This is a genomic window from Pseudomonas sp. NPDC090755, assembly GCF_044769005.1.
Lineage (GTDB): Bacteria > Pseudomonadota > Gammaproteobacteria > Pseudomonadales > Pseudomonadaceae > Aquipseudomonas.
Genome location: NZ_JBIVXC010000011.1, coordinates 1 through 111,980, shown reverse-complemented (window position 1 = coordinate 111,980; position 111,980 = coordinate 1). Strand labels below are relative to the sequence as shown.

The following is a 111,980-nucleotide window of genomic DNA, read 5'->3' as shown; positions in this document are numbered from 1 at the left end:
ACCAGGAACAGGTAGCTGCGCGCCGGGATATCGCTCAGCGACTGGTACTGGCCGGTGGCATAGAGAATCAGCGCCAGGCTGACCAGCACCACCACGGTACGCAACAGGGTGGCGAAGTCGGAATTGATACCACTGATGCCGACCTTGGCGAAGATCGCGGTCAGCGCCGCGAACACCGCAGAGAGCACGGCCCAGAATGTCCAGGAAGCCAGCATCGTCAGTTCACCCGTGGTTGAAGTCGTCGACCTGCTTACAAGGTAGCGCAAGGGCCCGGGCAACTGGCAAGATCGTCTTCTGTCCCGGTCAAGAACCTGCCATGCCCCTGCCGCTGATCTATCACGACGACTACAGCCCGGCGTTTCCCGCCGAGCACCGCTTTCCGATGGACAAGTTCCGCCTGTTGCGCGACCACCTGGTCGACAGCGGCCTGACCACCGACCAGGCCCTGCTGCGCCCCCAAATCTGCCCCAACGATATCCTCGCCCTGGCCCATGACCGCGATTACATCGAGCGTTACATGAACGGCGAGTTGTCCCGCGAAGACCAGCGTCGCCTCGGCCTGCCCTGGAGCGAAGCCCTGGCGCGGCGTACCGTGCGGGCGGTGGGCGGCTCGCTGCTGGCCGCCGAGCAGGCACTGCAACATGGCATCGCCTGCCACCTGGCCGGCGGCACCCATCATGCCCACTACGATCATCCGGCCGGCTTCTGCATCTTCAATGACCTGGCAGTGATCAGCCATTACCTGCTGGAGGCCGGCCGGGTACACAGGGTGCTGATCTTCGATTGCGACGTCCATCAGGGCGACGGCACCGCGCGCATCCTCCACGACACTCCGGACGCCATCACCGTGTCGTTGCATTGCGAACAGAATTTTCCGGCACGCAAGGCCCGCAGCGACTGGGACATCCCCCTGCCGCGGGGCATGGGTGACCAGGCCTACCTGAAGGTGGTCGAAGACGCCCTGAACTACCTGCTGCCCCTGTACCGGCCAGACCTGGTGCTCTATGACGCCGGCGTCGATGTGCACAAGGACGACGCCCTGGGCTACCTGCAACTGACCGATGAAGGGGTCGCCGCCCGCGACGAGCATGTGCTGCGCCAGTGCCTGGGCCGGGACATCCCGGTGGTCGGGGTGATCGGTGGCGGCTACAGCAAGGACCGCCAGGCCCTGGCCCGTCGCCATGGCATCCTTCACCACAGTGCCAGCCGGGTGCTGGGTTACTCACAATGACTGTGGAGCCGCCTGTGGATAACCTGCGTGAAAACCACTCCAGCCCTTTGTTTACCTGGGGTTGAGGCAGCTGTTCATTTTTTGCTCAGTGTTTCCGCACGCCTCGCTAGGGTAGAATGCCGGCTCTTTTTTCCAGCTTGCAGCCGACCATGACCGACACCCGCTCCGCCGACCGCCTACACGTTGCCATTATCGGAGGCGGGCCGGCCGGGTTGATGGCCGCCGAAGTGCTGAGTCAGGCCGGGCATGCCGTGGACCTGTACGACGCCATGCCGTCGGTGGGACGCAAATTCCTCCTGGCCGGGGTCGGCGGCATGAACATCACCCACTCCGAGCCCTACCCGGCCTTCATTTCGCGCTATGCCGAGCGTGCCGGTGAAATCGCCGGTCTGCTCGAAGGCTTCGACGCCGATGCCTTGCGCCAGTGGATTCACGGCCTGGGCATCGAAACCTTTGTCGGCAGTTCCGGACGGGTCTTCCCGCGCGACATGAAAGCCGCGCCGCTGCTGCGCGCCTGGCTCAAGCGCCTGCGTGATGCCGGCGTAGTTATCCACACCCGTCATCGCTGGCTCGGCTGGAATACCGATGGCAGCCTGCGGATCAGTTATCCACAGGGCGAACTGGCACTCAACCCGGCCGCCACGGTGCTGGCCCTGGGCGGCGGCAGCTGGGCGCGCCTGGGTTCCGATGCGGCGTGGCTGCCCTGGCTTGTGGATAAAAACGTACAGGTCGCGCCCTTGCAAGCGGCCAACAGTGGTTTCGAGGTGCAGGCCTGGAGCGCGCTGCTCAAGGACAAGTTTGCCGGCGCCCCGCTGAAGAACATCGCCTTGAGCGTTGCCGGCCAGACGCCGCGTTTGGGTGAGTGCATCGTCACCGCCCAGGGCCTTGAAGGCAGCCTGGTGTATGCCTGGTCGGCGCAGATCCGTGAAGCCATCAACCGCGCCGGCAGCGCCACCGTGCTGCTCGACCTGCTGCCCAACCGGGCTGTGGATAACATCCAGAAAGCCCTGGCCAAGCCACGCGGCTCGCGTTCGATGGCCAAGCACCTGCACAGCCAACTGGGCCTGGATGGGGTCAAGGCGGCCTTGCTGCGTGAATTGACCGATGCGCAGACCTTCGCCGATCCGGCCTTGCTGGCCCGGGCGATCAAGGCGCTACCAATCGAACTGGTGCGCCCTCGCCCGCTGGATGAAGCGATCAGCAGTGCCGGCGGGGTGGTTTTCGAGGCGCTGGATCAGCACCTGATGCTCAAGGCCTTACCGGGCGTGTTCTGCGCCGGCGAGATGCTTGATTGGGAGGCGCCGACCGGCGGCTATCTGCTGACCGCCTGCTTCGCCAGTGGGCGCAAGGCGGGGTTCGGAGTGCTGGAGTGGCTCAAGCCGTAAGGAACGCGGTGTATTCATCGCAGGCTTCGCCAGCTCCCACAGTCCCTGAATCATCACTGATCCCCGTGGGAGCTGGCGAAGCCTGCGATGGGCCGCACAGCGGCCCCGACGACCTCAAGGCTTGCGCTTGCGCGGCCCGGTGTTGAAGGTCGGCACCTTGCGCACCGGCTTGGCCGCCGGTGCCGGCGCCGAGCTCTCGGCACTGTCCATCCAGCGCCCGAGGCTGCGCTTGCTGCTGCTTTCCTTGGGCTTCTTCGGTTTCTTCGGCTTCTTCAGCACCTGGCCATTGGCATCGGTCATCGGCACCCGGTGATCGGGGATGAAGTCCGGCTCTTCATGACGCGGCAGGGTCTTGCGAGTCAGGGTTTCGATGGCCGACAGCAGTTGCACTTCATCGGCACACACCAGCGAGATCGCCTCGCCGCTGTTACCGGCACGACCGGTGCGGCCAATCCGGTGGATATAGTCTTCGGCCACGATCGGCAGGTCGAAGTTGACCACCAGCGGCAGGTCGTCGATATCCAGGCCGCGCGCCGCCACGTCGGTGGCCACGAGGATCTGGATCTCGCGGGCCTTGAAACTGTCCAGGGCGCGCTGGCGGGTGGCCTGGGGCTTGTCGCCATGGATGCCGTCGGCGTTCACGCCCTGGCCACGCAGGCGCTCGACCAGTTGGTCGACACCGTTGCGGGTCTTGGCGAACACCAGCACCTGCTTCCAGCGCTGCTTGCGCAGCAGGTGGCTGAACAGCTCCGGTTTGCGCTTCTTGTCCACCGGCACGATCCACTGCTTGACCGTGCTGGCGGTGACGTTGCGCGGGCTGACTTCGATGCTCAGCGGGTCGTTGAGGGTCTGCCCGGCCAGCATACGGATCTCATCGGAGAAGGTGGCCGAGAACAGCAGGGTCTGGCGGCGCGCAGGCAAGGCGGCATAGACCGAGCGCAGTTCCTCGGCAAAGCCCAGGTCGAGCATGCGGTCGGCTTCGTCGAGCACCAGGGCCTGCAGCTGGTTGAACTTCACCGCGTTCTGGCGGAACAGGTCGAGCAGACGCCCGGGCGTGGCCACCAGCAGGTCGATGCCCTTGCGCAGCTTCATCATCTGCGGGTTGATGCTCACCCCGCCATACACTGCATAGGTGCGCAGCGGCAGATGCTCGGCGTATTCACGGATATTGGTGTGCACCTGCTCGGCCAGCTCGCGGGTCGGCACCAGCACCAGGGCGCGAACCGAGTTGCTGGCCACCTGGGCGCCTTCCAGGGTCAGGCGCTGCAGCAGCGGCAAGGCGAAACCCGCCGTCTTGCCGGTGCCGGTCTGGGCTGCGGCCATCAGGTCACGGCCGGCCAACACGGCAGGAATCGCCTGGGCCTGGACCGGCGTCGGGGTGTTGTAGTCCAGGCGCTCGAGCGCGCGCAGCAAGGGTTCAATCAGGCCGAGTTTGGCGAATGTCATGGCAATACCGTCAGGGGATTTCAGCAATGGCGGCAGTTTACCTTGTTCCGCCTGCGCCTTCCTGACAAACGTCCTTCACCGGTTGCTTACGCGCCTTCTGAGCTTCGCGCACCTGCTGCACTTCAACCTTGGCAGGCTCGGTCGTCGGCTTGCGCCACTGCGGCAGGCCGATCAGCACCACCGCGCCGATGATGACCGCCATGGCCACGCACTCCTCGAAACCGATCTGCTCGCCGGCAAACAGGATGCCCAGCAATACCGCCACCGCCGGGTTGACGTAGGCATAGCTGGTGGCCGCCGCCGGGCGCACGTGCTTGAGCAGGTACATGTAGGCGCTGAACGCCAGGATCGAGCCGAAGAACACCAGGTAAGCCAAGGCGCCCCAGCCGGCCGCCGTGGGCATCTGGGTCATGCGTTCACCACTCAGGGCGCTGCCCAGCAACAGGGCGGCGCCGCCGACGAGCATTTCCGCGGCACTGGCCATCGCGCCCTGGGGCAGTGGCAGACTCTTGCTCCAGACCGAGCCGAAGGCCCAGGAGGCCGCCGCGAACAGGATCAGCGCCGCGCCCATGGGGCTGGCCTGCAGGTTGGAGCCCAGGTTGAGCATGGCAATGCCGATCAGCCCGAGGAAAATCCCCGCCCATTCCAGGCGTGTATTGCGCTGGCCCCAGAACAGCCCGAACAGCAGGGTGAACAGCGGCACCGTCGCCACCGCCAGGGCGGCGACGCCGGAGGCCACGCCGGCATGTTCGGCCAGGGTCACGCCACCGTTGCCGCAACTGAGCAGCAATACACCGATGATGCCGGCGGCACGCCATTGCGGCCAGGTCGGTGCCGGCACGCCGCGCCAGCGCAGGAAGCCGTACAACAGGGTACCGGCGATGACGAAGCGCACCCCGGCCATCAACAACGGCGGCCAGGATTCGACACCAATGCGAATGACCAGGTAGGTCGAACCCCAGACCAGGTACAACGCCAGGAAGGCGCCGATCAATACCAAGGGAAAGCGACGAGAGGCAGGCATGGCAGGCTCGAATTCTGATTGTCGGGGGATTAGTTTAGAAAGGCAGGGCCGTAAACATAAGTTACAAAACCTGTTTAAATGAACCTTACAGTTTTGAAAAAATGGTTCTTAAGGCCCAAAACCTTCGATTGCAAACCCGCTGCCGGTAGCCCATGGACAAATACGATCGCATGCTCCTCAGCGCCCTGCTGGAAAACGGCCGCGCCTCTTTCGCCGAACTGGCGCGCAAGGTCAATCTGTCAGCGCCCGCCGTCGCCGAACGGGTCGCCAAGCTTGAGGCCAGTGGGGTCATTACCGGGTACCAGGCCAAGGTCGACCTGGACAAGATCGGCCTGCCGATCCAGTGCGTCATCGAACTGCGCCTGGCCAGCCACGGCAACCAGAAGACCTACGAAGAACTCACCCAGATCCCGCAACTGACCGAATGCCATCGGGTCACCGGCGATCCGTGCGTGATCATGCAAGCTGCGGTGGGTTCGATGCCGGAACTGGAAGAGCTGATCAACCGGGTCGCCCAGTTCGGCTTCAGCAAGACCTCGATCATTCTCTCCAGCGCCGTGGAGCGGCGTCTGCCGCTGGGCCACCTGGAGCACAACGGCAAGAAGGCCTAGCGATAGGCCTTGAGCGCTTCGCCGATCTTCGCCGCGGGGACTTTCTGCAGGCTGCAGAACAGCTGGTGGGAGACCCCGTTGACGCCCTGCTCGCGCAGGCGCCCGGCCAGGTGCTGGGCCAGGTTGGCGGCCATTTGCGCATCGGCCATGGCCCGGTGCGCGGTGCCGGTGTCCGGCAGGCCGGCCCAGCGGGTCAGGGTGCCCAGTTTGTGGTTGGGCGCCGCCGGCAACAGGCGCCGGGCGAGCAGCATCGAACAGGCGAAACGCTGGCTGCGGCTTCGGCCGATCTGCGCCAGCTCATAGTCCCAGAACTTCTGGTCGAACGAGGCGTTGTGCGCCAGTAACGGGGTGTCACCGACAAAATCGGCCACCTCATTCATCACCTGGGCAATGGGTGGGGCGCTGCGCAGCATGGCCGTGGTGATGCCGGTCAGGCCGGCGACGAAGGCCGGCACCGGCAGCCCGGCGTTCATCAGACTCTGGTAACGCTCGACAATGCGCCCGCGTTCGAGCATGACCACTGCCACTTCGGTGGCCCGGCAGCCAGTACCCGGTGAGATACCGGTGGTTTCAAAGTCGATGACCGCTATACGTTCCAAAAGATAACCTCGATAAAACCTAGTGCTTGAGCAGCAAGCTGCCCTCGATGGGCACGTAGCGGCTGGCGGCGCGAATCAGTGAGTTGGCGGTCAGGCCCGGCACGCCGTAGGCCACCGCTTCGATGCCATGGCGGCTGATGACCCGTTCGAGCAACAGGTCGAAGTCTCCGTCGCCGGAGGCCAGCACCACCTCGTCGACCCGTGCGGCAGCATCGATCACATCCAACGTGATACCCACGTCCCAGTCGCCCTTGGCCGAGCCGTCGCTACGCTGGATGTAGGGCTTGAGTTTGACCGTGAAACCGAGGTTGCGCAGGATCTGCTGGAACTGCTGCTGCTTGCTGTCACCACGGTCGATGGCGTAGGCCACCGCTTCGACGATCTGCCCGCGCTGGCTGATATCGGCCCACAGCGCCGCATAGTTGAAGTGGCAGCCATAGGCCTGGCGCACGGTGTAGTAGAGGTTCTGCACATCGGCGAATACCGCGATCTTCTTCACCGCTCGTCCTCTTGGCGCCGGGGCGCTGTTGCCGGCCGCCGCATACCGGGGCCGTTCCGGCGCCCAGTATGCCAGCCTGGAGGCGGTGCGGGTATGCGCGGTCAGACGAAGGTATCGTCGCCGTCGAAGAAGCCGCCGTCGTCGTTGCCGTAATCAGCGTCCGTGAAACCACCCTGGTCATAACCGTTGTCGGCGGTCAGGCGCTGCTCGTCGTTGCCACCCCAGCCACCGCTGTTGTCGCTGGCCGGCGCCGGTTCTTCCTTGATCACCTCGGCCACCTCTTCAGGTTGCGAGTGATGGTTGAACAGGCTGCTGATGCCCTGGGCGAGCATCACCCCACCGGCCACGCCTGCGGCAGTCTGCAAGGCGCCGCCGAGAAAACTGCTGGCGCCACCCCGCGAGGCCTGCGCAGGTGCGGCGTTGAATCCTCGTTGGGGCGCCGCACCCGGCGGGTTGAACGAACGGGCAGGTTCACGCCAGCCGCCACCACTGGATGCAGCCGGGTTCTGCTGCGGCTGCGGCTGTGGGTCACGGCTGGCGCCGCCGAAGATGCTCGAAAGAAAGCCACCGCCAGTGCTCGGCGCGCTGGCGGGAGCCTGCTGGGCCCTGGCTTGTTTCAGCTCCTCTTGCAGCTGCTTGTTCTGCTCATCCAGGCGCTTGAGCGCGGCCTCCTGGACCAGGATCGCCTGGGCCATGTAATAGGGTGCCGACGGCTGTTGCTGCAGGTGCTCGGCGATGCGCGCCTGGGCCTGGGCATCGCGCGGGACGGCCGGGTCATCGGCCTGCTTGAGTCGGCCGAACAGGCCATCGATCAGGGTTTGTTCTTCACTGTTCATTGCAACCTCATTCACAGCCGGAAAAATCGGGTTCACTGAAAATGGGGCGTCTGGCCTGCGGATTCAACACAAGGCCGGATGAAACTTTCTTCAGCTTGAGGGACGGCTGGGCTAAAGTTACGCCCTGCTTTTTTCAATGCGATATCGACCGATGAATCCGCTCAGTGTTCTGCGTGACGCCCTGTACTTTTTCCGCCGCCACCTGCTGAGCATCGCTCAGCTCTGCCTGCCGCTGGTGGTGCTCGAAGCGCTCTTCACCCACCTGCTCTACCAGCAACTGGGCAAGGACGCGTCGCAAGCCTACGGCATGCTCGCCAGCCTGCTGTTCTACCCGCTCTACAGCGCCGCCCTGATTCTCTACCTCGATACCCGCAGCAACGGCTACACCCCGCTCAAGCGCAACCTGCTGGCCATGGCCCTGCGCCTGTGGCCGTCCTTCGCCCTGATGGTGATGCTCAGTTCGTTGCTGATCATGGCCGGCGCCGCGCTGTTCATCCTTCCGGGGATCTGGGTGATGGTCAACCTGGTGTTCGCCGAGTACCTGCTGGTGCTGCGCGGCCTGCCGCCGCTGGCGGCCATGCGCGAAAGTTTCCAGATGACCACCGGCAACTTCTGGCGGATCCTCACCTGCATCCTCGGCGTGCTCGCGCCGCTGTGGCTGATCGACGGTCTGACCCAGATGTTGGTCCCCGAGCCATCGTCGCTGGTGCAACTGGCCATCGACAGCTTCAACGGCTTCCTGCAACTGTTCAGTACGGTGGTGATGTTCCGCCTGTACATGCTGATCAGCGAGACCGCTGCCGAGCCGCCAGCGGCCTGAGGGCCTGGTCTTCAGGTGCCCCTGGGTTTTGCCCGCGCCGTGGCCTCGGCCACCAGCGGGTCATCCGGCCAGTAGTGCTTCGGATAGCGCCCCTTGAGGTCCTTCTTCACCTCGGCATAGGTAGTACGCCAGAAGTTGGCCAGGTCCTGCGTCACCTGCACCGGGCGACGTGCCGGTGACAGCAGGTGCAGCAACACTTGCTGGCGTCCCTGGGCGATGCGCGGAGTATCGGCCAGGCCGAACAGTTCCTGCAGGCGCACGGCAAGGATCGGTGGCGTTTCGCTGTAGTCCAGGCGGATGTTCGAACCCGAGGGGACGCAGAGGTGCACCGGCGCCCATTCATCCAGGCGCTGGGGCAGCGGCCAGGGCAACAGGTTGCGCAGGATCGAAGCCAGGTCGAGCTGGGCGAAATGGCTAAGGCGGGTGACTTTGCCCAGGTAAGGTTGCAGCCAGTCCGAAAGCGTCGCCAACAGGGCGGCATCGCTCAGGTCTGGCCATTCGCTGCTGTTGCCCGCCGCAAGGTCCAGCTGACGCAGCAAGGCTACGCGCGCCTGCCACTGGCGCAGTTCAGGCGTCCACGACAACAACGCCAGGCCCTTGCGCCGGACCAGGTCCAGCAACGCCCGGGCACGGGCGTCTTCGTCGAGCCCAGTCATGGGCTCACGGCTGAGCACCAGCTCACCCACCTTGCGCTGGCGCTCGGCACGCAGCACGTTCTCGCGTTCGTCCCAATCCAGCACATCGAACGCGCGCACCTGTTCGGCCAGCACGCCGTCGAACAGGTTCGGGTCGAACTCGGCAGCCAGGTAGATACGCTCTTCGCGCTGCCCCTGGCGACTGCCCAGGTCGGCAATCACCAACCACGGGCATTTCATCAAGGCATCGGGCTCGCCAAACTGCGCCGCGCGGCCATTGGCCAGCCGGTACTCGCCGCCACCGGCACGCCGCTGCTGGGCGACCCGGTCCGGGTAGGCTAGCGCCAGCAAGGCGCCCAGCCAGCGCGGATGCTCGGGATCGGCCACCGCCGAACCCGGCTTGCCACGCAACTGGCCACGATACTGCCGGGCCAGTTGTCGGGCTCGCTGCACCCCGCCCTGCCCGCCCCGGACCGCACGGGTCTCGCCGCTGAGCAGGGCCAGGCGACTGTGCAAGTCGGCGCCGCCGCCACGCAGGATGTCGCGCTCGCCGAGCAAGGCGGCGACATCGCAGGCCATGTCCGCCAGCCCCAGGTCCTGGCCGCGCAACAGCAGGTGGGCGATACGCGGATGAGCGGGCAGTTCGGCCATCGCCTGGCCATGGGCCGTGAGGGCATCGCGACTATCGGGTTTGAACGCCCCCAGCCGCTGCAACAGGTCCAGCGCCTGGGCGTAGGCGGCCGAGGGTGGCTGGTCGAGCCAGCTCAACTGGTCCGGTGTGACGCCCCAACGGGCCAGTTGCAGGGCCAGGCCGGCGAGGTCGGCCTGAAGGATCTCGGCACTGCCATAGGCGGCCAGTTGTTCGTGCTGGGCCTCCGACCACAGGCGATAGCACACCCCCGGTTCCAGACGCCCGGCCCGGCCGGCACGCTGGGTGGCGCTGGCGCGGGAAATACGCTGGGTGTCCAGGCGGGTCATGCCGCTGCCCGGGTCGAAGCGCGGCACCCGCGCAAGCCCGGCATCGACCACCACACGCACACCGTCGATGGTCAGGCTGGTTTCAGCGATATTGGTCGCCAGCACCACCTTGCGCTGGCCGGCCGGCGCCGGGTCAATGGCCGCACGCTGGGCAGCGAGGTCCAGCTCGCCATGCAAGGGGCACAAGAGAATGTCCGCACGTTCGCCCACCGCTTCCTGCAACGACTGGTGCACGCGGCGGATCTCGGCCTGGCCGGGGAGGAACACCAGCAGGCTGCCGGACTCGTCGGCGATGGCCTGCAGCACGCAGTCGACCACCCGTGGCTCGATGTACTCGCCCGGCTGGAAGGGCCGTCCCCAGCGGATGTCGACCGGGTACATGCGCCCTTCACTGCTGACCACCGGCGCATCATCGAGCAGGTTCGACAGGCGCTCGCCTTCCAGCGTCGCCGACATCAGCAGGATCTTCAGCGGCGGCTCGTCACGCAACAGTTCACGGCCATTGAGGCTCAGCGCCAGGGCCAGGTCGGCGTCCAGGCTACGTTCGTGAAATTCGTCGAAAATCAGCAAGCCCACCCCTTCCAGCGCAGGGTCTGCCTGCAGGCGGCGGGTCAGGATGCCTTCGGTCACCACCTCGATGCGGGTATCGGGGCCGACCTTGCTGTCCAGGCGAATGCGGTAGCCGACGGTCTGCCCCACCTGCTCGCCCAACTCGCTGGCCAGTCGTTCGGCAGCCGCGCGCGCGGCCAGCCGGCGCGGTTCGAGCATCAGGATCTTCTGGCCCTGCAGCCACGGCTCATCGAGCAGGGCCAGGGGAACCCGGGTGGTCTTGCCGGCGCCCGGAGGCGCCTCGAGCACCGCCTCGTGGCGCTGATTCAAGGCGTGGCGCAAGGCTGGCAGTACGGCATCGATCGGTAACGAAATCATGGTGGCCCTCAAACAATGCGCCGAGTATAACGGCGAACCGAGCCTGCTCTATCATGGTCTTAGCTGTAGATACCGGCTCTTTGCCTGTATCGTTGTGACCTTCATACCGGAGATTTCCATGCGTATTCCCTCCCGCGTCATCGGCGGCGTCCTGGTCACCACCCTGCTGACCCAACTGACGGCCTGCGGCACTATTTTCTTCCCTGACCGGCGCGGTCAGATCGAAGGCAAGATCGACCCGGTGGTCGCGGCCCTCGATGCCATCGGCATCCTGTTCTACGTGATTCCGGGGCTGATCGCCTTTGCCGTCGACTTCGCCACCGGCGCCATCTACCTGCCGGGCGGCACCACTGCACAGATCGCTCCGGAGAAACTCAACGAAGCGATCAGCGCCGACGGCAAGGTCGACAACGGCAAGCTGCAGGCTATCCTCGAAAGCGAACTGGGCCAGCGCCTGCCCCTGAACGACCCGCGCCTGATCCAGCACAAGGGCAGCGTCGAACAGCTGGCGATGTACGGCATCAAGCCCGCCGCCTGACCTTGCACAGGACGCCCACGGCAGCATGATCCCTTCGGCCGAACATCAACGCCTGCTGCGCCTGGCCACCCGTGCCTCGCTGGCGGTGGCCAGTATCCTGATCCTGGCCAAGGCCCTGGCCTGGTGGCTCAGCGGTTCGGTGAGCCTGCTGGCCGGTCTGACCGACTCGGCGCTCGATGGCGTCGCGTCCTTTCTCAACCTGCTGGCGGTGCACTACGCCTTGCGCCCGGCCGACGATGACCACCGCTATGGCCACGGCAAGGCCGAGGCCATGGCCGGCATGGCCCAGGCGCTGTTCATCGGCGTCAGTGCGGTGCTGATCGGCGTGCAGGCGGTGGAACGTCTGCAGCATCCGCAGCCTCTGGGCGATACCGCCATCGGCATCGCGGTGATGCTGCTGTCGCTGGGGCTGACGGCGGCCTTGCTGATGCTCCAGGCCCGGGTGATCCGCATAACCGGCTCCACGGCGGTGCGGGCCGACTCGCTGCACTACCGCTCCGACCTGCTGCTCAATGGCAGCATCCTGGTCGCCCTGGTACTGGCGCGGGTCGGCTGGCCGCAACTGGATGCCGTCTTTGGCCTGGGCATTGCGGTGTACATTCTCTGGAGTGCCCTGCAGATCGCCCGGGAAAGTACGGCGATCCTGATGGACCAGGAACTGCCTGGCGACATCGGCGAGCAGATGCTCGCGCTGGCCTGCAGCGTGCCCGGCGTACGCGGCGCCCATGACCTGCGCACGCGGGTTTCAGGCAGCCACTGGTTCGTCCAGGTGCACCTGGAGCTACCCGGCGACCTGCCGCTGACCCAGGCCCATGCACTGTGTGACCAGGCCGCTGCGGCGATTCATGGCAAGTTTCCGCGAGCCGAAGTGCTGGTGCACGCCGACCCCGTACCTTGATGCCTACAGCTTCTTGTAGCCCCTACATGACGCTGTAGCCCCGGCCGTTCAGGCAGGCCCCCTGGGCCCGCCGGTAGTTGTCCATCACCTGCGCCGCCGGTGCATGGCGCGCCGACGCCGGGTCGAAGCCGGTCTGCTGCACCGCCCAGCGATGGCACTCATAGCGGTCACGGTCCAGTTGCCGTGGACTCTGTCCGGAGGCTGGATAGACCATCAGCTCGTAGGGCGGTGTCACCACCACGTAGCGCGGCCCCTGCGGGCGATACCAGTAGCCATTGGAATAGAAGTAGTCTTGCCCGGCATAGGGTACCCGCCAGTACGGGTCGGCGAATCGATCGATGACATGCCCGGGCCGGTAGCCATGCTCACGCCGGGGAATATCCTCGTAATAACCGGTGCGCGGCGGTTGGGTCTGACGCACTTCATCGGGACGCGACTGCAGGGGCGAGCCGCCCTGCCCGTCGGCCAGTACCTGCCCATTGACGCCAGCGCACAGCAAACCCGCTGCGGCCAGACGCCAGATGCACGACATCATGCTGTTTCTCCCGGACCCTTGAATGACCACAGGTTATCGGCAGCTGAATGAAAAATCGCAGGCATAAAAAAGGGAGACCAGTGGTCTCCCTTCGAGAATTTTGTCCGTGCTCGGCGCTTGTGACGCCGGCTCACCTCACGCTGTTGGGTAAACAGTGTGTAGCCCGGGGGCCGAGCGCAACCCTGTTGGGTTGCTGGCCGCAGCTGCCCTGATTGGGCCAGCTGCACTGGACTGATGTCCGGGCAGTGATTCTGGGTATAAGCATACGTCTGCGGCGACGACAGATGATTGCTAAGATTGCTCATTCAAATAGCACTTGCGCAATTTTTACCTAAGGATTGATAATTCAACGCAATCGAAACAGAAAAGGCATGATCCATGAGCAAACTGGACCGTTACGACCTGAGCATTCTGGCCGAATTGCAGCGCGACGCGCGCATCTCCAACCAGGAACTGGCCGAACGCATCGGCCTGTCACCTTCGCCCTGTTCGCGGCGGGTCAAGCAGCTGGAAGACGATGGCTACATCGCGCGCCAGGTCGCCCTGCTCGACCGCAAGAAGCTCGGCCTGAGTCTCACCGCCTATGTACTGATCGGCATGGATCGCCACACCCCCGAGCGCTTCGAGACCTTCGAGGCCGCAATCCGCAGCCTGCCCCAGGTGCTGGAATGCAGCCTGGTGACCGGGATGGACGCCGACTATCAGCTCAAGGTCGTGGTGCCGGACATGGACCACTACCAGAAGCTGCTGCTGGGGCACCTGACCCGCATCGAAGGGGTGACCAGCGTGCGCTCCAGCTTCGTGCTCAACCAGGTGCTGGCCAGCACCGAACTACCGTTGACGCACCTGCGTTAGTCAGACCGGCAAGTGGGGCGTATAATTGCGCGCCTCAACTTTGCCGGAGAATATCGATGGATCCTGCGTTGTTCGAAGAGTGGATGATGACCATCCTGGTCACCATCCTGATTGGTTTCATGGGTTTCATCGTCTGGGACCTGGCGAAGAAATCCAAGGCCGGCAAGTTCGGCACCTTCATTCTGTTTTTCGTCCTGGGCCTGGGTGTACTCGCCTTCATCATCAAAAGCGTGGTGATCGGCTATATCGAAGGCGTCTAGCGCCTGGCCGGCACTTCCCGCCACTGCCCCTGCTCCAGGCCGTCCAACGTCCAGTCGCCGATCCGCACCCGAACCAGGCGCAGGGTCGGCAGGCCGACGGCGGCGGTCATGCGCCGCACCTGGCGGTTGCGCCCTTCCTTGATCACCAACTCCAGCCAGCTGGTCGGCACGCTCTTGCGAAAACGCACCGGCGGGTTGCGCGGCCAAAGCTGAGGCTCGTCGAGCTGACGCGCCTGGGCCGGCAGTGTCGGGCCATCATTGAGTTCGACACCGTCGCGCAGGCGCTGCAACTGCGCAGGCGTCGGCTCACCCTCGACCTGCACCCAGTAGGTTTTTGCCAGCTTGTGCCTGGGATCGGCAATCCGCGCTTGCAACTGGCCATCATTGGTCAGCAACAGCAAGCCTTCGCTGTCGCGGTCCAGGCGCCCGGCCGGGTAGACGCCAGGGATATCGATGAAGTCCTTGAGGGTCGCGCGCCCCTCGCCATCGCTGAACTGGGTCAGGACATCGAAGGGCTTGTTGAACAGGATCAACCGCGGCTCAGCCGGCGGCGCCTTGGGCTGGCGACGCGGACCGGCGGGTTTTGCCGCGGGACGACGCGGCGTGGAGCGTGGGGGTAAGGGCATGGGGCCTCAGCGGAACGGCGGCTCATCGAAACTGCGCAGTTTACGCGAGTGCAGCGAATGAAGTTCGGTGCGCAGCAGGTCCAATGCGGCGATACCGATCTTCAGGTGCTGGCTGACCGCCCGGTTGTAGAAGGCGTTGGCCGCCCCCGGCAGTTTGATTTCACTGTGCAGCGGCTTGTCCGAAACGCACAGCAAGGTGCCGTAAGGCACGCGCAGTCGATAGCCCTGGGCGGCGATGGTGCCGCTTTCCATGTCCACCGCCACTGCCCGCGACAGGTTGATCAGCGGACGCTCCTGGGCCCAGCGCAGTTCCCAGTTACGGTCGTCGTAGGTCAGCACGGTGCCAGTACGCAGGCGTTTTTTCAGCTCGTCGCCACGCTCGCCGGTGACCTGGGCCGCAGCCTCCTGCAAGGCCATCTGCACCTCGGCCAGGGCCGGAATCGGAATGTGCGGCGGTACGACACGGTCAAGAATTCCATCACGGCGCATGTAGGCGTGGGCCAGCACGTAATCACCGATGGTCTGCGACTGACGCAGGCCGCCGCAGTGACCGATCATCAGCCAGCAATGCGGACGCAGCACCGCCAGGTGGTCGGTGATGTTCTTGGCGTTGGACGGGCCGACGCCGATATTGACCAGGGTAATGCCATCGCCATCGGCGGCGATCAGGTGGTAGGCCGGCATCTGGTAACGGTGCCAGACCACACCGGCCACCAGGGCCTGGGCCTCGCCGTTGTCCATGCCCTTCTCGATGATCACGTTGCCCGGCAGGACCATGCGCACGAAACGTGGATCTTCGCGCAACTGCTCCAGACCGTGGGTGACGAACTGATCGACATAGCGATGGTAGTTGGTCAGCAGGATCCACGGCTGCACATGGCGCCAGTCGCTACCGGTGTAATGCACCAGGCGGCGCAGGGAGAAGTCCACCCGCGCCGCATCGAACAGGGCCAGCGGCAGGGGATCGGCGTTGGCCCAGTCATGCAGGCCATCGGCGATGCCGTCGGTGGCCGCCGACAGGTCGGTGCTGGGGAACACCCGCGCCAGCGCCGCGGCGGTGATGCCGCTGCCGGCCAGTTCGTCGCCCTGCTCGACCACATAGGGATACGGAATGTTCTGCTCGCTGACGCCCACTTCCACCGTCACGGTGAAATCACGCATCAGCGGCTTGAGCTGTTCGAGCAGGTAGGCGCGGAACGCCGCCGGATGGGTCACGGTGACACTGTAGGTACCCGGCAGCTGCACCTTGGCGTAGGCGCGGGTGATGGCCGGCACTTCGCCGTGGTACTGGTAGGTCAGGCGTAGCTCCGGGTAGCGGAATAACGCCCGCGCCTGGGCATCGGGCTCGGTGCGGTCCTTGAGGTAGCGCTTGAGCGCCAGGCTCAGGGCAGCGGTGGCTTTTTCGTGCAGGTTCGCCAGGAGATCGACGGCCTGCTCGGCAGTTTCTACGACAACGAAGGCTTCATCAGTACGGCTCACAATGTACTTCCTGTCTGACATGCATGCCTCCATCTTGCCTATATATTCAGGCAAAGGCACGCACGTTAGAGCGGCCAGTTCGGCGTCGACCGTGCCACCAGTTCGCCAACATCGATGCCCCGCGGCAGCACACCGTACACCCGACCGCTGCCGCCCAGGCGGCTGCCGATGAACGCATCGCTGACCGTGGCATTGCCCGCTTCAAGTAACAGCTTGGCCTGCAGGCCCAGGGCAATATCTTCGGTGAGCTGACGGGCGCGGTACTGGCTGTCGCTGGTATCGGCAAACGCCGCCTTGAGGTTGCCGATGTGCGCGGCCAGCCGTGCGTCACCATGACCGTCGCCCAGCTCGTCGAACAAGGCATCGAGTACACCCGGTTCCTTGGACAGGGCCCGCAGCACATCCAGGCACTGGACGTTGCCCGAGCCTTCCCAGGTCGAGTTGACCGGCGCTTCACGGTACAGGCGTGGCAGGATGCTGTCTTCGACATAACCTGCCCCCCCCATGCACTCGGCGGCTTCGTTGATCATCGCTGGGGCACGCTTGCAGATCCAGTACTTGCCCACGGCCGTTACCAGACGTGCGAAGCGCGCCTGCTGCGGATCGTCCGGCTGGTCCAGGGCATGGCCCATGCGCAGGCTCAGGGCCAACGCCGCTTCGCTTTCCAGGGCCAGGTCGGCCAGCACGTTCTGCATCAACGGCTGCTCGGCCAGCAGCCGTCCGTTCACCTGGCGATGAGCGCAATGGTGGGCCGCCTGGGTCAGGGCCTGACGCATCAGGGCGCTGGAGCCGACCATGCAGTCGAAGCGGGTCATGGCGACCATCTCGATGATGGTCGGCACGCCGCGGCCCTCCTCGCCGATCATCCAGGCCAGGGCGCCGCGGAACTCCACCTCGCTCGAAGCGTTGGAGCAATTACCCAGCTTGTTCTTCAGGCGCTGGATGTAGAACTGGTTGCGGCTGTCATCCGGGCGATGGCGCGGCAGCAGGAAACAGCTCAGGCCCTTGTCGGTCTGGGCCAGGGTCAGGAAGGCGTCGCACATCGGCGCCGAACAGAACCACTTGTGCCCGACCAGCTCGTAGGCCTGGCCCGGCCCCGCCGCACCGACCGGGTAGGCGCGTGTGGTGTTGGCGCGCACATCGGTGCCACCCTGCTTCTCGGTCATGGCCATGCCCAGGGTCACGCCGACCTTGTGCCGGTCGCCGATGTTGCGCGGGTCGTACTCGGTGGCGAGGACCTTGGGTAGCCAGTATCCAGCCAGGTCCGGCTGCAACTTGAGCGCCGGCACCGCGGCGAAGGTCATGGTCAACGGGCAGCCACTACCGGCTTCGGCCTGGCTGTGCAGGTAGGTCATGGAGGCCCGGGCGACATGGGCGCCGGCACGGGGATCGGTCCAGGGCAGCGACGGCAGGCCGTGCTCGATGGCCGTTTGCATCAGTTGGTGATAGGCCGGATGAAACTCCACCAGATCGATACGATGGCCGTAGCGATCATGGCTGCTGAATTGCGGTTTGTGCTGGTTGGCCAGGAACCCCGCCGCCATCAGCGGCCCGCCTGCCAGTGCCCCGTACGCATCGATCCGCGCCTCGGCCCAGCCCGCCCCATAGTGCCGCGACCATTGCTGCAGTGGCAGGTCGATGCGGTAGAGATTGGCCCCGTCCAGCGATGGCGGCTGGTTAGTGACCTCATGGGTTTCAGCGTACTGGTGCAGGTTCATCGAGGGGCCTCCTGGATCCGGACGTGACTGAAATTTCAGTGAATCACGCCCCGCCCCTCGGTCAAAGTGACAAATACGCCTAACTAGCCGCGATTTAGCCCCTGCCAGGCCATGGCCTGCGGCTGGCTCAACGCCAGGCTCAAGCCCAGTTCGAAACGACTGCCCAGCCCTGGGTTGGACTCATGCTGCAGGCGCGCCCCCATCAGCTCGGCCAGGCTCCGGCAGATCGCCAGGCCAATGCCCAGGCCACCGTACTGGCGGGTCATCGAGCCATCGACCTGGAAGAAGCGCTGGTACAGGTTGGCATCGTCCAGGGTGTCGAAACCGATACCGCTGTCGCTGACACTGATGGTCAGGCCGAGCAAGTCCGGGCCCAGCAGCCGCCCCCGAACTTGCAGCATCACCCCGCCTTGGCGGGTGAACTTGATGCCGTTGTCGAGCAGGTAGCTGATGCACATCGCCAGCTTGTGGCGGTCACCGACCAGCATCTCGGGCAGGTCGGCCGGGGTATCCAGGCTCAGGTACAGGCCCTTGGCCAGGGCCGAAGTGGCGTACTTGCCGCGCAACTCCTGCAGTAGCAAACGCAGGCCGAAGGGCGCGTTCTGCGTACTCAGGCGCCCGGCTTGCAGCTCGGTGAGGATCAGGATGTCGTCGACCATGCGCATCATGTCCTGGGCCGCTGCACTGGCGGTGCGCTGGTACTGGGCCAGCTCCGGTTCCAGGGACAGCGTCTGCATCAGCTCCAGCGAACCGATCACCCCGTTCATCGGCGTGCGCAGTTCGTGGGTCACGGTGGCGAGGAATTCATCCTTCAAACGGTTGCTGTTGGCCAGTTGCTGGTTGAGTCGCTCCAGGGTCTGCCCGGTTTCGCGCAGGGCCTGGGCCTGCTGCTCACGCATGCTGTTGATACGGTCGGCCAGGGCCAGCGACAGCAGGCAGACCTCAAGGGCCGAACCGATCTGGCTGGAATACATGGTCAGGAACACATTGGGCAGGTAACCCAGGACCATCAGGGTGTTGACCAGCCCACCAAGCAGGAAGGCCGACCAGGCGATGATGAAATAGCGCGCCACGCGCAGGCCACGGCGCCAGGCGAACACCCCGGCGGCAAAGATGCTCACGGTGAACAGCAGGGCCAGGGCCGTTGCCAGGCGCAGGGCGATGCCGTAACTGCTGGTCAGTGCCAGCAACATGACCAGGATGCCACCGGCCATCAGCGCCTTGAGCAAGCCATCGAAGCCGCGACTGGTCAGCGACAGTTGCAGGAAGCTACGGGCGAACTGGCAACCGAACAGCCCCGCCGCACCGATGAATAGAGGCGTGGCGGCATTGGCCCACCAGGGATTGTCCGGCCAGAAGTAGGCTACCCCGGCACCGTTGACCGTCACCTGGTACAGGCCGAACGAGGCGATGTAGAGGATGTAGTAGAGGTAGCTGGTGTCGCGCACGCTGAGGTAGATGAACAGGTTGTAGACCAGCATCCCCAGCAGTACGCCGTAGATCAGGCCCAGCACATAGAGGCGGGTCGGCTGGGCTTCCAGATAGGCCTCGGTGGACCACAAGGTCAGCGGTGCCTGGACCGAGCCCTGGCTATGCAGGCGAAGGTAGGCGGTGGTGGTCTTGCCCGGGGTGAAGGGCAGCTCGAACAGGTAGTTGTTCTGCTCGATCTCGCGGCTGGAATACGGCAAGGCATCGCCGGTGCGCTGGGCCAGGCGGAAGGTGCCGGTGGCGTCGGCCAGGTAGAGTTCCAGATGGTCCAGCGGCGGGTAGGCCAGTTCCAGCAGCCAGCTGCGTGGCGCCGCCGAAGGCTGGCCGGTGTAGTGCAGGTCGAGCCGGATCCAGAACACCGAGCTCGAGTAACCGGCATTGAGCACGTCGGCCTGGTGCGGGCGGAAATGTTCGCTGAAGGCAGGGGCGCTCACCTGGGCAATGCTGGCATTGCCTTCTCGGTCCTCGAATACCTGCATCAGCCGCCCCAGGGGCAGGCTGCGGGTCGAGTCGTCGAAATCGACCGCCTGGGCCAACAGTGGCAACCAGCTCAGCACAACAATCAGCAAATAGCGCATACAGCCCCAGCATGGCCTGTCCCGGCTGTGTCGCGGTGGCCCCCTATCCGTTTGAGACGACGCAATCCGGCAGTAACCGTTATCGGTTCGTTCGAGCACTCTAGCATAGCTTTTCAAGGCCGCCAGAGGCTACTTAAAACTTTGAATAAACAGCTCTAGCCCGGCCATTTCAAGGAAACCAACAAGCACTTCCTGACCACTTGATCAAAAAACCTCGACGCAGGGGCAGTCCCGACAAAAGCGTTTGGTGGTAAGCTCGCGCACCATGAATACCTACAGCTCCCGCCCCGTTGTCCTCTGTCTCTCCGGCCACGACCCCAGTGGCGGCGCCGGCCTGCAGGCAGATATCGAAGCCCTGATCGCCCAAGGTTGCCACGCAGCGCCCGCCGTGACCGCCCTGACCGTCCAGGATACCGTCAATGTCAGTGACTTTCGCGTGCTCGACCGCGAGTGGGTACTGGCCCAGGCCAATGCCGTGCTCGCCGACTCCACGGTAGCGGCGGTCAAGCTGGGCATGCTCGGCTCGCTGGAAATGGTCGACACCGTCGTCGAACTGCTCAGCGCCCACCCGCACCTGCCGCTGGTCTGCGACCCGGTCCTGCGTGCCGGCGGCGGTGGCCGCCTGGGCAAGGACGAAGTCGGCTATGCCATGCGCGAGCGGTTGTTGCCGTTGGCGACCATTGCCACCCCCAACCTGCCCGAGGCGCGCATCCTGGCCGAACTGCCCGATGGCAGCGCGGACGAGTGCGCAGAAAAACTCCTGCCCTTCGTCAGACACTTGCTGATCACCGGCGGCCACGGTGACGAACACGAAATCCACAACCGCCTGTACAGCCGCGATGGCCAGCGCCACACCTGGACCTGCCAGCGCCTGCCCGGCAGCTACCACGGCTCGGGCTGCACCCTGGCCAGCACGCTGGCCGGCCGCCTGGCCCTGGGCGAGCAATTGCACAGCGCCGTTCGCTCGGCCCTGGACTACACCTGGCGAACCCTGCGCGATGCCGAACAACTGGGCAAAGGCCAGTATGTACCGCGTCGCCTCCCCCTGGATTTCTGTTCCTGAACCCGAGGCCCCGAGATGAAGCTACGCGGTCTGTATGCCATCACTGACAGCCAGCTGTTGGCCGGCAAGCTCCTGCCCTGGGTCGAGGCGGCCCTCGAAGGCGGCGTGACCCTGCTGCAATACCGTGACAAAAGCCAGGACCCGGCCAAGCGCCTGCGCGAAGCGCAAGCCCTGGCTGAGTTGTGCGAGCGCTACCAGACCCGCCTGATCATCAACGACGATGCCGAGCTGGCCGCGCGCCTGGGTGTCGGCGTACACCTGGGGCAGACCGACGGCCCGTTGACCCCGGCACGCACCCTGCTCGGCCGCGAGGCGATCATCGGTTCCACCTGCCACGCCCAGCTTGAGCTGGCCGAACAGGCCGCCCGCGAAGGCGCAAGCTACGTCGCCTTCGGCCGCTTCTTCAATTCCGTGACCAAACCGGGCGCCCCGGCGGCCGACGTCGCCTTGCTGGATCAAGCGCGCGCCCGGATCAACTTGCCGATCTGCGTGATCGGCGGCATCACCCTGGACAACGCCGCACCGCTGGTCGCCCACGGCGCCGACCTGCTGGCGGTGATTCACGGCCTGTTCGGCGCCGACAGCACGCAGGAAGTCACCCGCCGTGCCCGCGCCTTCAACGCCCTGTTCGCATCTGCCTGATTGAGAGAGCCCTCCATGTCTCGTTCCGAAACCCTGTTTGCCAACGCCCAGAAGCACATCCCCGGTGGCGTCAACTCGCCGGTGCGGGCGTTCAAGAGCGTTGGCGGCACGCCGCTGTTCTTCAAGCACGCCGAAGGCGCCTATGTCACCGACGAAGATGACAAGCGCTATGTCGACTATGTCGGCTCCTGGGGCCCGATGATTCTCGGCCACAGCCACCCGGACGTACTGGACTCGGTGCGCAAGCAGCTGGAGCACGGCCTGTCCTATGGCGCGCCGACCGCGATGGAAACCGAGATGGCCGACCTGGTCTGCTCGATCGTGCCCTCGATGGAAATGGTCCGCATGGTCAGCTCCGGCACCGAAGCGACCATGAGCGCCATTCGCCTGGCCCGCGGCTACACCGGCCGTGACAGCATCATCAAGTTCGAAGGCTGCTACCACGGCCACTCCGACAGCCTGCTGGTCAAGGCCGGCTCCGGCCTGCTGACCCAGGGCGTACCGAGCTCGGCCGGGGTACCGGCGGCCTTCGCCAAGCACACCCTGACCCTGCCGTTCAACGACATCGACGCCGTGGAAAAAATGCTGGCTGAAGTCGGCCAGGAAGTCGCCTGCATCATCGTCGAGCCGGTGGCCGGCAACATGAACTGCGTACCCCCTGCCCCGGGCTTCCTCGAAGGCCTGCGCTCGCTGTGCGACAAGCATGGCGTGGTACTGATCTTCGACGAAGTGATGACTGGCTTTCGTGTCGCCCTGGGCGGCGCCCAGGCGCACTACGGCGTCACCCCGGACCTGTCGACCTTCGGCAAGATCGTCGGTGGCGGCATGCCGGTGGGCTGCTTCGGCGGCAAGCGCAAGATCATGGAGCAGATCGCGCCGCTGGGCCCGGTCTACCAGGCCGGCACCCTGTCGGGCAACCCGCTGGCCATGGCCGCCGGCCTGACCACCCTGAAGCTGATCAGCCGCCCGGGCTTCCACGATGAGCTCAGCGCCTACACCAGCCGCCTGCTCGACGGCCTGCAGCAGCGCGCCGATGCCGCCGGCATTCCGTTCGTCACCACCCAGGCCGGTGGCATGTTCGGCCTGTACTTCACCGGGGCCGACGACATCGTCACCTTCGATGACGTGATGGCCAGCGATGCCGAGCGCTTCAAGCGCTTCTTCCACCTGATGCTCGAAGGTGGCGTGTACCTGGCGCCGAGCGCCTTCGAGGCCGGCTTCACCTCGATCGCCCACGGTGAAACCGAGCTGAAGATCACCCTGGATGCCGCCGAGCGGGCGTTCGCCAAGCTCAAGAACTGAACGATGGGAGCGGGCTTGTCCCCCGAAGCGATGTGGCTGACAGAGCGCAATCGCGGGGCAAGCCCGCTCCTACCGAGGGTTGCTGAGCAGAAAATCGAGTAAAGACTTTGTAAGGTTGGCGTTGCTTATCCCATAATGTGCCACCAGACACTTTGGCCGCAGCTTTGCAGAGGTAAGTCGACCCCATGAACCGCACCGGCCGCGCCCTCGCCCTGGGCTGCCTGTTGCTTCTTCAGCCCCTGCTGGCCTCGGCAGGCGGTAACTCGTTGCTGATTCCGGCAACGGGCCGCTGCACCCTCAATTCCCAACCCGAAGACCTGCCCCAGGCCCTGGCGGCGTGCCAGCAGGCAGCGGCGTCCGGTGACGCGCAGGCGCAGTACGAACTGGGCGAGTTCTATTACGAAGGCACCAATACTCCGCGCGACCTCAAGCAGGCCCTGAGCTACTTCGAGCAGGCCTCGCTGCAAGGCCACGCCGAGGCTCAATACCGCCTGGGGACCATGTTCTTCAAGGGGGAAGGTGTCGCCGCCAACAATGTACAGGCGTACATCGTGTTGAAAATGGCAGCGGTCAATGGCGCCGAAGACGCCCTGGACATGGCCGACGAAGTGTCGGCGCAAATGCCCCGCGACGAACTGGAAACCGCAACCCAGGTACTGGGCCAGATCTTCCGCAAATACCTGCTCGAACTGCAAACCGCCGAAGGCCGCACGCCCTTCGCGCCACTGCCCTGAAACCGGTTTACTTTTCCGGCATTGGCATCGGGAACGGCATTACATTGCCAACGCCACGGGCCTCGCTGATTTTCGGCGTACCCAGCCGCTCCACCTCATCGATACGCACGATCGAATGCATCGGCACGAAACTGCGCACCACGCCTTCGAACTGGGCCTTGAGCTTTTCCTCGCTCGGATCGACCACGACCTGGGTACGCTCGCCGAAGACAAACTCTTCTATTTCCAGGAAGCCCCACAGATCGCTCTGGTAGATCTGCTTGGCATACATCTCGAACACCTGGCCCTGGTTGAGAAAGATCACTTTATAGATAGGCGCTTCACGTTTGCTCATTTCGGCGAGGACAGTCACAGGTTGTAAAGAAAGCGCAAACTATAACATAGGCCCCGAACCGACAACGCTAGGATCCACTGCCCACGCCCCTTATAATATGCGGTTCTTCGAATTACCTGATGATCTCCCATGGCCAAGAAGCTCTATATCGAAACCCACGGTTGCCAGATGAACGAGTACGACAGTTCGCGCATGGTCGATCTGCTGGGAGAACATCAGGCCCTTGAGGTCACCGAGCGCGCCGAAGACGCCGACGTGATCCTGCTCAACACCTGCTCGATCCGCGAGCGCGCCCAGGACCGGGTGTATTCCCAGCTGGGTCGCTGGCGTGAGCTGAAGGACCAGAACCCGGAGATGGTCATCGCCGTGGGCGGCTGCGTGGCCAGCCAGGAAGGCGAGTCGATCCGCAAGCGGGCACCGTACGTCGACGTGGTATTCGGCCCGCAGACCCTGCACCGGCTGCCGGAAATGATCGATGCCGCACGCACCACGCGCCTGCCCCAGGTCGACGTGTCGTTCCCGGAAATCGAAAAGTTCGACCACCTGCCCGAGCCGCGCATCGACGGGCCGACCGCCTATGTGTCGGTCATGGAAGGCTGCAGCAAATACTGCACCTTCTGCGTGGTGCCCTACACCCGCGGCGAGGAAGTCAGCCGGCCGTTCGATGATGTACTCAGCGAAGTCCTCCACCTGGCCGAGAACGGCGTGCGCGAGATCACCCTGCTGGGCCAGAACGTCAATGGCTACCGGGGTCAAACCCACGATGGCCGACTGGCCGATCTCGCTGAACTGATCCGCGTCGTGGCGGCGGTGGATGGCATCGAGCGCATCCGCTACACCACCTCGCACCCGCTGGAGTTTTCCGACAGCCTGATCCAGGCCCACGCCGAAGTGCCGGAGCTGGTCAAGCACCTGCACTTGCCGGTGCAGTCGGGCTCCGACCGGGTGCTGGCGGCGATGAAGCGCAACCACACCATCCTCGAGTACAAGTCCAAGCTGCGCAAGCTCAAGGCCGCCGTGCCGGGTATTTGCATCAGCTCGGACTTCATCGTTGGCTTCCCGGGTGAAACCGAGAAAGATTTCGAACAGACCATGAAGCTGGTGGCCGACGTGGGCTTCGACTTCTCCTACTCCTTCATCTACAGCCAGCGCCCGGGCACCCCGGCGGCCGACCTGCCCGACGACACCCCGGAAGAAGTGAAAAAGGAGCGGCTCAAGGCCCTGCAACATCGCCTCGACACCCAGGGCTTCGAAATCAGCCGACAAATGGTCGGTACGCTCCAGCGCATCCTCGTCACCGACTACTCGCGCCGCGACCCCGGCCAGTTGCAGGGGCGCACCGAGAATAATCGTATCGTCAACTTCCGCTGCGACAATCCGAAGCTGATCGGCCAGTTCGTCGACATCCACATCGACGATGCGCGCCCGCATTCGCTGTTCGGCTCGCTGGCACAATGACCTGTCCGGCCGGGCCGCAACACTGGCCCGGCAACCCTTGATCGTTTCAGCGCTTTCGCCCTGCGGCGGCTGGGGTTATCCTTGAGTCCATCTCCATTGCCGTTGGGCGGCTGAAAAACGACCTTGAACGCACCCATAGAACCTCATCGTTTCATCCTCGAACCTTTCGAGGCCCATCGCTTCGCCAATCTGTGCGGGCAGTTCGACGAGCATTTGCGCCTGATCGAACAGCGCCTGGCCATTGAAATCCGCAACCGCGGCAATCAGTTCGAACTGATCGGCGAACCCAGGCACACCTCCTCTGCCGAGCAACTGCTGCGCCGCCTCTATCGCGAGACCAAGGCTACCGAGCTGTCGCCGGAAATGGTCCACCTGTTCCTGCAGGAGTCTGCGGTCCAGGAGCTGGAGAACCCGGCCGTCAACGAAGTCAGTGTCTCCCTGCGCACGCGCAAGGGCATGATTCGTCCGCGCGGGCTGAACCAGCAGCGCTATGTGAAGGAAATCCTCGGCAACGACATCAACTTCGGCATTGGTCCGGCCGGTACCGGCAAGACCTACCTGGCCGTGGCCTGCGCCGTCGATGCGCTGGAGCGCGAACAGGTCCGGCGCATCCTGCTGGTGCGCCCGGCGGTCGAAGCCGGCGAGAAGCTCGGCTTCCTGCCCGGCGACCTGGCCCAGAAGATCGACCCGTACCTGCGCCCGCTGTATGACGCGCTGTACGAGATGCTCGGCTTCGAACACGTGGCCAAGCTGATCGAGCGTCAGGTGATCGAGATCGCCCCGCTGGCCTACATGCGTGGCCGCACCCTGAACAACAGCTTCATCATCCTCGACGAGAGCCAGAACACCACGGTCGAGCAGATGAAGATGTTCCTGACCCGTATCGGCTTCGGCTCCACGGCGGTGATCACCGGTGACATCACCCAGGTGGACCTGCCGCGTGGCACCAAGTCGGGCCTGGCCCATGTGATCGAAGTGCTCAAGGATGTGCCGGGCATCAGTTTCACCCATTTCCAGCCCAAAGACGTCGTGCGCCATCCATTGGTTCAGCGCATCGTCGAAGCCTACGAGCGCTTCGAAGGCCGTCAGCAGGACACCAGCGAAGGCAACCGCCGCGATGCTTGAACTTGACCTGCAACGGGCCACGGATGCCGCCGCCCCTGATGACGCCCTCTTCCGCCGCTGGTGCGAGCTGGCCCTGCGCCAGCGCAGTGCCGACTCGGAAATGACCATTCGCCTGGTGGACGAAGCCGAAGGCCGTGAGCTCAATCACACCTACCGGCACAAGGACTACGCCACCAATGTGCTGTCTTTCCCGGCCGATGTCCCCGACGACCTGCTCGACATTCCCCTGCTCGGCGACCTGGTGATCTGCGTGGCCGTGGTCGAGCGCGAGGCCGCCGAACAGGGCAAGTCCCTGGAAGCGCACTGGGCCCACCTGGTGATCCACGGTTGCCTGCACCTGTTGGGCTACGACCACATCGAAGACGATGAGGCCGAGGAAATGGAAGCACTGGAACGAACGTTGCTAGCTGAACTGGGTCATCCGGACCCGTACGCCGACGACGAACACGACGACATCCAACACTGATATCTGCAAGGATCACGAGTAACCGCCATGAGCGAAGATCGATCGAGCAACGGGCAAAAGTCCTGGCTGGGCAAACTGACCCAGGCTTTTGCCCACGAGCCGAAAAACCGACAGGAGCTGCTTGAGCTGCTGCGCGAAGCCCACCAGAACAAGCTGCTCGACAGCGAGGCGCTGACCATCGTCGAAGGTGCCATCCAGGTGGCCGACCTGCAGGTGCGCGACATCATGGTGCCGCGCTCGCAGATGATCAGCATCAAGGCCACGCAGTCGCCGCGCGAGTTCCTGCCGGCGGTGATCGACGCTGCGCACTCGCGCTACCCGGTGGTCGGCGAAAGCCACGACGACGTGCTCGGTGTGTTGCTGGCCAAGGACCTGCTGCCGTTGATCCTCAAGGAGAACGGCGAGAGCTTCAACATCAAGGATCTGCTGCGCCCGGCCACTTTCGTGCCGGAGTCCAAACGCCTGAACGTGTTGTTGCGTGAATTCCGTGCCAACCACAACCACATGGCCATCGTCATCGACGAGTACGGTGGTGTGGCCGGCCTGGTGACCATCGAGGACGTACTCGAGCAGATCGTCGGCGACATCGAGGACGAGCACGATGTCGAGGAAGACAGCTACATCAAGCCGCTGCCCAGCGGAGACTTCCTGATCAAGGCGCTGACCCCGATCGAGAACTTCAACGAGTTCTTCGACAGCCAGTTCTCCGACGACGAATTCGACACCGTCGGCGGCCTGGTCATGAGCGCCTTCGGTCATCTGCCCAAGCGTAACGAGATCACCGAAATCGGCCCGTACCGGTTCCGTATCCTCAATGCCGACAGCCGCCGGATACACCTGCTGCGTCTGACCCCTATCACCCGTTAAGGACAACCATGCGCTGGATCACCCGCCCCGGCTGGCCCGGTAACCTGCTGGCCGTGGCGGCTGGCGCAATCACCACCCTGGCCCTGGCGCCGTTCGACATCTGGCCGCTGGCCCTGCTGGCAGCCGGCCTGTTCTACCTCGGCCTGCGCGAGCTGAGCCCGCGCCAGGCCCTAGGCCGCGGCTGGTGCTTCGGCTTCGGCCTGTACAGCGCCGGCACCAGCTGGATCTACGTCAGCATCAACACCTATGGTGGCGCGCCCCCCTGGCTGGCCATCGGCTTGTTGCTGGCGTTCTTTGCCGCCATCGCCTGGTTCTTCGCCCTGCCCGCCTGGCTCTGGGCACGCTGGCTGCGCCGCAACGAGGCGCCCCTGGCCGACGCCCTGTGCTTCGCCGCCCTGTGGGTCGGCCAGGAAGCCTTCCGCGGCTGGTTCCTCACCGGTTTCCCATGGATGTACTCCGGCTACAGCCAGCTCGACGGCCCATTGTCGGGCCTGGCCCCGGTCGGAGGCATGTGGCTGATCTCGTTCTGCCTGGCGCTGTGCGCGGCCTTGCTGTGCAACCTGCCGCGCCTGCGCGAGCGCAAATCGTTCCTGGCTGTCGCGGTGGCGCTGATACTGGCCCCCTGGGCCGTCGGCCTGGCACTCAAGCACCACGCCTGGACGGAGCCTGCCGGCAAGCCCCTGACCGTCGCCGCCCTGCAAGGCAACGTCGAGCAGGAGCTGAAATGGAACCCCGAACACGTCAACGCCCAACTGGCCCTGTACCGCGACATGAGCTTCAGCTCCAAGCCCGTCGATCTGCTGGTCTGGCCGGAAACCGCCGTGCCGATCCTCAAGGACCAGGCCCAAGGCTACCTGGACATGATGGGCAACTTTGCCGCCGAGCGTAACTCGGCGCTGATCACCGGCCTGCCGGTGCGCGAAGTGGTGCACCAGCAACGGCGCTACTACAACGGCATCACCGTCACCGGCGAGGGCGACGGCACCTACCTCAAACAGAAACTGGTGCCTTTCGGCGAGTACGTGCCGCTGCAGGACATGCTGCGCGGCCTGATCGCCTTCTTCGACCTGCCGATGTCGGACTTTGCCCGGGGACCCGCGGACCAGCCGTTGCTGCAGGCCAAGGGCTATCAAATCGCGCCGTACATCTGCTACGAAGTGGTCTATCCGGAGTTCGCCGCCAGCCTTGCCGCGCGCAGCGACCTTCTCCTGACCATCAGCAACGACACGTGGTTCGGCACCTCCATCGGTCCCCTGCAGCACTTGCAGATGGCCCAGATGCGCGCCCTGGAAGCCGGACGCTGGATGATCCGCGCCACCAACAACGGCGTCACCGGCCTGATCGACCCGTTCGGACGGATCACCGCGCAGATTCCGCAGTTCGAACGCGGGATCCTCTACGGTGAAGTGGTGCCAATGCAGCAGCTCACCCCTTACCTGCAGTGGCGCTCCTGGCCACTGGTGATCGTGTGTGCGCTACTGCTGGGCTGGGCCCTGCTGGCCAGCCGGATCGCCAAGACGGTCTAGTAGAACAGGCGGTAACCGAGCAGGCCAACGGCTTCATTGAGCAGTTGGCCGCTCTGCCAGATGGATTTGCTCTCTGGCAGCCAGCCACCATAAGGCCGGCCATGCTCGCGACCGAGAAAGCCCACCGGCGCCGGCACCACCTCGAACCCCGCCTGCTCGAAACTCCAGCGCGAGCGCTGCATATGCCAGGCCTGGGTCACCACGACCACGCGCTTTATCCCCTGCGGCAAGAGCATCTCGGCACTCATCTGGGCATTCTCCCAAGTGGTGCGGCTGCGCTCCTCCTTCCAGCGCACATTGACCCCCAGGTCGCGCTGCAGGGCGTCGGCCATCAATTGCGCCTCGCTGGGCGGCGATCCGAAGTGCAAGCCACCCGTGGTCAGCACCGGCAAGCCCGACGCCTTGGCCAGTTGCGCGGCATAGCGCATGCGCTCCATGCCCACCCCCGTGGGCTGGTCAAGTTGATCCCAGGCTGGATCCCCACGCTCGCGTCCGGCACCGAGGATGACGATGGCATCGGCCCGGGTGGCCAGTTGCGCCCACTGCTCACGGCCGAGCGCCGGCTCGGTTTCCAGCAGGCGTGCCGAGCGTTCAACGACAATCGGCAGGCTCATCGCCCACAACCCGCCCAATCCCAGGACAAAGCACAAGGCAGACAGCCGTGGCCAGGAACGGCGCAGCCACCAGGCGGCAATCAGCAGCAGGAACAGGATGCCGGGCGGCAGGATCATTTGCTTGATGAGATAGCGAATCGGCAAGGGACACCTCCATGGAGGTGTGCAGCCTAGAATGATCGGCACCTGGCAACAATGGTCAGGCACCGATCATCTGATTTTTTTCGAAGCTGGCGCACTCCGTATTGCGCCTGGTAATCCGAACGGCTATCTGAATTGCAGCGTCCTGGATTTTGCCGTGGTGGTGGAGCGTGCCTTGTCCTTGAGCCAGACGACTCTGGACGTAGTAGGCGGCTCCGGTGTGAGCTGTGCACCGGCGCGTCCATGCCAGCCCTCCGGAAGGGAGTCCAGATAGGCTTTGATCACATCGAATTCGGCGCGGCTCAGACCACGCAACTCCAATTCAGCAGGCACTTCATCGCGTAACCGAACGGCGGTTCTGGCGACATCCAGGGCCAACCCCAGACGATCGATCAGCCGTTCGTAAAGCTCCGGTTTCGTTGCTTGTAGCTGCGACTCTCCCATCCGCTCACCTCATTGAAGATAAATATATCTCCCCCAATGATGAGCTTAGCGTCACTCGCAAAAGCGGCCGGACGCCGCGACCAACGGCCCACGGCGGCGAATGCGGTGCAATCAGGGTTTCCCACGGTGGACAGGGCTCATGTATGCTAGGGCGTTCACCATTTTGACCCCGGATTGCCGATGCAGCGGTTTTACCGCTGCCTGGATAAGGTCTCCCATTTCTCAGCGCAAAGTAGCCATGCACGAACTCTATCAGCCCCGCGAAATCGAAGCAGCCGCCCAGTCGTACTGGAACGAGCAAAAGTCTTTTGAAGTCAGTGAACAGCCAGGCAAAGACACCTTTTACTGCCTGTCGATGTTCCCGTACCCGAGCGGCAAGCTACACATGGGCCACGTGCGCAACTACACCATCGGTGACGTGATTGCCCGCTACCAGCGCATGCTGGGCAAGAACGTCCTGCAACCGATGGGCTGGGACGCCTTCGGCATGCCGGCAGAAAACGCCGCGATGAAGAACAACGTCGCGCCGGCCAAGTGGACCTACGAAAACATCGAGTACATGAAGACCCAGCTCAAGAGCCTGGGCCTGGCCTTCGACTGGTCGCGCGAAGTCACCACCTGCAAGCCGGACTACTACCGCTGGGAACAGTGGCTGTTCACCCGCCTGTTCGAAAAAGGCGTGATCTACCGCAAGAACGGGACCGTGAACTGGGACCCGGCCGACCAGACCGTACTGGCCAACGAGCAGGTCATCGACGGCCGCGGCTGGCGTTCGGGCGCGCTGATCGAGAAGCGCGAAATCCCGATGTACTACTTCAAGATCACCGACTATGCCGACGAGCTGCTGGAAAGCCTCGACGAGCTGCCGGGCTGGCCCGAGCAGGTCAAGACCATGCAGCGCAACTGGATCGGCAAGTCCCGTGGCATGGAGGTGCAGTTCCCCTTCGACCAGGCCAGCATCGGCCACGCCGGGGCACTGAAAGTCTTCACCACCCGTCCGGACACCCTGATGGGTGCCACCTATGTGGCCGTTGCCGCCGAGCACCCGCTGGCCACCCAGGCCGCCCAGGGCAACCCCGAGCTGCAAGCCTTCATCGACGAATGCAAGAGCGGCAGCGTCGCCGAAGCCGACGTCGCCACCCAGGAGAAAAAGGGCCTGGCCACCTCGCTGTTCGTCGAGCACCCGCTGACCGGCGAAAAACTGCCGGTGTGGGTCGCCAACTACGTGCTGATGCACTACGGTGATGGCGCAGTAATGGCCGTACCGGCCCACGACGAGCGCGACTTCGAATTCGCCAAGAAGTACAACCTGCCGTTCAAGGCCGTGATTCGTACCCGCCTGGGTGACGAAGTCGCTGCCGAGTGGGACGTTGCCTGCGGCGAATACGGCGAGCTGATCAACTCCGGCGAGTTCGACGGCCTGGACTTCGCCGGTGCCTTCGATGCCATCGAAGTTGCCCTGATCAAGAAAGAACTCGGCAAGTCGCGTACCCAGTTCCGCCTGCGCGACTGGGGTATCAGCCGCCAGCGCTACTGGGGCTGCCCGATCCCGATTATCCACTGCCCGTCCTGCGGCGATGTGCCAGTACCTGAAGACCAGTTGCCGGTCACCCTGCCCGAGAACGTGGTTCCCGATGGCGCCGGCTCGCCGCTGGCACGCATGCCCGAGTTCTACGCATGCACTTGCCCGAAATGCGGCACGGCGGCCAAGCGCGAAACCGACACCATGGACACCTTCGTCGAGTCGTCCTGGTACTTCGCCCGCTACGCCTCGCCGAACTATGAAGGCGGCCTGGTCGATCCGAAGGCGGCCAACCACTGGCTGCCGGTGGACCAGTACATCGGTGGCATCGAGCACGCCATCCTGCACCTGCTGTACGCGCGCTTCTTCCACAAGCTGATGCGCGACGAAGGCCTGGTCACCTCCAACGAGCCGTTCAAGAACCTGCTGACCCAGGGCATGGTCGTCGCCGAGACCTACTACCGCGTTGCCAGCAACGGCGGCAAGGACTGGTTCAACCCGGCCGATGTCGAAGTCGAGCGCGATGCCAAGGCCAAGATCATTGGCGCCCGCCTGAAAACCGACGGCCTTCCGGTCGAGATCGGCGGCACCGAGAAGATGTCCAAGTCCAAGAACAACGGCGTTGACCCGCAGGCGATGATCGAAGCCTACGGTGCCGACACCTGCCGCCTGTTCATGATGTTCGCCTCGCCGCCCGACATGAGCCTGGAATGGTCCGACTCCGGCGTCGAAGGTGCCAGCCGCTTCCTGCGTCGTGTCTGGCGCCTGGCCCAGGCCCATGTCACCCAGGGCCTGCCTGGCAAGCTCGACATCGCCACCCTGGACGATGCGCAGAAAGCGATCCGCCGTGCCACTCACGCTGCGATCAAGCAGGCCAGCACCGACGTCGGCCAGTTCCACAAGTTCAACACCGCCATCGCCCAGGTGATGACCCTGATGAACGTGCTGGAAAAAGCCCCGCAAACCACCGAGCAGGACCGTGCCCTGCTGCAGGAAGGCCTGGAAGCGGTCGTTCTGCTGCTGTCGCCGATCACTCCGCACATCAGCCACGAACTGTGGCATCGCCTGGGCCACCAGGAAGCCGTCATCGACGCCGCTTGGCCGGCAGTGGATGAAAGCGCCCTGGTCCAGGACAGCATCGTCCTGGTCGTCCAGGTCAACGGCAAGCTGCGCGGTCAGATCGAAATGCCGGCCGCCGCCAGCCGCGAGGACATCGAAGCCGCTGCCCGCAGCAACGAGAACGTGCTGCGCTTCATCGACGGCCTGAGCATCCGCAAGGTCATCGTGGTACCGGGCAAGCTGGTCAATATCGTCGCCAACTGACAGGAATACGGGCCCGCCCCGGCGGCGGGCCCGTGTACGGATTTGGCCCACAAGGGAGCAACAAGATGATCAAACGCAATCTGCTGGTGATGGGCCTGGCTGTCATGCTCAGCGCCTGCGGTTTCCAGCTGCGCGGCACCGGCCAGACGGAGCTTGCGATCAAGGAATTGGACCTGGACGCACGCAACGCCTACGGCGAGACCGTTACCCAGCTGCGCCAGGCCCTGCAGAGCAACGGCGTCAATGTGCATGCCGGCGCGCCGTACAAGCTGATCCTGACCAACGAAGCTGAATCTCAGCGTGCAGCCACCTATGCCGGCGGCTCGGGCCGCTCTGCCGAGTATGAGCTGAGCACCGTGTTGAGCTACAGCATCGATGGACACGACAATACCAACCTGCTCAACGACAAGCTCGAAGTGCGCAAGACCTACATGCATGACGGCAACAACATCACCGGCTCGCAACAGGAAGCCCTGCAGGCCCGCAAGGAAATGCGCAGCGAACTGGTGCAGAACATGCTGGTGCGCCTGCAACTGCTGACCCCGAGCCAGCTGGACATGTTGCAACAGAAAGCCGACGAGCGTGCCAAGGCCGAAGCCGACGCCCTGGAAGCGGCCCGCCGCGCCCAGGATGCCACCCCTCAGCAGTCGCCCCTGCAACTGCCTGCCAACTGAGCCTGAACGGGGCACTTCGGTGCCCCGCCTGCGATCATGAAACTCGCCCCCGCCCAGCTCAACAAGCACCTGCAAGGCAGCCTCGCACCGGTCTACGTGATCAGTGGCGATGACCCGCTGCTGTGCCAGGAAGCCGCCGATGCAGTACGTGCCGCCGCACGCCAGCAAGGCTTCGATGAACGCCAGGTGTTCAGCGCCGACGCCAACTTCGACTGGGGCACCTTGCTCCAGGCCGGGGCCAGCCTGTCGCTGTTCGCCCAGCGCCGCCTGCTGGAATTGCGCCTGCCGTCGGGCAAGCCTGGCGACAAGGGCGCCGCCGCACTGATCGAGTACTGCTCTCGCCCCGCCGAAGACACCCTGCTGCTGGTCAGCCTGCCCAAGCTCGATGGCAGCGCGCAGAAGACCAAATGGGGCAAGGCGTTGATCGAGGGGGCGCAGGTTCAGTTCATACAGATCTGGCCGGTCGACACCCAGCAGTTACCCCAATGGATCAACCAGCGCCTTTCCCAGGCGGGTTTGTCGGCCCAACGCGATGCCGTCGACCTGATTGCCGCCCGGGTGGAAGGCAACCTGCTGGCCGCCGCCCAGGAAATCGAAAAGCTCAAGCTGCTGGCCGAAAGCAATCAGATCACGGTGGAAACCGTGCAGGCTGCAGTGGCCGACAGTGCCCGCTTCGATGTGTTCGGCCTGGTCGATGCCATTCTCAATGGCGAAGCGGCCCACGCCTTGCGCATGCTTGAAGGCTTGCGTGGCGAGGGCGTCGAACCGCCGGTGATTCTCTGGGCCCTGGCCCGGGAGTTGCGCGTACTGGCGGGACTGGCCCAGCAATACAGCCAGGGGGTGCCCCTGGACAAGGCCTTCAGCCAGGCCCGGCCACCGGTCTGGGACAAGCGCAAGCCACTGATGAGCAAAGCCCTGCAACGCCATTCAGCGCAACGCTGGAGCCAGTTGCTGCAGGATGCCCAGCGCATTGACGCGCAGATCAAGGGGCAGGCCCAGGGCTCGCCCTGGACCAGCCTGGCGCGGTTGTCGTTGTTGATGGCGGGGCAGCGCCTGGCCTTGCCTGCGGAATAACGCCAATCGCGGGGCAAGCCCGCTCCCACAGGCAATGCCTGCCCCCCCCCCCTGTGGGAGCGGGCTTGCCCCGCGATGCCTTCACCCCTATATTGCGCCCGATACCCACCCCACAGGACCTCCTGTCATGAGCAAGAAAACTGCGAAGCCCGGGCCCAACAAGGCCAAGTCGATCATCGCCCAGCCCCTGTTCCGTTGTCGCCAGGAGCGAGCAGGCAAAGGCAAAGGCAGCTACCGCCGCGAAGCCTTCCAATCGAGAGATTGGGAGGCTTCGTACTTTCGGGCCGCATAAAAGCAAGAATTCGACAGGCATGGTATGGTCAGCACCTGACCTGAAATACCTGGAACTGTGCATGCCCTTTTGTCTTACCCATCGTTGGCAACCTCGCCAACTGATCGCTGCCTCCAGCCTGATCCTGCTCGTTGCCTGCGCGGAAAAACCTACCGCCGCCGACGCGCTACCGCTGGCCCCTGCCCAGCCGGCCCCGGTGGTCACCCTGCCGACCCCCGCCGTCGACACCAGCAACGAAATCCAGCCACTGCAAACCTTTGCCCAATGGCAGGCAGGTTTCCGCCAGCAAGCCCTGCAAGCGGGCATCAACGCCGGCACCTTCGACCGCGCGTTCCTCGGCGTCACGCCGGACATGGACGTGGTCAAGGCTGATCGCAGCCAACCCGAATTCACCCGCCCGGTCTGGGAATACCTGGACGGCGCGCTGTCGCCCCTGCGCGTACGCAACGGCAAGGCGCTGCTGGAGAAACATGCCGAGCTGCTCAGCCAGCTCGAACAACGCTACGGCGTCGACCGCCAGGTGCTGGTCTCGGTCTGGGGCATGGAAAGCAACTTCGGCCAGTTCCAGGGCAATAAATCGGTAATCCGCTCCCTGGCAACCCTGGCCTATGAAGGCCGCCGCCCGGCATTCGCCCAGGCGCAGCTGATCGCGGCCCTGCAGATCCTGCAGAACGGCGACATCCAGCCCGACGCCATGCGCGGTTCCTGGGCCGGCGCCATGGGCCAGACCCAGTTCATCCCCACCACCTACAACACCCATGCGGTGGATTTCGACGGCGACGGTCGCCGGGATATCTGGAACAGCTCCGCCGACGCCCTGGCCTCGACCGCCCATTACCTGCAGAGCTCCGGCTGGAAGCGCGGCGAACCCTGGGGCTTCGAGGTGCAACTGGCACCCGGTTTCGACTACTGGCTGGCCGATGGCAGCCAGCGCAAGAGCGTGGCCGAATGGCTGCAATTGGGCCTGAAGCTGCCAACCGGCGTGCGCCTGCCGGCCGGCAGCCAGCAACTGTCCGCCGCCCTGCTGCTGCCGGCCGGTTATCGCGGCCCGGCGTTCCTGGTACTGGATAACTTCCGCGCCATCCTCAAGTACAACAACTCCTCGTCCTATGCCATGGCAGTAGGTCTGCTCGGTGACCGTTTCTACGGCTCAGGCTTCATTGCCGGCAGCTGGCCCAAGGACGACCTGCCCCTGAGCCGCAGCGAGCGGGTCGAACTACAGACCCTGCTCAGCGCCAGGAACTACGACGCCGGCGCGGCCGACGGCATTATCGGTGCCAACACCCGCAAGGCCATCCGCAGTGCGCAACAGGCACTGGGATGGCCGGCGGATGGTTATCCGACCCACAAGCTGCTGGAAAACCTGCGCCAGCGCTGAACATGAAAACGCCCCATCAACGGGGCGTTTTTTATTGTGCGAACAGATCTTCCTGTAGCTGCAATTGCTGGCGATCCGCATCCAGCCGCACCTGCGCACCCAAGGGCAGTGTCAGGTTGGGGTCGCAATGACCGCTGCGCCAGCCGGCCAGCACCGGTATGCGCAAGGGTTCGAACATCTCGCGCATCAGCGGCGCCAGGGCTTGCACAGTCAATCCGACGAAGTCGCCGACCAACACACCCCGCAGGCCCTCGAACTTGCCCGCCAGGCGCAGCTGGGTCAGCAGGCGGTCGATGCGGTACAGCGGCTCGTTGACATCCTCGATGAACAAAATGCCATCCTGGCTGCACAGTTCCGCCGAGGTCCCCAGGGTTGCACCGAGCATCGCCAGGTTGCCGCCCACCAGGCGCCCTGTCGCCGCGCCAGGGACGATTGTGCTCAAGGGGTAGGCCTGTGGATGCGCCAGTGTGTCGCCGCGCCCCAGCCTGCCACTGAGCAGTGCGAACAGGGAAGACTCCGTCGGCGCCTGCTTATCGGCCAGCAACTCGGACTTGAGCATCGCCCCATGGAAGGTCACGAACCCCGCCTGCCGGGCAATGGCACCATGCAACGCAGTGATGTCACTGTAGCCCACCAGGGGCTTGGGGTGGTTGCGCAACAGGTCGAAATCGATGCCGTCGAGCAGGCGCATGCTGCCGTACCCACCGCGCAGGCAGATGATGGCATCCACATCGTTGGCGGCGAAGGCCGCATGCAGGTCGGCCAGGCGCTGCGCATCACTGCCGGCCAGGTAGCCTTGCGACTCGGTGACACCGGGATAGATCCGGCATTGATAACCACGGTGCTCGAACCAGTGGATCGCCTTGAGCGTGTCGACCCGGGCCGGACCGGCCGGGGCAATGATTGCGATGCAGCCCTGTTCCGGCAGCGGCTTCGGTAACCGCCGACAGTCAGGCTGCACCTGTGGTCGATGATCGAAGGGAGGATTCATCCAGACGACTCCTTGTATGGACCTGGCCGGTGGTTCTGGCGACATGGGTAAGCAGATGGTGCCCGCAAAACCTGCCACAAACAAAAATGCCGATGTCGCCGGCAAGCGGACATCGGCATTGGACTACGCCATCGATCAGAGCTTGATCTTGGCCTCGTGAGCCTGCTGGTCGGCGTGGTACGAGGAACGTACCAGCGGACCGGAAGCCACGTTCTTGAAGCCCATCTTGTAGCCTTCTTCGGCGAACCAGGCGAAGGTGTCCGGGTGCACGAAGCGCTGCACCGGCAAGTGGCTGCGCGAAGGCTGCAGGTACTGGCCCAGGGTCAGCATGTCGATGTTGTGCTCGCGCATGCGGTGCATCACTTCGATCACTTCTTCGTCGGTCTCGCCCAGGCCCAGCATCAGGCCGGACTTGGTCGGCACGTGCGGCACCAATTCCTTGAACTTCTGCAGCAGGGTCAGCGACCACTGGTAGTCCGACCCCGGACGCGCAGCCTTGTACAGGCGCGGCACGGTTTCCAGGTTGTGGTTGAACACGTCTGGCGGGGTTTGCGCGGTGATTTCCAGGGCTACGTCCATGCGTCCACGGTAGTCCGGCACCAGGGTCTCGAGCTGCACGCCCGGCGACAAGGCACGGATCTCACGGATGCAATCGGCAAAGTGCTGAGCACCGCCGTCACGCAGGTCGTCGCGGTCCACCGAGGTGATCACCACGTACTTCAGGCGCAGGTCGGCGATGGCCACGGCGAGGTTCTTCGGCTCGTCGACATCCAGGGGTTTTGGCCGGCCGTGGCCAACGTCACAGAACGGGCAGCGACGGGTGCAGATGTCACCCATGATCATGAAGGTCGCGGTACCGCCGGAGAAGCACTCGCCCAGGTTCGGGCAGGACGCTTCTTCACAGACGCTGTGCAGCTTGTGCTTGCGCAGCAGTTGCTTGATACGGTCGACTTCCGGGGAAACCGGGATGCGTACACGGATCCAGTCGGGCTTCTTCGGCAGCTCGTCGGTGGGGATGATCTTTACCGGGATACGCGCAACTTTCTCCGCGCCCCGCAGCTTGACGCCCGCTTCGACCTTGGGCCGTGGCGTTGGGGTCACGCTTTGCACTGCATCTTGCACAACAGTAGTCATATTCAGAAGATTCCGCCCGTTAGGGTCGTCTGCTCAGCATAGTCGAGGTGCTTGACCAGCTGCCCGCGCAGCCTTGCCCTGACCTCGGAGAGTTCGATCGGGCCTGCCTGATCGCGCAGCTGGGTCATGGCCAGCCCCGCATACCCGCAGGGGTTAATCCGGCGGAATGGCCCAAGGTCCATGTCCACGTTCAAGGCAAGGCCATGGAAAGAACAGCCATTGCGAATCCGCAAGCCGAGCGAGGCGATCTTCGCCCCGTCGACATAGACGCCCGGTGCATCGGCCTTGGCGGCCGCCTCGACGCCGTAGCTGGCCAGCAGCTCGATCAGGCTGCGCTCGATGCGGCTGACCAGGTCGCGCACGCCAAAACCCAGGCGACGCACGTCGAGCAACAGGTAGGCCACCAACTGGCCCGGGCCGTGATAGGTCACCTGGCCGCCACGATCGGTCTGCACCACCGGGATATCCCCCGGCACCAGCAGGTGCTCGGCCTTGCCCGCCTGGCCCTGGGTGAACACCGGTGGGTGTTCAACCAGCCACACCTCGTCGACGGTATCCGGGCCACGCTGGTCGGTGAACCGACGCATGGCCTCCAGCACCGGCTCGTAGGGCAGCAGGCCGAGGTCGCGAACACCGAGGCTGGTCGGCATCAGAGCACCATTTTCACGATGCCGGTAGCACGCAGGGCGCTATTGATGTCATGCAGCTGGTCTTCGCCGGTGGCGACGATGTGCAGTTGCACCGTGGTGTACTTGCCTTCCTTGCTCTGGCGCTCGGCCAGTGTCTTGAGATCGACTTCGGCGTACTTCTTGAGGATCTCGATCACCGTGTCCTTGAAATTGACCACGGTGTCGCCGATGACCTTGATCGGGTAATCGGCGCAGGGGAATTCGATTTTGTGCGACTTGACGTCAGGTTCAGTCATGGCGGTAACGGCCTCGTAAGCCGTGGCAACAACAACGCCCCCGCGTGAATGCGCGAGGGCGTGGCAGGTCACGATATCAGTTGAACAACCCGTAGAAGAATAGACGAATGCTATCCCACACCCGGCCGAAGAAACCAGCTTCCTCGACAGCGTCCAGCGCGATCAGGTCGGCGCTGTGGACTACCTTGTCATCCAGTTTGACTTCCACTTTACCGATCACGTCACCTTTGGCGATCGGAGCGGTCAGTTGCGGGTTCATGGTCATGCTTGCCGCCAGGCGTTTCAATTGGCCTTTAGGCAAAGTCATGCTCAGGTCGTTGGCAAGACCGGCCTTGACCTGATTGGCGGTACCTTTCCAGACCGGAGCCTGGGCCAGTTCGGTGCCCTTCTGGTAGAAGGTCTGGGTTTCGAAGAAGCGGAAACCGTAGGTCAGCAGCTTCTGGGTTTCAGCGGCACGGGCTTGCTCGCTGTTGGTACCGAAGACCACGGCGATCAGGCGCATGCCATCACGTACGGCCGACGACACCATGCAGTAGCCTGCTTCTTCGGTATGACCGGTTTTCAGGCCATCGACGGTCTTGTCACGCCACAGCAGCAGGTTGCGGTTCGGCTGCTTGATGTTGTTCCAGAAGAACTCTTTCTGCGAATAGATCGCATAGTGCGCAGGATCTTCGTTGATGATCGCGCGTCCCAGGATGGCCATGTCGCGCGCCGACGAGTAATGCTCAGGGTTCGGCAGGCCGGTCGGGTTCATGAAGTGACTGTTGGTCATGCCCAGGTCACTGGCAGTCTTGTTCATCATGTCGGCGAAGGCATCTTCGCTACCGGCGATGTGCTCGGCCAGGGCGACACTGGCGTCGTTGCCCGACTGGATGATGATGCCGTGCAGCAGGTCGCTGACGCTGACCTGGGTGCCGACCTTGATGAACATCCGCGAGCCACCGGTACGCCAGGCGTTTTCGCTGACGGTCACCGGATCGTTCTCGCCGATCTGGCCACGGCGGATGTCCAGGGTCGCGATGTAGGCGGTCATCAGCTTGGTCAGACTGGCCGGCGGCAAACGCTCGTCACCATTGTTCTCGACCAGGACATTACCGCTGGAAGCTTCCATGAGCACGTAGGACTTGGCTGCCAGTTGCGGCGGCGACGGCATCATCTGCTCTGCCGCGAAGGCGGCAGGGGTGATCATCAGCGGAACAAGCAGGCAAAGGCGTTTGGCGAAGGTGGTGATGTTCATCCGTCTCTCGAAATGGCTAATGGGCTCATGCCCTCATGGGCAAAACGTTTTTCAGGCGCAAGGCCTTGCGAGCAAAACCGCCATTGTACATGGCCGCAATGCCCGCTTGCATGACAAACCGACCAGTCCCCCCGGTCAGTCCGCCGTGACGACTTTCGCCTGGCCGAGGTTGGCCAGGCGCACACTGTCCTGCATTTTCTGCGCTTCACCCTGGCTGTTGATCGGCCCCATGCGTACCCGGTGCAGGGTCTGCTGGTTGCGCACGATCGAACTGATGAAGACCGGTGCGCTGACCATGCCGCTGAGCTTGGAGCGCAGCAGTTCGGCCGCATCCGGGTTGGCGAAGGCACCGACCTGCAAGTAAAGACCATTGCTGGCCGGGCCACTGTTACTGGCGATCTGCACGGGCACGACCGCTGCGGCATGCTGCTGCGGCGGCGGTGTCCACTGCTCGACCGCACCGGTGCTGGTCGAGAACGCCTGGGTCTGGGCTACCTGCGGCTGGTCCAGCACCATCGGCGCCGGCTGGCCACGCTGGGCCCACCACTGTTTCGGGTCGATGCCCTCGACACGCACCCGTGCCGTGCCGGTTTCGGCATAGCCCAGTTTTTTCGCCGCCGCGTAGGACAGGTCGATGATGCGGTCCGAATAGAACGGTCCCCGGTCGTTGACCCGCAGGATCACGCTGCGGTGGTTGTCCAGGTTGGTGACCTTGACGTAGGCCGGCAGCGGCAGTGTCTTGTGCGCCGCGCTCATGCCGTAGAGGTCATAGACCTCGCCATTGGCCGTGTTCTGGCCGTGAAACTTGGTGCCATACCACGACGCCGTACCTTCGGCGCGGTAGTTGCGCGAGTCCTGGATCGGGAAGTAGGTCTTGCCCAGCACGGTGTACGGGTTGGCCTTGTAGTTACCGGTGTGCACGGTCGGCGTGGCGTCCGGGATCTTCGAGACATCGACATCCCACCACGGCGCACCGTCCTTGTGTGCCCGGTTGATATCCAGGCCGGGCTTGGCCTTGACCACGTTGCCGCTTTGCTGTGCCGGACGGCTCGAGGAACAGCTGGCCAGCAGCAAGCCCAGGGCCGCGCAGCCGATCAGTTTGAGAGATGTGTCTGAAAACAAAACGCGCATTACTTGGCGCCCCGTGCTTGAACCAGCAGGTCCGATAGCTGATGTACCGCCATGGCGTACATCACGCTGCGGTTGTAGCGAGTGATCGCGTAGAAGTTTTTCAGGCCCAGCCAGTATTCGGGGCCGTTGTCGCCTTCGAGCCGGAAAGCGGTGACCGGCAGATCATCACGCAACGCATCATGACTTGACCAGCCCAGCGCCCGCAACTGCGCGACCGTCTTGACCGCGTCGATGCCGGGGCTCAGGCCCTCGTCGACCCGATTGCCACTGACCGTGGCGCGACTGACCACCTGCTCGCCGGCGACCCAGCCGTGACGCTTGAAGTAGCTGGCCACGCTGCCGATGGCATCGTCCGGGTTGTTCCAGATATTGATGTGCCCGTCGCCATCGAAGTCCACGGCGTAGGCGCGGAAACTGCTGGGCATGAACTGCGGCAAGCCCATGGCACCGGCGTAGGAGCCCTTGAGCACCAGCGGATCGACCTGTTCTTCGCGGGCCAGGAGCAGGAACTCGCGCAGTTCCTTGCGGAAGAACTCGGCCCGTGGCGGGTAGTCGAAGCCCAGGGTCGACAACGCGTCGATCACCCGGTAGTTGCCGGTGTTGCGGCCAAAGAAGGTCTCGACGCCGATGATCGACACGATGACCTGGGCCGGTACGCCATATTCCTGCTCGGCACGGGCCAGGGTGGCTTCATGCTGGCGCCAGAAATCCACGCCACGGGCGACCCGGGCGTCGGTGAGGAACATCGGGCGATAGTCCTTCCACGGCTTTACCCGCTCGGCAGGTCGGGAAATGGCATCGAGGATCGACTGCTTGCGCTGTACCTCGCGAAACACATCCATCAACTGTTCACTGGCAAAGCCATAATCGCGAGTCATCTCGCTGACGAATTCGGCCACCTGGGGCGAACCGTCGTAGTCGCTGGCGGCAGCCTGCTGCACACCACCGAGCAAGCCGATCAGGCCGACCCAGGGCGCACAACGAGCGGCCCAGCCACGCATTGCTTGCATGTAATTCTTCACCTTATTCAAACCTGTGCAATCCATTTGCGATGCGTGTGGATCGACATGAGAACCCCAAACGCTGACAGCAGCGTCACCAACGAAGTTCCGCCATAACTAATGAAGGGCAGCGGCACACCCACCACGGGCAACAGGCCGCTGACCATACCGATATTGACGAACACATAAACAAAGAAGGTCATGGTCAGGCTGCCGGCCAGCAGCTTGCCGTAGAGCGTCTGCGCCTGGGCGGTGATCACCAGGCCGCGACCGATCAGCAGCAGGTAGATCAGCAACAGGGCACAAATGCCGACCAGACCGAACTCCTCGCCCATTACGGCGATGATGAAGTCCGTGTGGCTTTCCGGCAGGAAGTCCAGGTGCGACTGGGTACCCAGCAGCCAACCCTTGCCGAATACGCCTCCGGAGCCGATCGCCGCCTTGGACTGGATGATGTTCCAGCCAGTACCCAGCGGGTCGCTTTCCGGGTCGAGGAAGGTCAGCACCCGCTGCTTCTGGTAGTCGTGCATGACGAAGAACCACATGGCCACGGCCACCGGCACGGCGGCGGCGATCACGCTGAGGATCCAGCGCCAGCGCAGCCCGCCCATGAACAGCACGAACGCGCCCGAGGCCAGGATCAGCAGCGCCGTCCCGAGGTCGGGCTGGCGCACGATGAGGATGAACGGCACACCGATCATGATCAGGCTGATCATCACATGCTTGAGGTGCGGCGGCAGCGAACGCTTGGCCAGGTACCAGGCGATGGTCGCCGGCATGATGATCTTCATGAATTCCGAGGGCTGGAAGCGGATCACCCCGGGGATGTTGATCCAGCGCGTGGCGCCCATGGCGTTGTGGCCCATGACGTCCACCACCACTAGCAAGACCACCCCACCGACGTAGGCCAGCGGTACCCAGCGCGCCATGAAGCGCGGCTCCAGCTGGGCGATGATGAACATCGATACCAGGCCGATGCCGAAGGAGCTGGCCTGCTTGAGCAGCAGGTCCCAGTTCTTGCCGCTGGCCGAATAGAGGACGAACAGGCTGCCGGCCGCCAGGGTCAGCAGCAGGATCAGCAAGGGGCCATCGATGTGGATGCGCTGCAGGAAGCTGGCGCGGCGGCGCATGACATCCTCACTGGAGAGCATGCGATCGAAATTACTCATCACGGCGCCGATTCCTGGGCAATGGAAGGGTTGGCAAATTCAGGCTTGAGGCGGCCATCGGCGCCGAGCAACCAGGCGTCCATGACCTGACGCACCACAGGGGCGGCCACGCCAGAGCCGGACTCACCGTTCTCGACCATCACCGACACCACGATCTTCGGGTTGTCGGCCGGGGCGAAGCCGACGAACAGGGCGTGGTCGCGATGGCGCTCCTGCAGTTTGTTGCGGTCGTACTTCTCACCTTGCTTGATCGCCACCACCTGGGCGGTACCACTCTTGCCGGCGATCCGGTACTGGGCACCGATGGAGGCCTTGCGCGCGGTACCGCGGGCACCGTGCATCACCTGCTCCATCCCGTGGGTGACCTTGTTCCAGTCGGACTTGTCACGCAGGACGATATCCTCCATCGGGTTCTCGTCCACCGGCGGCAAGCCTTCGATGGTCTTGGCCAGGTGCGGGCGGTTCCACTTGCCCTTGTTGGCGATCAGCGCAGTGGCCTGGGCCAGTTGCAAGGGCGTGGCCTGCATGTAGCCCTGGCCGATACCGAGGATCAGGGTCTCGCCCGGGAACCAGGCCTGGCGCCGGGTGGCCCGTTTCCACTCGCGCGAAGGCATCAGGCCCGGCGACTCCTCGAACATGTCCAGCGAGACCTTCTGGCCGATGCCGAAGCGATTCATGTAGCTCGACAGACGGTCGATGCCCATCTTGTGCGCCAGGTCGTAGAAGTAGGTGTCGTTGGAGCGCATGATCGCCGTGTCGAGGTCGACCCAGCCATCGCCCGTACGGTTCCAGTTACGATACTTGTGGTCGTAGTTGGGCAACTGGTAGTAGCCCGGGTCGAACACCCGGCTCGTCGCCGTCACCACGCCACTGTCCAGGCCGGCGATGGCCACCGCTGGCTTGATGGTCGAACCCGGCGGATACAAGCCACGCAGCACGCGGTTGAACAGTGGCCGGTCGATGGAGTCACGCAGCTCGGCGTAGGCCTTGAAGCTGATACCGGTGACGAACAGGTTGGGGTCGAAGCTTGGCTGGCTGACCATGGCCAGGACTTCGCCGGTGTTCGGATCAAGCGCGACGATGGCGCCACGACGCCCCGCCAGGGCCGCCTCGGCGGCCTCCTGCAACTTGATGTCGAGGCTCAGGACGATGTCCTTGCCAGGGATAGGGTCAGTGCGCTTGAGCACCCGCAATACCCGGCCACGGGCGTTGGTCTCGACCTCTTCATAACCGACCTGGCCGTGCAGCTCAGGCTCGTAGAAGCGCTCGATACCGGTCTTGCCGATATGGTGGGTGCCGCTGTAGTTGACCGGATCGAGGGTCTTGAGCTCTTTTTCGTTGATCCGACCGACATAACCGACCGAATGGGCGAAATGCGCGCCCTGCGGGTAATGCCGCACCAGTTGGGCGACCACTTCCACCCCGGGCAGGCGGAACTGGTTCACCGCGATCCGGGCGATCTGCTCCTCGGACAGCTCGAACAGGATCGGCACCGGCTCGAACGGCCGGCGCCCCTGGCGCATGCGTTTTTCGAACAGGGTCCGGTCGTCCGGGGTCAGTTCCAGCACTTCGACGATCACATCAAGCACCTGCTGCCAGTCGCCGGAGCGCTCGCGGGTCATGCTCAGACTGAAGCTCGGCCGGTTGTCGGCGATGATCACCCCGTTGCGGTCGAAGATCAGCCCGCGGGTCGGCGGAATCGGCTGCACGTGCACCCGGTTGTTTTCCGACAGCGTCGAGTGGTAGTCGTACTGGATCACCTGCAGGTAATACAAGCGCGCGATCAGCACGCAGATCAGCAGGACGATCGCCACGGCACCGACCACGACGCGACTGCGCACCAAACGGGCGTCTTTCTCGTGATCCTTGAGGCGAATCGGCTGCGTCATTGAAAGGCTTACAGGTTCATTTATGGTAAGGATGCCCGGACAGCACGGTCCAGGCGCGGTACAGCTGCTCGCCGATCAGTATCCTTACCAATGGGTGCGGCAGGGTCAGCGGCGACAACGACCAGCGTTGCTCGGCGCGCGCGCAGACTTCCGGCGCCAGCCCTTCCGGGCCGCCGACCATGAAGTTCACGGTACGCGAATCCAGCCGCCAGCGATCGAGCTCGACCGCCAGTTGCTCGGTGCTCCAGGGCTTGCCATGGACCTCCAGGGTGACGATCCGTTCCCCTGGCTGGACCTTGGCCAGCATGGCCTCGCCCTCCTGACGGATCAGGCGGGCGACGTCGGCATTCTTGCCCCGGGTGTTGAGCGGTATTTCCACCAGCTCCAGCGACAGCTCCGAAGGCAGGCGCTTGGCATACTCATGCCAACCGTCCTCGACCCACTTGGGCATGCGCGAGCCGACCGCGATCAGACGCAGACGCACGACGCTTCCTTATTCCCGGTCTTTGAGCTTTTCGGAGTAGTCGTGGGTGTTTTCCGGGCTATGGTGCTTGCCATCGGCGGCACGGCTCTGCTCGGCACCGACCCACAGGCGCTCCAGGTCGTAGAACTGGCGGGCGGCAGCGGTCATCATGTGAACGATGACGTCGTTCAGGTCGAGCAGCACCCAGTCGCTGTCGCCCTTGCCTTCTTCGCCCAGCGGCTGCGCGCCCTTGGCCTTGACCGCTTCGCGAACCTTGTCCAGCATCGCGTTGATCTGGCGGTTGGAGGTACCGGTGGCGATGATCATGTAGTCGGTCAGGCTGTGCTTCTCGCGCACGTCGATGACCTGGATATCCTGGGCCTTGACGTCCTCCAGGGCTGCCTTGGTCAGTTCGACCAGTTCTTCGCCACTGATGGCACTGATTTTTTGCTTGGTCATATAAAACTCATTCAACTCGTAAAGTAGGGGGCGCTTTTCAGCACCCTCAGTTCGGCGCACGGTAGAGGTTGTGCGCATCGATATAGGCCAGTACTGCGTCCGGCACCAGAAACCGCACCGACTTGCCGCTGGCCAGCAGCTGTCGGATCTGCGTGGCTGACACCGCAAGCGGCGTCTGCCAGACGAATGCAATATGTCCCGCCGGCCCGACCAGGGCCTGCGGATCACTGACTGAGCGTGCCGCCAACAGGTTGCGCAGGGCATCCGGTGGCTCGACGTCGGCATCCGGGCGTTGCAGCACCAGGATGTGGCAGTGTTGCAGCAATTCTTCCCAGCGATGCCAACTGGGCAGGCCGCAGAAGGCATCCCAGCCCAGCAGCAGGAACAACTGGTCCGAGGCGGCCATTTCGGCGCGCATCAATTCCAGCGTTTCAATGGTGTACGACGGCGTGTCACGCAGCAGCTCGCGGGCATCGACCGACAGGGTCGGCACACCCTCGACCGCACAGCGCACCATCGCCAGGCGGTCCTCGGCCGACACCTGCGGGGTGTCGCGGTGCGGCGGGCGGGCATTGGGCATCAGCCGCAGCTCGTCCAGCGCCAGCACTTCGGCCACCTCCAGCGCACTGCGCAGGTGACCGATATGCACCGGGTCGAATGTCCCGCCGAGCACGCCGATGCGCCGGGCGGGCGACATCGTCGAGACGTGGGCGAGCGGTGTGCGCTCGGCCAAGTCAGAGCGACTCCTGTCCGCGCAGTTGACCGTCGCCGATCACCACGTACTTTTCACAGGTCAGGCCTTCCAGGCCAACCGGACCACGGGCGTGCAGCTTGTCGGTGGAAATACCGATCTCCGCGCCCAGGCCGTACTCGAAACCGTCGGCAAAGCAGGTCGGGGTGTTGATCATGACCGACGACGAATCGACCTCGGCCATGAACCGCCGGGCCTGGCCCTGGTGTTCGGTAACGATGGAATCGGTGTGGTGCGAGCCATACCGATTGATGTGCTCGATGGCCTGCTCCAGGCCGTCGACCACGCGGATCGAGAGGATCGCCGCGAGGTATTCGGTGCTCCAGTCCTCTTCCGTGGCCGGCACCGCCTCGATGATCTGCCGGGTGCGCTCGCAGCCGCGCAGTTCGACGCCTTTTTCCCGGAATTGGCCGGCCATTTCCGGCAGGAACGCTGCCGCGACCGACTGATCGACCAGCAGGGTTTCCATCGCCCCGCAGATGCCGTAGCGGTAGGTCTTGGCGTTGAAGGCGATGCGCCGGGCCTTGTCCAGTTCGGCATGCTCGGCCACATAGACGTGGCAGATGCCGTCCAGGTGCTTGATCACCGGCACCCGGGCGTCACGGCTGATGCGTTCGATCAGGCCCTTGCCACCGCGCGGGACGATCACATCGACGTACTCGGGCATGCTGATCAGCGCGCCCACGGCTTCGCGGTCAGTGGTTTCCACCACCTGAACCACCGCAGCCGGCAAGCCGGCCTCGGCCAGGCCGCGCTGAATGCACGCAGCGATGGCCCGGTTGGAGTGGATGGCCTCGGAGCCACCACGCAGGATGGTGGCGTTACCCGACTTCAGGCACAGGCTGGCCGCATCGATGGTCACGTTCGGACGCGATTCGTAGATGATCCCGATCACCCCCAGCGGCACGCGCATCTTGCCGACCTGGATACCCGACGGCCGATAGCTCATGTCGCGAATCGCCCCCACCGGGTCAGGCAGGCTGGCCACCTGGCGCAGGCCGACGATCATGCCGTCGATGCGTGCCGGCGTCAGCGCCAGGCGCTCGAGCATGGCCGGCTCCAGGCCATTGGCGCGGCCGGCGGCCAGGTCCAGCTCATTGGCGGCGGACAACTCGACGCGCGCTGCGTCCAAGGCATTGGCGGCAGCCTGCAGCGCGCGGTTCTTCTGCGCGGTGCTGGCGCGGGCGATGACGCGGGCAGCCTCACGGGCGGCGCGACCCAGGCGGGTCATGTAGTCAAGAACGGACTCAGTCATGGGCTCAGTGTCTTGGCGGAGGGGAAATCGGCTGATTATAACTGGCAGGCCGCCCCACGCCCAGCGGTCACAGTCGGATGGTCGAAAACAGTGTTCATTGAGCCCGCGCCCACAATAGCCGCTGAGAGCTGTTCAGCATCGATTAAGCCAGAAATTGCTATCATCGCCGACCTGACCACCGCGAATCCGCCAGCATGCCCGACTCCGCCCCCTGCCCGCCCCGGGCCTTGCCTGACAGTTTCTTCGATCGCGACGCCCAGGAACTGGCCAAGGCCCTGCTGGGCAAGATCATCCGCCACCGCCACGGCCCCTATTGGCTGGCGGCACGGATCATCGAGACCGAGGCCTACTACTGCAGCGACAAGGGCAGCCACGCGTCCCTCGGCTATACGGAAAAGCGCAAGGCGCTGTTCCTCGACGGCGGGCATATCTACATGTACTACGCCCGTGGCGGTGATTCGCTGAACTTCAGCGCCCAGGGTCCGGGCAACGCGGTGCTGATCAAGTCCGCCTATCCCTTCGTTGACGCCATCTCCGACGCCAACAGCCTGGCGCAAATGCAGCTGAACAACCCCGACGCCAGCGGCCGGCCCCGGGCCATCGAGCGCCTGTGCGCCGGCCAGACCCTGCTGTGCAAGGCCATGGGCCTGAAAGTGCCGCACTGGGACGCCAAGCGTTTTGACCCAGACCGATTGTTTGTCGAAGACTGCGGAATCAATGTGAAACACATTATTCAGAGCCCCCGTCTGGGCATCCCCACAGGCCGCGACGAACATCTGCCCTACCGCTTCGTCGACGCCGACTTCGCCCGCCATTGCACCCGCAATCCGCTGCGCCGGGGTCAGGTCGAAGGCCGCGACTATTTTTTACTGACACAAGGAAACTGACACGATGGGCCAATGGCTCGACAGCCTGACCGGTTGGCTTGGCGCCAACCCGCAATGGCTTGGCTTGGCGATTTTTCTGGTGGCCTGCGTGGAGTGCCTGGCCATCGCCGGGATCATCGTACCCGGCACCGTCCTGCTGTTCGGCGTTGCCGTGCTGGCCGGCAGCGGCGCCCTGTCGCTGGGCGAAACCCTGCTGCTGGGATTCTTCGGCGGCCTGCTGGGTGATGCCATCTCCTACACCCTGGGACGCAAGTTTCACCAGAACATCCGGCGCCTGCCCCTGCTGCGCCATCACCCGGAATGGATAGGCGGCGCCGAAACCTACTTCCAGCGCTATGGCATCGCCAGCCTGCTGGTCGGCCGCTTCATCGGCCCGCTGCGCCCCATGCTGCCGATGGTCGCCGGCATGTTCGACATGCCCCTGCCCCGCTTCATCGCCGTAAGCCTGATTGCCGGTGCCGGCTGGTCGGTGGCCTACCTGCTGCCCGGCTGGGCAACCGGCGCGGCCATGCGCCTGCCGTTGCCGGAAGGTTTCTGGATGGATGCCGGGCTGATTGCCGCGGGCCTGGCGTTGCTGGTCGGCGTCAGCATCAGCTGCAGCCTGCGCAGCATGCGCCGTGGCACCCGGGTGATCGCCGGACTCAGCCTGCTGGCCCTGGCGGGCGTATTCCTGGGCTGGCCCTACCTGCATGAGTTCGATCAGGGCTTGATGACCCTGATCCAGGAACATCGCAGCAATGCCATCGATGGCAGCGTGGTGTTGATCACCCGCATGGGCGACTTTCGCACCCAATTCATCCTCGGTGGACTGCTGACCGGATTGTTGATGCTGGCGCGCCAATGGCGTCCGGCCCTGTTTGCCGGCGCCACCCTGATCGGCACCGCCCTGGCCAATGGCAGTCTGAAATGGCTGTTCGCCCGCGCCCGCCCGGAAGTGCTGTCCGACCCCCTGACCACCTACAGCATGCCCAGCGGACACAGCTCGGCGGCATTCGCCTTCTTTCTGGTGCTGGCGGTGCTCGCCGGACGCGGCCAGCCTGCGCGCATGCGCCTAACCTGGATTCTGCTCGGCTGCCTGCCGGCCCTGTCGATTGCCTTGTCGAGGGTCTACCTGGGCGCGCACTGGCCGACCGACATCCTCGCCGGCGCCCTGCTCGCCTGCTGCATCTGCGCCACCAGCCTGACCCTGGTCCAACATCGCCAGCCGCTGACGGCCCTGCCATTGAAGGTCTGGTGGCTGATCCTGCCGGCGTGCGTGGCCGTGCTGGCCTTTTTCAGCCTGCACTCGCTGCCGCACGCCCTGCTGCGCTACCAGTACTGAGGGCTCAGGCGAACAACTCACCTTGCAAGCGGTCGAGCAACGCCTGGATAGCGTCCAGGCGTTGCCGAGGCGAGTCGATGGCCAGCAAATCGAGTTTGTCTTCTTCGACAAAGGGCAGCAGGTAGGCCAGTTGGTTGGCCAGTGACTGCTGGCCTGTAACCGTCACCGGCATACCCAGCGCCTCGACCATCGGATGCTCGCCCAGCGCCTGCAGCAATGCCAGCAAGTCATGATGGTCATCCTCCAGCGGCGTTTCTTCCTGCTCCTGCAACCAGGACACATCGGCAACGAGCAGTTGGTCCTTCTGCACTTCGAAAGGCCCGACCCGAAAGCGGCGGGTACCTTCGACGCGAATGCCGAGCAGGCCGTTGTCCTGCTGCACGAAGTCGCGAATCACCGCCTCGCAGCCCAGCTGCGAAAAACCCGTCGGCGCCTTGCCGACCTGCTGCCCTTCGAGAATGCAGACCACGCCGAAGCCGCCGCCCTTTTTCATGCAGCGACCGATCATGTCCAGGTAGCGTGCCTCGAAGATCTGCAAGTCGAGGTAGCAACCGGGAAACAACACGGTGTTGAGCGGAAACAGGGGTAGCGTCATCGCAATTCCTCAAACAACCAGGCTGACCGCCAGCGGCAGGAACACCGCCGTGGCAACCCCCATCAAACTCATCGCCAGGGCCGCGAAGGCCCCGCACTCATCGCTTTCCTGCAGCGCCACCGACGTGCCTACCGCGTGGGCGGTCACCCCCAGGGCCATGCCCCGAGCCTCGGCACTGTGCACGCCACACCGCGACAGCAGCGCCGGGCCGAAGATCGCCCCGATCACCCCGGTGATCAGCACGAACACCGCCGCCAGTGCCGCCACACCGCCGATCTGCTCGGCCACCAGCATGGCAATAGGCGAGGTCACCGACTTGGGCGCCATGGTCATCAGGATCATGTGCTCGGCGCCGAACCACCAGCCCAGCAGCAGGCAGGCGCCCGTGGCGAACACCCCTCCGATTACCAGCGTAGTAAAAGTCGGCCAGAACAGCTGGCGAATGCGCCGCAAGTTGAGATACAGCGGCACCGCCAGGGCTACGGTGGCCGGCCCCAGCAGCGTATTCATGATCTCGGTGCTCTTGCGGTACTCGCTATAGGTCAGACCGCAGGTGAGCAGCACGCCAATGACCACCAGCATCGACACCAGGACCGGCTGCAGGAAAATCCAGCGGGTCTTCTCGAAGGCCGCCAGCACCACCTGGTAGGCACCCAGGGTGATGCCGATGCCAAACAGCGGATGATGAATCACGGCGTCGAGCGCGCCACTCCAGTCCAGGCTCATGACTGCCCCTCTCGCTTGCCCTGACGGGCGATGAGCTTTTGCATCAGCACGCCGACAAAGGCCAGGGTGATCAATGCCGAGAGCACCAGGGCGCCGACAATGGCCCAGAAGTCAGCCGCGATATCGGCGGCATAGACCATCACCCCCACCGCCGGCGGCACCAGCAGTAACGGCAGGTAGCGCAGCAGGCTGTTGGCCGCCTCGCTCAGGGGCGCGCCCACTTCGCCGCGCACCATGAGAAATACCAACAGCAGCAAGAGACCGATGATCGGCCCGGGCAGGACGGGCACGAACAGATGATTGATCGCCGTCCCAAGCAATTGAAACAACACCAGCCAGGTCAATCCACGCAACAGCATAACGCTCTCCTTCGGGCCAGGCAGGCATTATAAGCACGCTAACAACCTGTCTATAACCTCATATTCACTCCGGGGATGGCGACTTGACCTCGCTGAACGGGCGTGCTGATCTAAGGTTCTTGAATCTGCCGTAGTCATAAGAAAAACCAAAGACAACCTGGAGAGTCACGATGCCCCAAGTACCTGTTGCAGAGCTTTCGCAGTACGTTGGAAAGGAACTGGGACGTTCCGACTGGATGACCATCGATCAAGAGCGCATCAACCTCTTCGCCGAAGCCACTGGCGACTTTCAGTTCATTCACGTCGACCCGGTGAAGGCGGCAAAAACGCCATTTGGCAGCACCATTGCGCACGGTTTTCTCAGCCTGTCGCTGATTCCAAAGTTGATGGAAGACATCATGGTTGTCCCCGAGGGCAACAAGATGGTGGTCAACTATGGCCTGGATAGCGTGCGCTTCATTCAGCCGGTGAAGGTCAACAGCCGGGTCCGGCTCAAGGTCGACATGGCGCAGGTGACCGAGAAGAAGCCTGGCCAATGGCTGATCAAGCTCACCGCCACCCTGGAAATCGAAGGCGAGGAGAAACCTGCCTATATCGCCGAGCCGCTGACGCTCTGCTTCGTCTGACCCCGCACCCTGCTGAAACAGCCCCCGTGGCTGTTTCAGCCAGCACATTGTGCGGCATACTCGGGACCTCACCCGTCCGGACCCCGCCATGCGCCTACTCGCTCCTCTTGCCCTGACCTTGCTGCTCGCCGCTTGTGGCGATGGCGAACCCCTGTCTCCACCCGATGCCCGCCTGCCCGATGGTGGTCGCTTCCGGGGCCAGGTGGTCGATGGTCTGCTGCAAGGTGAAGGGCGCATCGACTACCCCAATGGCAGTTGGTACGCCGGCGACTTCCTCAATGGCCAGTGGCATGGCCAGGGCGAATGGCACGGCAGCAATGGCGAGGTCTACCGCGGCCAGTTCCAGCAGGGGCTGTTCCATGGTCCGGGCACACTGAAAACACCGGGCAGCAGCTACACCGGCAATTTCAAGCAGGGCCGTCGCGATGGCGAAGGCACGCTGAAGGAAAACGGCCAGCAGTACCGCGGCCAGTTCAAGGACGACCAGTACAACGGCGCCGGCTTGTTGCAACTGGCCGACGGCAGCCAGTACCAGGGCCTGTTCGCCCGCGGCAAGCCCAATGGCGAAGGCATTCGCAGCGATGCCGACGGCAACCAGTTCAGCGGCCAGTTCCGCAACGGCCAGCTCGAAGGCAGCGGCACCTTCAACAGTGCCGAAGGCGACCAGTACATCGGTGCATTTCGCGACAACCGCCTCGAAGGCCGAGGGCGCTACGAGAGTGCCGAGGGCGATGTGTGGATCGGCCAGTTCAAGGACGGCACGCTCAACGGCAAGGGCGAACTGATCGGCAGCGACGGCAGCCACTACAAGGGCAACTTCCGCGACTGGCGTTTTTCCGGCAAGGGTCGCCTGCAACTGGCCGATGGCAGCCTGTACGTCGGCAGCTTCGACAACGATACCTACCAGGGCCACGGTCGCCTGACCCAGATCGATGGCAGCAGCCAGAGCGGCTACTGGCTCAACGGCCAGCGCGTGCGCGACGAACAGGGTCGCCTGCTGCCCGACCCGCTGGAGCTGGCCCTGCTCAATCAAGGCGCGCTGCTGGACAAGGCGCTGGCCAGCGTTCCGGCATCGACGCCGCAGATCGAACTGTACAGCCTGACACTGGCCGGCGATGGCAAGCAGAGCGTGTTCATGCGCGAAGCCGACTATGTCAGTGGCATGCTCAAGAGTCGCTTTGGCGCAGTGGGCCAGGTCAACCTGGTCAACCACCGCGACCACCTCGACGACCGGTTGATGGCCACCCGCGAGAACCTTGCCCGCGCCGTGCGCACCCTGGCCGAACGCACCGGCCCCGAGGACCTGGTGTTCATCTACCTGACCAGTCACGGTAGCGCCGGACACGAACTGGTGCTGGACCAGCCGCGCCTGCAACTGGCCGACCTGCCGGCCGACGCCCTGGCCACCACCCTGGCGCCACTGAAGGAGCGCGATAAGGTCATTGTCATCTCGGCCTGCTATTCGGGGGGCTACATCGATGCGCTCAAGGACAACAAGACCCTGGTCATGACCGCCTCGCGCGCCGACCGGGTGTCATTCGGCTGCTCCGAGGAGGCCGACTTCACCTACTTCGGCGACGCCCTGTTCGCCCAGGCCCTGAACCAGACCGACGACCTGCAGCAGGCCTTCGACCTGGCCCGCGCCAGCGTGGCAGAGCGTGAAGGTGTGGAAGGATTCGATCCCTCGGAGCCACAGATCTGGGCACCCAAGGAGGTGCTGGCGCACTGGCAGCGGCTGCGCCAGCAGCAGGCCAGCAAGGCCTTGCAGAGCAGTGACAGAAATTCGGCGGAACATGCAAAAATCGCCAGCAACCACTAAGCTGACTGTATCAAGGGAGAGACATCATGTACTTGACGCCTCAGCATATCCTGCTTGCCGGAGCCACCGGTCTCACCGGTGAACATCTACTTGATCGGTTGCTCAACGAGCCCACCATCAGCCGGGTGCTGGCCCCTACGCGCCGGCCCCTTGCCGAACACCCGCACCTGGAAAACCCGGTAGGCGACCCGGCGCTCTTCCTCCCGCAACTGGCAGGACGCGTCGACATCGCCTTCTGCTGCCTGGGCACCACCATCAAGCAGGCCGGTTCCGAACCTGCCTTCCGCGCCGTCGACCTGGACATGGTGGTGGCCTTCGGCAAGCGTGCCCGGGAGCTGGGTGCGCGACACCTGCTGGTGATCAGCGCCCTGGGCGCCGATCCGAAATCACCGATCTTCTACAACCGGGTCAAGGGCGAAATGGAAGAAGCCCTCAAAGCCCAGGACTGGCCGCAGCTGACCATCGCCCGCCCCTCCCTGTTGCTGGGTGACCGGCCCGAGCCACGTCTGGCCGAACGGGTAGCCGGCCCGCTGTCCAGACTGATTCCGGGCAAATACCGTGGCATCGAGGCGTGCCAGCTGGCCCGTGCACTGTGGCGCCTGGCCCTGGAAGAACAGGACGGCATTCGTATCGTCGAGTCCGACGAGCTGCGCAGACTGGGCAAGTAGCAGGCGCGCCTGTCTCTCTGTAGCCGCTGCCGCCAGGCTGCGATCGGCCGTGAAACGGCCGTAAAACCTGCCTGCGCCAATACGCCAGGCTCAACGGGGTATCCGAAATGCGAATGCTGCGCAGTCGATCGCAGCCTCGTTCCTCGGCAGCGGCTACGCAAGGTCGGTCATCACAACCCGCCTGTGGCCTGAAATCCCACGCCTATCGCCGTCAGCAGCGATAACGGCAGCAGCAGCGTGTCGAGCAACAGGCTGCCCGGCAAATCCAGCCCCGGATAACCCGGTGCCTCGGCGCCAAATCGGTCCATGGCACAACACCCACCCTGCAGGGCATAGAGGTCCAGGCGCGTGCCGCTATAGACCAGCGGCGCCCCCGGCTTGGCCGCATCCAGCGTTCGCACGCTGGCGCAGCCGCTGGCCAGCAGGCACAGCAGCACTACACCACCAAGGCGCTTCATTCATCCGCGCCGAGATGATGCTCGCCCCAACGCGACAGCATGTCCTGGGGGATGTTCAGCAGATTGAGGATCCGCGCCACGACAAAGTCGATCAGGTCGTCGATGGTCTGCGGCTGATGGTAGAAGCCCGGCGCCGCCGGCAGGATCACCGCGCCCATGTTCGACAGCTTGAGCATGTTCTCCAGGTGGATGGTGGAGAACGGTGCCTCGCGCGGCACCAGGATCAGCTGGCGACGCTCCTTGAGGGTGACGTCGGCGGCGCGTTCGATCAGGTTGTTGCAAGCACCGGTGGCAATCGCCGACAGCGTCCCGGTGGAACAGGGCACCACCACCATCGCCGCAGGCGCACCGGAGCCCGAGGCCACCGGTGACATCCAGTCTTCCTTGCCGTACACCCGGATCTGCCCGGCGGCAGCCCCGGTGTACTCGGTGAGAAACGCTTGCATCGCTTGAGGTTTGGCCGGCAGCACCACATCGGTCTCGGTGGACATCACCAGTTGCGCGGCCTTGGAGATCAGGAAATGCACCTCGCGGTCCTCGCGCACCAGGCAATCGAGCAGGCGCAGCCCATACTGCGCCCCCGAAGCCCCGGTCATGGCCAGGGTGATGCGCTCCGGCCCGCTCATTTCAGCGCCTCGGCCAGCTTGCCATGCAGCCCGCCAAAGCCGCCGTTGCTCATGATCACCACCTGGGTGCCGGGCGTGGCCAGACGCTTGACCCGCTCGATGATCGCCTCAAGGCTGTCGGCGACCACAGCAGGCACCTTGCACTCGGCGGCCGTCGCACCCAGGTCCCAGCCCAGGTTCGGCGGCGCGTACCAGATCACCTGGTCGGCGTCGTTGACGCTTTCCGGCAAGCCGTCACGGTGGGCCCCGAGCTTCATCGAGTTGGAGCGCGGCTCGATCACCGCAATCAGCGGCGCATCGCCGACACGCTTGCGCAGGCCGTCGAGGGTGGTGGCAATGGCGGTCGGGTGGTGGGCGAAGTCGTCATAGATAGTGACGCCTTGCACTTCGGCAACCTTCTCCATGCGCCGCTTGACGCTCTTGAAGGCGCTCAGCGCAGCGATACCCATGGCCGGCACCACGCCAACATGACGAGCCGCAGCCAGAGTGGCCAAGGCATTGGCGACGTTGTGCTGGCCGGTCAGTTCCCACTCGACCACACCCTGGCGCTCGCCGTCGAAGCTGACTTCGAAACGCGAGCCATCGGCACTGAGCAGTTTGACCTGCCACAATCCGCCTTCGCCGGTGGTCTGTACCGGGGTCCAGCAGCCCATCTTGATCACCCGCTCGATAGCAGGTTCGGTGGTCGGGTGAATGACCAGGCCTTCGCTCGGAATGGTGCGCACCAGGTGGTGGAACTGCCGCTCGATCGCTGCCAGGTCAGGGAAGATGTCCGCATGATCGAACTCAAGGTTGTTGAGGATCGCGGTCCGCGGACGGTAGTGGACGAACTTCGAGCGCTTGTCGAAGAAGGCGCTGTCGTATTCGTCGGCCTCGACCACGAAGAACGGCGTGCCGCCCAGGCGCGCCGATACCGAGAAGTTCTGCGGCACGCCGCCGATCAAAAAGCCCGGGCTCATGCCGGCATGCTCCAGGACCCAGGCCAGCATGCTGCTGGTGGTGGTCTTGCCGTGGGTACCGGCCACTGCCAGCACCCAGCGCCCCTGCAGGACGTGGTCGGCCAGCCACTGCGGGCCGGACACATAAGGCAGGCCCTTGTTGAGCACGTACTCGACCGCCGGGTTGCCACGCGACAGCGCATTGCCGATCACCACCAGGTCGGGGGCCGGGTCCAGCTGGGCGGCGTCATAGCCCTGGGTCAGCTCGATGCCCTGGGCTTCGAGCTGCGTGCTCATGGGCGGATAGACATTGGCGTCGGAGCCCGTGACGCGGTGGCCAAGCTCTTTGGCCAGTACCGCCAGCGAACCCATGAAAGTGCCGCAAATACCGAGAATATGAATGTGCATGTTCGACCTCGCAAAACGTCGAGGCAGGGTAGCCCAGGGCGCGGGAAATCGCACCCTGTGATTCGCTCAAGCGTCGCGGGCGATGCCGTGTTTGCGAAGTTTTCGATATAAGGTATTGCGACTGACCCCCAACTGCGCCGCGACATGGGTCATGTGCCAGCGCTGCTGTTCCAGCACCGCCAGCAAGGCGCTGCGCTCGGCATCCTCCAAGGGTGGGACCTGTGGGAGCGGGCTTGTCCCGCGATGCGATGTGGCTGGCGCACTGCAATCGCGGGACAAGCCCGCTCCCACACGGATGATGGCCGGCAGGTCGGCGAACGCGATGCAGCCGTCTTCACACAGGGCTACCAATGTGCGCATTACATTGCGCAACTGCCGCACGTTACCCGGCCAGGCAAACTCCAGCAGTGCCCGCCGCGCCGCAGGATCGAGGATTACCGGCTGCCGGCCGGCCTCTTCAGCCAGGATGAAATCCAGCAACTGGGATTTGTCACTGCGCTCGCGCAGCGCCGGTAGTTCGATTTCAAGGCCATTGAGTCGGTAATACAGGTCTTCCCGGAAGCTGCCATCCTCGACTCGCTCCAGCAGGTTGCGGTGCGTGGCGCTGATGATGCGCACGTTGACCGCCTGCGGCTCACCGCCGATCGGCACCACCATGCGGTCTTCGAGCACACGCAGCAGGCGGGTCTGCAAGGCCAGCGGCATGTCGCCGATTTCATCCAGCAACAGCGTGCCGCCGTCGGCCTGTTGCAGCTTGCCGCGCATGCCGTCCTTGCGCGCGCCGGTGAAGCTGCCGCCGCGATAGCCGAACAGCTCGCTCTCGATCAGGCTTTCGGGAATCGAGGCGCAGTTGAGTGCGACAAAGGCTTTGCCGCTGCGCTCGCTGGCCTGGTGAACCGCCTTGGCAAAAGCCTCCTTGCCGCAGCCGGTCTCGCCATTGAGCAACAACGGCACATCGCGTTCGAACACCCGCACGGCGCGACGAAAGTCATTCTGCAGGGCCGGATCGACCAGGCAAATCGCTCCAGCCCCGGGGACTTGAGCCGGTACCACCGACTGCACCACAGGCGGCACCAGCGAGCGCACCTGGCTGCGCAGGCTGGCAAACAGCAGCCGCCCGTCACGGGTGCGCAGCGGCCAGCGGGTACTGGCCTGGGATGTGGCGCGGCTGAACAGCTCATCCTGGGAGCAGTCGAAAAACATATCCACAGGCTTGCCCAGCACGCCACCACGGATGGTGCCCAGCAGGTTCAATGCACTCTGGTTCACGGCGCAGATCCGTCCGTCACCGTCGAACGCCAGCAACCCCTCACTGAACAACCCGACCGATTCGGCTTGCAGGTGAAAGCGCAACAGGAACTGGTTCTCGAAGTAACGCAGGAAATAGCAGCTCTCGATCATCTTCGCCGAGAGGTTGACCAGGGCCATGGTGTGGAACTGGCTCTGGCGCGACACATCCGGCCGGGCCGAGGAAACATCGAGCACCGCCAGCAGTTCGCCATGGGGATCGAACACCGGGCTGGCCGAACAGGTCAGGCCCGTGTGCCGGCCACGAAAATGTTCATCCTGATGGATGGTCAGGGACTGGCGCTCCACCAGGCAGGTGCCGATGCCGTTGGTGCCTTCGCGGGCCTCGCTCCAGTCGGCGCCGAGCCACAGCCCGGCGCGCTCGAAGATGCGCCGCTCAGTCGGCTCGGTGACGCAGTTGAGGATCACCCCGCGGGCATCGGTCAGCAGTACCGCATGCCCCGCCCCGGACAACTGCTGGTGCAGACTGTTCATCTCGCTGCCGGCGATCTGCAGGACCTGCTGCAGGCGCTCGCGACTCTCCAGCACACGCCCATGTTCGAGCACGGTCGGCGCCACACTCAAGGCCGGATCCAGGTGGTAGTCCTCCAGGCAACGCAACCAGGAGCGGGCAATAGAGGGATCGCTGCCCGGCCCGTGCATCTGCGCCTTGCCCTGGGTCACCGTAAGCACTTGCCGGGCATGCCGGCTGAGATGGGTGTTCTGCACTTTTTATTGTTCTCCGCAGACGAGATGCCTCCAGCATCCTCCACCCGTCCACGCATTGCAATGCTGGCTGGTCCCATGGGGCACGGCCTGTGCCGAGAACGGTACAAAGTGTCACCCCTGCTGTACCAGCGTCGCCACAGCGCAACCGGCAACAACCCCGGAAAACCTCGCAACCCCTTGATTTACCTGACCCTGGCAACACTGGCCCAACCCTTGCTCTATGCTTCATATCCTCCCCAACAAGCACAATAGCCAGGAGACACACCATGCGTTATGCACATCCCGGTACCGAAGGCGCCAAGGTTTCCTTCAAAAGCCGTTACGGGAACTACATCGGTGGCGAGTTCGTTGCTCCGGTCAAAGGGCAATACTTCGAGAACATCTCGCCGGTGAACGGCCAGCTGATTGCCGAATTCCCGCGCTCCACCGCCGAAGACGTGGAGAAGGCCCTGGACGCTGCCCACGCCGCCGCTGACGCCTGGGGCACGACCTCGGCCCAGGCACGCTCGCTGATCCTGCTGAAAATCGCCGACCGTATCGAACAGAACCTCGAATTGCTGGCCATTACCGAGACCTGGGACAACGGCAAGGCCATCCGCGAAACCCTCAACGCCGACATTCCCCTGGCCGCCGACCACTTCCGCTACTTCGCCGGCTGCCTGCGCGCCCAGGAAGGCGGCGCCGCGGAAATCGACGGCAACACCGTGGCCTACCACCTGCATGAGCCCCTGGGTGTGGTCGGCCAGATCATCCCGTGGAACTTCCCGATCCTGATGGCCGCCTGGAAACTCGCCCCGGCCCTGGCCGCCGGCAACTGCGTGGTGCTCAAGCCGGCCGAGCAGACCCCACTGGGCATCAGCGTGCTGCTGGAAGTGATCGGCGACCTGCTGCCACCCGGCGTGCTCAACGTGGTGCAAGGCTATGGCCGCGAAGCCGGTGAAGCACTGGCCACCAGCAAGCGCATCGCCAAGATCGCCTTCACCGGCTCCACCCCGGTGGGTTCGCACATCATGAAGTGCGCCGCCGAGAACATCATTCCATCGACCGTGGAGCTGGGCGGCAAGTCGCCGAACATCTTCTTCGAAGACATCATGCAGGCCGAGCCTGCGTTCATCGAAAAAGCCGCCGAGGGTCTGGTACTGGCCTTCTTCAACCAGGGCGAAGTCTGCACCTGCCCGTCGCGCGCCCTGGTGCAAGAGTCGATCTACCCGGCGTTCATGCAGGAGGTGATGAAGAAGATCAAGCAGATCAAGCGCGGCGATCCGCTGGACACCGATACCATGGTCGGCGCCCAGGCATCCGAGCAGCAATTCGACAAGATCCTCTCGTACCTGGAAATCGCCGAGAAGGAAGGTGCCGAGCTGCTCACCGGTGGCAAGGTGGAAAAACTCGAAGGCAGCCTGTCGACCGGCTATTACATCCAGCCGACCCTGCTCAAGGGCAACAACCAGATGCGCGTATTCCAGGAAGAAATCTTCGGCCCGGTGGTGAGCATCACCACCTTCAAGGATGAAGCCGAAGCCCTGGCCATTGCCAACGACACCGAGTTCGGCCTCGGCGCCGGGGTCTGGACCCGCGACATCAACCGCGCCTACCGCATGGGCCGCGGCATCAAGGCCGGCCGTGTGTGGACCAACTGCTACCACCTGTACCCGGCCCACGCCGCGTTCGGTGGCTACAAGAAGTCCGGCGTTGGCCGTGAAACCCACAAAATGATGCTCGACCACTACCAGCAGACCAAGAACCTGCTGGTCAGCTACGACATCAATCCGCTGGGCTTCTTCTAACCCCGCAACCGAGCGGCCCCACCCCCGGGGCCGCTCTGGCTCGCTTCCTGCAAGACCCTCACCACAGGCCGGCATCCGCTGGCGACGATAAAAAGAACAGGTGACTCCTATGCCAAGCGATCACTCCGGCAACGTGCCGACAGGCTCTTCTGTCGACTTCGAAAAGGTCGGCTCCGATTATTTCCAACAACGTGAACTGAAAAAGGGCGCGGCAGGCTGGGTGCTGCTGGTGGGCCTGGGCGTCGCCTACGTGATTTCCGGCGACTATGCCGGCTGGAACTTCGGCCTGGCCCAGGGCGGTTGGGGCGGTATGTTCCTGGCCACATTGCTGATGGCCACCATGTACCTGTGCATGTGCTTTTCCCTGGCCGAACTGTCGTCGATGATCCCCACCGCGGGCGGCGGCTACGGCTTTGCCCGCAGTGCGTTCGGGCCCTGGGGCGGGTTCCTCACCGGCACCGCGATCCTCATCGAGTATGCCATCGCCCCGGCGGCGATTGCCGTGTTCATCGGCGCCTACTGCCAATCGTTGTTCGGCATCGGCGGCTGGATGATCTACCTGGCCTTCTACATCATCTTCATCGGCATCCACATTTTCGGCGTCGGTGAAGCGCTCAAGCTGATGTTCATCATCACCGCCATCGCCGCGATCGCCCTGGGCGTGTTCCTGGTGGCCATGGTCCCGCACTTCAGCGTCGACAACCTGTTCGACATCGCCCAGACCGATGCCGTGGGCGCCAGCAGCTTCCTGCCGTTCGGTTATGTCGGGGTGTGGGCAGCGATTCCCTATGCAATCTGGTTCTTCCTTGCCGTCGAAGGCGTGCCGCTGGCGGCCGAAGAAACCAAGAACCCGAAGCGCGACCTGCCCCGCGGACTGATCGGCGCCATGCTGGTGCTGCTGGCCTTCGCCCTGCTGATTCTGGTGGTCGGCCCTGGCGGCGCCGGTGCCGAAGCCCTGAAGGCCTCCGGCAATCCGCTGGTCGAGGCACTGGCCAAGGCCTATGGCGGCTCCACCTGGATGGGCAGCTTCGTCAACCTGGTGGGCCTGGCGGGTCTGATCGCCAGCTTCTTCTCGATCATCTACGCCTATTCGCGGCAGATTTTCGCCCTGTCCCGCGCCGGTTACCTGCCGCGCAAGCTCTCGGAAACCAACAAGAGCAAGGCGCCGGTGCTGGCCCTGGTGATCCCGGGGATCATCGGCTTCGCCCTGTCGCTGACCGGCCAGGGCGACCTGCTGATTCTGGTGGCGGTGTTCGGCGCTACGCTGTCTTATGTACTGATGATGGCCGCGCACATCACCCTGCGCATCCGTCGCCCCAAAATGGAGCGTCCGTATCGCACGCCGGGCGGCATCTTCACCTCCGGCGTGGCCCTGGTACTGGCCTGCATCGCCGTGGTCGCGGGCTTCCTGGTCGACCCACGGGTGGTGATTGGCGCTGCGGTGATCTACGGCGTGTTGATCGCCTACTTTGCGTTCTACAGCCGGCATCACCTGGTCGCCGGGACACCGGAAGAAGAATTCGCCGCGATCCAGAAGGCCGAAGAGGCCTTGCACTGATCCGCGCCACCCTCCGCCGCAGGCTTGTCCTGCGGCGTTCTGGAGATTGTGTATGGCAAGTTTCGTTCACACGGCAGGCCAGCAAACCTACCGTTTCGACAGCCTCAAGGAGGTCATGGCCAAGGCCAGCCCCGCCCGCTCCGGCGACTTTCTCGCCGGGGTGGCCGCCAGCAACGATGGTGAACGGGTCGCCGCGCAAATGGCCCTGGCCGACATCCCGCTCAAGCACTTTCTGAGCGAGGCGCTGATTCCCTATGAAGACGACGAAGTCACCCGGCTGATCATCGACACCCACGATGCCCAGGCCTTCTCCCCGGTCAACCACCTGACCGTCGGCGGGCTGCGCGACTGGCTGCTTAGCGAGCAGGCCGACGAAGACAGCTTGCGTGCCCTGGCCCCGGGCCTGACCCCGGAAATGGCCGCTGCCGTGTCGAAGATCATGCGCGTGCAGGACCTGGTGCTGGTGGCGCAGAAAATCCGCGTGGTCACCCGTTTTCGCGGCACCATGGGCCTGCGCGGTCGCCTCTCGACCCGCCTGCAGCCCAACCATCCCACCGACGAACCGGCCGGTATCGCCGCGAGCATCCTCGACGGCCTGCTCTACGGCAACGGCGACGCCATGATCGGCATCAACCCGGCCACTGACAGCATCGCCTCGATCTGTGCATTGCTGGAAATGCTCGACGCCATCATCCAGCGCTACGACATCCCCACCCAGGCCTGCGTGCTGACCCACGTCACCACCTCGATCGAAGCGATCAACCGTGGCGTGCCGCTGGACCTGGTGTTCCAGTCCATCGCCGGCACCGAAGCGGCCAACGCCAGCTTCGGCATCAACCTCAATGTCCTGCAGGAAGGCTACGAGGCGGGCCTGAGCCTCAAGCGCGGCACCCTGGGGCAAAACCTGATGTACTTCGAGACCGGCCAGGGCAGCGCCCTGTCAGCCAACGCCCACCACGGCGTCGACCAGCAGACCTGCGAAACCCGCGCCTACGCCGTGGCCCGCCACTTCAAGCCGTTCCTGGTCAACACCGTGGTCGGTTTCATCGGCCCGGAATACCTCTACAACGGCAAGCAGATCATCCGCGCCGGCCTCGAAGATCACTTCTGCGGCAAGCTGCTGGGTGTGCCCATGGGCTGCGACATCTGCTACACCAACCATGCCGAAGCCGACCAGGACGACATGGACATGCTCCTGACCCTGCTGGGCGTGGCCGGGATCAACTTCATCATGGGCATCCCCGGCTCCGACGACATCATGCTCAACTACCAGACCACTTCGTTCCACGACGCCCTCTACGCCCGCCAGACCCTGGGTCTGAAGCCGGCGCCGGAGTTCGAGGCCTGGCTGTCGCGCATGGGCATCTTCACCCAGGCCGATGGCCGGGTGCGTTTCGGTGACAACCTGCCTGCGGCCTTCCGTCAGGCCCTGGCGCAACTGGGATGAGCGAGCCGACCATGGACAACACCCCGCAACACGACAACAGCAGCAACCCCTGGCTGGAACTGCGCCGCCTGACGCCAGCGCGGATCGCCCTGGGCCGCACCGGCACCAGTCTGCCGACCGGCGCCCAGCTGGATTTCCAGTTCGCCCATGCCCAGGCCCGCGACGCCGTGCACCTGGCCTTCGATCACCAGGGCCTGCGCAACCAGCTCGCAGAGCGTGGTCGCGACAGCCTGCTGCTGCACAGCGCCGCCGCCGACCGTGACAGCTACCTGCAGCGTCCGGACCTGGGCCGGCGCCTGCACACGGACTCGGCCCAACAGCTGCGCGAGCACGCCCAGGCCAATCCGGGAGGCGTCGACCTGGCCATTGTGGTCGCCGACGGTCTGTCGGCCCTGGCCGTCCACCGCCATACCCTGCCGTTCCTCAGCCGCTTCGAAGAACAATCGGCCGCCGACGGCTGGTCGACTTCACCGGTCATCCTGGTGGAGCAAGGCCGCGTGGCGGTGGCGGACGAAGTCGGCGAGCTGCTTGGCGCGAAAATGACCGTGATCCTGATCGGTGAACGCCCGGGCCTGAGCTCGCCGGACAGTCTTGGCCTGTACTTCACCTACAACCCCAAGGTCGGCCTGACCGACGCCTACCGCAACTGCATTTCCAACGTGCGCCTGGAAGGGCTGAGCTACGGCATGGCCGCTCACCGCCTGTTGTACCTGATGCGCGAGGCGTGCCGACGTCAGCTTTCAGGGGTCAATCTGAAGGACGAAGCCCAGGTTCATACCCTGGAATCAAACGAGAAAACACCTACGCAGGGAAATTTCCTGCTGGGCAAGTGAGTGCATTTTCGTAGATTGCGCTTTCTAACTTTTTTCAGGCAGCATCAGACCGCTGCCGGCGATTCGCCGCAAACTTCCATGGACCCTGAGGCCTGCTTATGCGAATCATCAAAGCAACCCTGGAACATCTGGACCTGCTTGCCCCGCTGTTCGTCCGCTACCGCGAGTTCTACGGACAACTGCCCTACCCCGATTCCTCGCGCAAATTTCTGAAAAAGCGCCTGGAGCGCGGCGAATCGGTGATCTACCTGGCCCTGCCGGACGATGACGACAACAAGCTCATGGGCTTCTGCCAGCTCTACCCCAGTTTCTCGTCGCTGTCGCTCAAACGCGTGTGGATCCTCAACGACATCTTCGTCGCCGAAGACTCCCGGCGCATGCTGGTGGCCGACCACCTGATGCGTGAAGCCAAGAAAATGGCCAAGGAAACCAACGCCGTGCGACTGCGGGTGTCCACCAGTAGCGACAACGAAGTGGCAATGAAAACCTACGAGTCCATCGGCTTTCGTGAAGACCACGAATTCAAGAACTACATCCTGCCGATCAACACCGACTGATGTGCCCCCGACGGCAGGCCCCGTGCCTGCCGTGCGTCTCCTCGGAAATCCGCCGCTACAAACTGCGCAGGCACAATTCCATTGTCGCCGTATAATGCGCCCCCTCATTATGTGTGAAACTTTACCTATCTCAGGGTAAGCGCCTTGACGCTTTCGCCCTCCCCGTCATTGCCAGCCCGTTGCCCGGGTCAAGAACACAGGTGCTGTAGATGGATTTCAACCCGCTGGACCTTATTCTGCATCTCGATGCCTACCTGGACTTGCTGGTCAACAACTATGGCCCGTGGATCTACGCGATCCTGTTCCTGGTGATCTTCTGCGAGACCGGTCTGGTGGTCATGCCGTTCCTGCCGGGCGATTCCCTGTTGTTCATTGCCGGCGCCGTGGCCGCCGGTGGCGGCATGGACCCGGTACTGCTGGCCGGCCTGTTGATGGCGGCGGCGATCATGGGGGACAGCACCAACTACGTGATTGGCCGAACCGCGGGTGAACGGTTGTTCCGCAACCCCAATTCGAAGATCTTCCGCCGCGACTACCTGCAGCAGACCCACGACTTCTACGAGCGTCATGGCGGCAAGACCGTGACCCTGGCGCGTTTCCTGCCGATCCTGCGCACCTTTGCACCGTTCGTCGCCGGTATCGCGAAAATGGATTACCCGCGTTTTCTCGGTTTCAGCGTCGCCGGCACCGTGCTCTGGGTCGGTGGCCTGGTCACCCTCGGTTACTTCTTCGGCAACGTGCCGTTCATCAAGCAGAACCTGTCGCTGATGATCGTCGCGATCATCTTGCTGTCGCTGGTGCCGATGATCGTCGGCGTGGTGCGCAGCCGCATGCACCGCCCGGCCAAGGTGCAGTAAGCCCTGGCCATGTGGTCCCTGAGCGCCTGGCGCCGTCGCCGCACCCTGGCCCGTCACCCCGTTGACGCGCAACGCTGGCAGCGGGTTCGCGACCGCCTGCCGATGCTCGACGGCATCAGTACCGACGAGGACCGCTGGCTGCGCGAAGCCTGTGTGCTGTTCCTCGACGACAAGCACCTGAGCGCCCTGCCCGGCGTCGAGCTGGATGGCGAACAACGGCTGTTTCTGGCGGCCCAGGCCCAGTTGCCGCTGATGCACCTGGGTGAGCTGAACTGGTACCAGGGTTTCCACGAGATCATCCTTTACCCCGACGACTTCCTCAGCCCGCAACGCCATCGCGATGCCAGTGGCGTGGAACACGAGTGGGATGCCGAGCACAGCGGAGAAGCCTGGCAACAGGGGCCGGTGATCCTGGCCTGGCCCGGTGTGCTGGCCAGCGGTGGCTGGGAAGGCTACAACCTGGTCATCCACGAACTGGCGCACAAGCTCGACATGCTCAACGGCGACGCCAACGGCCTGCCGCCGCTGCACAGCGACATGCGCGTCAGCGACTGGGCCCAGGCCATGCAACAGGCCTACGACGACCTCAACCGCCAGCTCGACCGCAACCCGGACGCCGAGACCGCCATCGACCCCTACGCCGCGGAAAACCCGGCGGAGTTCTTTGCCGTCACCAGCGAATACTTCTTCAGCGCCCCGGACCTGCTCAATGACGCCTACCCCGCGGTATACCGGCAATTGCGCGATTTCTACCGCCAGGATCCACTGGCGCGCCTGCAGCATCTGCAGCACAACCACCCACATTACCGGCAAGCGCAGGACTGACGCAGCCGGACATCCGGGCACCCGTGGCAAGCACTGCGGAATGTGCCTATAATCGCGACCAATTTTTGGCCAAACATGGGGGCAATGCCCAATGAGCTACAGCAAGATTCCGGCTGGCAAAGACCTGCCGAACGACATCTACGTCGCCATCGAGATTCCAGCCAACCACGCGCCGATCAAGTACGAGATCGACAAGGACAGCGACTGCCTGTTCGTTGACCGCTTCATGGCCACCCCGATGTTCTACCCAGCCAACTACGGCTACATCCCGAACACCCTGGCCGACGACGGTGATCCGCTGGACGTGCTGGTCGTTACCCCGTACCCGGTTGCTCCAGGCTCGGTGATCCGCGCCCGTCCAGTCGGCATCCTGAACATGACCGACGACGGTGGCGGCGACGCCAAAGTCGTTGCCGTACCGCACGACAAACTGTCGCAGCTGTACGTCGACGTCAAGGAATACACCGACCTGCCAGCCCTGCTGATCCAGCAGATCGAGCACTTCTTCGAGAACTACAAGGATCTTGAGAAAGGCAAGTGGGTCAAGATCGAAGGCTGGGAAGGCGCTGACGCCGCCCGCGCCGCGATCACCAAGTCGGTTGCTGCCTACAAAGGCTAAGCAAGACGCCCGACAAAAAGCCCCGCCCCGGCGGGGCTTTTTTATTGCCTGTCGGAACGGGCTTGCCCCACGATCGCGCATTCAGCGCGAGACAAGCCTTCTCCTACGAATTCCTAAGGCAAAATCTGTAAATCAGCCGCCATCTCCCGCTAAAACTGAACACCCCGTTTATATCCCCGCCCCGGCAAGCCCACTAAACTCGGGCACATGAATACCTCCGGTGATCGTCTAAAAGCACTCCTGCAGGAGTGCGACCTGTCCCCTTCCGATTTTGCCGCCCAGCGCAAGATCACGCCGCAGCACGTCAACAACTGGTTCAAGCGTGGCGTACCGCTGGCGCGCCTCGACGAAATCGCCGAGCTGCTGTGTGTGCGCAGCAAATGGCTGCGCAGTGGCGAAGGCCCCAAACACCCCAACCCCTTGCCCCGCCTGAACGCCCCGACACGCCAACCCGGCACAGACCTGGCTGAGCCAAGCCTGCTCGCGGCCCACGGCGCCGACGACATCCAGTTGCCGTTCTTCAGCATCCAGTCCAGGCAACTGATGCCCATTGCCGATCGCTACCTGCGCTTGCCTATACGCGCCCTTGATGCGCTGGGCGTCGACCCCGGCCAGGCCTTGTGCCTGAGCATGCCGGCGGGCAACATGAGCCCCCTGCTGCCGCGCGGCACCACCCTAGCGATCGACTGCGGCCTGACCCAGGTGATCGAAGGCGAGCTCTATGCCCTGCTGCATAACGGCCGCCTACGGGTCCACAGCCTCTCTCAACAGGCCAATGGCGCCTTGCGTTTACACAGCCACGCCAACGACGAACACCCCACCGAAACCTACAGCCCGGCCCAGCTCAAGAACCAGAAGCTGAGCGTGCTCGGCTGGGTGTTCTGGTGGGGACATTTGCGCGACAGCCGCCCGGCTTGAGCTCACGAAGGTAATTTTTGCTGGGCATGGCGCGTGATACCCAGTATGCTACGCCGCACATTTCGCCCCGGCTGCCCAAGCACGCCAGCGGGCCTGGCGAGGCTAAACACAGCCTGTCCGCCACCTCCCGGCCCGAGTGCCGGAGCAACGATTTTAAGGCGGTTGCGGCTTACCATAAATTAGCCAAGGCCGTCCCCAGGAAGCCGGCCACAAGCCGGCTTTTTAATGCCCGCGATTTGAGACCTGTCGGCTCTCAGCCCTTCACACACACCACCTGCCGCAACGTATGCACCACCTCCACCAGCTCCCGCTGCGCCTGCATCACTGCGTCAATGTCCTTGTAGGCCATGGGAATCTCGTCGATCACGTCCTTGTCCTTGCGACATTCCACATGGGCGGTGGCGCGGCGCTGGTCTTCGACGGTGAACTGCTTTTTCGCCCGGGTCCGGCTCATGGTGCGCCCGGCGCCATGGCTGCAGGAGCAGAAGGACTCCTCGTTGCCCAGCCCGCGGACGATGAAGCTCTTCGCCCCCATGGAGCCGGGGATGATCCCCAACTGGCCCTTCTGCGCCGACACCGCGCCCTTGCGGGTCACCAGGATGTCGTGGCCGAAGTGGCGCTCACGCTGTACGTAGTTGTGGTGACAGTTCACCGCCTCGAGGTCGGCCTCGAACGGACGACCGAGCACCTGCCGGGCGGCGGCAATCACCGCGTGCATCATCAACGCACGGTTCTGCCGGGCATAATCCTGGGCCCATTCGACGGCTTCGACATAATCGGCAAAGTGCCGGCTGCCTTCTTCGAAATAGGCCAGGTCCTTGTCCGGCAGGTTGGCGATGTGTTGGCGCATATCGGCCTGGGCCAGTTCGATGAACAGGTTGCCGATGGCATTGCCCACCCCTCGTGAACCGCTATGGAGCATGAACCAGACGCGGTCGGCCTCATCCAGGCAGACTTCGATGAAATGGTTGCCGCCGCCCAGGGTGCCCAGGTGATGACGGTTGTTGGTTTTTTCCAACTTCGGGTATTTGTCGGTGATGGCCTTGAAGCGCACGGCCAGGTCCTGCCAGGCACGATCGGCCAGCGCCGGCACCTTGTCCCAGGCGCCCTGGTCATGACGACCGAAGGTCTTGCCATGGGGCACTGCCTGTTCGATGGCGCAGCGCAGGCGGTGCAGGTTGTCGGGCAGGTCGCGGGCCAGGAGCGAGGTACGGGCGGCGATCATGCCGCAGCCGATATCCACACCCACTGCCGCCGGAATGATCGCGCCGAGGGTAGGAATCACACTGCCGATGGTCGAACCCTTGCCCAGGTGAACATCCGGCATCACCGCCAGGTGCTTGAAGATGAACGGCATCTTCGCCGTGTTCAGCAACTGCTGGCGCGCCTCGTCTTCCACCGGCACCCCTTGGGTCCAGAGTTTGATCGGTTTGCCGCCCGCCACTTCCAGCACGTTCATGTCTTACCTCAGGGTGTAACACCCGGACACATCTTCTGTTCGACAAATTTTACAGTACAACAGACAGCGTCTAAGGTGTATTTCAGAGGACCGAATCGCGGCGGGCCAAACACCCGTCGGCACATGCTGAGCAGGTGCCCCAGGGCATCTGGATTTGCCTCTTTACGAGAGCGGAGGACGACTCCTATGGGGCCCCGCAAGCCAACCCGGAGTCGTCCCCGTTTCTCCTTTTCCTACTTTGGCTAGACGCCTTTGCACATCAATTACCCCGATTTCAGTGCGCGCCATCGATCACTGCGTGCTTATTGATGCGCAGGGGTGCGACGAAAGATCCTCCCCGCCGATTTGCTCCCCCCGCCCTGCTCTGCTAGTGTCGCGCCGTTTATACCGCCACCGAGACAGCCGCCATGGCCCGAAAAAAAACCTCCATTGATTTCGAGCAATCCCTCGCCGACCTGCAGACCCTGGTCGAGCGCCTGGAGAACGGTGAGCTGTCGCTGGAAGACTCGCTGGCCGCTTTCGAGCAAGGCATCAGCCTGACCCGCGACTGCCAGAGCGCCCTGGCCCAGGCGGAGCAGAAGGTCCAGGTCCTGCTCGAGCGTGACGGTGAACTGGCCGCCGAGCCCTTCGATGCGGACCAGGCACAATGATCGCCCGGTATCAGGCCAACTGCCAGGCCCGGGTCGATGCGGCCCTCGAGCAGTTGTTCGTCCCGCCTTCGCAGGAGTTGACCCGCCTCTACGCCGCCATGCGCTACAGCGTGATGAACGGTGGCAAGCGCGTGCGGCCGCTATTGGCCTATGCTGCCTGCGAGGCGCTCGGCGCTGCTCCCGAGCAGGCCAATGGCGCGGCTTGCGCCGTCGAACTGATCCACGCCTATTCGCTGGTGCATGACGACCTGCCGGCCATGGACGATGACGACCTGCGTCGCGGCCAGCCGACCACCCACAAAGCCTTCGACGAAGCCTGCGCAATCCTCGCCGGCGACGGCTTGCAGAGCCTGGCCTTCAGCGCACTGCTCGACCCGCAACTGAGCCCGCAGGCCGACAGCATCCGCCTGGCCATGGTCCAGACCCTGGCCCAGGCAGCGGGGCCGGCCGGCATGGTCGGTGGCCAGGCCATCGACCTCGGCTCGGTGGGCAAGAAGCTCGACCAGGCGGCGCTGGAATTCATGCACCGGCACAAGACCGGCGCCCTGATCGAAGCCAGCGTCAGGCTCGGCGCCCTGGCCAGCGCCCGCGCCAGCCAGCAGCAGCTTGAAGCCCTGCAGACCTACGCCCGAGCCATTGGCTTGGCCTTCCAGGTGCAAGACGACATTCTCGACGTCGAAAGCGATACCGAAACCCTGGGCAAGCGCCAGGGCGCGGACATTGCCCGCGACAAACCGACCTACCCGGCCCTGCTCGGACTGGACGCCGCCAAGGCTTATGCGCTGGAGCTGCGCGACCAGGCGCTGCAGGCCTTGCAGGCCTTTGGCGAGGCGGCCGAGCCGCTGCGCGAGTTGGCCCGTTATATCGTCGAACGGCGCAATTAAGCGTCGGTAGCATCGCGGGACAAGCCCGCTTCTACAGCGGTGGCGCCACAGCGCCACCTCAATGGGCAGCCAATACCGCAATAAGGTAAACTGCCGCCACTTCACACCTATAACGATTCGCCTGATGCCCACGACGTTTCAAGAGATCCCCCGCGAACGCCCGGTCACGCCGCTGCTTGACCGTGCCGATACGCCCGCCGGCCTGCGCCGGCTGGCTGAAGCCGACCTGGAGAACCTGGCCGACGAACTGCGCCAGGAACTGCTCTACACCGTTGGTCAGACCGGCGGGCATTTCGGTGCCGGCCTGGGCGTCATCGAGCTGACGATTGCCCTGCACTACGTCTTCGATACTCCGGACGACCGTCTGGTGTGGGACGTCGGTCACCAGGCCTATCCGCACAAGATCCTCACCGGTCGCCGCCAGCGCATGCACACCCTGCGCCAGAAGGACGGCCTGGCCGCCTTCCCGCGCCGCGCCGAGAGCGAGTACGACACCTTCGGCGTCGGTCACTCCAGCACCTCGATCAGTGCGGCCCTGGGCATGGCCATCGCCGCCCGCTTGCAGAACGATCCGCGCAAGTCCATCGCCGTGATCGGCGACGGCGCGCTGACCGCCGGCATGGCCTTCGAGGCGTTGAACCACGCCCAGGAAGTCGATGCCGACATGCTGGTGATCCTCAACGACAACGACATGTCGATTTCGCGCAATGTCGGCGGCCTGTCCAACTACCTGGCCAAGATCCTCTCCAGCCGCACCTACTCGAGCATGCGCGAGGGCAGCAAGAAGGTCCTCTCGCGCCTGCCCGGCGCCTGGGAAATCGCCCGCCGTACCGAAGAGTACGCCAAGGGCATGCTGGTACCCGGCACCCTGTTCGAAGAGCTGGGCTGGAACTACATCGGCCCGATCGACGGCCACGACCTGCCGACCCTGGTGACCACCCTGCGCAACATGCGTGACCTCAAGGGCCCGCAGTTCCTGCACGTGGTGACCAAGAAGGGCAAGGGCTTCGCCCCGGCCGAAGTCGACCCGATCGGCTACCACGCGATCACCAAGCTCGAGCCCGTCGACGCACCGGCTGCCGCGCCGAAAAAGGCCGGCGGACCGAAGTACTCGGCCGTGTTCGGCCAGTGGCTGTGCGACATGGCTGCGGCTGACGAGCGCCTGGTCGGCATCACCCCGGCCATGAAGGAAGGCTCCGACCTGGTGGCCTTCAGCGAACGCTACCCCGAGCGCTACTTCGACGTGGCCATCGCCGAGCAACACGCGGTGACCCTGGCCGCCGGCATGGCCTGCGAAGGCAGCAAGCCGGTGGTGGCGATCTACTCGACCTTCCTGCAGCGCGCCTACGATCAACTGATCCATGACGTTGCGGTACAGAACCTCGACGTTCTCTTCGCCATCGACCGCGCTGGCCTGGTCGGCGAAGACGGCCCGACCCACGCAGGCAGCTTCGACCTGTCGTTCCTGCGCTGCATCCCCGGCATGCTGGTGATGACCCCGAGCGACGAGAACGAGTTGCGCAAGATGCTCAGCACCGGTCACCTGTACAACGGCCCGGCGGCCGTGCGCTACCCGCGCGGCAGCGGCCCGAACGCGACCATCGAGAACAACCTCGAACCGCTGGAGATCGGCAAGGGCGTGATCCGTCGCCAGGGCAGCAAGGTCGCCCTGCTGGTGTTCGGCGTGCAGCTGAGCGAAGCCCTGAAGGTTGCCGAAAGCCTCGATGCCACGGTGGTCGACATGCGCTTCGTCAAACCACTGGACGAAGCGCTGGTACGCGAGCTGACCGCCAGCCATGAGCTGCTGGTGACCGTCGAAGAAAACGCCATCATGGGCGGTGCCGGTGCAGCGGTCAGCGAGTTCCTCGCCCGCGAAGCCGTGCTCAAGCCGGTCCTGCACCTGGGCTTGCCGGACATCTACGTCGAGCACGCCAAGCCTGCGCAAATGCTGGCCGAGTGCGGCCTGGATGCTGCCGGGATCGAAGCCTCTGTGCGTCAGCGCATGCAACTGCTCGGTCTTTAAGGCCTTATCGCGGGGCAAGCCCGCTCCTACAGCCCCGTAGGAGCGGGCTTGCCCCGCGATCGTATTGAAACTGTCTATGAAACTCTTGCGTCTCTCCCCGCTTCTGCTGTGCCTGCCCACCCTCCTGCTGGCCGATGACCGCGACAACGCCCTGAAGCTGCCCAACACCCTGGTCAGCGCCAACCGCCAGGTCGAGGACCGCACCCAGACCAGTGCGGCCAATACCGTGTTCACCCGTGCCGACATCGACCGGCTGCAGCCTTCCAGCGTCACCGACCTGCTGACCCGCGTCCCCGGCGTACAGGTCGCGCCGACTGGTGGACGCGGCAGCGTGCCGGGCATCTACATCCGTGGCAGCAAGACCGCCCAGAGCCTGGTGCTGGTGGACGGTGTGCGCATCGCCAATGCCACCTCCGGTGACAGCGGCCTGCAGTTTCTGAACATCGACCAGATCGAACGGGTCGAAGTGCTGCGCGGTTCGCGCTCGGCCGTCTATGGCAGCGACGCCATTGGCGGGGTCATCCAGATTTTTACCCGGCGCAGCGCCGAGCAGGGCCTGCAACCCCGCCTGCGCCTGGCCGCCGGCAGCAACCGGACCTGGCAGCGCAGCCTCGGGCTTTCCGGGGGCGATCAGAACACCCGCTTCAACCTTGGCGCGAGCCTGGATGAAAGTGCCGGCATCGACTGGAGCCACACCTCCTGGCCCAGCGACGGCGACCATGACGCGCAGCGCAACAAATCGGTAAACCTGAGCCTGAGCCATAGCTTCAACGACACTGTCGAAGCCGGCCTCAACCTGCTCGACAGCCGTGGCCGCAGCGAATACGACAACCCCTACGGGCGTTTCGACCTCGACACCTTCCAGAGCTTCGGCCAGGCACCCTACACCGACTATACCGTCAGCAGCCTGGGCACCTACCTGGGCGCCCAGCTCAACGACTACTGGTATTCACGACTGGAGCTGGGCCATAGCGAAAACCGCGACAGCAAGCGCGACAAGCTCAGCGACGACAGCAGCGACTTCAACACCTACCGCGACTCGGCCAGCTGGCAGAACGACCTGACCGTCAACGACCAGCACAGCCTGATGCTCGGCGCCGACTGGTACCAGGACCGCGTGCACGGCAGCACGGACTTCGACGAGGACAGCCGCTGGAACCGTGCCGCCTTTGTCCAGCACCGCTTCAAGGGTGAGTGGTTTTCCACCGAAATAGGCCTGCGCCGCGACCAGAACCAGCAGTTCGGCGGCCAGAACAGCTGGAGCGGCAGCCTGACCCTGCCGGTTGATGCGCGCAACGACCTGTTGTTGTCCTACACCGAGGGTTTCCGCGCCCCGACCTTCAACGACCTGTACTACCCCCAGTACAGCAACCCGGACCTCAAGCCCGAACGCTCGAAGAGCTACGAGTTGCAGTGGCGCAGCCAGCTGAGCGAAAACAGCCGCCTGGAAACCTCGATCTATCGCACCGACCTGCGCGACGCGATCATCTTCGGTGCAGACTCCATCCCGCAGAATGTCGCTTCGGCCCGAATCAACGGCTTCGAAGCGGCGCTGCATCAACAGTGGTTCGGCTGGCAGAGCAACCTGGGACTGGCGCTGATCGATCCTCGCGATCGCGACAGTGGCCACACCCTGGCCCGTCGTGCGCGACGCACCTTGAGCCTGGATCTGGACCGCCAGTTCGACCGGCTGGGCCTGGGAGCCAGCTGGCAGGCGGTCGGTAGCAGCTACGACGATGAAGCCAACCGCAAGCAAATAGGGGGTTACGGCCTGCTCGGGCTACGTAGCAGCTGGACGCTGAACCCGGAAGTCACCCTGGACCTGAAGGTGGATAACCTGCTGGACAAGGATTACTCCCGCGCGCTCTACAGCTTTGAAGGGAGCAGCTACGGTTACCGCGAAGAAGGCCGGACCTGGCTGCTCGGCGTCACCTGGACACCGGCGCTTTAGCCTCAAGCAACCGGCACAGGCGCGCAGTCGCCTCGATCATCTGGCCACTGGGCCGCTCCAGGCCTTTATCCGGCACCCGCAACAAGCGCCCGTTGCGTACGGCGTCGACCTGCGGCCAGGCCTTCCAGGCGTCGAGCTGACGCTGGTCGCTGGCCAGGATCACCTGCGGGTTGCGCAGCAGCACCGCCTCCAGGCTGATCTGTGGCGCGGGCAGCTTGAGGTCGGCAAACACATTGCGGGCGCCACACACGGCCAGGGCATCGCTGACGATCTGGCCACCGCCGACGGTGTACAGCGGCGTGTCCCAGACCTGATAGAACACCTGCAAAGGCGGCTCGCGATGATAGTGCGTGCGCAGCGCCTGCACCTGCTGGCGCAGCTGCTGTGCATGGGCGCGCCCCTGTTCGGCCCGGCCCAGTCGCACGCCGATCGCCTCGATCTGCTCGATCAACTCATCGATGCCGTGGGGTTCGGCCGTGTAGGTCGTAATACCCAGGCGCTTGAGCTGGTCGCGCTGGGCAGCCGGCACGCTGCCCGGCCACAGCAGCAGTAGATCGGGCTTGAGACTGAGCAAGCGCTCCATGTCGATCTGGCCGTAGCGGCCCACCGAAGGCACAGTGGCCAGGACGGGCGGACGATCACCGCCATCGAGCATGCCCACCAGCAGATCAGCGGCCTGCAGCTCGACGACGATTTCCGTCAATGAAGGCGCCAGGCTGACCACCCGTGGCGCGGCACACAGCGGCATGCCGAGCGCCAGCAACACCAGCAGCAGGAGGCTGCGCATCAACCCAGCTGACGCGGGATACGGTAGAGGTAGAGCAACACCAGGCTGGAAATGACCAGCAGGATCTGCGGCACGGCTTCCAGGCCAACGAACACCGACAGCGCCGAGATCCAGGCCGGCAGGCAGGCGAACAGCATCCCCAGGCGCCGCACCCGGGCCAGTTCAATCCAGGCGGCAGGCTCTTGCGCGCTGTCCAGGGCCTTCTGCGTGGCGATCAGCTCGCGCTTGTAGGCGCCGAAACGCGGCAGGCTGAGGAACATCGATGCCACACCGGCAATGAACACCGGCATGGCCAGGATCGGGATCAGCGCCTGGCCGGCGCCGAATGCCCAGGCCAATACCGGCAACGGCGCCAGCGCCACGGCCAGGTACTGCCACCAGGCCAGCTCCAGCCGGCGACGAACCTGGGCCCGGGTCACGCCCGACCGGCCTCGCCCTGGTGCTCGTTGCCCATCATGTGCCCGAGCTTGCCGGCCTTGGTCGCCAGGTAGTGTTTGTTGTGCGGGTTATGACCGGTGTGCAACGGCACACGCTCGGCCACCGGAATCCCCATGCCGGTCAGCGCCTTGACCTTGCGCGGGTTGTTGGTCATCAGTCGCAGCGACTTGACGCCCAGGTGCTCGAGCATCGGCTGGCACATGCCATAGTCACGCTGGTCGGCAGCAAAGCCCAGGCGCTCGTTGGCCTCGACGGTATCGGCGCCGCCGTCCTGCAGCTCGTAGGCACGGATCTTGTTCAACAGGCCGATGCCACGGCCTTCCTGGCGCAGGTAGAGCAGCACGCCACGGCCTTCGCGGGCGATGGCCTGCAGGGCGGCTTCCAGTTGGGAACCACAGTCGCAACGCTGGCTGAACAAGGCATCGCCAGTCAGGCATTCGGAATGCAGGCGCCCCAGTACCGGTTGCCCATCGGCCACATCACCCAGGCTGAGCACGACGTGCTCGCGGCCGGTGGCTTCGTCGAGAAAACCATGCATGGTGAAAGTCGCAAACGGGGTAGGCAGCTTGGAAGCGGCAACAAAGACGACGGGCACGTTGTGCTCCTGATCAGTAACTTGAAAATTGACGTGGGGCGATTGTATCAGCAGCGCCGCGGCGCTGCTTAGGCTGAATTGTTGAGCAAACAGATCGACAGGTTCGATATCACCTAGCGCGAGGTGCTCGCCTCGTCGAACGGGTAAGGTTGCTCCCAACGCTTGAAGATCTCGCGCAACTCGCCACTGGCCACCAGCTTGCCCATGCGCTGGTCGAACAACACCTGCAGCGCATGGCCTTCGCGGGTGCGGGCAAACGCCAGGTACAGCGGCAGTTCGATCAGGTGCGTGCGACGGAAGGCCTGCGGTTTGGCGGCCTGATCGAGCACATAATCGACCTCGGTCAGGGCGTCTATGTAGAGGTCGACCCGGTCATGCTCAAGCATCGGCAGGATGCCTTCGCGGCGCTGGATCTCGCGGAAGTGGCCGACGTTGGGTAAATAGTCATTGAAGTCGTAGCCCCGCACCCAGGCCAGGCGAAACTGTCCCAGGTTTTCCAGGGTTGGCACCGGCTGGCTGGCCAGGCCCAGGGCATAGATATGGTCGAGGTCGAAATGCCAGTGCGGATAGAGGTTTTCCGCATTTTCCTCTTTGTAGGAACCGACCCAGGCATCGGCTTCGCCGCGTTTGACCAGGCCGATCGCACGGCTGTAGGGCACGCTCTGGATCCTGACCTTGACCCCGGCCGGCTCGAACACCTTGCGCAGCACGTCCCAGGCCAGGCCACTGCCATCGGCGTTGGTGTAGTCAAGCCACTCCTCGCTGGCCAGCCGGATCTGTGCAGGGGTCGCCGGCGGCGGCTCCGCCGCCCGTACTGCACCTACCACCAGGGCCAATACCAAGAGTCCGAGTCGCCATCCAGTCATCGTCCTACTCCCTTAGGTAAAACTCCATACCAGAACCTGCATGCCCAACCAGGCGAACACACCCGCCAGCACGTCGTCGAGCATGATCCCGACACCGCCATGCACATGCCGGTCAACCCAGCGGATCGGCCAGGGCTTGAGAATATCGAAGAAGCGGAACATCAGGAAACCCGCCAAGAGCCAATGCCAGCCTTCAGGCACCAGCCACAGGGTGATCCACATGCCGACCATCTCGTCCCAGACGATGCCTTCATGGTCATGCACACGCAAGTCATCGGCTACTTTGCCACACAGCCAGAAGCCGAACAGCATGGTCAGGCCGAGCATCAGCCAGTAGCCCCAGTCGGGCAACATCTGCCACAAAGGGATGAACGGCAAGGCTACCAGCGAGCCCCAGGTTCCCGGCGCCTTGGGCAAGGTCCCGGAGCCGAAGCCGAAGGCGAGAAAATGCCAAGGATTACGCCAGACCGACGGCGGAACGTTCTCCGCAGGCACCTGGTTGGGGTGATCGGTCACGGTTGCTCCCTAAAATGTTGATAGCCCCGGGTGACCGGGGTGATGTCCCTGCCCTGGCCATCCACCAGGCTGACGCCAGTGCCGCTGGCCACCCGGCCGATCACATGGACCGGCCAACCAGCCGCCTGCAGCGGCGCAAGCTGCGCCTCGGGCAGGGTGAATGCCAGGACATAATCGTCACCGCCCGCCAGGGCGGCTTGCCGGGCACCCTCACGCCCAAGCAAAGCCTGCAGCGCGTCCGATACCGGCAGCCGCTCCAGCTCAACCTGCAGGGCCACCTGCGAGGCCTTGGCGATATGCCCGCAATCGGCCAGCAGGCCGTCGGAAATATCCAGCGCCGAAGTGGCCTTGCCGCGCAGGGCCTGTCCCAGGGCGAACTGTGGCGAAGGTGACCAGTAATGGGCCAGCAAGGGCTCGGCGACAGCAGGCTCCGCCTGACGTTCGGCCAGCACCAGCGGCAAGGCGCCGGCGGCATTGCCCAGCTCTGCGCCAACACACAGCAGGTCTCCGGCACGGGCACCGCTGCGGGTCAGCGCCAAACCTTGGGGCACCCGACCGAACACGGTCATGGTCAGGCTCAAGGGGCCGCGGGTAGTGTCGCCACCGATCAGGCTCAAGCGGCAGGCCTGGGCCATCTGGTTCAGGCCACGGGCATAGGCTTGCAGCCAGTCGGCCTGTACATCCGGCAAGGTCAGGGCAAGGGTAAAGCCGATAGGGGTAGCCCCCATGGCAGCCAGGTCACTGGCAGCAACGGCCAGCGAACGCTGACCGAGCAGAAAAGGATCGCAGACGGCCGGGAAATGCACCCCGGCCACCAGCGTGTCGGTGGAGATCGCCAGCTGCTCGCCGGCCGCCACGCTGAGCAAGGCGCAATCGTCGCCAATGCCCAGCGCAACCCCTTCACCGCCCTGCGCACAAGGCGCGGCGGCGAAGTAATGGCGAATCAGTTCGAACTCACCCATCGGCAGGAAGCGCCAGGATCAGCGCTTGAATGCCTTGACTTCGGCTTCACGAAGCCGTGGTGCCAGCTTGTCGAGCACGCCGTTGACGAACTTGTGACCATCGGTGGCACCGAAGATCTTGGCCAGTTCGACGCCTTCGTTGATCACCACGCGGTACGGCACGTCGACGCGCTTGATGAACTCCCAGGTAGACAGGCGCAGGACCGCCAGCTCAACCGGATCGAGTTCTTCAAGGGCCAGGTCCAGGCATGGCGCCAGGGCCTTGTCGATTTCCTGCACCATCGCCGGAACGCCGTGCAGGATTTCGCGGAAGTAGGCACCGTCAACATCGGTGAAATCGTTATCGACCCGGAACTGCGCTTCGATCTCGTTCAGCGACTGCCGAGCCATGTGCCATTGGTAGAGGGCCTGGGTCGCGAGCTGACGGGCTTCGCGACGCTTGGCGCTCTTCGATGGCTTGCCAGCATCCGCAGGTTTTGGATCGCGCGGGTTGAAACGATCGTGCTCGTCGCTAATCACTTGGCCTCCAACTGCGCCAGCAGGCTGACCATTTCCAGGGCGGACAGGGCCGCTTCGGCGCCTTTGTTGCCGGCCTTGGTGCCGGAGCGCTCGATGGCCTGTTCGATCGAATCGACAGTCAGGACACCGAATGCAACCGGTACGCCGAACTCCATGGACACCTGGGCCAGGCCCTTGGTGCATTCGCCCGCCACGTATTCGAAGTGCGGGGTACCGCCACGGATCACTGCGCCCAGGGCGATGATCGCGGCATATTCGCTTTGCTGGGCGACTTTCTGTGCCACCAGCGGAATCTCGAATGCACCCGGGGCACGGATAATGGTGATGTCGCTTTCGCTGACACCGTGGCGAACCAGGGCGTCAACGGCACCGCTCACCAGGCTTTCGACGACGAAGCTGTTGAAGCGGCCAACCACCAAAGCATAGCGACCTTTGGGGGCGATGAAGGTACCTTCGATGGTCTTCAGGGTCATTCCGGAGTTCTCATCTTAAAGAGCCAGGCCGCAAAACGGCGGCCTGTAGGGGTTTGGGACACGAATGGCAGCGCGACAAACCGCCTGCTTTATTCGGAGGGCACGTATTCTACAACTTCCAGATCGAATCCGGATATCGCATTGAACTTCATTGGCGAACTCATCAGGCGCATTTTGCGTACGCCCAGGTCGCGCAATATCTGCGAACCGGCACCGACGGTGCTGTAGGTGGTCGGGGTCTTGGCCGGCGAAGCGTCGGCACTTTCGCGGATATGCGCCAGCAGCACGTCGCCTTCCAGCGGGTGACCGAGCAGCAGCACGACACCGCTGCCGGCCTCGGCAACCGCGCTCATGGCGGCGCGCAGGCTCCAGCGGCCCGGTTGCTTGACCATCAGCAGGTCGCGTAGCGGGTCCATGTTGTGCACCCGCACCAGGGTCGGTTCTTCGGCGCAGATGGTGCCCAGGGTCAGTGCCATGTGCACGTCGCCTTCGACCGAGTCACGGTAGGTGACCAGGTTGAAATGCCCCAGCTCGCTGTCCAGCGGCTGCTCGGAAACCCGCTGAACGGTACGTTCGTGGATCATCCGGTAGTGGATCAGGTCGGCGATGGTACCGATCTTGATGTTGTGCTCGGCAGCGAAGGCTTCCAGTTCCGGGCGACGGGACATGGTGCCGTCGTCGTTCATCACCTCGCAGATCACCCCGCTCGGCTCGAAACCGGCCATGCGCGCCAGGTCGCAGGCCGCTTCGGTGTGGCCGGCACGGGCCAGGGTGCCGCCTGGCTGGGCCATCAGCGGGAAGATGTGGCCAGGGCTGACGATGTCTTCAGCCTTGGCGTCGCGGGCGGCAGCGGCCTGGACAGTGCGGGCACGGTCCGCGGCGGAGATGCCGGTGGTGACGCCTTCGGCCGCTTCGATCGAGACGGTGAACTTGGTGCCGAAGCCCGAGCCGTTGCGCGGTGCCATCAGCGGCAGCTTGAGCGTTTCGCAACGCTCGCGCGACATCGGCATGCAGATCAGGCCACGGGCGTGCTTGGCCATGAAGTTGATGTGTTCGGCCTTGCAGCACTCGGCGGCCATGATCAGGTCGCCTTCGTTCTCGCGGTCTTCGTCATCCATCAGGATGACCATTTTGCCCTGGCGGATGTCTTCTACCAGTTCTTCGATGCTGTTGAGCGCCACGCGGCACCCCCTTTCAAATCAGGATTTCAGGTAGCCGTTGGCGGCCAGGAAACTTTCAGTGATGCCGCTGCCTTTGTTCGGCTCGGCGGCCTTGTCACCCAGCAGCAGACGCTCCAGGTAACGGGCCAACAGGTCGACCTCAAGGTTCACCCGACGACCGGGACGGTAGTCGGCCATGATGGTTTCGGCCAGTGTATGCGGAACGATGGTCAGCTCGAACTCGGCGCCATCGACCAGGTTCACCGTCAGGCTGGTGCCGTCGACGGTGATCGAGCCCTTGTGGGCAATGTACTTGGCCAGCTCCTTGGGTGCACGGATGCGGAACTGGATGGCGCGGGCGTTATCGTTGCGCGAGACCACTTCGCCGACACCGTCGACATGGCCGCTGACCAGGTGGCCGCCCAGGCGGGTGGTCGGGGTCAGGGCCTTTTCCAGGTTGACCCGGCTGCCGCTCTTGAGGTCGTCGAAGGCGGTGCACTCCAGGGTTTCGCGGCTGACGTCGGCCCAGAAGCCATCGCCAGGCAGCTCGACCGCGGTCAGGCACACACCATTGACGGCGATGCTGTCGCCGAGCTTGACGTCGCCCAGGTCCAGCTTGCCGGTTTCGACATACACCCGCACGTCGCCACTTTTGGGGGTCAGGGTACGGATGCTGCCTATGGATTCGATGATGCCGGTGAACATGAGTCCTCCTCGAGAACGGGGCTGCGCGTGGCTAGCCTGGAATTATACGCCGGGCGCCGGTACAGGGATCGCAGTGACTCGCCAGTCATCGCCTACCGCACGCATTTCAGTGATTTTCAGCTGTGCCGCCTCGCTCATGTGCTCCAGTGGCCAGTCCAGCAAAGGCCGGGCAGTGGAACCGAGGAACTTGGCAGCGACAAAGATCTGGTATTCGTCGATCAGGCCGTGCCTGGCAAAGGCGCCGACCAGGCCGGCACCGGCTTCGAGCAGCACTTCGCTGGCGCCACGGGCCGCCAGTTCGCGCAGCAGTGCCTGCAGGTCGACCCGACCGCCCTCGCCCGGCAGGCTCAGCAACTCGTGGCCGGCCTCGGCGTAGCGGCTGTCGACGGCGCCAGCGGTGACCACCAGTGCGGGCCCTGCAGCGAAGAACGGCGCATCCAGCGGCAGGCGCAGGCGCCCATCGATCAGCACGCGCAAGGGCGGACGCGCCAGGGCCAGGGCCGTGGTCTGCGGGTCGAGGCCCAGTTCTTCGGCGCGCACGGTCATCCGTGCATTGTCGGCCAGCACGCTCTGGGCACTGGTCAACACCACGCTGGAGCGGGCCCGCAAGCGCTGCACGGCGCTACGTGCGGCAGGACCTGTGATCCACTGGCTTTCGCCGCTGGCCATGGCGGTGCGGCCATCCAGGCTCATCGCCAGCTTGGCGCGAACGAACGGCAGGCCGAACTCCATGCGCTTCAGAAAGCCCGGGTTGAGCGCCCGCGCTTCGACTTCCAGCACCCCGCTGGCAACCTCGATACCGGCATCGGCCAGGCGCTTGAGGCCCTGCCCCGCCACTTGCGGGTTGGGGTCCTGCATGGCCGCGACCACACGCGCCACGCCGGCCTTGACCAGCGCCTCGGCACAGGGCGGTGTGCGCCCGTGGTGGCTGCAGGGTTCAAGGGTGACGTAGGCACAGGCTCCGCGGGCCAGCTCACCGGCCTGACGCAGGGCATGCACTTCGGCATGGGGCTCGCCGGCACGCACGTGCCAGCCTTCGCCGACCACCTGGCCATCGCGGACGATCACACAGCCGACGCGCGGGTTCGGGTGGGTCGAATACAGGCCCTTGCGGGCCAGTTCCAGGGCCCGGGCCATGTAATGGGCATCGAGTACCGCGCGTTCGCTGGACATGTTCACTCTTTAGCCGGCTCACGGGCCAGGCGATCGATTTCTTCACGGAACTCGTCGAGGTCCTGGAAGCGCCGGTAGACCGAGGCAAAACGGATATAGGCCACTTCATCGAGCTTCTGCAGCTCGGTCATGACCATCTCGCCGACGACCAGCGACTTGACCTCGCGCTCGCCGGTGGCCCGCAACTTGTGCTTGATGTGCGCCAGCGCCGCTTCCAGGCGCTCGACACTCACCGGGCGTTTTTCCAGGGCGCGCTGCATGCCGGCGCGCAGCTTCTCTTCATCGAAGGGCTGGCGACTGCCGTCCTGCTTGATCAGCCGGGGCAGGACCAGCTCGGCGGTTTCGAAGGTGGTAAAGCGTTCACCGCACGCGACGCATTCGCGCCGACGGCGCACTTGCTCGCCCTCGGCAACCAGTCGCGAGTCGATGACCTTGGTGTCGTTGGCACCGCAGAAGGGACAGTGCATGGTGGCAGGCAACAAAAAAAGGGAGGGCCATGGTAGCGCATCCCACTGGCAAGACAAGCCAAAGGGTTTACCATCCACAGTGGAAAAATGCCGCGAAGGAATTCCCCATGCCATTTCGAGCGCTTGTTGTGCTCAGTTTTGCCGCCTTGCTGGTGGCCTGCAGCAGCGACAAACCCCAGCCTGCACCGGCCCCCAAAGCCCCGGTGGCGAGCAAGACCGCCAAGGACCTGGGTCCATTGCCGGCCTACCAACGCGAATTGAGCGGCACCCTGCTCAACATTCCGGCCGGCGCCGAAGTCGAACTGGCTTTGCTGGTCATCGATGACCGTGGCCGCCCGCAACGCCTGCTGGCCAGCAGCACCCTGAGCGGCAACGGCCTGGACCTGCCTTACCAGTTGCGCTTCAGCCCCGAGGCCTTCCCGGCCGGCGCCAGGGTCGAGTTGCGCGGGCGTGCCAGCCGGTCCGGCCAGTTGATCCTGCATTTATCGCCAATACGCATCACCCAGGCACAGAGCCAGGCCACCGGCCCGCTGCGTTTTGAAAAGGCGCCATGATGGCGCCAGCACCCCTGCAACAGGCGCTGGGCGAACTGCTGGGTGATGCCCGGCTGGTGGTCAGCGAGCTGCCCGAGTGCGCACTCAAGCTGTGGCTGATCGATGCGCAGAACATGGACCGCGAGTTCACGCCCGATGAAACCCGGCGCATCCTTCACGAGCCACCGTACTGGAGTTTCTGCTGGGCCAGCGGCCTGGCCATGGCCCGCTACCTGGACGAACATCGCCACTGGGTCGAAGGCAAGCGCGTGCTGGATTTTGGCGCAGGTTCCGGCATCGCCGGGATCGCCGCCGCCCGCGCCGGTGCCCTCGAAGTGGTGGCCTGCGACCTCGATCCCCTGGCTCTGCAGGCTTGTCAGGCCAACGCCGAGCTCAATGGCGTGGAGCTGAGCTACTCCAGCGACTTTTTCCAGGAGGCCGACCGTTTCGACCTGATCCTGGTGGCCGACGTGCTGTACGACCGGGCCAACCTGCCGCTGCTCGATGAATTTCTCAGTCGTGGCCGCCAGGCCCTGGTGGCGGACTCGCGGGTGCGCGACTTCAGCCACCCGCTGTACCAGCCCCTGGGCGTGCTTGACGCCCTGACCCTGCCGGACCTGGCCGAGCCCCACGAATTCCGCCGGGTCAGCCTGTACCACGCCAGCCGCCAGCCTTTATAGTGATGCCATTCACGGATTTTCGAGAGTCGCGATGACCACTGCCCCCCCGTACATTTTCGACGCAACTGCCGCCGACTTCGATCAGTCGGTAATCCAGAACTCCTTTCACAAGCCGGTGCTGGTCGACTTCTGGGCCGAGTGGTGCGCGCCCTGCAAGGCACTGATGCCGCTGCTGGCGCAAATCACCGAGAGCTACCAGGGCGAGCTGCTGCTGGCCAAGGTCAACTGCGACATCGAACAGGACATCGTTGCCCGCTTCGGCATTCGCAGCCTGCCGACCGTGGTGCTGTTCAAGGATGGCCAGCCGGTTGACGGCTTTGCCGGCGCCCAGCCCGAATCGGCCATCCGCACCCTGCTCGAACCGCATGTACAGATGCCGCCACCGGCCGCCGCCGCGCCGCTGGAAACCGCCCAGGCGCAGTTTGCCGAGGGCCGTTTCAGTGAAGCCGAAGCCACCCTCAAGGCCCTGCTGGGCGAAGACAACAGCAATGCCGCGGCCCTGATCCTGTATGCCCGTTGCCTGGCCGAACGGGGTGAACTGGGGGAAGCCCAGGTCGTTCTCGATGCGGTCAAGACCGATGAGCACAAGGCTGCCCTGGCCGGCGCCAAGGCCCAGCTGACCTTCCTGCGCCAGGCCGCCAGCCTGCCGGAAGTCGCCGACCTCAAGGCGCGCCTGGCCCAGAATGGCGAAGACGATGAGGCCGCCTACCAGCTGTGCATCCAGCAGTTGTCGCGTCAGCAGTACGAAGCAGCCCTGGACGGTTTGCTCAAACTGTTTACCCGCAACCGCGGCTATGAAAGCGGCTTGCCGCACAAGACCTTGCTACAGGTGTTCGACCTGCTGGGCAACGATCATCCGCTGGTGGGAACCTACCGCCGCAAGTTGTTCGCAGCTTTGTATTGACCCCCCCAGGGCTGCTTCGCAGCCCATCGCTGGCGTTGCCAGCTCCCACAAATGGCACCTCTGTGGGAGCCGGCAACGCCGGCGATGAGGCCAGCACAAGCGCCCTCATAGCATCACCCTATCCAGTGATACACCGGCGCATCCGCCCCGCTTTCCACCTTCACCTCGGCACTGTGGCGCAACCGCACCAGCAGGCGCTTGCCCGCCGCGACATTGCCCGCCAACCCTTCCAGGTGTTCGAGCAGCTCCGGCCCGTTGAGCTGTCCGGCCTGGCGCAACACATCACGCGCCGCCTGCCAGAGTGCATCATCCGCCCGGGCAACCGGCACTGCCGCCGCGCTGCTCGCAACGGGCGTCACTGCCGCCAGCTGTCCCCCCAGCTGCGCCCACTCCGCCGGCTCCAGCTCCAGGGTCAAATCCACCGGCCAGTCGCCGATATGTCCACGAATTCGCACGGTCATTTCCTCTGCACAATGACAGGCTCCATGCTCCCACGGGGACGACCCGGCGCCAAGCGACGCTGGCATCGCAAGAATAAGTTGTTATAACATTACCAAATCAAACCCCGTGCTCTCGTGGAGTCCTGTTCATGCGTCGTCTGTTGCTTGCCTTGCCGTTCGCCTTGCTGCCCCTGGCCATCGCCCATGCCTTTGAGGACCACGACCATGACCACGCCCATGGCAGCCTGGGTGCCCACGAGCACGGGGCTGCCCGCGTCAATGCGGTGCTCGATGGCAAGGCCCTGGAGCTGGAACTGGACAGCCCGGCGATGAACCTGGTCGGTTTCGAACACGCCGCCAGCAGCGATGCCGACAAGGCCAGGGTCGCCGCCGTGCGCGCCCAGTTGGAAAAGCCCCTGGCCCTGTTCGTCCTGCCCCGGGCAGCGAACTGCAGCGAGACGGACCAGGAACTGGAAAGCCCGCTGTTCGGCGACAAACCGGCGGTTGATGACGACGGCGATGAGGAGGGGCACGACCACAGTGACATCCACGCCCATTACCGGCTGCTCTGCGAGAGCCCCGAGCAGCTCAAGACCCTCGACCTCGGCCCGCTGTTCAAGGCCTTCCCCGCCACCCGGAAAATTCAGCTACAACTGATCGGGCCCAACGGCCAGCAGGGTGTCGAAGCGACCCCGGCCAATGCCACGATCACCTTCTGACAGCCACATTGCAGTGAAGCGCCCGGGGCAACCCGGGCGTGAATTTATGAGCCAGGCACTGATTGAACTGACCGACCTGGGCTTTGCCTGGCCGGGGCAAGCCCCTCTGCTGGATATCCCGGCCTTGCGCCTGGAACCCGGCGAATCCCTGTTTCTCAAAGGCCCGAGCGGCAGCGGCAAGACCACCCTGCTCGGCCTGCTCGGCGGCGTGCAAAAGCCTGACCGCGGCCGCATCCGCCTGCTCGGCCAGGACCTTGGCGAATTGAAGCTGGCGGCCCGGGACCGTTTTCGCGTCGATCACACCGGCTACATTTTCCAGCAATTCAACCTCCTGCCGTTTCTTTCGGTACGGGAAAACGTCGAACTGCCCTGCCGCTTCTCGCCCACGCGTGCGCGTCGCGCCAGCGAGCGCCACGGCAGCATCGACCAGGCTGCCGCCACCCTGCTCGCCCACCTGGGTTTGAACGACCCTGCACTACTCGCACGGCGCGCCGACAGCCTGTCCATCGGGCAGCAACAACGGGTCGCGGCTGCCCGCGCGCTGATCGGCCAGCCAGAACTGGTGATCGCCGACGAACCGACCTCGGCGCTCGATGCCGACACCCGCGAGGCCTTTATCCGCCTGCTCTTCGCCGAATGCCGCGACGCCGGCGCAAGCTTGCTGTTCGTCAGCCACGACCAGAGCCTGGCTCCGCTGTTCGACCGCCAGCTGTCGCTGCTTGAACTCAACCGCGCGGCCCGCCCGGCCAGTGACCTGGAGGCCTGATGTACCTGCTCCGCCTTGCCCTGGCCAGCCTGGCCAACCGTCGCTTCACCGCCTTCCTGACCGCGTTTGCCATCGCCCTGTCGGTGTGCCTGCTGTTGGCCGTGGAACGGGTCCGCACCGAAGCCCGCGCCAGCTTCGCCAGCACCATCAGCGGCACCGACCTGATCGTCGGCGCCCGCTCCGGCTCAGTGAACCTGCTGCTCTACTCGGTGTTTCGCATCGGCAATGCCACCAACAACATTCGTTGGGACAGTTACGAGCACTACGCCAACGACAAGCGGGTGAAATGGGCGATCCCCATTTCCCTGGGTGACTCCCATCGCGGCTACCGGGTAATGGGCACCACCCCTGGCTACTTCGAGCATTACCAGTACGGCCGCCGCCAGAACCTGCAACTGGCCCAGGGCCGGGCATTCGCCAGCGACCCGTTCGAAGTGGTGCTGGGAGCGGAAGTGGCCCAAGCCCTGCACTACAAACTCGGCGACCCGTTGGTGCTGGCCCACGGCGTGGCCGCCGTCAGCCTGGTCAAGCATGACGACAAGCCCTTTACGGTGGTGGGCGTACTGCAACGCACCGGCACGCCTGTCGACCGCACCCTGCATATCAGCCTGGCAGGCATGGAAGCGATCCACATCGACTGGCACAACGGCATACCGGCCCGCGGGGCGGGCAAGGTCAGTGCCGAGCAGGCCCGCCACATGGACCTCAAGCCCGCCGCCATCACCGCCGTCATGCTGGGTTTGAACAACAAGATCGCCACCTTCAGCCTGCAACGGGAGATCAACGAATACCGCAGCGAACCCTTGCTGGCGATCCTGCCAGGGGTCGCCCTGCAGGAGCTCTGGAGCCTGATGGGCACCGCCGAGCAGGCGTTGTTCGTGGTCTCCCTGTTCGTGGTGCTGACCGGTCTGATCGGCATGCTCACGGCCATCCTCACCAGCCTCAACGAGCGTCGTCGGGAGATGGCGATCCTGCGCTCGGTCGGCGCCCGACCCTGGCACATCGCCGGGCTGCTGGTGCTCGAAGCACTGGCCCTGGCAGTGGCCGGTATCCTCGCAGGGCTGGGTTTACTGTACCTGGGGATCGCCCTGGCCCAGGGCTACGTGCAGGCCAACTACGGGCTGTTCCTGCCGCTGGCCTGGCCCAGCGCGCATGAATGGAACCTGCTCGCGATCATCCTCGGTGCCGCGCTGCTGATGGGAAGCGTGCCGGCCTGGCGTGCCTACCGGCAGTCCCTGGCGGACGGCCTGTCCATTCATCTGTGAGCATTTCCATGACCCGCGTTCTGCTGTTGCTGTTGCTATTGGTGGTCACGCCTTCGTGGGCCAGCGAGCCACGCACCCTGGAGTGGTCGCAACTGGTCCCGCCTGGTGCGTCGCTGATCCGCCAGGCACTGGCGCCGATGCACGACCTGTCGCAGCTAGGTGACGCCCTGGCCGCAGAATCTGCCCCGGCTGCCCGCCAGCAGGTGCCCAATGCCCCGGTGGTCAAGGCGCTCGATGGCCAGCAGGTCCGGTTGCCGGGCTACATCGTGCCATTGGAAGTCAGTGAAGAAGGCCGCACCACCGAGTTTCTGCTGGTGCCGTATTACGGCGCCTGCATCCATGTGCCACCACCGCCGTCGAACCAGATCGTGCATGTCGTGAGCGAGATGGGCGTGCGCGTCGAAGACCTCTATCAGCCTTACTGGATCGAAGGGCGGATGCAGGTGAAAACCGCCAGCAGCGAGCTGGCCGATGCCGGTTATCAGATGGAAGCCGAGAAAATCTACGCCTATGAACTAGAATGAATGGCCCCTGACGCGGCTTTGACGCTTTCATTGAGCTGTGTCAAATCGCCAGTTCTACAGCTCCTTACCATTGGACGCATCCAATTCTAAACGTCCTTTGGGAGCTTCCATGAACAAGTCCTTGCTCGGCGCCTCGCTTATTGCCCTGGCGCTTGCAGCCCCTGTTGCCCAGGCCCACAAGGCTGGCGACATCATCATGCGTGCCGGCGCAATCACCACCGCTCCCAATGAGGACAGCAGCGATATCAAGCTCGACGGCACCAAGGTGTCTGGCACCAAGGCAACCCTGGACAGCGACACCCAACTGGGCCTGACATTCGCCTACATGCTGACCGACCACATCGGCCTGGAACTGCTGGCTGCCACCCCGTTCCAGCACACCGTCGGCGTCAAGGGCCTGGGCGCTGGCCTGGACGGCAAGCTGGGCGACATCAAGCAACTGCCACCGACCCTGTCGCTGCAGTACTACCCAATGGAACCGAGCTCGAAGTTCCAGCCGTACGCCGGTATCGGCCTGAACTACACCATGTTCTTCGACGAAGACCTGAGCAGCAACCGCAAGGCCCAGGGCTTCAGCGACCTGAAACTCAAGGACTCGTTCGGCCTGGCAGGTCAACTGGGTATGGACTACATGATCACCGACCACTTCCTGGTCAACGCCGCCGTCTGGTACATAGACATCGACACCAAGGCCACCATCGACGGCCCAAGCGCCCTGGGTGTGGGCAAGACCAAGGTCGACGTGGATGTCGATCCATGGGTCTACATGGTGGGTGTGGGTTACAAGTTCTGAGTCAGCGTTCAACGTAAAGCGCGGGGCAAGCCCGCTCCTGTAGGAGCGGGCTTGCCCCGCGCTGCATTTTGGAGCTTAGCGCCCCAACAACCGCGCCAGCCCCTCAGCCATCGGCGTCGGTTCGGGGAAGTCGAAACGCGTCAGCAACCGCTCGTTGCTGGCCCGCGAATGCCGGATATCGCCCGCACGCGCTGGCCCATGGCTGATCGCCGGCAACTCGCCCACGACCGACTTCAACGCTTCCAGCAACTGGTTCAGCGACGTGGCCTTGCTCAGGCCGATGTTCACCGCGCCCTCTTCGACCTGCGCCTGCTCCAGGGCCTGGACCATCACCGTGACCAGGTCACCGACATAGACGAAGTCACGGGTCTGCTCACCGTCGCCGAACAGGGTGATGGGTTGTCCTTTCAGGGCCCGCTCGCAAAAGATGCTGATCACGCCCGAGTACGGCGATGACGGATCCTGGCGCGGACCGAAGATGTTGAAGAAGCGGAACACCACCGGCTCCAGGCCGTGCTGGCGACGGTAGAAGTCCAGGTACTGCTCGCCCGCCAGCTTGTCCACCGCATAAGGGGTCAAGGGCGCCTTGGGGGTATCTTCAGCGATCGCCAGGCCTTCACCGTTGTTGCCGTAGACGGCCGCGCTCGAAGCGAACAGCACACGCTTGATGCCGTTGATGCGCATGGCCTCGCAGACATTCAAGGTGCCGATGAAGTTGCTCTGGTGGGTTTTCACCGGGTCGTCCACCGACGCCTGCACCGAGGCCACCGCCGCCAGGTGCACCACTGCCCGGCAGCCAGCTGCCGCGCGCTGGACCAGGTCGGCATCGGCCACGTCGCCTTCGATCAGTTCGAGCCTGGGGTTGTCCATCTGCAGATTACCGGGCTTGCCGGTGGACAGGTCATCGAGGATGCGAACCGCGTAGCCTTTTTCCAGCAACGCGTCACTGAGGTGGGAACCGATGAAGCCTGCGCCACCGGTAATCAGAATTGGAGCATCAGCCATGTCGATAGAATCGATCCAGTAGGGGCGGCAAACCGGCACGCCAGGCGCGGGGTTTGATGCCGAAAGTGTGCAGAATTTTCTTGCAGGCCAGCACCGCGTGCTGCGGCTCCTCGCTGGCATCCGGTCGCGCGGCATGGGCCTGCGCGGTCGGCGCCTCGACGGCCAGCTTGTGCAGCTGGGATGCCTCAGTGAGGATAGCCTGTCCCAGCGCCAGCGGTGTGGTGGCTTCGTTGCCCGCGTAGTGATAAGTGCCCCACAGGGGCGCGGCGCAATCGAGCTGCTTGAGTACCGAGAGAATGACCCGTGCGGCGTCGTCCACCGGCGTCGGGTTGCCGCGGCGGTCATCGGCCAGCAGCAACTCCTGGGGTTGTTCTGCGCGGGTCAGGAAGCGCCCGAGCACACCATCGATGCTCTCGTCGAGCAGCCAGCCAAAGCGCAGCATCACATGCTGCGGACAGGTGGCCCGCACGCTCTGTTCGATGCGCCACAGCGCCTGGCCACGCAGGCCAAGGGGCACCGGCTCGTCCTTTTCGCTGTAGGCCGTGGCCCGCGAGCCATCGAACACCCGGTAGCTCGACGGCTGGACCAGGATGATGTTGTGGTGCTGGCACAGCTCGGCCAGGCGTTCCACCGAGCGCTCCTGCAGGGCCAGACGCTGCTCGCTGACCGACTCGGCCTGGAACCAGTCGAAGTAATAGGCCAGGTTCACCAGCGCATCGGGCCGGGTGTCATCCAGCAACTGGGTCAGGCTTGCCGGATCCCAGCCGTTTTCCGGCGGACGCGGCGCCAGAAAGCCGATGTCTTCCTCGGCCCCGAGGCGAATCAGCGCTTGCCCGAGGGCATTTCCACCACCCAACAGCATCAGGCGCATTCGCATAGAGTCAGCAGGTCCGATCAGGTTGATTGAGGCAATGGCGCATTTTGCGGTTTCCGGCGGGGGAAGTCCAACCTGGGACTAAGGGGGGCGCCCGCGACATAACGATATCAAGGGGTTTGATTTCCATCTGGACCTATCAGGAAACGCCTGATGATTTGCTCGGAATCAGCCGACTTTTGCGCTTTCAACGGATTGCATTGAATGGGGGCTCATTCGTTCACCGGTAACCAAGCGTCTTTCTGGTTACCGGGTAGCACGAATTGCCATCACGCTAATGACAAGGAGAATTCCCGTGCAGAACCCGGAAGTCGCATACCTCAACTTCGATCAGGACCAAGCCTATATGCTGGCCGCAGCCAGCCAGGATCTTGCCGATCTGGGCGGACCGCAGGCCCAAGGCGTTGCCAGCAAGGCGCAACACTGGGTCAGGCAACTCGAAACGACACTCGTACCCGCACAAAAGGTAATGTTGCGACACTTTGCCGATGGTCAGCTTTCTGCACTGATGTTCTCTCATATGCCGTGGCTGGGTGAGGACCCGGTTCCCGACTATCTGCCTGATCACGCAGCGCTTTCGTGCACTGACCGATGCCTGTATCTGGCGTCGCGCAATCTACTTCTATTGGCGTTGGCGCACCATCGGGCCTTTGCCTTTGATATCGACAATGAAGGTCAACAGGTGCGCCTGGTTGGCAACTTCAAAGGCGGTGGTAGCGAGCCCAGGCCCGACGAGGACCGAAATGTACGGGTTGAGCTCAGTTCCCACGCCGGTTTACGTCTTGGGCCGCACACCGAAGCACCGTACAACTGTTCCGTTGCTGCCCGCGATGGGCACTCGCCGGCACCCTCGGCCCTGATTCTCACTGCACGCTGGAACCCTGCAAATGAACCCACCCGCATCATTCCACTACGCGGGATCATCGAACGCCTGGGTAGTCTCAACGCCCTGGCACTGACATCACCCTCCTTTGACTTCACCCGCAGCGACTGCTTTGTCACCGGGCAGGGTGAAGCCGGACAGGCCATTTCCATGTTGCAGTTCGACCCTCATGGAGGTTTTACCCTACGCTACAACGCCTATCGCTTCTCGCTAAACGAACATGCAGGCGAGTTAGCCGCCCAGGCCTTCAATGCCTTCCAGGCCCTGGTAAACGATGCACAACCCTTGTCCTTCGCGTTGCAGCCCGACAGCGCGCTACTGATCAACAACTCCAGGGCGCTGCATTGCCGGGACACTGTCACTGACAATCGACGCCTGCTGGTGCGCCTTTTCGGCTACTCACGGTTTGCCCGCCCAGTGGTCCTCATCGAGGATCCGCTGCAGGTACGAGGCTGAAACAACAAGGCACCATGATGATGGAAGTCGACTTTACCCTGTTACTGACCTTAGCCCTGGTAGCCCTGATGGCGGGCTTCTTCGATGCCATTGCCGGCGGAGGTGGCCTGATCACCCTACCAGTGCTCTTCGTCGCAGGCATCGACCCGTTAGCCGCGATTGCCACCAACAAGTTTCAGGCAACCTCAGCAACGGTTTCAGCCACCTATGCCTTCGCTCGCAAGCACATGATCGACTGGCGACAGGGCCTACCCATGACCGGCATGTCATTTGCCGGTGGCGCCACCGGCGCCTTGTCGGTCAGTCTGGTCCCCCAACACGTGTTGCAGGCAGGCGTTCCGATACTGCTGATCCTGGTAGCGGCCTACTTTGCCTTCAGCCCAAAACCCGATGAGCAGCAACGCAAGGCCAAACTTTCGATCAGCCTGTTCTGCCTGGTGGTGGCGCCAGTCATCGGCTTTTACGATGGCGTGTTCGGCCCCGGGGTTGGCTCGTTCTTCATGCTTGCGTGTGTGACCCTGCTCGGCCAGCCTTTGTTGCGCGCGGTTTGTAATAGCAAGCTGCTGAATGCTTCATGCAATCTCGGCGCCTTGTCAGTATTTGCCCTCAATGGCGCAATACTCTGGCCATTGGCCCTGTCGATGGCTTGCGCGGCATTCTTCGGCGCGCAATTAGGCGCACGATGTGCGGTACATTTCGGTCCTAAACTGATCAAGCCGCTGCTGGTATGCATATGCTGCATCATGGCGCTCAAGCTGCTGCTAAGCACAGGCAATCCACTAGGCCAATGGCTGCATCATCAGTTTCTCTAGGCGGTGTTCATGCACGTTGAAACGACTTCGACCCAGCGCTCCACCTGGCAATACGACGAGCCCTGCTTCGGCCAGGAGCAGTTAATCACCGAATCCTTCGGCGATTACCAACAACAGGCCCGCTTGCTGATCCCCGACGAAGAACGCGCAGCGCCGGTGTTCGTCGTCGGTGGCGCGCGCTCGGACTTCACCCGGCTCAACCCGCTGCTGTACCGTCTGCAACAGCGGGGTATCGGCTCGCTCACCGGCAACCTGTCCGGCCACAGCCTGGCCAGCGAACCCGGGGCGCGCGAGCCATCACTGGCCAGCAACCTTGAGGAAGCACGGCGTTTTCACCAGCACATCGCGCCCCACTGCCGCACACTGATAGGCCACAGCCTGGGCGCTGCCATTGCCCTGAAGCTGGCGGCGCAAACGCCAGCCATCGATACCCTCGTGCTGATCTGCCCGGCCATTTATCCCGACGCCGCCCACCACGCGCCTTTCGGCCCGGCGTTCAAGGCGGCGATCAGCAAGCCTTACGGCTTTCTCGACTGCGACAGCTTCGAGTTCCTGCGCCAGTTCCAGGGCCGCGTGCTGCTGGTGATGGGTGAATACGACGGGCTGAACTCGCACCGCTACGGGCAAGGCGCCGGGACCTCGGCCGGCACCCTGTGGCTGGCCGGCGCCGAGCGTTACAGCCCGATCCCGGAAGAAGTCACCCGCGGCTTGCTCAGCGCCGTACCGCCACCGCACCTGGAATGCCTGCTGCTCGCCGATTGCGACCACGGCATCGCCGCTCACCTGCGCGGTGCGCCGGATGTGGCCGAACAAGTGGCGCAAACCGTCGCGGAGGTGGTGCTGGGCTGAGTATCACTCGATCTCGAACAGCCCGTTGCTGATCGGCCCGACTGTCAGGCGCTCGCGCACATCTTCGTCGATGCGCGGGTCGTCCGGGCGATACAGCTTGACCTGACGATAGGCATTGATGCGGTTGATCTCGGTGCCCAGGTACTCCCAGACCACCCGGGTGCAGGCCGGCGTGCGCCGGTCGCCGCTGGACACGCCGGTTTTCAGGCCATTGAGGCGGGTAATGCGGCTCTTGAAGCTGGGGATCAAGATGGTCTGGCTCATTTCGTTGACCGTCAGCGACTCGTAGTCGATGAGAAACAGCCGATCCTGCAACTGGAAGGCCGCGCCCAGGTAGCGACAGCGCACCCAGTCCTCGGCCTGCACATCGGTACTGCTTGAGCGCTCCTGGCGCTCCTGGCGCTCGAACAGGTAACTGCCGCGCTCTTCGCGCAGGTGCACCAGCGACAGCAGGATGGTGCCCGGTACCGACATGCAGTTTGAGTATTCGAAGTAGTACCCGCAGTAACGCGACAGGTTGCCGCCCTGCTCGCGCAGCGGCCGCAGCAGCTCACTGAGCGGATCGTCCTGAGTAGCCGTGACCGTCGCCGGATTGCGCGCGCCGATCAGGCGGGCGAATTGGTCGGGGGGCAAACCGAGCTCATAGTCCTCGACGCCGAAGAAGTCGCCGATGCGCTTGAGATTGAAAGGTGTCGGCTGGCTTTGCCCGCTCAGGTACTTGTTGAACTGCGCGCGGTTGATAGAAAGCTGCCGGCAAACCTCCGAGATAGAGCGGTAGTGACTGCAGGCAAGTTTGAGATTGATGCCGAGGTTTTCGCTCATGCGAGCCGTCCAAGGTGATGCGACAGACGCCATTCTAGCATCAAGTCGCATCAACTCAGAGCAACCCGCGAAATTGTAACGATATTTATCTTGGCCAACCATGCGCGCAACGGATACCGGTGCAGCGACGCCGGACCAGTTGTCTTTTCATGCAAAGAATAAGAATCGAGGTTTTCCCATGCTCGAAGCGCTCAATGATTTCCTTTCGGGGAAGCTTCTCATCGTACTGATCGTCGGTCTCGGCGGTTACTTCACCATCCGCTCCCGTTTCGTCCAGTTCCGCCACTTCGGCCATATGTTCAGCGTGTTCAAGGAATCCCTGCGCGGCCAGGCTGGCCAGCTGAGCTCGTTCCAGGCGCTGATGCTGAGCCTGGCCGGTCGCGTCGGCGCCGGTAACATCGCCGGTGTCGGCATTGCCGTAACCCTGGGTGGCCCTGGCGCCGTGTTCTGGATGTGGGTCACCGCACTGGTGGGCATGTCCAGCAGTTTCTTCGAATGCACCCTGGCTCAGGTCTACAAGCGCAGCGACGGTGACGGCCTGTACCGCGGCGGCCCGGCCTACTACATCCAGCACGGCCTGAAGCTGCGCTGGCTGGCGGTGGTGTTCGCGATCCTGCTGCTGGTGACCTACGGCTTCACCTTCAACGGCCTGCAGTCCTACACGGTGACCCACTCGCTGCAGAATGCCTTCGGCTTCGAGCCGAAATACACCGGCATCGCCCTCGCCGTGCTGCTGGGCCTGGTGTTCCTCGGCGGCATCAAGCGCATCGCCGCGGTGTCCGACCTGCTGGTGCCGGTCAAGACCCTGGCGTACATTGGTGTGACCCTGTATGTGATCTTCACCCAGATCGAACACGTGCCCGCCATGCTCGAAACCATCATCAAAAGCGCCTTCGGCCTCGACCCGGCCTTTGCCGGCCTGCTGGGCAGCGCCATTGTCATGGGCGTGAAGCGTGGCGTGTTCGCCAACGAAGCCGGCCTTGGCAGTGCGCCGAACGTTGCTGCCGTGGCGGCAGTGAAACACCCGGCCGCGCAAGGCGTGGTCCAGGCATTCAGCGTGTTCCTCGACACCTTCGTGATCTGCACCTGCACCGCCCTGCTGATCCTGCTGTCGGGCTTCTACACCCCGGGCTTCGAAGGTGACGGCATCGCCCTGACCCAGAACTCCCTGGCCGCGGTGGTCGGTGACTGGGGCCGGATCTTCGTCAGCGTGGCGCTGTCGCTGTTCGTCTTCACCTGCATCCTCTACAACTACTACCTGGGCGAGACCAGCCTGCAGTTCTTCACCCGCAACCGTGCGGTGCTGCTGGGCTACCGTGGCCTGGTGCTGCTGCTGATCCTCTGGGGCTCGGTGCAGAACCTGTCGACCGTGTTCGCCTTCGCCGACATCACCATGACCTGCCTGGCCTTCGTCAACCTGGTGGCCCTGGCCCTGCTGTTCAAGGTCGGCCTGCGGGTGATGCGCGACTACGACGAACAGCGCCGCGCCGGCATCCAGCAGCCGGTGTTCGACGCCGCACGTTTTGCCGACCTGGACCTGGACCGCGATGCCTGGCCGGTCAACCCGGTGAGCGACGCCAAGGTCGATGTCCGCACCGCCACTGCCCAGGTGCAGAACTGAAATGCGCGCCGTCAAGAATCTGCTGGTCCTCTACACCGGAGGCACCATCGGCATGCTTGAGACACCACAAGGCCTGGCGCCCGCCGGCGGCTTCGAGGCGCGCATGCGTGCCCACCTCGATCAGCAGGCGGACGCGCCGGCCTTGAGCTGGCGCCTGCACGAACTGACGCCACTGCTCGACAGTGCCAACATGCAGCAAGCCAACTGGCTGGCCATGCGAGATGCGATTGTCGAGGCGGTGGAGCGCGACGGCCATGACGGGGTCCTGCTGCTGCACGGCACCGACACCCTGGCCTACAGCGCGGCGGCCCTGTCGTTCCTGCTGCTGGGCCTGCCGGTGCCGGTGCTGCTGACCGGCTCGATGTTGCCGGCCGGCGCCCCGGACAGCGACGCCTGGGACAACCTGGGCGGCGCCCTGCAGTTGATGGCCACCGGCATCGACGACGGCGTGCACCTGTACTTCCACGGTAAGCTGCTGCACGGTGCCCGCACCTCGAAACTGCGCAGCGAAGCCTTCGATGCCTTCGCCAGCCTGCCACGCCAACGCGACGGTCAGCGCGTCGATGCGCTACCGGCGCGCCTGGACTACCGCCAGCCGCGGCACGCCGTGAACCTGGCCGTACTGCCGGTGTTCCCGGGTTTGCAGGTGAGTCATTTGCGCGCCCTGCTCGGCAGTGGTGTGCAAGGCCTGTTGCTGGAGTGCTACGGCAGCGGCACCGGGCCTTCCGATGACCAGGACCTGCTCGACGCCCTGCACGACGCCCGCGAGGGTGGCGTGCTCATCGCCGCCATCAGCCAGTGCCCGGAAGGCGCCGTACATTTCGACACCTACGCTGCCGGTAGCCGCTTGCGCGATACCGGGCTGGTCAGTGGTGGCGGCATGACGCGCGAAGCCGCGCTGGGCAAGATGTTTGCCCTGCTGGGCGCGGGTCTTGATGTGCAGGCTGCCGAATACTGGTTCGCCCTGGACCTGTGCGGGGAACGGGCGCAGTAGAAAGTGGCGGAAGGCAGCGGGAGTCGAACCTGCCCGGGAACGGCTGCCGTCCCCAACCGGGTTTGAAGCCCGGCCGCGCCACCGGGCGCGATTGCCTTCCTTGAACTCAGTGCCCTGGTGCTTGCGCCAGGGCATTGTCGGCACGGACCTGGCGCCGGTCCCCCACTCGCCGGGTCAGACCGATACGGTCGAAATACTCCAATACCTGGATGCTGCGTTTGCGGCCAATGCCCAGCACGTCGCGAAAGGCGGTCACCTGCACCACCGGATCGTCACTGGCCAGCTGCAAGAGCATAGCTGCCATTTGTCGGATCGTGACCTCAGGATAGAACAGATCGCGCACCACCTGGTGCACCTGTCCCAGTCTCGCCTGCTTGCGCAGCAACAATCGAACCTCAACCTCATCTACCGCCGCCGCCCTGCCCAGGTCTCGCACCCAGGGTGGATCGAACCCACCTTGCTCCAGCAACGGCTGCAACTGCTGCCAGAGCGCGGTATCGGCGTCGCTCAGGCGTACCTGATGCTCGGGTAGATGCAGCCAGGGCCCGTTGCCGACCACTGCCCCGCTTGCCAGCAAATCGTCGAGCAGGCTGATGAACGCCGGGCGCTCCAGTGGCAGCGCTGCAAAGCGGCGCAGGCGATCGCGATCCGGGCCGAGCTGGTCGGGCTCCTGTTCATGAAAGTGCCCCAACTGCGCCAGCACTGCCTGCTTCAGTGCCTGCCAGCGTGCGTCGGTGAACAACAAGGGCCCCTGGCGCGTGGCAATGACGCTCACATCGGCCGGCAGCTTCCAACTGCTGCGCAGGCGATTGAACTGACGCTCCAGGTGCTGCGGATCAAGCCCCGTCTCATCGTTGGCCAGCAACACCGGCAAGGCCTGCTCCAGGCTGTCGGCACTGGCCAGCCCCTGCAACTGGGCCAGGCGTGCTTCGCTGCGCCGCTGGCGTGCCGGAGCGAAGGGGTCGAGCACCCGGCCGCCGCCGAGGGTGCGTTGCGCGCTGTGATCGCGCAGCACCAGGCGATCGCCATGCACAGCCTGCAGCGGTGCATTGACCTGCAACTGGGCGAACATGCGCTCACCGGGCAACAGCTGCTCCCCCTGCAACAAGGCCACCCGCGCGGTGACATCCTGGGTGCCCAGGTGCACGTGTACCGGGCTGAAATGGACAAAACTGCGGGGCTCGCTGGCCAGCAGTTGCAGCTCGATATCGACTCGCTGGGTCGGCGCGTGCAACCACTCGTCAAGCAGCCAGTCCCCCCGATGAATCTGCGCCAGCTCCAGGCGCTCGGCGCTGATGTTCAACGCTACACGCTGTCCGGCCCAGGCCTCGGCCACCGGCTGGTTCTGGGCATGCAGCCCGCGCACCCGCACAGGCTTCGCGCCCCGGCTCAACACCAACGTGTCACCCAGCTGGACCTGCCCCTCCAGCGCCGTGCCGGTGACCACGATTCCCGCCCCGGCCACTGCAAAGGCGCGGTCTATCGCCAGGCGAAACCCGCCCCGTCGGCTGCGCTCGCGTACCTGGCCCTGGGCTTGAAGCAACGCCTGACGCAAGCTATCGACCCCTTCGCCGGTCACGCTCGACAGTGGAAATTGTGCAGCATCTGCATAGGCCCCAGCCGTCAGCAAGGCACTCACTTGTGCCTGAACCTCTCGCACCCGGTCCGGTTCGACCCGGTCGCACTTGCTGATGGCCACCAGCAGGCGGGGAATGCCCAGCAGCTCGACGATGGCCAGGTGCTCGCGGGTCTGGGGCATCACCCCGTCATCCGCCGCCACCACCAGCAGCACCAGGTCGACGCCCTGGGCACCGGCCAGCATGTTGTGGATAAATCGCTCGTGCCCCGGCACATCGATAAAGCCGGTCAAGGGTGCCCCCTCCTCCAGCGGCGCATAGCGATAACCCAGGTCGATGGTCATGCCGCGTTCGCGCTCTTCCCGGCGCTGGTCCCCGGCCTGCCCGGTCAGCGCTTCGAGCAGGGAGGTCTTGCCATGGTCGATGTGCCCGGCGGTGCCGACGATCACCTCAAGGCCTCCGCCAGTTGCAGCCCGGGCATCTGCGCCAGCCAGCCCGCCTCGTCATCCAGCTGACGCAAATCCAGCCACAGGGCATCGTCATCGATGCGCCCGAGCACCGGGATCGGCAGTTTGCGCAGTGCCTCTTCCAGGCCACGCAGGCTACGGCCGCGCCAACGCCGGGCCTGTTGCGGGCGCAGGCACAGCGCGGCGCTGGGCAACCGCGCAACAGGCTGGCTGCCGCTGCCGATCATGCTCAAGGCCGGCACGGCCGCCACCTGCCACTGCTCGCCCAACACCTGCGCCAGCGCGGGTGCCAGGCGCTGGGCCTGGGCGAGGATCTCGGCCTGGGGGCGCGTCAGCAGGCGCAGGCTGGGCAAGCGTTGCGCCAGGCGGTCGGGATTGCGATACAGGCCCAGTACCGCCTCCAGGGCGGCCAGGGTCAGCTTGTCGACCCGCAGGGCGCGCTTGAGGGGATTTTTCTTGATCCTGGTGATCAGCGCCTTGCGTCCGACGATGATGCCGGCCTGAGGCCCGCCCAGCAGCTTGTCGCCGCTGAAGGTGACGATGTCGGCACCGTCGGCCAGGGCCTGACGCACCGTGGGCTCGGCAGGCAGGCCCCAGCGAGTGAGGTCGAGCAGGCTGCCGCTGCCCAGGTCTTCCAGCAGCGGCAGGTCGTGCCGATGCGCCAGTTGCGCAAGCTCTGCGGTCGCAACCTGGGTGGTGAAGCCCTGGATGCTGTAGTTGCTGCAGTGCACACGCATCAGCAGGCCGCTGCGCGGGCCGATGGCGGCTTCGTAGTCGCGGGCATGGGTGCGATTGGTGGTGCCCACTTCATGCAGCTTGACCCCGGCCCGGGCCATGATGTCGGGAATGCGAAAGGCGCCACCGATCTCGATCAGTTCGCCACGGGAGATGATGCCTTCCTTGCGCGCCCCCAGGCTGTTGAGCGCCAGCAACACCGCTGCGGCATTGTTGTTGACCACGGTGACGGCCTCGGCGCCGGTCAGTTCGCGGATCAGGCCTTCGATCAGGTCGTCGCGGTCGCCGCGCTTGCCGGTGGCCAGGTCGAACTCGAGGTTCAGCGGGTAGCGCGCGGCCATCTGCACGGCGTCGATGGCTTCCTCCGGCAGCAATGCCCGGCCAAGGTTGGTGTGCAGTACCGTGCCGGTGAGGTTGAACACGCGCCGTACCTGGCTGCGGTGCTGGGCCGCCAATCGCTCGCCCGCGCGCCCGGCGAGTACCGGTGGCGCCAGCTCGGCCGCGTCCAGTTGCCCCTGGTGGGCCGGTTCGCGCAGGTCATCGAGCAACTGGCGCAAGGTGGCCAGCACCGCGTCACGGCCATAGCGCTCGATCAGCGAAAGGCAGGCGGGATGGCGCAGCAGGGTGTCGATGGAAGGTAAGCGAGTAGCAAGCGTCGTGACATTTGCAGACATTCAAAAGCTCCGGCCATATCCACAGTGGGAGCCGGCACTGCCGGCGATAAGGGCCGACCGGGCGATACAGGCTCTGCGCCTGGAAACGACCGCTTCGCGGTCGATCGCAGGCTTCGCCAGCTCCCACAGGCGTCCACAGAAAACTGAGTGTAGACGTTAAGGCGCCAGCATCAGGTTCGGCGCCAATCGCTGATAGCCCTCCTGGTCCAGGCGCAGGTCCAGGGCCAGGCTCGCCAGGTCCGCCGACAAGGCTTCGGCATCAGCGTCGCACTCCAGGTAGAGCTGCTTGAGGTAAACCTTGCAGCCCGGACAACACTCGGCCCGAAGCGGCGCCTTGCCGACGGCATGGCGATCATCCTCGAGATTGAAGTACTCAAGCCCCTTGCTCTGCTCGCAGTAGATACATTTGACCCGCACTGCATGCCACTCGCAGGCACACAGCGAGCACACCAGATAACGCAGGCCGTTGAACTTGCCCCGGTGGCGGATCACCCCGGCCATCGCCGGCGAACCGCACGCAGGGCACTGGCAGAGGTTGTCGCCGGGCTTGAGCGCGGTACCTGGCAGGCTCAGCAGCCAGTGACTCCAGGCCGCCTGCAGGGCGGCGCCGAGAAAGGGCACCAGGGCTGCCGGCACGGCGTCGTATTGCCCGGTCAACAAGGCAATACCCCACAGCTTGCGCTGATCGGCGCTGGCGTCGTCCAAGGTGCTTACGGCCACCCTCAGTTCGCTGCCAGCCGGTGAAGGAAATCGCTGCAACAAAACATCCAGCCAGGCCAGCCACTGCCCCTCGCGCACCAGGCTATCGGCCGCCAGCGGTGGCAAGCCGTGCTCCAGGCACAAACGCTGGCGTTCGCTTTCCAGGGGAACAGCCTGCGGCGGCTCATCCAGCAGGCTCTGCTGAATCCGGCACAGGCTGGCGATCAGGCGCAGGTAGTCGCCCAGCGCATGGTCTGCCGCCAGGGTGTCCAGACGCGCTGCCCGCAGGGCGAACAGGTTCGCTGGCGGCAGGTGAAGAAACGGCGGCGCACTGGCCGCCGCTTCGATCTGCCCGGGTTCGAGAATTGTGCTCAAGCCATCATCCTTTTTTACTGATGTGCGAGTCCTGCACGTCGTCGCGGGTCACTTCCCGATACCATAGCTCATGGTGCTTTTTCGCCCAGGCGCGGCTGACCCGGCCATGCAACATGGCACTCCCCGAGCCCTTGATCCAGATCCCGGCGTAGATGTGCACGATGATGCTCAGCACCAGTACGAAGGCCGCCAGGGCATGCAGCAAGGTGGCCAGGCGGATCGAGCCGATGCCGAAGTACTGGCTGAACCAGGCGCGCCAGATCACCACGCCGCTGAACAGCAGCACCAGCATGCACAGCAGCAGGGTCCAGAACAGTAGCTTCTGCCCGGGGTTGTACTTGCCGATCGGCGGCACACCCTCCTCCTCGTTGCGCATCACCCGGTCGATGCGCCGCAGCCACAACCGGTCATTGCTGATGAAGACGTTGGCACGCCAGAAGCGAATCACCAGCCCCAGGAAAAACACGAACATCGCCAGGCCCAGGAACGGGTGGAGAATCCGCGTCCAGGGCCCGCCACCGAACAGGTGGCTGAGCCAGAACAGCGCCGGATGGAACAGCGCCAGCCCCGACAGCCCGGCCAGGATGAACAGGATGGCCACCAACCAGTGGTTGCTTCGTTCATTGGCGTTGTAGCGCAGGATGGGTTTGTCGTTCATGGCCGCTCCTCCCCTGGCCCCGGTTTACCCGGGTCATACACATGCACTGCCGGATCGACGACATGCACGCTGGTGTCCGGCGCGCCTGGATGCTCGTCCTCCTCGACCCGCTGCGGGCCGACCCGCACATAGTGGAAGAACCCGGCCAGCACCGCCGCGCCCATGGCCAGCAGCGCCAGCGGTTTGCTCACACCTTTCCACAGCGCCACCATCGGGCTGATCACCGGCTGGTCCGGCAGGCCAGCGTATAGCTTCGGTTGGTCGGCGTGGTGCAGCACGTACATCACATGGGTACCACCGACGCCATCGGGGTCGTACAGCCCGGCGTTGGCGAAGCCGCGCGACTTGAGGTCGACGATCCGCTCGGCGGCATGCTCCTTCATGTCCTCCTTGCTGCCGAAGACAATCGCCCCGGTCGGGCAGGTTTTCACGCAGGCCGGCTCCAGCCCCACCGCCACGCGGTCGGAACACAGGGTGCATTTGTAGGCCTTGTGGTCCTTCTGCGAAATCCGCGGGATGTTGAACGGACAACCGGTGATGCAGTAGCCGCAGCCGATGCAGTGGTCCTGGTTGAAGTCGACGATGCCGTTGGCGTGCTTGATGATCGCCCCGGGGCTCGGGCAGGCCTTCAGGCAGCCGGGATCGGCACAGTGCATGCAACCATCCTTGCGGATCAGCCACTCCAGGTTGCCCTCGGCATTTTCATGCTCGGTGAAGCGCATCAGGGTCCAGGTCTCTGCGCTCAGGTCGTGGGGGTTGTCGTAGGTGCCGTAGCTGTGGCCGACCTCGTCACGCAGCTCGTTCCATTCCGAGCAGGCGACCTGGCAGGCCTTGCAGCCAATGCATTTGGTGGTGTCGATCAGCTTGGCCACCTCTTCCTGCTGGCGGATCGACGGCGGCGGCGTGGTGGTGGCCGAACGGGCGATGATGTCTTGGCTGGCCATCAGATTTTCTCCACGTTGACCAGGAACGACTTGGATTCCGGCGTCTGGGTATTACCGTCACCGAGGAACGGCACCAGGGTGTTGGTCAGGTAGCCGTGGCGGGTCACGCCGGTAAAGCCCCAGTGCAGCGGAATGCCGATCTGGTGCACGGTCTGGTTGTTGACCTGCAGCGGACGGATCCGCTTGGTCACCACCGCCACTGCCTCGATATGCCCGCGCTTGCAGGTGACACGCACCCGGTCGCCGGCGGCGATGCCTTTCTCCTTGGCCAGCGCCTCGCCGATCTCGACGAACTGCTCCGGCTGGGTCACAGCATTGATCGGGCAATGCTTGGTCCAGAAGTGGAAGTGCTCGGTCAAGCGGTAACTGGTGGCGGCGTATGGGAAGTCCTTGGCTTGCCCGAGGCTGTCCCACACCGAATCGAACACGCGGCCGGCCGGGTTGCTGGTCGCCTGCTTGTTGTTCGGGTGCAGGGGGTTGATGCCGATGGGCGTCTCGAACGGCTCGTAGTGCTCGGGGAACGGCCCTTCGGCCATCTTGTCCAGGGCGAAGAAGCGCGCCACACCTTCCGGGTTCATGATGAACGGGTTCATGCCCGCTTCCGGCGCCACGTCGACCTTGTAGTCCGGCACGTCGGTACCGCCCCAGGTCTTGCCGTTCCACCACACCAGGCGCTTGTTCGGTGACCAGGGCTTGCCTTGCAGGTCGGCCGAGGCGCGGTTGTAGAGGATCCGCCGGTTGGCCGGCCAGGCCCAGGCCCAGCCCGGGCTCTGCTTCATGCCGAACGGGTCGGCATTGTCGCGCCGGGCCATCTGGTTGCCCTGCTCGGTCCAGCTGCCGCAGAAGATCCAGCACCCCGAAGCCGTGCTGCCATCGTCCTTGAGCTGGGCGAAACCGCCCAGTTGCTGCCCGGCCTTGATCGTCGCCCCGGTGGCATCGGTGAGGTCAGCCACGGCGTAGCCGTTGAACTCCTTGGCGATTTCCTCCGGTGAGGGCTCATGGGGCACCTTGTAGGGCCAGTTGAGCTTGAGGATCGATTCGGCCCAGGCCCCGCCCTCACGCTGGTAACGCTCGCGCAGGCGCAGGAACAGCGCTGTCATGATCCATACGTCGGTACGGGCCTGCCCCGGCCCTTCGGCGCCCTTCCAGTGCCATTGCAGCCAGCGGCTGCTGTTGACCAGCGAGCCGTCCTCCTCGGCAAAGCAGGTGGTGGGCAGGCGGATCACCTCGGTCTGGATGTTGGCCGAATCGACATCGTTGTACGGCCCGGCATTGCGCCAGAACTCCGAGGTCTCGGTGGCCAGTGGGTCCATCACCACCAGCCATTTGAGCTTGCTCAGGGCAGCGGTGACGCGGTTCTTGTCCGGCAAGGCGGCAATCGGGTTGAAACCCTGGCAGAAGTAACCGTTGACCTGGTCCTTGGCCATCATGTCGAACATCTTCAACACGTCGTAACCGGCGATATCCAGCTTCGGCAGGTAGTCGAAGCCCCAATGGTTCTCGGCCGTGGCGTTGGTGCCGTACCAGGCTTTCATCAGGCTGACATGGAACTTGCCGTAGTTCTGCCAGTAGGACATCTGCCCCGGCCGTATCGGCTTGGACGCACGCTTGGCGATGTAGGCGTCGTAGTCCTGTTCGGCATCCGACGGCAGTGACAAGTAACCCGGCAGCAGGTTGGACAGCAGCCCCAGGTCGGTAAGCCCCTGGATATTGGAGTGACCGCGCAGGGCGTTGACCCCGCCACCCGGCATGCCGACGTTGCCCAGCAGCAGCTGGACCATGGCCGCACTGCGGATGATCTGCGAGCCGATCGAATGCTGGGTCCAGCCCAGGGCATAGAGGATCGTCATGGTCTTGCCCGGTTGCGAGCAGGTGGCGATCTCTTCCCAGACCTTGCGCAGGCTGTCGACCGGCATGCCGCAGATCTGGCTGGCCAGCTCCAGGGTGTAGCGGCTGTAGTGTTGCTTCATCAACTGATAGACGCAGCGCGGGTCTTGCAGGGTCGGGTCGACCTTGGCAAAACCGTCCTCGCCCATCTCATAGCCCCAGCCGGACTTGTCGGTGTAGCTGCGCTTGGCCGCGTCATAACCACTGAACAAACCATCTTCGAAGCTGAATCCGGCGTTGACGATGAACGACACGTCGGTGTAGTTGCGCACATATTCGTGCTGGATCTTGTCTTCGCTGAGCAGGTAATTGATCAGCCCGCCCATGAAGGCGATATCCGTGCCAGTACGGATAGGCGCGTAATAGTCGGCCACCGAAGCGGTTCGGGTAAAACGCGGGTCGACCACGATCAACCGGGCCTGGTTGTGTGCCTTGGCCTCGGTCACCCATTTGAAGCCACAAGGATGGGCTTCTGCAGCGTTGCCACCCATCACCAGGATCAGATTCGCGTTGGCGATATCGGTCCAGTGGTTGGTCATGGCTCCACGGCCGTACGTCGGGGCAAGACTTGCCACCGTCGGGCCATGTCAGACACGTGCCTGGTTATCGAATCCCAGCATACCGAGGCTGCGGATGACCTTGTGGGTCATGTAGCCTGCTTCGTTGGAGGACGCCGAAGCGGCCAGGAACCCCACGCTCAGCCAGCGGTTGACCGTCTGGCCCTGGGCATTTTTCTCGATGAAGTTGGCATCGCGGTCGGTCTTCATCAGGTCGGCGATGCGATCGAGCGCCTCGTCCCAGGACACCCGCGTCCACTCCTGGCTGCCCGGCTTGCGCACCTGCGGGTACTGCAGGCGGTTAGGGCTGTGGATAAAGTCGAGCAGGCCGGCACCTTTCGGGCACAGGGTGCCGCGGTTCACCGGATGGTCGGCGTCGCCTTCGATGTGAATGATGTTCTGGGCTACGTTCTTCGCCGCGTCGCCCTGGCTGTACATGATCAGGCCGCAGCCGACCGAACAGTACGGACAGGTGTTACGGGTTTCCTTGCTGTGCGCCAGCTTGAAGTGACGCACCTGCTCGGCGAAGGCCGGTGTGGGGGCCATGCCCAACGCAGCCAGGCTCGAACCTCCAAGGCCGACAGCGGCGACCTTGAAGAACTGCCGACGGTTGAGATCCATCGTGCACTCCTGATCAGGTGGTGGACGCGCGGGACATTGCCGGCGTCTCTTGAACGATCACGGTGGCGACTTTGAGAGCAGTCACCAATTGATACTGTAGTCAAGATTCCTGACCAGCGTACTGAAAATGGCTCATTGCCACCGGCATTACCCTGCTCGCCCCATTACAGGTGGCGTACGCCTTCGTCCTCCCGTTTCCCCTCCCAAGTAGCCTGAAACTCCTATCTCGTCTGGGAGTATCGGCCGATGCGCAATTGCCAGCGCTTATCCATAGTTGCGGCATGTATCAGAAGTACGTCCACGGTCCGGCCCTTATGCCTGGAATTGCTCAGGAGAACGTCATGACTATCCGCAAAAAAATAACAAAGCCCACGAGCGACCCGACCGGTGACAGCAGTACCGATCTCCCCATCCACCAGGGCGCCGTCGCGAGCAAAGACAATGGCGCTACCTCCGTGAGCAATCCGCCTCCCCACCAGACGCCGACCGTCACTACTACGAACAGCGCCCTGAACGTCGTGGCGACGGGTGTGAACGTTACGCTGGACGAAACAGCCGGGTTGCAGAACAGCACGGCCACCGCAAGCCCTGCGGGAGACGCTGACGACAATGACATTCTGCTGACGGCGCTGCCCACGACCTTCGCTGCCAGGCTGGCGGCGCTGGGGGCAGGTACCGCAACAGGTGCGGCCTTGAGTGGCTATACGGGAGCGGTGGGCAATACGGGCAGCAATGCGTTCACCATCACCGCAGCGCCCGGAGCCAGCATTACCGATGTCAGCTTCGTAGACAGCCTTGGCGCAGCACTCAATGGCCTGGACAGCGGGCTCGATACCCTCAATGGCACCGATATTCTTCTCTATACCGATACCAACAACAACATCCTGCTGGGCCGAGCCGGGGGTCCAGCAGGCGCGATCGTATTTGCAGCCTACATTGAAGAAACCGGATCGCCGGTCAGCGGCGGCAAGATCTGGACCGTGGAATATCAACCGCTCAAGCATCCGGACACCAGTAACCCGGACGATGCCCTCAACCTGCTGGACAAGGTGTTCGTCGGCACCAGCCAGGACCTGGAATTCAGCCTGGCCAATGCACCTTCCGGGCAGAATCTGTTCCTGATGTTCACGACGGCGAACCCGACCGTTGTCGACGTCGGCGGCGTCTTGCGAATCACGGACCCAACAATTGTCGCCACCGGCAAGAACCCCGCCGACCAGTCAAGCGGCGTCAATATAACGACTGGCGACACGATCAATACCAGCCAGGCGGGTGGCCCAACCACCTTCGGCACCAACAATCAGATGATTGTGGAACAGGAAGGCATCCGCTTTTCGTTCGTCACGGGTGCCAGGCAGAATGTGACCATTCCCAACCTGGATCAGAACGAAGCGGATGTTGAATCCAACATCGACTTCACCAGTGTCTTCAATACGAGGTCGGCCAATTTCGACGTCGTGCAATTGCAAAGCGGCAAAAGCGCGGTCGTAAAGATCAGCGCATTCAGCACCGCACTTGAACCTGGTGCGAGTTTCATCAACGGCTATGCGAATGATGCATCGATTGCAATCAGCAATGTTCGCGTCATCAATATCAGCACCGGGCTGGTGATCGAGAACTCGGACGGATCGGTGAATGATCCGGCCATTGTCATCAGCTTTGCTTCCGGGGTGGCAACGATCACCGGCGTCAAAGCCGGCTACCAGATTGAATACACCACATCGGCAGACCACAACCGCGTGCTCATCGAGAACGGCGCGGCCGTCGACGCCAAGGGCAATAACCACGCCGATTTCGATATTGGTGGTTTCACACTACGCCAAGCCTCTATTGCCAAAGCCGAAATCGGCTCGAAGATCATCTTCGAGGATGACGGCCCGAGTATAAGCACCACCGGTACGGAGCCGACCTTGACGGTGGATGAAACCGTACTGACAACCAATGCCACGCAGAGCTTTGCCGCCAACTTCACCTCGGCATTTGGCGCCGATGGCGCCGGTACGCTGACCTATGCGCTGGG

Annotated in this window: 111 protein-coding genes, 1 tRNA gene and 3 pseudogenes (1 of these 115 running past the window's edge); 55 read left to right on the top strand and 60 right to left on the bottom strand. The window is 64.1% G+C overall.

Annotation, left to right across the window (positions count from 1 at the left end):
- Window positions 1-215: the 5' portion of an EamA family transporter gene (locus ACIQUS_RS17335; protein WP_403048784.1), read on the bottom strand. Its footprint begins 211 nt before the window's first position; the window shows 215 of its 426 coding nt (coding positions 1-215); it begins with the start codon at window positions 213-215; the stop codon falls past the left edge of the window.
- A 101-nt stretch (window positions 216-316) separates the two neighbouring features.
- On the opposite strand from ACIQUS_RS17335, the gene ACIQUS_RS17330 reads away from it, so the two are divergent.
- Both ACIQUS_RS17330 and ACIQUS_RS17325 read left to right on the top strand, forming a co-directional pair.
- Complete coding sequence (locus ACIQUS_RS17330; RefSeq protein ID WP_403048781.1) at window positions 317-1,231, top strand: histone deacetylase; 915 nt, start codon at window positions 317-319, stop codon at window positions 1,229-1,231.
- 149 nt (window positions 1,232-1,380) lie between these two features.
- A complete protein-coding gene (locus tag ACIQUS_RS17325) occupies window positions 1,381-2,616 on the top strand; it encodes a TIGR03862 family flavoprotein (protein ID WP_403048778.1) in 1,236 nt (411 codons plus the stop codon).
- A gap of 114 nt (window positions 2,617-2,730) precedes the next feature.
- On the opposite strand, the gene ACIQUS_RS17320 is transcribed toward ACIQUS_RS17325, so the two are convergent.
- Window positions 2,731-4,062, bottom strand: a complete 1,332-nt coding sequence (locus ACIQUS_RS17320) for a DEAD/DEAH box helicase (RefSeq protein ID WP_403048775.1) — start codon at window positions 4,060-4,062, stop codon at window positions 2,731-2,733.
- 37 nt (window positions 4,063-4,099) lie between these two features.
- Window positions 4,100-5,086, bottom strand: a complete 987-nt coding sequence (gene yedA / locus ACIQUS_RS17315) for a drug/metabolite exporter YedA (RefSeq protein ID WP_403048772.1) — start codon at window positions 5,084-5,086, stop codon at window positions 4,100-4,102.
- A gap of 152 nt (window positions 5,087-5,238) precedes the next feature.
- Between yedA and ACIQUS_RS17310 the strand changes: the two genes are divergently transcribed.
- Window positions 5,239-5,697: an Lrp/AsnC family transcriptional regulator gene (locus tag ACIQUS_RS17310; protein ID WP_403048769.1), complete on the top strand. Its 459-nt coding sequence runs from the start codon at window positions 5,239-5,241 to the stop codon at window positions 5,695-5,697.
- Here the strand turns inward: ACIQUS_RS17310 and ACIQUS_RS17305 are convergent.
- From ACIQUS_RS17305 to ACIQUS_RS17295, 3 genes are all read right to left on the bottom strand, one after another.
- A complete protein-coding gene (locus ACIQUS_RS17305) occupies window positions 5,694-6,296 on the bottom strand; it encodes a PolC-type DNA polymerase III (protein ID WP_403048766.1) in 603 nt (200 codons plus the stop codon). The genes ACIQUS_RS17310 and ACIQUS_RS17305 overlap by 4 nt on opposite strands.
- A gap of 19 nt (window positions 6,297-6,315) precedes the next feature.
- A complete protein-coding gene (locus ACIQUS_RS17300) occupies window positions 6,316-6,795 on the bottom strand; it encodes an NYN domain-containing protein (RefSeq protein WP_403048763.1) in 480 nt (159 codons plus the stop codon).
- A 101-nt stretch (window positions 6,796-6,896) separates the two neighbouring features.
- Entirely contained in the window at window positions 6,897-7,631 is a 735-nt protein-coding gene (locus ACIQUS_RS17295; RefSeq protein WP_403048761.1) for a DUF2076 domain-containing protein, read from the bottom strand.
- A gap of 151 nt (window positions 7,632-7,782) precedes the next feature.
- On the opposite strand from ACIQUS_RS17295, the gene ACIQUS_RS17290 reads away from it, so the two are divergent.
- Window positions 7,783-8,451, top strand: a complete 669-nt coding sequence (locus ACIQUS_RS17290; RefSeq protein ID WP_403048758.1) for a hypothetical protein — start codon at window positions 7,783-7,785, stop codon at window positions 8,449-8,451.
- Between the two features lie 11 nt (window positions 8,452-8,462).
- Here ACIQUS_RS17290 and hrpB read toward each other — a convergent pair whose 3' ends face one another.
- Window positions 8,463-10,991 carry an ATP-dependent helicase HrpB gene (hrpB, locus tag ACIQUS_RS17285; protein ID WP_403048755.1) on the bottom strand — a complete coding sequence of 843 codons (2,529 nt, stop codon included), beginning with the start codon at window positions 10,989-10,991 and terminating at the stop codon, window positions 8,463-8,465.
- A gap of 118 nt (window positions 10,992-11,109) precedes the next feature.
- On the opposite strand from hrpB, the gene ACIQUS_RS17280 reads away from it, so the two are divergent.
- Window positions 11,110-11,529: a polyribonucleotide nucleotidyltransferase gene (locus ACIQUS_RS17280; protein ID WP_403048752.1), complete on the top strand. Its 420-nt coding sequence runs from the start codon at window positions 11,110-11,112 to the stop codon at window positions 11,527-11,529.
- A gap of 25 nt (window positions 11,530-11,554) precedes the next feature.
- A complete protein-coding gene (locus tag ACIQUS_RS17275; RefSeq protein ID WP_403048749.1) occupies window positions 11,555-12,427 on the top strand; it encodes a cation diffusion facilitator family transporter in 873 nt (290 codons plus the stop codon).
- Between the two features lie 22 nt (window positions 12,428-12,449).
- Here ACIQUS_RS17275 and ACIQUS_RS17270 read toward each other — a convergent pair whose 3' ends face one another.
- Window positions 12,450-12,962 (bottom strand): hypothetical protein, encoded by a 513-nt coding sequence (locus ACIQUS_RS17270; RefSeq protein ID WP_403048746.1) that lies wholly within the window; start codon window positions 12,960-12,962, stop codon window positions 12,450-12,452.
- Between the two features lie 378 nt (window positions 12,963-13,340).
- Between ACIQUS_RS17270 and ACIQUS_RS17265 the strand changes: the two genes are divergently transcribed.
- Window positions 13,341-13,817, top strand: coding sequence for an Lrp/AsnC family transcriptional regulator (locus ACIQUS_RS17265; protein WP_285861914.1), 477 nt, complete (start codon window positions 13,341-13,343; stop codon window positions 13,815-13,817).
- Window positions 13,818-13,873: 56 nt separating this feature from the next.
- On the top strand, window positions 13,874-14,077 hold the full coding sequence (locus ACIQUS_RS17260) for a DUF2788 domain-containing protein (RefSeq protein WP_403048742.1): 204 nt from the start codon (window positions 13,874-13,876) through the stop codon (window positions 14,075-14,077).
- Here ACIQUS_RS17260 and ACIQUS_RS17255 read toward each other — a convergent pair.
- From ACIQUS_RS17255 to ACIQUS_RS17240, 4 genes are all read right to left on the bottom strand, one after another.
- Window positions 14,074-14,703, bottom strand: a complete 630-nt coding sequence (locus ACIQUS_RS17255; RefSeq protein ID WP_403048739.1) for a pseudouridine synthase — start codon at window positions 14,701-14,703, stop codon at window positions 14,074-14,076. The two genes, ACIQUS_RS17260 and ACIQUS_RS17255, sit on opposite strands and share 4 nt — an antisense overlap.
- A 6-nt stretch (window positions 14,704-14,709) precedes the next feature.
- Window positions 14,710-16,215: an AMP nucleosidase gene (amn, locus tag ACIQUS_RS17250; RefSeq protein ID WP_403049013.1), complete on the bottom strand. Its 1,506-nt coding sequence runs from the start codon at window positions 16,213-16,215 to the stop codon at window positions 14,710-14,712.
- A gap of 32 nt (window positions 16,216-16,247) precedes the next feature.
- Entirely contained in the window at window positions 16,248-17,900 is a 1,653-nt protein-coding gene (locus tag ACIQUS_RS17245; protein ID WP_403048736.1) for an acyl-CoA dehydrogenase family protein, read from the bottom strand.
- An 83-nt stretch (window positions 17,901-17,983) separates the two neighbouring features.
- Window positions 17,984-19,966, bottom strand: coding sequence for a 7TM diverse intracellular signaling domain-containing protein (locus ACIQUS_RS17240; protein ID WP_403048733.1), 1,983 nt, complete (start codon window positions 19,964-19,966; stop codon window positions 17,984-17,986).
- Between the two features lie 265 nt (window positions 19,967-20,231).
- On the opposite strand from ACIQUS_RS17240, the gene ACIQUS_RS17235 reads away from it, so the two are divergent.
- The 4 genes from ACIQUS_RS17235 to ACIQUS_RS17220 all read left to right on the top strand — a co-directional run bounded on the left by ACIQUS_RS17235 (window position 20,232) and on the right by ACIQUS_RS17220 (window position 23,707).
- Window positions 20,232-21,029, top strand: coding sequence for a hydroxymethylpyrimidine/phosphomethylpyrimidine kinase (locus tag ACIQUS_RS17235; RefSeq protein ID WP_403048730.1), 798 nt, complete (start codon window positions 20,232-20,234; stop codon window positions 21,027-21,029).
- A gap of 15 nt (window positions 21,030-21,044) precedes the next feature.
- Window positions 21,045-21,671 carry a thiamine phosphate synthase gene (gene thiE, locus ACIQUS_RS17230; protein WP_403048727.1) on the top strand — a complete coding sequence of 209 codons (627 nt, stop codon included), beginning with the start codon at window positions 21,045-21,047 and terminating at the stop codon, window positions 21,669-21,671.
- 15 nt (window positions 21,672-21,686) lie between these two features.
- The gene (gene hemL, locus ACIQUS_RS17225) at window positions 21,687-22,973 is read left to right on the top strand and encodes a glutamate-1-semialdehyde 2,1-aminomutase (protein ID WP_403048724.1); all 1,287 of its coding nucleotides are present in this window, start codon (window positions 21,687-21,689) and stop codon (window positions 22,971-22,973) included.
- Window positions 22,974-23,158: 185 nt separating this feature from the next.
- Entirely contained in the window at window positions 23,159-23,707 is a 549-nt protein-coding gene (locus tag ACIQUS_RS17220) for a tetratricopeptide repeat protein (protein WP_403048721.1), read from the top strand.
- 7 nt (window positions 23,708-23,714) lie between these two features.
- On the opposite strand, the gene ACIQUS_RS17215 is transcribed toward ACIQUS_RS17220, so the two are convergent.
- Window positions 23,715-24,041 (bottom strand): DUF1820 family protein, encoded by a 327-nt coding sequence (locus tag ACIQUS_RS17215; RefSeq protein ID WP_285861904.1) that lies wholly within the window; start codon window positions 24,039-24,041, stop codon window positions 23,715-23,717.
- Window positions 24,042-24,170: 129 nt separating this feature from the next.
- On the opposite strand from ACIQUS_RS17215, the gene miaB reads away from it, so the two are divergent.
- From miaB to lnt, 5 genes are all read left to right on the top strand, one after another.
- Window positions 24,171-25,499 (top strand): tRNA (N6-isopentenyl adenosine(37)-C2)-methylthiotransferase MiaB, encoded by a 1,329-nt coding sequence (gene miaB, locus ACIQUS_RS17210; protein ID WP_403048717.1) that lies wholly within the window; start codon window positions 24,171-24,173, stop codon window positions 25,497-25,499.
- Between the two features lie 123 nt (window positions 25,500-25,622).
- Window positions 25,623-26,624, top strand: coding sequence for a PhoH family protein (locus ACIQUS_RS17205; RefSeq protein WP_403048714.1), 1,002 nt, complete (start codon window positions 25,623-25,625; stop codon window positions 26,622-26,624).
- Window positions 26,617-27,090 carry an rRNA maturation RNase YbeY gene (gene ybeY, locus ACIQUS_RS17200; protein ID WP_403048712.1) on the top strand — a complete coding sequence of 158 codons (474 nt, stop codon included), beginning with the start codon at window positions 26,617-26,619 and terminating at the stop codon, window positions 27,088-27,090. The genes ACIQUS_RS17205 and ybeY overlap by 8 nt, the downstream gene beginning before the upstream one ends.
- A 27-nt stretch (window positions 27,091-27,117) precedes the next feature.
- Complete coding sequence (locus tag ACIQUS_RS17195; protein ID WP_403048709.1) at window positions 27,118-27,957, top strand: HlyC/CorC family transporter; 840 nt, start codon at window positions 27,118-27,120, stop codon at window positions 27,955-27,957.
- Between the two features lie 8 nt (window positions 27,958-27,965).
- The gene (gene lnt / locus ACIQUS_RS17190; RefSeq protein ID WP_403048706.1) at window positions 27,966-29,483 is read left to right on the top strand and encodes an apolipoprotein N-acyltransferase; all 1,518 of its coding nucleotides are present in this window, start codon (window positions 27,966-27,968) and stop codon (window positions 29,481-29,483) included.
- Here lnt and ACIQUS_RS17185 read toward each other — a convergent pair.
- A complete protein-coding gene (locus ACIQUS_RS17185; protein WP_403048703.1) occupies window positions 29,480-30,241 on the bottom strand; it encodes a YdcF family protein in 762 nt (253 codons plus the stop codon). The two genes, lnt and ACIQUS_RS17185, sit on opposite strands and share 4 nt — an antisense overlap.
- A 123-nt stretch (window positions 30,242-30,364) precedes the next feature.
- Window positions 30,365-30,682 (bottom strand): hypothetical protein, encoded by a 318-nt coding sequence (locus tag ACIQUS_RS17180; protein WP_403048700.1) that lies wholly within the window; start codon window positions 30,680-30,682, stop codon window positions 30,365-30,367.
- 238 nt (window positions 30,683-30,920) lie between these two features.
- Here ACIQUS_RS17180 and leuS point away from each other — a divergent pair, with 238 nt between their 5' ends.
- The 5 genes from leuS (at window position 30,921) to ACIQUS_RS17155 (ending at window position 36,945) form a co-directional block, all read left to right on the top strand.
- Window positions 30,921-33,527 carry a leucine--tRNA ligase gene (gene leuS / locus ACIQUS_RS17175; RefSeq protein WP_403048697.1) on the top strand — a complete coding sequence of 869 codons (2,607 nt, stop codon included), beginning with the start codon at window positions 30,921-30,923 and terminating at the stop codon, window positions 33,525-33,527.
- A 65-nt stretch (window positions 33,528-33,592) separates the two neighbouring features.
- Window positions 33,593-34,201 (top strand): LPS assembly lipoprotein LptE, encoded by a 609-nt coding sequence (gene lptE / locus ACIQUS_RS17170; protein ID WP_403048694.1) that lies wholly within the window; start codon window positions 33,593-33,595, stop codon window positions 34,199-34,201.
- Window positions 34,202-34,237: 36 nt separating this feature from the next.
- Window positions 34,238-35,275, top strand: a complete 1,038-nt coding sequence (gene holA / locus ACIQUS_RS17165) for a DNA polymerase III subunit delta (protein WP_403048691.1) — start codon at window positions 34,238-34,240, stop codon at window positions 35,273-35,275.
- Between the two features lie 127 nt (window positions 35,276-35,402).
- Window positions 35,403-35,567, top strand: coding sequence for an alternative ribosome rescue factor ArfA (gene arfA, locus ACIQUS_RS17160; RefSeq protein WP_403048688.1), 165 nt, complete (start codon window positions 35,403-35,405; stop codon window positions 35,565-35,567).
- A gap of 61 nt (window positions 35,568-35,628) precedes the next feature.
- Window positions 35,629-36,945 carry a lytic murein transglycosylase gene (locus tag ACIQUS_RS17155; RefSeq protein WP_403048685.1) on the top strand — a complete coding sequence of 439 codons (1,317 nt, stop codon included), beginning with the start codon at window positions 35,629-35,631 and terminating at the stop codon, window positions 36,943-36,945.
- Between the two features lie 31 nt (window positions 36,946-36,976).
- Here ACIQUS_RS17155 and ACIQUS_RS17150 read toward each other — a convergent pair whose 3' ends face one another.
- Window positions 36,977-37,936 (bottom strand): LD-carboxypeptidase, encoded by a 960-nt coding sequence (locus ACIQUS_RS17150; RefSeq protein WP_403048682.1) that lies wholly within the window; start codon window positions 37,934-37,936, stop codon window positions 36,977-36,979.
- Window positions 37,937-37,952: 16 nt separating this feature from the next.
- On the opposite strand from ACIQUS_RS17150, the gene ACIQUS_RS17145 reads away from it, so the two are divergent.
- The gene (locus ACIQUS_RS17145) at window positions 37,953-38,096 is read left to right on the top strand and encodes a hypothetical protein (protein WP_403048679.1); all 144 of its coding nucleotides are present in this window, start codon (window positions 37,953-37,955) and stop codon (window positions 38,094-38,096) included.
- Here ACIQUS_RS17145 and lipA read toward each other — a convergent pair.
- From lipA to ACIQUS_RS17085, 12 genes are all read right to left on the bottom strand, one after another.
- Entirely contained in the window at window positions 38,072-39,070 is a 999-nt protein-coding gene (lipA, locus tag ACIQUS_RS17140) for a lipoyl synthase (RefSeq protein WP_403048676.1), read from the bottom strand. The two genes, ACIQUS_RS17145 and lipA, sit on opposite strands and share 25 nt — an antisense overlap.
- Before the next feature lie 2 nt (window positions 39,071-39,072).
- Window positions 39,073-39,720: a lipoyl(octanoyl) transferase LipB gene (gene lipB, locus ACIQUS_RS17135; RefSeq protein WP_403048673.1), complete on the bottom strand. Its 648-nt coding sequence runs from the start codon at window positions 39,718-39,720 to the stop codon at window positions 39,073-39,075.
- Window positions 39,720-39,995 carry a DUF493 domain-containing protein gene (locus tag ACIQUS_RS17130; protein WP_285861888.1) on the bottom strand — a complete coding sequence of 92 codons (276 nt, stop codon included), beginning with the start codon at window positions 39,993-39,995 and terminating at the stop codon, window positions 39,720-39,722. The genes lipB and ACIQUS_RS17130 overlap by 1 nt, the downstream gene beginning before the upstream one ends.
- A 76-nt stretch (window positions 39,996-40,071) precedes the next feature.
- A complete protein-coding gene (locus ACIQUS_RS17125) occupies window positions 40,072-41,232 on the bottom strand; it encodes a D-alanyl-D-alanine carboxypeptidase family protein (RefSeq protein ID WP_403048669.1) in 1,161 nt (386 codons plus the stop codon).
- Window positions 41,233-41,367: 135 nt separating this feature from the next.
- Window positions 41,368-42,363, bottom strand: coding sequence for a septal ring lytic transglycosylase RlpA family protein (locus ACIQUS_RS17120; protein ID WP_403048666.1), 996 nt, complete (start codon window positions 42,361-42,363; stop codon window positions 41,368-41,370).
- The gene (gene mltB, locus ACIQUS_RS17115) at window positions 42,363-43,373 is read right to left on the bottom strand and encodes a lytic murein transglycosylase B (protein WP_403048663.1); all 1,011 of its coding nucleotides are present in this window, start codon (window positions 43,371-43,373) and stop codon (window positions 42,363-42,365) included. Before mltB ends, ACIQUS_RS17120 begins: the two co-directional genes overlap by 1 nt.
- A gap of 17 nt (window positions 43,374-43,390) precedes the next feature.
- The gene (gene rodA, locus ACIQUS_RS17110; RefSeq protein ID WP_403049010.1) at window positions 43,391-44,494 is read right to left on the bottom strand and encodes a rod shape-determining protein RodA; all 1,104 of its coding nucleotides are present in this window, start codon (window positions 44,492-44,494) and stop codon (window positions 43,391-43,393) included.
- A 38-nt stretch (window positions 44,495-44,532) separates the two neighbouring features.
- A complete protein-coding gene (mrdA, locus tag ACIQUS_RS17105) occupies window positions 44,533-46,422 on the bottom strand; it encodes a penicillin-binding protein 2 (RefSeq protein WP_403048660.1) in 1,890 nt (629 codons plus the stop codon).
- 16 nt (window positions 46,423-46,438) lie between these two features.
- Complete coding sequence (gene rlmH / locus ACIQUS_RS17100) at window positions 46,439-46,906, bottom strand: 23S rRNA (pseudouridine(1915)-N(3))-methyltransferase RlmH (RefSeq protein WP_010222895.1); 468 nt, start codon at window positions 46,904-46,906, stop codon at window positions 46,439-46,441.
- 9 nt (window positions 46,907-46,915) lie between these two features.
- Window positions 46,916-47,344, bottom strand: coding sequence for a ribosome silencing factor (gene rsfS, locus ACIQUS_RS17095; protein ID WP_403048657.1), 429 nt, complete (start codon window positions 47,342-47,344; stop codon window positions 46,916-46,918).
- Between the two features lie 46 nt (window positions 47,345-47,390).
- A complete protein-coding gene (gene nadD / locus ACIQUS_RS17090) occupies window positions 47,391-48,041 on the bottom strand; it encodes a nicotinate-nucleotide adenylyltransferase (RefSeq protein ID WP_285861994.1) in 651 nt (216 codons plus the stop codon).
- A 37-nt stretch (window positions 48,042-48,078) separates the two neighbouring features.
- Complete coding sequence (locus ACIQUS_RS17085) at window positions 48,079-49,350, bottom strand: glutamate-5-semialdehyde dehydrogenase (RefSeq protein WP_403048654.1); 1,272 nt, start codon at window positions 49,348-49,350, stop codon at window positions 48,079-48,081.
- 194 nt (window positions 49,351-49,544) lie between these two features.
- On the opposite strand from ACIQUS_RS17085, the gene ACIQUS_RS17080 reads away from it, so the two are divergent.
- On the top strand, window positions 49,545-50,237 hold the full coding sequence (locus tag ACIQUS_RS17080) for a DNA-3-methyladenine glycosylase (RefSeq protein WP_403048651.1): 693 nt from the start codon (window positions 49,545-49,547) through the stop codon (window positions 50,235-50,237).
- Between the two features lie 4 nt (window positions 50,238-50,241).
- Window positions 50,242-51,558, top strand: coding sequence for a bifunctional DedA family/phosphatase PAP2 family protein (locus ACIQUS_RS17075; RefSeq protein ID WP_403048648.1), 1,317 nt, complete (start codon window positions 50,242-50,244; stop codon window positions 51,556-51,558).
- 4 nt (window positions 51,559-51,562) lie between these two features.
- Here the strand turns inward: ACIQUS_RS17075 and ACIQUS_RS17070 are convergent, their stop codons facing one another.
- The 3 genes from ACIQUS_RS17070 to ACIQUS_RS17060 are packed head-to-tail and all read right to left on the bottom strand — an operon-like array spanning window position 51,563 to window position 53,238.
- The gene (locus ACIQUS_RS17070) at window positions 51,563-52,153 is read right to left on the bottom strand and encodes an LON peptidase substrate-binding domain-containing protein (protein ID WP_403048645.1); all 591 of its coding nucleotides are present in this window, start codon (window positions 52,151-52,153) and stop codon (window positions 51,563-51,565) included.
- A gap of 9 nt (window positions 52,154-52,162) precedes the next feature.
- Window positions 52,163-52,873, bottom strand: a complete 711-nt coding sequence (locus ACIQUS_RS17065) for an LrgB family protein (protein ID WP_403049006.1) — start codon at window positions 52,871-52,873, stop codon at window positions 52,163-52,165.
- A gap of 2 nt (window positions 52,874-52,875) precedes the next feature.
- Window positions 52,876-53,238 (bottom strand): CidA/LrgA family protein, encoded by a 363-nt coding sequence (locus ACIQUS_RS17060; RefSeq protein WP_403048642.1) that lies wholly within the window; start codon window positions 53,236-53,238, stop codon window positions 52,876-52,878.
- Between the two features lie 170 nt (window positions 53,239-53,408).
- Between ACIQUS_RS17060 and ACIQUS_RS17055 the strand changes: the two genes are divergently transcribed.
- From ACIQUS_RS17055 to ACIQUS_RS17045, 3 genes are all read left to right on the top strand, one after another.
- The gene (locus tag ACIQUS_RS17055; protein WP_403048639.1) at window positions 53,409-53,864 is read left to right on the top strand and encodes a MaoC family dehydratase; all 456 of its coding nucleotides are present in this window, start codon (window positions 53,409-53,411) and stop codon (window positions 53,862-53,864) included.
- Between the two features lie 88 nt (window positions 53,865-53,952).
- Window positions 53,953-55,683 (top strand): C13 family peptidase, encoded by a 1,731-nt coding sequence (locus ACIQUS_RS17050; protein WP_403048636.1) that lies wholly within the window; start codon window positions 53,953-53,955, stop codon window positions 55,681-55,683.
- Window positions 55,684-55,709: 26 nt separating this feature from the next.
- Complete coding sequence (locus ACIQUS_RS17045) at window positions 55,710-56,351, top strand: oxidoreductase (RefSeq protein ID WP_403048633.1); 642 nt, start codon at window positions 55,710-55,712, stop codon at window positions 56,349-56,351.
- A 170-nt stretch (window positions 56,352-56,521) separates the two neighbouring features.
- Here the strand turns inward: ACIQUS_RS17045 and ACIQUS_RS17040 are convergent, their stop codons facing one another.
- From ACIQUS_RS17040 to ACIQUS_RS17020, 5 genes and pseudogenes are all read right to left on the bottom strand, one after another.
- Entirely contained in the window at window positions 56,522-56,809 is a 288-nt protein-coding gene (locus ACIQUS_RS17040) for a YceK/YidQ family lipoprotein (RefSeq protein WP_403048630.1), read from the bottom strand.
- Window positions 56,806-57,435, bottom strand: a complete 630-nt coding sequence (ubiX, locus tag ACIQUS_RS17035) for a flavin prenyltransferase UbiX (RefSeq protein WP_403048627.1) — start codon at window positions 57,433-57,435, stop codon at window positions 56,806-56,808. The genes ACIQUS_RS17040 and ubiX overlap by 4 nt, the downstream gene beginning before the upstream one ends.
- The gene (gene mpl, locus ACIQUS_RS17030) at window positions 57,432-58,781 is read right to left on the bottom strand and encodes a UDP-N-acetylmuramate:L-alanyl-gamma-D-glutamyl-meso-diaminopimelate ligase (protein ID WP_403048624.1); all 1,350 of its coding nucleotides are present in this window, start codon (window positions 58,779-58,781) and stop codon (window positions 57,432-57,434) included. Before mpl ends, ubiX begins: the two co-directional genes overlap by 4 nt.
- 66 nt (window positions 58,782-58,847) lie before the next feature.
- Window positions 58,848-59,000: pseudogene (locus ACIQUS_RS17025) on the bottom strand (helix-turn-helix domain-containing protein); the annotation flags it as partial.
- 71 nt (window positions 59,001-59,071) lie between these two features.
- Window positions 59,072-60,797: pseudogene (locus ACIQUS_RS17020) on the bottom strand (sigma-54-dependent Fis family transcriptional regulator); the annotation flags it as partial.
- 266 nt (window positions 60,798-61,063) lie between these two features.
- Between ACIQUS_RS17020 and ACIQUS_RS17015 the strand changes: the two are divergent.
- From ACIQUS_RS17015 to ACIQUS_RS16975, 9 genes are all read left to right on the top strand, one after another.
- Entirely contained in the window at window positions 61,064-62,584 is a 1,521-nt protein-coding gene (locus tag ACIQUS_RS17015) for an aldehyde dehydrogenase family protein (protein WP_403048621.1), read from the top strand.
- A 109-nt stretch (window positions 62,585-62,693) separates the two neighbouring features.
- Window positions 62,694-64,142, top strand: a complete 1,449-nt coding sequence (eat, locus tag ACIQUS_RS17010; RefSeq protein ID WP_403048618.1) for an ethanolamine permease — start codon at window positions 62,694-62,696, stop codon at window positions 64,140-64,142.
- A gap of 52 nt (window positions 64,143-64,194) precedes the next feature.
- The gene (locus tag ACIQUS_RS17005) at window positions 64,195-65,589 is read left to right on the top strand and encodes an ethanolamine ammonia-lyase subunit EutB (protein WP_403048615.1); all 1,395 of its coding nucleotides are present in this window, start codon (window positions 64,195-64,197) and stop codon (window positions 65,587-65,589) included.
- A gap of 11 nt (window positions 65,590-65,600) precedes the next feature.
- A complete protein-coding gene (gene eutC / locus ACIQUS_RS17000) occupies window positions 65,601-66,422 on the top strand; it encodes an ethanolamine ammonia-lyase subunit EutC (RefSeq protein ID WP_403049003.1) in 822 nt (273 codons plus the stop codon).
- A gap of 98 nt (window positions 66,423-66,520) precedes the next feature.
- Window positions 66,521-66,979: a GNAT family N-acetyltransferase gene (locus tag ACIQUS_RS16995; RefSeq protein WP_403048612.1), complete on the top strand. Its 459-nt coding sequence runs from the start codon at window positions 66,521-66,523 to the stop codon at window positions 66,977-66,979.
- A 209-nt stretch (window positions 66,980-67,188) separates the two neighbouring features.
- Window positions 67,189-67,836 carry a DedA family protein gene (locus ACIQUS_RS16990; protein WP_403048609.1) on the top strand — a complete coding sequence of 216 codons (648 nt, stop codon included), beginning with the start codon at window positions 67,189-67,191 and terminating at the stop codon, window positions 67,834-67,836.
- A gap of 9 nt (window positions 67,837-67,845) precedes the next feature.
- The gene (locus tag ACIQUS_RS16985; RefSeq protein ID WP_403048606.1) at window positions 67,846-68,661 is read left to right on the top strand and encodes a zinc-dependent peptidase; all 816 of its coding nucleotides are present in this window, start codon (window positions 67,846-67,848) and stop codon (window positions 68,659-68,661) included.
- A 91-nt stretch (window positions 68,662-68,752) separates the two neighbouring features.
- Window positions 68,753-69,280, top strand: coding sequence for an inorganic diphosphatase (gene ppa, locus ACIQUS_RS16980; RefSeq protein ID WP_133210484.1), 528 nt, complete (start codon window positions 68,753-68,755; stop codon window positions 69,278-69,280).
- A gap of 207 nt (window positions 69,281-69,487) precedes the next feature.
- Window positions 69,488-70,198, top strand: coding sequence for a helix-turn-helix transcriptional regulator (locus tag ACIQUS_RS16975; protein ID WP_403048601.1), 711 nt, complete (start codon window positions 69,488-69,490; stop codon window positions 70,196-70,198).
- A gap of 253 nt (window positions 70,199-70,451) precedes the next feature.
- Here ACIQUS_RS16975 and ACIQUS_RS16970 read toward each other — a convergent pair whose 3' ends face one another.
- Window positions 70,452-71,657, bottom strand: a complete 1,206-nt coding sequence (locus ACIQUS_RS16970) for an RtcB family protein (protein ID WP_403048598.1) — start codon at window positions 71,655-71,657, stop codon at window positions 70,452-70,454.
- Window positions 71,658-72,064: 407 nt separating this feature from the next.
- On the opposite strand from ACIQUS_RS16970, the gene ACIQUS_RS16965 reads away from it, so the two are divergent.
- From ACIQUS_RS16965 to ACIQUS_RS16950, 4 genes are all read left to right on the top strand, one after another.
- Entirely contained in the window at window positions 72,065-72,307 is a 243-nt protein-coding gene (locus ACIQUS_RS16965) for an exodeoxyribonuclease VII small subunit (RefSeq protein ID WP_285861861.1), read from the top strand.
- Window positions 72,304-73,191 (top strand): (2E,6E)-farnesyl diphosphate synthase, encoded by an 888-nt coding sequence (gene ispA, locus ACIQUS_RS16960; RefSeq protein ID WP_403048594.1) that lies wholly within the window; start codon window positions 72,304-72,306, stop codon window positions 73,189-73,191. Before ACIQUS_RS16965 ends, ispA begins: the two co-directional genes overlap by 4 nt.
- Before the next feature lie 124 nt (window positions 73,192-73,315).
- Entirely contained in the window at window positions 73,316-75,214 is a 1,899-nt protein-coding gene (dxs, locus tag ACIQUS_RS16955) for a 1-deoxy-D-xylulose-5-phosphate synthase (protein WP_403048591.1), read from the top strand.
- Window positions 75,215-75,290: 76 nt separating this feature from the next.
- Window positions 75,291-77,165: a TonB-dependent receptor domain-containing protein gene (locus tag ACIQUS_RS16950; protein ID WP_403048588.1), complete on the top strand. Its 1,875-nt coding sequence runs from the start codon at window positions 75,291-75,293 to the stop codon at window positions 77,163-77,165.
- Here the strand turns inward: ACIQUS_RS16950 and ACIQUS_RS16945 are convergent.
- The 12 genes from ACIQUS_RS16945 to nrdR form a co-directional block, all read right to left on the bottom strand.
- Window positions 77,143-77,952, bottom strand: coding sequence for a cobalamin-binding protein (locus ACIQUS_RS16945; RefSeq protein WP_403048585.1), 810 nt, complete (start codon window positions 77,950-77,952; stop codon window positions 77,143-77,145). The genes ACIQUS_RS16950 and ACIQUS_RS16945 overlap by 23 nt on opposite strands.
- A complete protein-coding gene (locus ACIQUS_RS16940; RefSeq protein WP_403048582.1) occupies window positions 77,952-78,371 on the bottom strand; it encodes an MFS transporter in 420 nt (139 codons plus the stop codon). Before ACIQUS_RS16940 ends, ACIQUS_RS16945 begins: the two co-directional genes overlap by 1 nt.
- Window positions 78,368-78,985, bottom strand: a complete 618-nt coding sequence (gene ribA / locus ACIQUS_RS16935; protein WP_010222848.1) for a GTP cyclohydrolase II — start codon at window positions 78,983-78,985, stop codon at window positions 78,368-78,370. Before ribA ends, ACIQUS_RS16940 begins: the two co-directional genes overlap by 4 nt.
- A gap of 113 nt (window positions 78,986-79,098) precedes the next feature.
- A complete protein-coding gene (locus tag ACIQUS_RS16930; RefSeq protein ID WP_403048578.1) occupies window positions 79,099-79,851 on the bottom strand; it encodes a substrate-binding periplasmic protein in 753 nt (250 codons plus the stop codon).
- Between the two features lie 12 nt (window positions 79,852-79,863).
- Entirely contained in the window at window positions 79,864-80,367 is a 504-nt protein-coding gene (locus ACIQUS_RS16925; protein ID WP_285861853.1) for a phosphatidylglycerophosphatase A, read from the bottom strand.
- Complete coding sequence (thiL, locus tag ACIQUS_RS16920; protein WP_403048574.1) at window positions 80,364-81,329, bottom strand: thiamine-phosphate kinase; 966 nt, start codon at window positions 81,327-81,329, stop codon at window positions 80,364-80,366. Before thiL ends, ACIQUS_RS16925 begins: the two co-directional genes overlap by 4 nt.
- A gap of 18 nt (window positions 81,330-81,347) precedes the next feature.
- Window positions 81,348-81,848, bottom strand: a complete 501-nt coding sequence (gene nusB / locus ACIQUS_RS16915) for a transcription antitermination factor NusB (RefSeq protein ID WP_403048571.1) — start codon at window positions 81,846-81,848, stop codon at window positions 81,348-81,350.
- Window positions 81,845-82,321, bottom strand: a complete 477-nt coding sequence (gene ribE / locus ACIQUS_RS16910; protein WP_028944446.1) for a 6,7-dimethyl-8-ribityllumazine synthase — start codon at window positions 82,319-82,321, stop codon at window positions 81,845-81,847. The genes nusB and ribE overlap by 4 nt, the downstream gene beginning before the upstream one ends.
- A gap of 89 nt (window positions 82,322-82,410) precedes the next feature.
- Window positions 82,411-83,502, bottom strand: a complete 1,092-nt coding sequence (ribBA, locus tag ACIQUS_RS16905; RefSeq protein ID WP_403048568.1) for a bifunctional 3,4-dihydroxy-2-butanone-4-phosphate synthase/GTP cyclohydrolase II — start codon at window positions 83,500-83,502, stop codon at window positions 82,411-82,413.
- Between the two features lie 18 nt (window positions 83,503-83,520).
- Entirely contained in the window at window positions 83,521-84,186 is a 666-nt protein-coding gene (locus tag ACIQUS_RS16900; RefSeq protein WP_403048566.1) for a riboflavin synthase, read from the bottom strand.
- Window positions 84,187-84,228: 42 nt separating this feature from the next.
- Window positions 84,229-85,359, bottom strand: coding sequence for a bifunctional diaminohydroxyphosphoribosylaminopyrimidine deaminase/5-amino-6-(5-phosphoribosylamino)uracil reductase RibD (ribD, locus tag ACIQUS_RS16895; RefSeq protein ID WP_403048564.1), 1,131 nt, complete (start codon window positions 85,357-85,359; stop codon window positions 84,229-84,231).
- Window positions 85,360-85,361: 2 nt separating this feature from the next.
- Window positions 85,362-85,826, bottom strand: coding sequence for a transcriptional regulator NrdR (gene nrdR / locus ACIQUS_RS16890; RefSeq protein WP_026144921.1), 465 nt, complete (start codon window positions 85,824-85,826; stop codon window positions 85,362-85,364).
- Window positions 85,827-85,933: 107 nt separating this feature from the next.
- On the opposite strand from nrdR, the gene ACIQUS_RS16885 reads away from it, so the two are divergent.
- The 3 genes from ACIQUS_RS16885 to trxA are packed head-to-tail and all read left to right on the top strand — an operon-like array spanning window position 85,934 to window position 87,943.
- Complete coding sequence (locus ACIQUS_RS16885) at window positions 85,934-86,380, top strand: hypothetical protein (RefSeq protein WP_403048561.1); 447 nt, start codon at window positions 85,934-85,936, stop codon at window positions 86,378-86,380.
- Window positions 86,380-87,039: a class I SAM-dependent methyltransferase gene (locus tag ACIQUS_RS16880; protein WP_403048559.1), complete on the top strand. Its 660-nt coding sequence runs from the start codon at window positions 86,380-86,382 to the stop codon at window positions 87,037-87,039. Before ACIQUS_RS16885 ends, ACIQUS_RS16880 begins: the two co-directional genes overlap by 1 nt.
- A gap of 31 nt (window positions 87,040-87,070) precedes the next feature.
- On the top strand, window positions 87,071-87,943 hold the full coding sequence (gene trxA, locus ACIQUS_RS16875; protein WP_403048557.1) for a thioredoxin: 873 nt from the start codon (window positions 87,071-87,073) through the stop codon (window positions 87,941-87,943).
- 113 nt (window positions 87,944-88,056) lie between these two features.
- Here the strand turns inward: trxA and ACIQUS_RS16870 are convergent, their stop codons facing one another.
- Window positions 88,057-88,398 carry a hypothetical protein gene (locus tag ACIQUS_RS16870; RefSeq protein ID WP_403048555.1) on the bottom strand — a complete coding sequence of 114 codons (342 nt, stop codon included), beginning with the start codon at window positions 88,396-88,398 and terminating at the stop codon, window positions 88,057-88,059.
- A gap of 134 nt (window positions 88,399-88,532) precedes the next feature.
- Here ACIQUS_RS16870 and ACIQUS_RS16865 point away from each other — a divergent pair, with 134 nt between their 5' ends.
- The 5 genes from ACIQUS_RS16865 (at window position 88,533) to ACIQUS_RS16845 (ending at window position 92,450) form a co-directional block, all read left to right on the top strand.
- The gene (locus tag ACIQUS_RS16865; protein WP_403048553.1) at window positions 88,533-89,102 is read left to right on the top strand and encodes a DUF2796 domain-containing protein; all 570 of its coding nucleotides are present in this window, start codon (window positions 88,533-88,535) and stop codon (window positions 89,100-89,102) included.
- A 46-nt stretch (window positions 89,103-89,148) separates the two neighbouring features.
- Complete coding sequence (locus ACIQUS_RS16860) at window positions 89,149-89,868, top strand: ABC transporter ATP-binding protein (RefSeq protein ID WP_403048551.1); 720 nt, start codon at window positions 89,149-89,151, stop codon at window positions 89,866-89,868.
- Window positions 89,868-91,133, top strand: a complete 1,266-nt coding sequence (locus tag ACIQUS_RS16855) for an ABC transporter permease (RefSeq protein ID WP_403048549.1) — start codon at window positions 89,868-89,870, stop codon at window positions 91,131-91,133. Before ACIQUS_RS16860 ends, ACIQUS_RS16855 begins: the two co-directional genes overlap by 1 nt.
- Window positions 91,134-91,141: 8 nt before the next feature.
- Window positions 91,142-91,657 (top strand): DUF3299 domain-containing protein, encoded by a 516-nt coding sequence (locus tag ACIQUS_RS16850; RefSeq protein WP_403048547.1) that lies wholly within the window; start codon window positions 91,142-91,144, stop codon window positions 91,655-91,657.
- Window positions 91,658-91,766: 109 nt separating this feature from the next.
- Complete coding sequence (locus ACIQUS_RS16845) at window positions 91,767-92,450, top strand: OmpW family protein (RefSeq protein ID WP_403048545.1); 684 nt, start codon at window positions 91,767-91,769, stop codon at window positions 92,448-92,450.
- A 75-nt stretch (window positions 92,451-92,525) separates the two neighbouring features.
- Here ACIQUS_RS16845 and ACIQUS_RS16840 read toward each other — a convergent pair whose 3' ends face one another.
- Both ACIQUS_RS16840 and ACIQUS_RS16835 read right to left on the bottom strand, forming a co-directional pair.
- Window positions 92,526-93,455 carry an NAD-dependent epimerase/dehydratase family protein gene (locus ACIQUS_RS16840; protein ID WP_403048543.1) on the bottom strand — a complete coding sequence of 310 codons (930 nt, stop codon included), beginning with the start codon at window positions 93,453-93,455 and terminating at the stop codon, window positions 92,526-92,528.
- Window positions 93,448-94,332, bottom strand: coding sequence for a sugar nucleotide-binding protein (locus ACIQUS_RS16835; RefSeq protein ID WP_403048541.1), 885 nt, complete (start codon window positions 94,330-94,332; stop codon window positions 93,448-93,450). Before ACIQUS_RS16835 ends, ACIQUS_RS16840 begins: the two co-directional genes overlap by 8 nt.
- Window positions 94,333-94,624: 292 nt before the next feature.
- Here ACIQUS_RS16835 and ACIQUS_RS16830 point away from each other — a divergent pair, with 292 nt between their 5' ends.
- The 3 genes from ACIQUS_RS16830 to ACIQUS_RS16820 are packed head-to-tail and all read left to right on the top strand — an operon-like array spanning window position 94,625 to window position 97,329.
- Complete coding sequence (locus ACIQUS_RS16830) at window positions 94,625-95,668, top strand: TauD/TfdA family dioxygenase (RefSeq protein ID WP_403048539.1); 1,044 nt, start codon at window positions 94,625-94,627, stop codon at window positions 95,666-95,668.
- A gap of 17 nt (window positions 95,669-95,685) precedes the next feature.
- On the top strand, window positions 95,686-96,480 hold the full coding sequence (locus tag ACIQUS_RS16825) for a TSUP family transporter (RefSeq protein ID WP_403049000.1): 795 nt from the start codon (window positions 95,686-95,688) through the stop codon (window positions 96,478-96,480).
- Between the two features lie 9 nt (window positions 96,481-96,489).
- Complete coding sequence (locus tag ACIQUS_RS16820; RefSeq protein WP_403048537.1) at window positions 96,490-97,329, top strand: alpha/beta hydrolase; 840 nt, start codon at window positions 96,490-96,492, stop codon at window positions 97,327-97,329.
- A gap of 3 nt (window positions 97,330-97,332) precedes the next feature.
- Here the strand turns inward: ACIQUS_RS16820 and ACIQUS_RS16815 are convergent, their stop codons facing one another.
- Complete coding sequence (locus ACIQUS_RS16815) at window positions 97,333-98,151, bottom strand: helix-turn-helix domain-containing protein (protein WP_403048535.1); 819 nt, start codon at window positions 98,149-98,151, stop codon at window positions 97,333-97,335.
- Between the two features lie 178 nt (window positions 98,152-98,329).
- Between ACIQUS_RS16815 and ACIQUS_RS16810 the strand changes: the two are divergent.
- A pseudogene (locus ACIQUS_RS16810) lies at window positions 98,330-99,758 on the top strand (alanine/glycine:cation symporter family protein); the annotation flags it as partial.
- Between the two features lie 15 nt (window positions 99,759-99,773).
- Window positions 99,774-100,766 carry an asparaginase gene (locus ACIQUS_RS16805; protein WP_403048997.1) on the top strand — a complete coding sequence of 331 codons (993 nt, stop codon included), beginning with the start codon at window positions 99,774-99,776 and terminating at the stop codon, window positions 100,764-100,766.
- A gap of 4 nt (window positions 100,767-100,770) precedes the next feature.
- Here the strand turns inward: ACIQUS_RS16805 and ACIQUS_RS16800 are convergent.
- From ACIQUS_RS16800 to fdnG, 7 genes are all read right to left on the bottom strand, one after another.
- Window positions 100,771-100,866 (bottom strand) — tRNA-Sec (locus ACIQUS_RS16800).
- A 6-nt stretch (window positions 100,867-100,872) separates the two neighbouring features.
- Window positions 100,873-102,792 carry a selenocysteine-specific translation elongation factor gene (gene selB, locus ACIQUS_RS16795; protein WP_403048533.1) on the bottom strand — a complete coding sequence of 640 codons (1,920 nt, stop codon included), beginning with the start codon at window positions 102,790-102,792 and terminating at the stop codon, window positions 100,873-100,875.
- Window positions 102,789-104,219 carry an L-seryl-tRNA(Sec) selenium transferase gene (selA, locus tag ACIQUS_RS16790; protein WP_403048531.1) on the bottom strand — a complete coding sequence of 477 codons (1,431 nt, stop codon included), beginning with the start codon at window positions 104,217-104,219 and terminating at the stop codon, window positions 102,789-102,791. The genes selB and selA overlap by 4 nt, the downstream gene beginning before the upstream one ends.
- Window positions 104,220-104,375: 156 nt before the next feature.
- Window positions 104,376-105,293: a formate dehydrogenase accessory protein FdhE gene (fdhE, locus tag ACIQUS_RS16785; RefSeq protein WP_403048529.1), complete on the bottom strand. Its 918-nt coding sequence runs from the start codon at window positions 105,291-105,293 to the stop codon at window positions 104,376-104,378.
- 4 nt (window positions 105,294-105,297) lie between these two features.
- On the bottom strand, window positions 105,298-105,951 hold the full coding sequence (locus tag ACIQUS_RS16780; RefSeq protein WP_403048527.1) for a formate dehydrogenase subunit gamma: 654 nt from the start codon (window positions 105,949-105,951) through the stop codon (window positions 105,298-105,300).
- The gene (gene fdxH, locus ACIQUS_RS16775; RefSeq protein ID WP_403048525.1) at window positions 105,948-106,895 is read right to left on the bottom strand and encodes a formate dehydrogenase subunit beta; all 948 of its coding nucleotides are present in this window, start codon (window positions 106,893-106,895) and stop codon (window positions 105,948-105,950) included. The genes ACIQUS_RS16780 and fdxH overlap by 4 nt, the downstream gene beginning before the upstream one ends.
- A complete protein-coding gene (gene fdnG, locus ACIQUS_RS16770) occupies window positions 106,895-109,960 on the bottom strand; it encodes a formate dehydrogenase-N subunit alpha (RefSeq protein WP_403048523.1) in 3,066 nt (1,021 codons plus the stop codon). Before fdnG ends, fdxH begins: the two co-directional genes overlap by 1 nt.
- A gap of 341 nt (window positions 109,961-110,301) precedes the next feature.
- Here fdnG and ACIQUS_RS16765 point away from each other — a divergent pair.
- On the top strand, window positions 110,302-111,980 hold a 1,679-nt coding region (locus tag ACIQUS_RS16765; RefSeq protein ID WP_403048521.1), incomplete at its 3' end, for a DUF5801 repeats-in-toxin domain-containing protein.

Bases quoted from the DNA above. Each gene is read 5' to 3' on its own strand.
- ACIQUS_RS17330 (WP_403048781.1), top strand. From the start codon at position 317: ATGCCCCTGCCGCTGATCTATCACGACGACTACAGCCCGGCGTTTCCC.
- ACIQUS_RS17325 (WP_403048778.1), top strand. From the start codon at position 1,381: ATGACCGACACCCGCTCCGCCGACCGCCTACACGTTGCCATTATCGGA.
- ACIQUS_RS17320 (WP_403048775.1), bottom strand. From the start codon at position 4,062: ATGACATTCGCCAAACTCGGCCTGATTGAACCCTTGCTGCGCGCGCTC.
- yedA (WP_403048772.1), bottom strand. From the start codon at position 5,086: ATGCCTGCCTCTCGTCGCTTTCCCTTGGTATTGATCGGCGCCTTCCTG.
- ACIQUS_RS17310 (WP_403048769.1), top strand. From the start codon at position 5,239: ATGGACAAATACGATCGCATGCTCCTCAGCGCCCTGCTGGAAAACGGC.
- ACIQUS_RS17295 (WP_403048761.1), bottom strand. From the start codon at position 7,631: ATGAACAGTGAAGAACAAACCCTGATCGATGGCCTGTTCGGCCGACTC.
- ACIQUS_RS17290 (WP_403048758.1), top strand. From the start codon at position 7,783: ATGAATCCGCTCAGTGTTCTGCGTGACGCCCTGTACTTTTTCCGCCGC.
- hrpB (WP_403048755.1), bottom strand. From the start codon at position 10,991: ATGATTTCGTTACCGATCGATGCCGTACTGCCAGCCTTGCGCCACGCC.
- ACIQUS_RS17280 (WP_403048752.1), top strand. From the start codon at position 11,110: ATGCGTATTCCCTCCCGCGTCATCGGCGGCGTCCTGGTCACCACCCTG.
- ACIQUS_RS17275 (WP_403048749.1), top strand. From the start codon at position 11,555: ATGATCCCTTCGGCCGAACATCAACGCCTGCTGCGCCTGGCCACCCGT.
- ACIQUS_RS17270 (WP_403048746.1), bottom strand. From the start codon at position 12,962: ATGATGTCGTGCATCTGGCGTCTGGCCGCAGCGGGTTTGCTGTGCGCT.
- ACIQUS_RS17265 (WP_285861914.1), top strand. From the start codon at position 13,341: ATGAGCAAACTGGACCGTTACGACCTGAGCATTCTGGCCGAATTGCAG.
- ACIQUS_RS17260 (WP_403048742.1), top strand. From the start codon at position 13,874: ATGGATCCTGCGTTGTTCGAAGAGTGGATGATGACCATCCTGGTCACC.
- ACIQUS_RS17255 (WP_403048739.1), bottom strand. From the start codon at position 14,703: ATGCCCTTACCCCCACGCTCCACGCCGCGTCGTCCCGCGGCAAAACCC.
- amn (WP_403049013.1), bottom strand. From the start codon at position 16,215: ATGGAGGCATGCATGTCAGACAGGAAGTACATTGTGAGCCGTACTGAT.
- ACIQUS_RS17245 (WP_403048736.1), bottom strand. From the start codon at position 17,900: ATGAACCTGCACCAGTACGCTGAAACCCATGAGGTCACTAACCAGCCG.
- ACIQUS_RS17240 (WP_403048733.1), bottom strand. From the start codon at position 19,966: ATGCGCTATTTGCTGATTGTTGTGCTGAGCTGGTTGCCACTGTTGGCC.
- ACIQUS_RS17235 (WP_403048730.1), top strand. From the start codon at position 20,232: ATGAATACCTACAGCTCCCGCCCCGTTGTCCTCTGTCTCTCCGGCCAC.
- thiE (WP_403048727.1), top strand. From the start codon at position 21,045: ATGAAGCTACGCGGTCTGTATGCCATCACTGACAGCCAGCTGTTGGCC.
- hemL (WP_403048724.1), top strand. From the start codon at position 21,687: ATGTCTCGTTCCGAAACCCTGTTTGCCAACGCCCAGAAGCACATCCCC.
- ACIQUS_RS17220 (WP_403048721.1), top strand. From the start codon at position 23,159: ATGAACCGCACCGGCCGCGCCCTCGCCCTGGGCTGCCTGTTGCTTCTT.
- ACIQUS_RS17215 (WP_285861904.1), bottom strand. From the start codon at position 24,041: ATGAGCAAACGTGAAGCGCCTATCTATAAAGTGATCTTTCTCAACCAG.
- miaB (WP_403048717.1), top strand. From the start codon at position 24,171: ATGGCCAAGAAGCTCTATATCGAAACCCACGGTTGCCAGATGAACGAG.
- ybeY (WP_403048712.1), top strand. From the start codon at position 26,617: ATGCTTGAACTTGACCTGCAACGGGCCACGGATGCCGCCGCCCCTGAT.
- ACIQUS_RS17195 (WP_403048709.1), top strand. From the start codon at position 27,118: ATGAGCGAAGATCGATCGAGCAACGGGCAAAAGTCCTGGCTGGGCAAA.
- lnt (WP_403048706.1), top strand. From the start codon at position 27,966: ATGCGCTGGATCACCCGCCCCGGCTGGCCCGGTAACCTGCTGGCCGTG.
- ACIQUS_RS17180 (WP_403048700.1), bottom strand. From the start codon at position 30,682: ATGGGAGAGTCGCAGCTACAAGCAACGAAACCGGAGCTTTACGAACGG.
- leuS (WP_403048697.1), top strand. From the start codon at position 30,921: ATGCACGAACTCTATCAGCCCCGCGAAATCGAAGCAGCCGCCCAGTCG.
- lptE (WP_403048694.1), top strand. From the start codon at position 33,593: ATGATCAAACGCAATCTGCTGGTGATGGGCCTGGCTGTCATGCTCAGC.
- holA (WP_403048691.1), top strand. From the start codon at position 34,238: ATGAAACTCGCCCCCGCCCAGCTCAACAAGCACCTGCAAGGCAGCCTC.
- arfA (WP_403048688.1), top strand. From the start codon at position 35,403: ATGAGCAAGAAAACTGCGAAGCCCGGGCCCAACAAGGCCAAGTCGATC.
- ACIQUS_RS17155 (WP_403048685.1), top strand. From the start codon at position 35,629: ATGCCCTTTTGTCTTACCCATCGTTGGCAACCTCGCCAACTGATCGCT.
- ACIQUS_RS17150 (WP_403048682.1), bottom strand. From the start codon at position 37,936: ATGAATCCTCCCTTCGATCATCGACCACAGGTGCAGCCTGACTGTCGG.
- ACIQUS_RS17145 (WP_403048679.1), top strand. From the start codon at position 37,953: ATGGACCTGGCCGGTGGTTCTGGCGACATGGGTAAGCAGATGGTGCCC.
- lipA (WP_403048676.1), bottom strand. From the start codon at position 39,070: ATGACTACTGTTGTGCAAGATGCAGTGCAAAGCGTGACCCCAACGCCA.
- lipB (WP_403048673.1), bottom strand. From the start codon at position 39,720: ATGCCGACCAGCCTCGGTGTTCGCGACCTCGGCCTGCTGCCCTACGAG.
- ACIQUS_RS17130 (WP_285861888.1), bottom strand. From the start codon at position 39,995: ATGACTGAACCTGACGTCAAGTCGCACAAAATCGAATTCCCCTGCGCC.
- ACIQUS_RS17125 (WP_403048669.1), bottom strand. From the start codon at position 41,232: ATGAACATCACCACCTTCGCCAAACGCCTTTGCCTGCTTGTTCCGCTG.
- ACIQUS_RS17120 (WP_403048666.1), bottom strand. From the start codon at position 42,363: ATGCGCGTTTTGTTTTCAGACACATCTCTCAAACTGATCGGCTGCGCG.
- mltB (WP_403048663.1), bottom strand. From the start codon at position 43,373: ATGCAAGCAATGCGTGGCTGGGCCGCTCGTTGTGCGCCCTGGGTCGGC.
- rodA (WP_403049010.1), bottom strand. From the start codon at position 44,494: ATGCGCCGCCGCGCCAGCTTCCTGCAGCGCATCCACATCGATGGCCCC.
- mrdA (WP_403048660.1), bottom strand. From the start codon at position 46,422: ATGACGCAGCCGATTCGCCTCAAGGATCACGAGAAAGACGCCCGTTTG.
- rsfS (WP_403048657.1), bottom strand. From the start codon at position 47,344: ATGACCAAGCAAAAAATCAGTGCCATCAGTGGCGAAGAACTGGTCGAA.
- nadD (WP_285861994.1), bottom strand. From the start codon at position 48,041: ATGTCGCCCGCCCGGCGCATCGGCGTGCTCGGCGGGACATTCGACCCG.
- ACIQUS_RS17085 (WP_403048654.1), bottom strand. From the start codon at position 49,350: ATGACTGAGTCCGTTCTTGACTACATGACCCGCCTGGGTCGCGCCGCC.
- ACIQUS_RS17080 (WP_403048651.1), top strand. From the start codon at position 49,545: ATGCCCGACTCCGCCCCCTGCCCGCCCCGGGCCTTGCCTGACAGTTTC.
- ACIQUS_RS17075 (WP_403048648.1), top strand. From the start codon at position 50,242: ATGGGCCAATGGCTCGACAGCCTGACCGGTTGGCTTGGCGCCAACCCG.
- ACIQUS_RS17070 (WP_403048645.1), bottom strand. From the start codon at position 52,153: ATGACGCTACCCCTGTTTCCGCTCAACACCGTGTTGTTTCCCGGTTGC.
- ACIQUS_RS17060 (WP_403048642.1), bottom strand. From the start codon at position 53,238: ATGCTGTTGCGTGGATTGACCTGGCTGGTGTTGTTTCAATTGCTTGGG.
- ACIQUS_RS17055 (WP_403048639.1), top strand. From the start codon at position 53,409: ATGCCCCAAGTACCTGTTGCAGAGCTTTCGCAGTACGTTGGAAAGGAA.
- ACIQUS_RS17050 (WP_403048636.1), top strand. From the start codon at position 53,953: ATGCGCCTACTCGCTCCTCTTGCCCTGACCTTGCTGCTCGCCGCTTGT.
- ACIQUS_RS17045 (WP_403048633.1), top strand. From the start codon at position 55,710: ATGTACTTGACGCCTCAGCATATCCTGCTTGCCGGAGCCACCGGTCTC.
- ACIQUS_RS17040 (WP_403048630.1), bottom strand. From the start codon at position 56,809: ATGAAGCGCCTTGGTGGTGTAGTGCTGCTGTGCCTGCTGGCCAGCGGC.
- ubiX (WP_403048627.1), bottom strand. From the start codon at position 57,435: ATGAGCGGGCCGGAGCGCATCACCCTGGCCATGACCGGGGCTTCGGGG.
- mpl (WP_403048624.1), bottom strand. From the start codon at position 58,781: ATGCACATTCATATTCTCGGTATTTGCGGCACTTTCATGGGTTCGCTG.
- ACIQUS_RS17015 (WP_403048621.1), top strand. From the start codon at position 61,064: ATGCGTTATGCACATCCCGGTACCGAAGGCGCCAAGGTTTCCTTCAAA.
- eat (WP_403048618.1), top strand. From the start codon at position 62,694: ATGCCAAGCGATCACTCCGGCAACGTGCCGACAGGCTCTTCTGTCGAC.
- ACIQUS_RS17005 (WP_403048615.1), top strand. From the start codon at position 64,195: ATGGCAAGTTTCGTTCACACGGCAGGCCAGCAAACCTACCGTTTCGAC.
- eutC (WP_403049003.1), top strand. From the start codon at position 65,601: ATGGACAACACCCCGCAACACGACAACAGCAGCAACCCCTGGCTGGAA.
- ACIQUS_RS16995 (WP_403048612.1), top strand. From the start codon at position 66,521: ATGCGAATCATCAAAGCAACCCTGGAACATCTGGACCTGCTTGCCCCG.
- ACIQUS_RS16990 (WP_403048609.1), top strand. From the start codon at position 67,189: ATGGATTTCAACCCGCTGGACCTTATTCTGCATCTCGATGCCTACCTG.
- ACIQUS_RS16985 (WP_403048606.1), top strand. From the start codon at position 67,846: ATGTGGTCCCTGAGCGCCTGGCGCCGTCGCCGCACCCTGGCCCGTCAC.
- ppa (WP_133210484.1), top strand. From the start codon at position 68,753: ATGAGCTACAGCAAGATTCCGGCTGGCAAAGACCTGCCGAACGACATC.
- ACIQUS_RS16975 (WP_403048601.1), top strand. From the start codon at position 69,488: ATGAATACCTCCGGTGATCGTCTAAAAGCACTCCTGCAGGAGTGCGAC.
- ACIQUS_RS16970 (WP_403048598.1), bottom strand. From the start codon at position 71,657: ATGAACGTGCTGGAAGTGGCGGGCGGCAAACCGATCAAACTCTGGACC.
- ACIQUS_RS16965 (WP_285861861.1), top strand. From the start codon at position 72,065: ATGGCCCGAAAAAAAACCTCCATTGATTTCGAGCAATCCCTCGCCGAC.
- ispA (WP_403048594.1), top strand. From the start codon at position 72,304: ATGATCGCCCGGTATCAGGCCAACTGCCAGGCCCGGGTCGATGCGGCC.
- dxs (WP_403048591.1), top strand. From the start codon at position 73,316: ATGCCCACGACGTTTCAAGAGATCCCCCGCGAACGCCCGGTCACGCCG.
- ACIQUS_RS16950 (WP_403048588.1), top strand. From the start codon at position 75,291: ATGAAACTCTTGCGTCTCTCCCCGCTTCTGCTGTGCCTGCCCACCCTC.
- ACIQUS_RS16945 (WP_403048585.1), bottom strand. From the start codon at position 77,952: ATGCGCAGCCTCCTGCTGCTGGTGTTGCTGGCGCTCGGCATGCCGCTG.
- ACIQUS_RS16930 (WP_403048578.1), bottom strand. From the start codon at position 79,851: ATGACTGGATGGCGACTCGGACTCTTGGTATTGGCCCTGGTGGTAGGT.
- thiL (WP_403048574.1), bottom strand. From the start codon at position 81,329: ATGGGTGAGTTCGAACTGATTCGCCATTACTTCGCCGCCGCGCCTTGT.
- ribE (WP_028944446.1), bottom strand. From the start codon at position 82,321: ATGACCCTGAAGACCATCGAAGGTACCTTCATCGCCCCCAAAGGTCGC.
- ACIQUS_RS16900 (WP_403048566.1), bottom strand. From the start codon at position 84,186: ATGTTCACCGGCATCATCGAATCCATAGGCAGCATCCGTACCCTGACC.
- ribD (WP_403048564.1), bottom strand. From the start codon at position 85,359: ATGTCCAGCGAACGCGCGGTACTCGATGCCCATTACATGGCCCGGGCC.
- nrdR (WP_026144921.1), bottom strand. From the start codon at position 85,826: ATGCACTGTCCCTTCTGCGGTGCCAACGACACCAAGGTCATCGACTCG.
- ACIQUS_RS16885 (WP_403048561.1), top strand. From the start codon at position 85,934: ATGCCATTTCGAGCGCTTGTTGTGCTCAGTTTTGCCGCCTTGCTGGTG.
- ACIQUS_RS16880 (WP_403048559.1), top strand. From the start codon at position 86,380: ATGGCGCCAGCACCCCTGCAACAGGCGCTGGGCGAACTGCTGGGTGAT.
- trxA (WP_403048557.1), top strand. From the start codon at position 87,071: ATGACCACTGCCCCCCCGTACATTTTCGACGCAACTGCCGCCGACTTC.
- ACIQUS_RS16865 (WP_403048553.1), top strand. From the start codon at position 88,533: ATGCGTCGTCTGTTGCTTGCCTTGCCGTTCGCCTTGCTGCCCCTGGCC.
- ACIQUS_RS16860 (WP_403048551.1), top strand. From the start codon at position 89,149: ATGAGCCAGGCACTGATTGAACTGACCGACCTGGGCTTTGCCTGGCCG.
- ACIQUS_RS16855 (WP_403048549.1), top strand. From the start codon at position 89,868: ATGTACCTGCTCCGCCTTGCCCTGGCCAGCCTGGCCAACCGTCGCTTC.
- ACIQUS_RS16850 (WP_403048547.1), top strand. From the start codon at position 91,142: ATGACCCGCGTTCTGCTGTTGCTGTTGCTATTGGTGGTCACGCCTTCG.
- ACIQUS_RS16845 (WP_403048545.1), top strand. From the start codon at position 91,767: ATGAACAAGTCCTTGCTCGGCGCCTCGCTTATTGCCCTGGCGCTTGCA.
- ACIQUS_RS16840 (WP_403048543.1), bottom strand. From the start codon at position 93,455: ATGGCTGATGCTCCAATTCTGATTACCGGTGGCGCAGGCTTCATCGGT.
- ACIQUS_RS16835 (WP_403048541.1), bottom strand. From the start codon at position 94,332: ATGCGAATGCGCCTGATGCTGTTGGGTGGTGGAAATGCCCTCGGGCAA.
- ACIQUS_RS16825 (WP_403049000.1), top strand. From the start codon at position 95,686: ATGATGGAAGTCGACTTTACCCTGTTACTGACCTTAGCCCTGGTAGCC.
- ACIQUS_RS16820 (WP_403048537.1), top strand. From the start codon at position 96,490: ATGCACGTTGAAACGACTTCGACCCAGCGCTCCACCTGGCAATACGAC.
- ACIQUS_RS16815 (WP_403048535.1), bottom strand. From the start codon at position 98,151: ATGAGCGAAAACCTCGGCATCAATCTCAAACTTGCCTGCAGTCACTAC.
- ACIQUS_RS16805 (WP_403048997.1), top strand. From the start codon at position 99,774: ATGCGCGCCGTCAAGAATCTGCTGGTCCTCTACACCGGAGGCACCATC.
- selA (WP_403048531.1), bottom strand. From the start codon at position 104,219: ATGTCTGCAAATGTCACGACGCTTGCTACTCGCTTACCTTCCATCGAC.
- ACIQUS_RS16780 (WP_403048527.1), bottom strand. From the start codon at position 105,951: ATGAACGACAAACCCATCCTGCGCTACAACGCCAATGAACGAAGCAAC.
- fdxH (WP_403048525.1), bottom strand. From the start codon at position 106,895: ATGGCCAGCCAAGACATCATCGCCCGTTCGGCCACCACCACGCCGCCG.